Origin of the sequence: Corynebacterium sp. HMSC074E01 (assembly GCF_001808885.1) — a bacterium.
GTDB lineage: Bacteria > Actinomycetota > Actinomycetes > Mycobacteriales > Mycobacteriaceae > Corynebacterium.
Map to the genome: position 1 here is coordinate 170,523 of NZ_KV794847.1, position 100,369 is coordinate 270,891.

Annotated in this window: 88 protein-coding genes, 4 pseudogenes and 1 riboswitch (1 of these 93 running past the window's edge); of the genes and pseudogenes, 61 read left to right on the forward strand and 31 right to left on the reverse strand. The window is 60.8% G+C overall.

Going from position 1 to position 100,369, the window contains the following annotated elements:
- The 3 genes in view from HMPREF2537_RS06835 to smc are tightly spaced (at most 10 nt apart) and all read left to right on the forward strand, a layout consistent with a single transcriptional unit that may run on beyond the window.
- On the forward strand, positions 1-1,437 hold the 3' portion of the coding sequence (locus HMPREF2537_RS06835) for an alanine/glycine:cation symporter family protein (RefSeq protein ID WP_070526885.1). It extends 90 nt beyond the left edge of the window; 1,437 of the gene's 1,527 nt are visible here — the last part of the coding sequence; its start codon lies beyond the left edge, outside the window; the stop codon is at positions 1,435-1,437.
- The gene (locus HMPREF2537_RS06840) at positions 1,438-1,746 is read left to right on the forward strand and encodes an acylphosphatase (protein ID WP_070526888.1); all 309 of its coding nucleotides are present in this window, start codon (positions 1,438-1,440) and stop codon (positions 1,744-1,746) included.
- A 10-nt stretch (positions 1,747-1,756) separates the two neighbouring features.
- A complete protein-coding gene (gene smc / locus HMPREF2537_RS06845; RefSeq protein ID WP_070526891.1) occupies positions 1,757-5,260 on the forward strand; it encodes a chromosome segregation protein SMC in 3,504 nt (1,167 codons plus the stop codon).
- Between the two features lie 108 nt (positions 5,261-5,368).
- Here smc and HMPREF2537_RS12470 read toward each other — a convergent pair.
- Both HMPREF2537_RS12470 and HMPREF2537_RS13165 read right to left on the reverse strand, forming a co-directional pair.
- Positions 5,369-6,585: pseudogene (locus HMPREF2537_RS12470) on the reverse strand (IS30 family transposase).
- Between the two features lie 19 nt (positions 6,586-6,604).
- A pseudogene (locus HMPREF2537_RS13165) lies at positions 6,605-7,054 on the reverse strand (helix-turn-helix domain-containing protein); the annotation flags it as partial.
- 98 nt (positions 7,055-7,152) lie between these two features.
- Here HMPREF2537_RS13165 and HMPREF2537_RS12660 point away from each other — a divergent pair.
- Positions 7,153-8,392: pseudogene (locus tag HMPREF2537_RS12660) on the forward strand (IS3 family transposase).
- A 28-nt stretch (positions 8,393-8,420) separates the two neighbouring features.
- Here the strand turns inward: HMPREF2537_RS12660 and HMPREF2537_RS06860 are convergent.
- The 4 genes from HMPREF2537_RS06860 to HMPREF2537_RS06875 all read right to left on the reverse strand — a co-directional run bounded on the left by HMPREF2537_RS06860 (position 8,421) and on the right by HMPREF2537_RS06875 (position 13,027).
- On the reverse strand, positions 8,421-9,236 hold the full coding sequence (locus tag HMPREF2537_RS06860) for an ABC transporter ATP-binding protein (RefSeq protein ID WP_049156256.1): 816 nt from the start codon (positions 9,234-9,236) through the stop codon (positions 8,421-8,423).
- Positions 9,236-10,360: a FecCD family ABC transporter permease gene (locus tag HMPREF2537_RS06865; protein ID WP_080975109.1), complete on the reverse strand. Its 1,125-nt coding sequence runs from the start codon at positions 10,358-10,360 to the stop codon at positions 9,236-9,238. The genes HMPREF2537_RS06860 and HMPREF2537_RS06865 overlap by 1 nt, the downstream gene beginning before the upstream one ends.
- The gene (locus HMPREF2537_RS06870) at positions 10,357-11,514 is read right to left on the reverse strand and encodes an ABC transporter substrate-binding protein (RefSeq protein WP_049156259.1); all 1,158 of its coding nucleotides are present in this window, start codon (positions 11,512-11,514) and stop codon (positions 10,357-10,359) included. The genes HMPREF2537_RS06865 and HMPREF2537_RS06870 overlap by 4 nt, the downstream gene beginning before the upstream one ends.
- Before the next feature lie 151 nt (positions 11,515-11,665).
- A complete protein-coding gene (locus HMPREF2537_RS06875) occupies positions 11,666-13,027 on the reverse strand; it encodes an MATE family efflux transporter (protein WP_231732355.1) in 1,362 nt (453 codons plus the stop codon).
- 552 nt (positions 13,028-13,579) lie between these two features.
- On the opposite strand from HMPREF2537_RS06875, the gene HMPREF2537_RS12815 reads away from it, so the two are divergent.
- The 12 genes and pseudogenes from HMPREF2537_RS12815 to ffh all read left to right on the forward strand — a co-directional run bounded on the left by HMPREF2537_RS12815 (position 13,580) and on the right by ffh (position 27,641).
- Entirely contained in the window at positions 13,580-13,720 is a 141-nt protein-coding gene (locus HMPREF2537_RS12815) for a hypothetical protein (protein WP_168162408.1), read from the forward strand.
- Between the two features lie 74 nt (positions 13,721-13,794).
- Positions 13,795-15,639 carry a signal recognition particle-docking protein FtsY gene (gene ftsY, locus HMPREF2537_RS06880; RefSeq protein ID WP_070527591.1) on the forward strand — a complete coding sequence of 615 codons (1,845 nt, stop codon included), beginning with the start codon at positions 13,795-13,797 and terminating at the stop codon, positions 15,637-15,639.
- A 188-nt stretch (positions 15,640-15,827) separates the two neighbouring features.
- Entirely contained in the window at positions 15,828-18,809 is a 2,982-nt protein-coding gene (locus HMPREF2537_RS06885) for a DUF4040 family protein (protein ID WP_070526898.1), read from the forward strand.
- A complete protein-coding gene (locus tag HMPREF2537_RS06890) occupies positions 18,806-19,243 on the forward strand; it encodes a cation:proton antiporter subunit C (protein ID WP_070526901.1) in 438 nt (145 codons plus the stop codon). The genes HMPREF2537_RS06885 and HMPREF2537_RS06890 overlap by 4 nt, the downstream gene beginning before the upstream one ends.
- A complete protein-coding gene (locus HMPREF2537_RS06895; RefSeq protein WP_070526904.1) occupies positions 19,244-20,785 on the forward strand; it encodes a monovalent cation/H+ antiporter subunit D family protein in 1,542 nt (513 codons plus the stop codon). It begins immediately after the preceding gene.
- Positions 20,786-21,340, forward strand: coding sequence for a monovalent cation/H+ antiporter subunit E (locus HMPREF2537_RS06900; RefSeq protein ID WP_070526907.1), 555 nt, complete (start codon positions 20,786-20,788; stop codon positions 21,338-21,340). It abuts the gene before it with no gap.
- Positions 21,337-21,627: a cation:proton antiporter gene (locus tag HMPREF2537_RS06905; protein WP_070445483.1), complete on the forward strand. Its 291-nt coding sequence runs from the start codon at positions 21,337-21,339 to the stop codon at positions 21,625-21,627. Before HMPREF2537_RS06900 ends, HMPREF2537_RS06905 begins: the two co-directional genes overlap by 4 nt.
- Before the next feature lie 4 nt (positions 21,628-21,631).
- A complete protein-coding gene (locus HMPREF2537_RS06910; protein WP_070526910.1) occupies positions 21,632-22,000 on the forward strand; it encodes a Na+/H+ antiporter subunit G in 369 nt (122 codons plus the stop codon).
- A 157-nt stretch (positions 22,001-22,157) separates the two neighbouring features.
- A pseudogene (locus HMPREF2537_RS06915) lies at positions 22,158-23,544 on the forward strand (ammonium transporter).
- Positions 23,545-23,547: 3 nt separating this feature from the next.
- Positions 23,548-23,886 (forward strand): P-II family nitrogen regulator, encoded by a 339-nt coding sequence (locus tag HMPREF2537_RS06920; protein WP_070526914.1) that lies wholly within the window; start codon positions 23,548-23,550, stop codon positions 23,884-23,886.
- A gap of 3 nt (positions 23,887-23,889) precedes the next feature.
- Positions 23,890-25,989: a [protein-PII] uridylyltransferase gene (locus HMPREF2537_RS06925; protein WP_070526917.1), complete on the forward strand. Its 2,100-nt coding sequence runs from the start codon at positions 23,890-23,892 to the stop codon at positions 25,987-25,989.
- A 50-nt stretch (positions 25,990-26,039) separates the two neighbouring features.
- Entirely contained in the window at positions 26,040-27,641 is a 1,602-nt protein-coding gene (ffh, locus tag HMPREF2537_RS06930; protein WP_070526920.1) for a signal recognition particle protein, read from the forward strand.
- Between the two features lie 65 nt (positions 27,642-27,706).
- Here the strand turns inward: ffh and HMPREF2537_RS06935 are convergent, their stop codons facing one another.
- Positions 27,707-29,959, reverse strand: coding sequence for an acyltransferase family protein (locus HMPREF2537_RS06935; RefSeq protein ID WP_070526924.1), 2,253 nt, complete (start codon positions 29,957-29,959; stop codon positions 27,707-27,709).
- A gap of 295 nt (positions 29,960-30,254) precedes the next feature.
- Between HMPREF2537_RS06935 and rpsP the strand changes: the two genes are divergently transcribed.
- Positions 30,255-30,779 carry a 30S ribosomal protein S16 gene (rpsP, locus tag HMPREF2537_RS06940; protein WP_046648030.1) on the forward strand — a complete coding sequence of 175 codons (525 nt, stop codon included), beginning with the start codon at positions 30,255-30,257 and terminating at the stop codon, positions 30,777-30,779.
- Positions 30,780-30,832: 53 nt separating this feature from the next.
- On the opposite strand, the gene HMPREF2537_RS06945 is transcribed toward rpsP, so the two are convergent.
- Positions 30,833-31,501 carry a TetR/AcrR family transcriptional regulator gene (locus HMPREF2537_RS06945; RefSeq protein WP_070526927.1) on the reverse strand — a complete coding sequence of 223 codons (669 nt, stop codon included), beginning with the start codon at positions 31,499-31,501 and terminating at the stop codon, positions 30,833-30,835.
- Between the two features lie 23 nt (positions 31,502-31,524).
- Complete coding sequence (locus HMPREF2537_RS06950; RefSeq protein WP_070526931.1) at positions 31,525-31,923, reverse strand: cupin domain-containing protein; 399 nt, start codon at positions 31,921-31,923, stop codon at positions 31,525-31,527.
- Between the two features lie 33 nt (positions 31,924-31,956).
- Here HMPREF2537_RS06950 and rimM point away from each other — a divergent pair, with 33 nt between their 5' ends.
- Genes rimM through HMPREF2537_RS06970 form a run of 4 tightly spaced genes read left to right on the forward strand, consistent with a single transcriptional unit; the run spans position 31,957 to position 36,010 of the window.
- Positions 31,957-32,457 (forward strand): ribosome maturation factor RimM, encoded by a 501-nt coding sequence (gene rimM, locus HMPREF2537_RS06955; protein ID WP_070526934.1) that lies wholly within the window; start codon positions 31,957-31,959, stop codon positions 32,455-32,457.
- Positions 32,454-33,296 carry a tRNA (guanosine(37)-N1)-methyltransferase TrmD gene (gene trmD / locus HMPREF2537_RS06960; protein ID WP_070526936.1) on the forward strand — a complete coding sequence of 281 codons (843 nt, stop codon included), beginning with the start codon at positions 32,454-32,456 and terminating at the stop codon, positions 33,294-33,296. The genes rimM and trmD overlap by 4 nt, the downstream gene beginning before the upstream one ends.
- 1 nt (position 33,297) lies before the next feature.
- Positions 33,298-33,666: a hypothetical protein gene (locus tag HMPREF2537_RS06965; RefSeq protein ID WP_070526939.1), complete on the forward strand. Its 369-nt coding sequence runs from the start codon at positions 33,298-33,300 to the stop codon at positions 33,664-33,666.
- Positions 33,667-33,706: 40 nt separating this feature from the next.
- Positions 33,707-36,010, forward strand: a complete 2,304-nt coding sequence (locus HMPREF2537_RS06970; protein ID WP_070526942.1) for a Tex family protein — start codon at positions 33,707-33,709, stop codon at positions 36,008-36,010.
- 244 nt (positions 36,011-36,254) lie between these two features.
- Here HMPREF2537_RS06970 and HMPREF2537_RS06975 read toward each other — a convergent pair whose 3' ends face one another.
- Entirely contained in the window at positions 36,255-37,394 is a 1,140-nt protein-coding gene (locus HMPREF2537_RS06975; protein WP_070526948.1) for an HNH endonuclease signature motif containing protein, read from the reverse strand.
- A 332-nt stretch (positions 37,395-37,726) separates the two neighbouring features.
- Here HMPREF2537_RS06975 and HMPREF2537_RS06980 point away from each other — a divergent pair, with 332 nt between their 5' ends.
- Positions 37,727-39,916 carry a YhgE/Pip domain-containing protein gene (locus HMPREF2537_RS06980; RefSeq protein WP_070526953.1) on the forward strand — a complete coding sequence of 730 codons (2,190 nt, stop codon included), beginning with the start codon at positions 37,727-37,729 and terminating at the stop codon, positions 39,914-39,916.
- Here the strand turns inward: HMPREF2537_RS06980 and HMPREF2537_RS06985 are convergent.
- The 6 genes from HMPREF2537_RS06985 to thiC form a co-directional block, all read right to left on the reverse strand.
- Complete coding sequence (locus tag HMPREF2537_RS06985) at positions 39,913-40,971, reverse strand: ThiF family adenylyltransferase (protein ID WP_070526956.1); 1,059 nt, start codon at positions 40,969-40,971, stop codon at positions 39,913-39,915. The two genes, HMPREF2537_RS06980 and HMPREF2537_RS06985, sit on opposite strands and share 4 nt — an antisense overlap.
- A 35-nt stretch (positions 40,972-41,006) precedes the next feature.
- On the reverse strand, positions 41,007-41,786 hold the full coding sequence (locus tag HMPREF2537_RS06990; protein WP_070526959.1) for a thiazole synthase: 780 nt from the start codon (positions 41,784-41,786) through the stop codon (positions 41,007-41,009).
- The gene (gene thiS, locus HMPREF2537_RS06995; protein WP_070526963.1) at positions 41,787-41,984 is read right to left on the reverse strand and encodes a sulfur carrier protein ThiS; all 198 of its coding nucleotides are present in this window, start codon (positions 41,982-41,984) and stop codon (positions 41,787-41,789) included.
- A complete protein-coding gene (gene thiO / locus HMPREF2537_RS07000) occupies positions 41,981-43,126 on the reverse strand; it encodes a glycine oxidase ThiO (protein WP_070526966.1) in 1,146 nt (381 codons plus the stop codon). The genes thiS and thiO overlap by 4 nt, the downstream gene beginning before the upstream one ends.
- Entirely contained in the window at positions 43,123-43,773 is a 651-nt protein-coding gene (locus HMPREF2537_RS07005; protein ID WP_070526969.1) for a thiamine phosphate synthase, read from the reverse strand. The genes thiO and HMPREF2537_RS07005 overlap by 4 nt, the downstream gene beginning before the upstream one ends.
- Complete coding sequence (gene thiC / locus HMPREF2537_RS07010) at positions 43,766-45,568, reverse strand: phosphomethylpyrimidine synthase ThiC (RefSeq protein ID WP_070526972.1); 1,803 nt, start codon at positions 45,566-45,568, stop codon at positions 43,766-43,768. Before thiC ends, HMPREF2537_RS07005 begins: the two co-directional genes overlap by 8 nt.
- Positions 45,564-45,678, reverse strand: a riboswitch (TPP riboswitch). (Overlaps the previous gene by 5 nt.)
- Before the next feature lie 173 nt (positions 45,679-45,851).
- Here thiC and rplS point away from each other — a divergent pair.
- From rplS to HMPREF2537_RS07055, 9 genes are all read left to right on the forward strand, one after another.
- Positions 45,852-46,196 carry a 50S ribosomal protein L19 gene (rplS, locus tag HMPREF2537_RS07015; protein WP_010190405.1) on the forward strand — a complete coding sequence of 115 codons (345 nt, stop codon included), beginning with the start codon at positions 45,852-45,854 and terminating at the stop codon, positions 46,194-46,196.
- A gap of 153 nt (positions 46,197-46,349) precedes the next feature.
- Positions 46,350-47,138: a signal peptidase I gene (lepB, locus tag HMPREF2537_RS07020; protein ID WP_070526975.1), complete on the forward strand. Its 789-nt coding sequence runs from the start codon at positions 46,350-46,352 to the stop codon at positions 47,136-47,138.
- A complete protein-coding gene (lepB, locus tag HMPREF2537_RS07025; RefSeq protein ID WP_070526978.1) occupies positions 47,116-47,817 on the forward strand; it encodes a signal peptidase I in 702 nt (233 codons plus the stop codon). Before lepB (HMPREF2537_RS07020) ends, lepB (HMPREF2537_RS07025) begins: the two co-directional genes overlap by 23 nt.
- 5 nt (positions 47,818-47,822) lie before the next feature.
- Positions 47,823-48,464: a ribonuclease HII gene (locus HMPREF2537_RS07030; RefSeq protein WP_070526981.1), complete on the forward strand. Its 642-nt coding sequence runs from the start codon at positions 47,823-47,825 to the stop codon at positions 48,462-48,464.
- Positions 48,465-48,551: 87 nt separating this feature from the next.
- Positions 48,552-48,857, forward strand: coding sequence for a DUF2469 domain-containing protein (locus HMPREF2537_RS07035; protein WP_005528899.1), 306 nt, complete (start codon positions 48,552-48,554; stop codon positions 48,855-48,857).
- Between the two features lie 220 nt (positions 48,858-49,077).
- Positions 49,078-49,515 (forward strand): YraN family protein, encoded by a 438-nt coding sequence (locus HMPREF2537_RS07040; RefSeq protein WP_070526984.1) that lies wholly within the window; start codon positions 49,078-49,080, stop codon positions 49,513-49,515.
- Complete coding sequence (locus HMPREF2537_RS07045; protein WP_070526988.1) at positions 49,502-51,025, forward strand: YifB family Mg chelatase-like AAA ATPase; 1,524 nt, start codon at positions 49,502-49,504, stop codon at positions 51,023-51,025. The genes HMPREF2537_RS07040 and HMPREF2537_RS07045 overlap by 14 nt, the downstream gene beginning before the upstream one ends.
- A complete protein-coding gene (gene dprA, locus HMPREF2537_RS07050; RefSeq protein WP_070526991.1) occupies positions 51,022-52,200 on the forward strand; it encodes a DNA-processing protein DprA in 1,179 nt (392 codons plus the stop codon). The genes HMPREF2537_RS07045 and dprA overlap by 4 nt, the downstream gene beginning before the upstream one ends.
- 15 nt (positions 52,201-52,215) lie before the next feature.
- A complete protein-coding gene (locus HMPREF2537_RS07055) occupies positions 52,216-53,127 on the forward strand; it encodes a tyrosine recombinase XerC (protein WP_070526994.1) in 912 nt (303 codons plus the stop codon).
- Here the strand turns inward: HMPREF2537_RS07055 and HMPREF2537_RS07060 are convergent.
- Positions 53,090-53,596 (reverse strand): murein hydrolase activator EnvC family protein, encoded by a 507-nt coding sequence (locus HMPREF2537_RS07060; RefSeq protein ID WP_070526997.1) that lies wholly within the window; start codon positions 53,594-53,596, stop codon positions 53,090-53,092. The two genes, HMPREF2537_RS07055 and HMPREF2537_RS07060, sit on opposite strands and share 38 nt — an antisense overlap.
- 394 nt (positions 53,597-53,990) lie before the next feature.
- Here HMPREF2537_RS07060 and rpsB point away from each other — a divergent pair, with 394 nt between their 5' ends.
- The 5 genes from rpsB (at position 53,991) to HMPREF2537_RS07085 (ending at position 58,479) form a co-directional block, all read left to right on the forward strand.
- Positions 53,991-54,818: a 30S ribosomal protein S2 gene (gene rpsB, locus HMPREF2537_RS07065; protein WP_046648052.1), complete on the forward strand. Its 828-nt coding sequence runs from the start codon at positions 53,991-53,993 to the stop codon at positions 54,816-54,818.
- A 248-nt stretch (positions 54,819-55,066) separates the two neighbouring features.
- Positions 55,067-55,879 (forward strand): translation elongation factor Ts, encoded by an 813-nt coding sequence (gene tsf, locus HMPREF2537_RS07070; protein WP_070527000.1) that lies wholly within the window; start codon positions 55,067-55,069, stop codon positions 55,877-55,879.
- A gap of 248 nt (positions 55,880-56,127) precedes the next feature.
- Positions 56,128-56,865 carry a UMP kinase gene (gene pyrH / locus HMPREF2537_RS07075; RefSeq protein ID WP_070527003.1) on the forward strand — a complete coding sequence of 246 codons (738 nt, stop codon included), beginning with the start codon at positions 56,128-56,130 and terminating at the stop codon, positions 56,863-56,865.
- A gap of 70 nt (positions 56,866-56,935) precedes the next feature.
- Positions 56,936-57,493, forward strand: coding sequence for a ribosome recycling factor (frr, locus tag HMPREF2537_RS07080; RefSeq protein WP_070527006.1), 558 nt, complete (start codon positions 56,936-56,938; stop codon positions 57,491-57,493).
- Between the two features lie 131 nt (positions 57,494-57,624).
- Positions 57,625-58,479, forward strand: coding sequence for a phosphatidate cytidylyltransferase (locus HMPREF2537_RS07085; protein ID WP_210383636.1), 855 nt, complete (start codon positions 57,625-57,627; stop codon positions 58,477-58,479).
- Positions 58,480-58,481: 2 nt separating this feature from the next.
- On the opposite strand, the gene HMPREF2537_RS07090 is transcribed toward HMPREF2537_RS07085, so the two are convergent.
- Positions 58,482-58,886 (reverse strand): LapA family protein, encoded by a 405-nt coding sequence (locus HMPREF2537_RS07090; RefSeq protein ID WP_070527012.1) that lies wholly within the window; start codon positions 58,884-58,886, stop codon positions 58,482-58,484.
- A gap of 93 nt (positions 58,887-58,979) precedes the next feature.
- Here HMPREF2537_RS07090 and rlmN point away from each other — a divergent pair, with 93 nt between their 5' ends.
- The 3 genes from rlmN to HMPREF2537_RS07105 all read left to right on the forward strand — a co-directional run bounded on the left by rlmN (position 58,980) and on the right by HMPREF2537_RS07105 (position 62,565).
- Positions 58,980-60,086 carry a dual-specificity RNA methyltransferase RlmN gene (rlmN, locus tag HMPREF2537_RS07095; protein ID WP_070527595.1) on the forward strand — a complete coding sequence of 369 codons (1,107 nt, stop codon included), beginning with the start codon at positions 58,980-58,982 and terminating at the stop codon, positions 60,084-60,086.
- A 71-nt stretch (positions 60,087-60,157) separates the two neighbouring features.
- Positions 60,158-60,979: an ABC transporter ATP-binding protein gene (locus HMPREF2537_RS07100; protein WP_070527015.1), complete on the forward strand. Its 822-nt coding sequence runs from the start codon at positions 60,158-60,160 to the stop codon at positions 60,977-60,979.
- On the forward strand, positions 60,976-62,565 hold the full coding sequence (locus HMPREF2537_RS07105) for an ABC transporter permease (protein ID WP_070527018.1): 1,590 nt from the start codon (positions 60,976-60,978) through the stop codon (positions 62,563-62,565). Before HMPREF2537_RS07100 ends, HMPREF2537_RS07105 begins: the two co-directional genes overlap by 4 nt.
- Before the next feature lie 85 nt (positions 62,566-62,650).
- Here the strand turns inward: HMPREF2537_RS07105 and HMPREF2537_RS07110 are convergent, their stop codons facing one another.
- The gene (locus HMPREF2537_RS07110) at positions 62,651-63,100 is read right to left on the reverse strand and encodes a DUF2631 domain-containing protein (protein WP_070527021.1); all 450 of its coding nucleotides are present in this window, start codon (positions 63,098-63,100) and stop codon (positions 62,651-62,653) included.
- A 192-nt stretch (positions 63,101-63,292) separates the two neighbouring features.
- Between HMPREF2537_RS07110 and dxr the strand changes: the two genes are divergently transcribed.
- The 5 genes from dxr (at position 63,293) to map (ending at position 69,758) form a co-directional block, all read left to right on the forward strand.
- Positions 63,293-64,459, forward strand: coding sequence for a 1-deoxy-D-xylulose-5-phosphate reductoisomerase (dxr, locus tag HMPREF2537_RS07115; protein ID WP_070527024.1), 1,167 nt, complete (start codon positions 63,293-63,295; stop codon positions 64,457-64,459).
- 15 nt (positions 64,460-64,474) lie between these two features.
- A complete protein-coding gene (locus tag HMPREF2537_RS07120) occupies positions 64,475-65,683 on the forward strand; it encodes a M50 family metallopeptidase (RefSeq protein WP_070527027.1) in 1,209 nt (402 codons plus the stop codon).
- 64 nt (positions 65,684-65,747) lie between these two features.
- The gene (ispG, locus tag HMPREF2537_RS07125; protein WP_070445607.1) at positions 65,748-66,911 is read left to right on the forward strand and encodes a flavodoxin-dependent (E)-4-hydroxy-3-methylbut-2-enyl-diphosphate synthase; all 1,164 of its coding nucleotides are present in this window, start codon (positions 65,748-65,750) and stop codon (positions 66,909-66,911) included.
- Positions 66,912-66,968: 57 nt separating this feature from the next.
- Complete coding sequence (locus HMPREF2537_RS07130) at positions 66,969-68,819, forward strand: penicillin-binding transpeptidase domain-containing protein (protein WP_070527030.1); 1,851 nt, start codon at positions 66,969-66,971, stop codon at positions 68,817-68,819.
- Positions 68,820-68,888: 69 nt separating this feature from the next.
- Positions 68,889-69,758, forward strand: coding sequence for a type I methionyl aminopeptidase (gene map, locus HMPREF2537_RS07135; RefSeq protein ID WP_070527034.1), 870 nt, complete (start codon positions 68,889-68,891; stop codon positions 69,756-69,758).
- 257 nt (positions 69,759-70,015) lie between these two features.
- On the opposite strand, the gene HMPREF2537_RS07140 is transcribed toward map, so the two are convergent.
- The 4 genes from HMPREF2537_RS07140 to HMPREF2537_RS07155 all read right to left on the reverse strand — a co-directional run bounded on the left by HMPREF2537_RS07140 (position 70,016) and on the right by HMPREF2537_RS07155 (position 73,638).
- A complete protein-coding gene (locus HMPREF2537_RS07140) occupies positions 70,016-70,414 on the reverse strand; it encodes a hypothetical protein (RefSeq protein ID WP_070527037.1) in 399 nt (132 codons plus the stop codon).
- A 48-nt stretch (positions 70,415-70,462) separates the two neighbouring features.
- Positions 70,463-70,855 carry a hypothetical protein gene (locus HMPREF2537_RS07145; protein WP_070527040.1) on the reverse strand — a complete coding sequence of 131 codons (393 nt, stop codon included), beginning with the start codon at positions 70,853-70,855 and terminating at the stop codon, positions 70,463-70,465.
- A 339-nt stretch (positions 70,856-71,194) separates the two neighbouring features.
- Positions 71,195-72,580 (reverse strand): mycothione reductase, encoded by a 1,386-nt coding sequence (gene mtr, locus HMPREF2537_RS07150; RefSeq protein ID WP_070527043.1) that lies wholly within the window; start codon positions 72,578-72,580, stop codon positions 71,195-71,197.
- A gap of 56 nt (positions 72,581-72,636) precedes the next feature.
- On the reverse strand, positions 72,637-73,638 hold the full coding sequence (locus HMPREF2537_RS07155; RefSeq protein WP_210383630.1) for an alpha/beta hydrolase: 1,002 nt from the start codon (positions 73,636-73,638) through the stop codon (positions 72,637-72,639).
- A 300-nt stretch (positions 73,639-73,938) separates the two neighbouring features.
- On the opposite strand from HMPREF2537_RS07155, the gene mqo reads away from it, so the two are divergent.
- A complete protein-coding gene (gene mqo, locus HMPREF2537_RS07160) occupies positions 73,939-75,441 on the forward strand; it encodes a malate dehydrogenase (quinone) (RefSeq protein ID WP_070527049.1) in 1,503 nt (500 codons plus the stop codon).
- 301 nt (positions 75,442-75,742) lie between these two features.
- Here the strand turns inward: mqo and HMPREF2537_RS07165 are convergent, their stop codons facing one another.
- A complete protein-coding gene (locus HMPREF2537_RS07165; RefSeq protein WP_070527053.1) occupies positions 75,743-77,131 on the reverse strand; it encodes a protein adenylyltransferase SelO family protein in 1,389 nt (462 codons plus the stop codon).
- Positions 77,124-77,939, reverse strand: coding sequence for a PhzF family phenazine biosynthesis protein (locus HMPREF2537_RS07170; RefSeq protein ID WP_070527056.1), 816 nt, complete (start codon positions 77,937-77,939; stop codon positions 77,124-77,126). Before HMPREF2537_RS07170 ends, HMPREF2537_RS07165 begins: the two co-directional genes overlap by 8 nt.
- A gap of 51 nt (positions 77,940-77,990) precedes the next feature.
- Here HMPREF2537_RS07170 and HMPREF2537_RS07175 point away from each other — a divergent pair, with 51 nt between their 5' ends.
- Entirely contained in the window at positions 77,991-79,304 is a 1,314-nt protein-coding gene (locus HMPREF2537_RS07175) for a DUF4921 family protein (RefSeq protein WP_210383631.1), read from the forward strand.
- A 79-nt stretch (positions 79,305-79,383) separates the two neighbouring features.
- On the opposite strand, the gene yaaA is transcribed toward HMPREF2537_RS07175, so the two are convergent.
- Positions 79,384-80,106 carry a peroxide stress protein YaaA gene (gene yaaA / locus HMPREF2537_RS07180; protein ID WP_070527059.1) on the reverse strand — a complete coding sequence of 241 codons (723 nt, stop codon included), beginning with the start codon at positions 80,104-80,106 and terminating at the stop codon, positions 79,384-79,386.
- Positions 80,107-80,138: 32 nt separating this feature from the next.
- Here yaaA and HMPREF2537_RS07185 point away from each other — a divergent pair, with 32 nt between their 5' ends.
- On the forward strand, positions 80,139-81,908 hold the full coding sequence (locus HMPREF2537_RS07185) for a proline--tRNA ligase (protein ID WP_070527062.1): 1,770 nt from the start codon (positions 80,139-80,141) through the stop codon (positions 81,906-81,908).
- A gap of 27 nt (positions 81,909-81,935) precedes the next feature.
- The gene (locus HMPREF2537_RS07190) at positions 81,936-82,331 is read left to right on the forward strand and encodes a DoxX family protein (protein ID WP_070527065.1); all 396 of its coding nucleotides are present in this window, start codon (positions 81,936-81,938) and stop codon (positions 82,329-82,331) included.
- Positions 82,332-82,361: 30 nt separating this feature from the next.
- Here the strand turns inward: HMPREF2537_RS07190 and HMPREF2537_RS07195 are convergent, their stop codons facing one another.
- Positions 82,362-83,216, reverse strand: coding sequence for a hypothetical protein (locus HMPREF2537_RS07195; protein WP_070527069.1), 855 nt, complete (start codon positions 83,214-83,216; stop codon positions 82,362-82,364).
- A gap of 37 nt (positions 83,217-83,253) precedes the next feature.
- Between HMPREF2537_RS07195 and rimP the strand changes: the two genes are divergently transcribed.
- From rimP to HMPREF2537_RS07240, 9 genes are all read left to right on the forward strand, one after another.
- Entirely contained in the window at positions 83,254-83,820 is a 567-nt protein-coding gene (rimP, locus tag HMPREF2537_RS07200) for a ribosome maturation factor RimP (protein WP_070527072.1), read from the forward strand.
- A 3-nt stretch (positions 83,821-83,823) separates the two neighbouring features.
- Entirely contained in the window at positions 83,824-84,840 is a 1,017-nt protein-coding gene (nusA, locus tag HMPREF2537_RS07205) for a transcription termination factor NusA (RefSeq protein WP_070445649.1), read from the forward strand.
- A gap of 120 nt (positions 84,841-84,960) precedes the next feature.
- Positions 84,961-85,296 carry a YlxR family protein gene (locus HMPREF2537_RS07210; RefSeq protein WP_070527075.1) on the forward strand — a complete coding sequence of 112 codons (336 nt, stop codon included), beginning with the start codon at positions 84,961-84,963 and terminating at the stop codon, positions 85,294-85,296.
- A gap of 109 nt (positions 85,297-85,405) precedes the next feature.
- Positions 85,406-88,105, forward strand: coding sequence for a translation initiation factor IF-2 (gene infB, locus HMPREF2537_RS07215; protein ID WP_070527078.1), 2,700 nt, complete (start codon positions 85,406-85,408; stop codon positions 88,103-88,105).
- Between the two features lie 130 nt (positions 88,106-88,235).
- On the forward strand, positions 88,236-88,679 hold the full coding sequence (gene rbfA, locus HMPREF2537_RS07220; RefSeq protein WP_070527081.1) for a 30S ribosome-binding factor RbfA: 444 nt from the start codon (positions 88,236-88,238) through the stop codon (positions 88,677-88,679).
- Positions 88,680-89,642 carry a DHH family phosphoesterase gene (locus HMPREF2537_RS07225; protein WP_070527084.1) on the forward strand — a complete coding sequence of 321 codons (963 nt, stop codon included), beginning with the start codon at positions 88,680-88,682 and terminating at the stop codon, positions 89,640-89,642.
- Positions 89,643-90,941, forward strand: a complete 1,299-nt coding sequence (locus HMPREF2537_RS07230) for an MATE family efflux transporter (RefSeq protein WP_070527087.1) — start codon at positions 89,643-89,645, stop codon at positions 90,939-90,941. It abuts the gene before it with no gap.
- A 44-nt stretch (positions 90,942-90,985) separates the two neighbouring features.
- Complete coding sequence (locus HMPREF2537_RS07235) at positions 90,986-91,807, forward strand: metallophosphoesterase family protein (RefSeq protein ID WP_070527091.1); 822 nt, start codon at positions 90,986-90,988, stop codon at positions 91,805-91,807.
- Positions 91,800-92,474: a 4'-phosphopantetheinyl transferase family protein gene (locus HMPREF2537_RS07240; RefSeq protein WP_070527094.1), complete on the forward strand. Its 675-nt coding sequence runs from the start codon at positions 91,800-91,802 to the stop codon at positions 92,472-92,474. The genes HMPREF2537_RS07235 and HMPREF2537_RS07240 overlap by 8 nt, the downstream gene beginning before the upstream one ends.
- Before the next feature lie 9 nt (positions 92,475-92,483).
- Here HMPREF2537_RS07240 and truB read toward each other — a convergent pair whose 3' ends face one another.
- Complete coding sequence (gene truB, locus HMPREF2537_RS07245; protein ID WP_070527097.1) at positions 92,484-93,377, reverse strand: tRNA pseudouridine(55) synthase TruB; 894 nt, start codon at positions 93,375-93,377, stop codon at positions 92,484-92,486.
- 37 nt (positions 93,378-93,414) lie between these two features.
- On the opposite strand from truB, the gene HMPREF2537_RS07250 reads away from it, so the two are divergent.
- The 4 genes from HMPREF2537_RS07250 to HMPREF2537_RS07265 all read left to right on the forward strand — a co-directional run bounded on the left by HMPREF2537_RS07250 (position 93,415) and on the right by HMPREF2537_RS07265 (position 98,074).
- Positions 93,415-94,395, forward strand: coding sequence for a bifunctional riboflavin kinase/FAD synthetase (locus HMPREF2537_RS07250; RefSeq protein WP_070527100.1), 981 nt, complete (start codon positions 93,415-93,417; stop codon positions 94,393-94,395).
- Positions 94,396-95,313 (forward strand): nucleoside hydrolase, encoded by a 918-nt coding sequence (locus tag HMPREF2537_RS07255; protein ID WP_070527103.1) that lies wholly within the window; start codon positions 94,396-94,398, stop codon positions 95,311-95,313.
- An 80-nt stretch (positions 95,314-95,393) separates the two neighbouring features.
- Positions 95,394-95,663 (forward strand): 30S ribosomal protein S15, encoded by a 270-nt coding sequence (gene rpsO / locus HMPREF2537_RS07260; protein WP_010190317.1) that lies wholly within the window; start codon positions 95,394-95,396, stop codon positions 95,661-95,663.
- 140 nt (positions 95,664-95,803) lie between these two features.
- On the forward strand, positions 95,804-98,074 hold the full coding sequence (locus HMPREF2537_RS07265; protein ID WP_070527106.1) for a polyribonucleotide nucleotidyltransferase: 2,271 nt from the start codon (positions 95,804-95,806) through the stop codon (positions 98,072-98,074).
- Between the two features lie 103 nt (positions 98,075-98,177).
- Here HMPREF2537_RS07265 and HMPREF2537_RS07270 read toward each other — a convergent pair whose 3' ends face one another.
- The 3 genes from HMPREF2537_RS07270 to HMPREF2537_RS07280 all read right to left on the reverse strand — a co-directional run.
- Positions 98,178-98,837, reverse strand: coding sequence for an AMIN-like domain-containing (lipo)protein (locus HMPREF2537_RS07270; RefSeq protein ID WP_070527109.1), 660 nt, complete (start codon positions 98,835-98,837; stop codon positions 98,178-98,180).
- A gap of 10 nt (positions 98,838-98,847) precedes the next feature.
- The gene (locus tag HMPREF2537_RS07275) at positions 98,848-99,237 is read right to left on the reverse strand and encodes a VOC family protein (protein WP_070527112.1); all 390 of its coding nucleotides are present in this window, start codon (positions 99,235-99,237) and stop codon (positions 98,848-98,850) included.
- Positions 99,238-99,348: 111 nt separating this feature from the next.
- A partial coding sequence (locus tag HMPREF2537_RS07280) for an HNH endonuclease signature motif containing protein (protein ID WP_148138140.1) occupies positions 99,349-100,369 on the reverse strand: 1,021 nt, incomplete at its 5' end.

Below are 100,369 nucleotides of genomic sequence, written 5' to 3' on the forward strand. Positions count from 1 at the left end.
TACTTCGGTATCCGCACCGCTTTGGTGCAGGTCCGCATGGTGCCGGATATGTTCAAAGCGGTCGTCGAAAAGCCCAAGGGGGTCGGTGTCGATGAGGACGCCGATTACGGCGGTATTTCTGCCTTCAAAGCGTTCACCATCTCGGCGGCGTCGCGTGTGGGCACCGGCAACGTCGCGGGCGTGGCCGTAGCAATTTCTGTGGGCGGGCCCGGCGCGGTGTTCTGGATGTGGCTCATCGCCATCCTGGGTGGCGCAACTGCGTTCGTGGAGTCCACGCTGGCCCAGCTGTGGAAGGTCCGCGAGGGGGATACCTACCGCGGCGGCCCGGCCTACTACATGTCCCGCGGTCTGGGCTGGAAGCCCTTGGCAACCATTTTCTCCGTCGCCATCGCCATCACTTTTGGTTGGTTCTACAACGCTTTCCAGACCAACGCTATCTCTGATTCCTTGGCGGCCTCCTTCGGACAGGAGTCCGGTGCCTTCAAGGCTGGCGTGGGTATTGCCGTCGTCGCCGTAGCTGGCCTCATCATTATCGGTGGCGTTCAGCGCATCGCCTCGATGACCCAGTTCATCGTGCCGTTTATGGCCGGTGCGTACCTCATCATGGGCTTCATCGTGGTGGTCTTGAACTTTGACAAGGTGCCGGACATGTTCGTCTCCATCGTCGGCTCTGCCTTTGGCTTCCGTGAGGCTGCTGGCGCGACACTGGGTATGGCCATGCTGAAGGGCATCCAGCGCGGCCTGTTCTCCAACGAGGCTGGCGAAGGCTCGGCGCCGAACGCGGCAGCAACGGCGACGGTCTCCCACCCCGTGAAGCAGGGCCTTGTGCAGACCCTCGGCGTGTACTTCGACACCCTGGTGGTGTGTACGATTACCGCCTTCATCATTTTGCTGGGTACTGATTTCGAAAGCTTTGGCTCCGACGCAATTGAGGGAGTGACCCTGACCCAGAACGCGCTGTCCAATGTGGTCGGCGAGTGGGGCATCCACTTCGTCACGTTCATCCTGTTCTTCTTGGCATTCTCCTCGATTCTGGGCAACTACTACCTTGCCGAGTCCAACGTGGAGTACCTCTCCGGGAAGAAGTGGGTGCTGTGGACCTTCCGCCTCATCGTGTTGGCTTTCGTCTTCTACGGTGCGGTGGCCCCGCTGGGCACCGTGTTCGACCTGGCGGATACGGGTGCCGCCATCATGGTGCTGCTCAACGTGTGCGCCATCGTGCCGCTGTGCGGCGTGGCCATCAAGCTGCTGAAGAACTACAACGAGCAGCGCCGTAAGGGCCTGGATCCCGTCTTCCACCGTGATATGCTGCCGGAACTGCAGAATGTCGAGTGCTGGGATGGTACCGATCCTGTGACGCGCCGCAGCGCGGAGGACCGCCGCCGTCTCGATCACGAATTCGACTTGAGCGACCGCACAAACCTGAGGGAGTACTAGATGGCAGGCACAGCATCAGCCTCTGCGGGACATGAACGCCTCACAGCTTTCGTACTTGGCCACGTCCAAGGCGTGGGCTTTCGCTGGTGGACGCGCTCCCGTGCTCTCGAACTAGGACTGGCAGGACACGCGACGAACCTGCAGGATGGCCGCGTCCAGGTGGTTGCTGAAGGCCCGCGTGCTGACTGCGAGAAGCTGCTGGCCTTGCTGCGTGAAGAACCGTCGACCACCCACCGTCCAGGCGTGGTGAACGCCGTGGTGGAGCAGTGGACCGCCCCGCGCGGTGAGTCGGGGTTCATCGAGCGCTAAACTTATTCGAATGCACCTCAAATCGCTCACGCTCAAAGGATTCAAGTCCTTCGCGTCCGCGACGAACCTGAAATTCGAGCCCGGTATCTGCGCCGTGGTCGGCCCGAATGGCTCGGGTAAATCTAACGTCGTCGACGCACTGGCGTGGGTCATGGGTGAAGGCAGCGCCAAGACGCTGCGCGGCGGCAAGATGCAGGACGTCATTTTTGCCGGCGCCGGGGACCGCAAGGCCCTCGGCCGCGCTGAGGTCACGCTGACGATTGACAATTCCGATGGTGCCTTGCCCATCGAGTATTCAGAGGTCTCCGTCACCCGCCGCATGTACCGGGATGGCGCGAGCGAATATGAGATTAATGGGGCGAAGGCACGCCTCATGGATATCCAAGAGCTGCTTTCTGATTCCGGCATTGGCCGTGAGATGCACATCATCGTGGGCCAGGGAAAACTGGCGGAGATCCTGGAGTCCCGACCAGAAGATCGTCGCGCCTATATTGAGGAAGCCGCGGGCGTGCTTAAGCACCGCCGCCGTAAGGAAAAGGCGCAGCGCAAGCTCACGGGCATGCAAGCCAACCTGGACCGCCTGCAAGACCTGACCGATGAGTTGGGTAAGCAGCTCAAGCCGCTGGCACGCCAAGCGGAGGCCGCCCAACGTGCAGCCACTGTGCAAGCGGATCTGCGCGATGCCCGCCTGCGTTTGGCAGGTGACCGCGTGGTCAGGCTGCGTGCCACCTTTGAGGATGCGGAGAAGCGCGCGGTGGTGCTCGCCGAACAGGTCGAGGAAGTAACGGCTCAGCTGGAAGAGGCGACCGAAATCCAGCTCAAGGTAGAGGCCGAGTTGGGGGATGTCACGCCGCGCGCGGAGGCCGCGCAGAAATTGTGGTTCGAGCTATCGACGCTGAGCGAACGCATCTCTGCCACGCAGCGTATTGCGGCCGAGCGTGCCAGCAACGTCGGATCCCAGGTGACCTATGCCGGCCAGGATCCGGAGGAGCTGGAGGCACGCGCCCGGCGTGCCGACGAGGAGCACCACGAGCTGCTGGCCGCGGCCGAAGAAGCAGCGGAGCGCTTGGAATCGATCCGGGAGGAAGTGGCTGAGCGCCGGGAAGCCTTCGAGGCCGCGGACAAGGAACATATGGCGCAGCTGCGCGCCATTGCGGATCGTCGCGAAGGCGTGGTCCGCCTCATCGCGGCCGAGGAAAACCTGGCGGGCCAGGTAAGCTCCGCGGAATCCGAGTTGGCGCGCCAGGAAGAAACCCTGGCGAACACGAAGGCGCGCACCAGGGGAGCGCAGGTGGAGGCCGATGAGGTAGCGGACAAACTAGAGCACCTGGCTGCCGAGCGTGAGCCGCTGGAAGAAGCGCACGTACGCGCGGCCAGCGAGTCCGCCGCGGCCGATAAACGCTTGGAGCAGCTGCGCGATGCCCAGCGGGAGCGCGAGCGTACCGTGTACAGCCTGCGAGCCCGGATCGATACGCTGGGCCAGACTGCTCCGGAAGCGCTCGAGCTGGGGGAGGGGTTTAAACCTCTCGCGGAGTTCATCTCTACGCGTTATGAAACGGCCGTCGCGGCGGCACTCGGCTCCTTCGCGGAGGCGCAGGCCGGTGCGGTGAGCATGGACATCGTGGGTGAACTCGCTGAGGCGAGCCGCACTCCGCTGATCGACGTCTCCACGGAACCTACTGGTTCAGCCTGGCGCCTTGACGCGGACCTGCCTTCCGGTGCTAGCTGGTTGCTCGACCAGATGGTCTTGGTCCCGGAAGTATCGGCGGCGGTGACGCGGCTGCTCTCCGACGTCGTTTTGGTGGATGACTATGCCGCGGCCCGCGAGCTCATTGCTGAGGATCCGCGCCTGCGGGCCGTCACCGCCGAGGGCTTGCTGGTTGGTGAAGGCTGGGTCGAGGCCGGAACTGGTGCCGTCTCCACGGTCGAGGTGAGCGGCCAGATTGCAGAAGCCGAGCAACAGCTGGAAACCGCCACCCACGAGCTGGAGGAGCTATCAGGCACGCTGGAAGGAGCGAAGCTAGCCGCCGATGATGCCCGGGTAGGTGCGGCGAGCGCTAAGGCCGCGTTGCGCGAGCATGATCACGAGCTTGAGGCGTGGAAGCGCGACCACCAGCGCTTGCTCAAGCAGTATGAGGCGAACAAGGCGGAGCACGAAAAGGCTGCCGCTCGCGCCACGGACATCGAGGTGCAGTTGGCCCGCCTGCGCGAAGAACTCGCGGAGGCTCGTGACCGCTTGTCGCGCGTGGACGCTGATGAGCAAGCGGATGAACCTTCCTCGGTGGAACGCGATGCAGCCTCGGCCGCCCTTGAACAGGTCAAGGCCATGGAGGTAGAGGCTCAACTGGCGGCCCGCAGCGCGGAGGAAAAGGTAGGCCAGGCAGCCGGCAAGGGAGAGGCCCTGCGGCGCCAAGCCCAACACGAGCGCCAGGCCAAGGCCCGCCACGATCAAGCGATGGCCCGCCGGCAGGCACAGGCGCGGTTGGCGGGGGCCGTCAACAAGCATGCCCAGGACCTCGCCGCCCGCACTACCCAGGCACTCGAGCGCGCAGCTGAAAAACGCGATGAGCTAGTGACCCAGCGCGGCGTGCTGCAGGGGCGTGCGCAGTCGGCGAAGCAGGCGGTCTCCGCTACCCGCCAGCAGCTCGATCGCCTGACCGATTCCGCGCACAACTCGGAGATTGCCCGCAGCCAGGCACAGGTGCGCGTGGATGAGGCCGAGGGCAAAATCGTGGAACAACTCGGCATTGCTATCCCGGACTTGCTCAAGGACTACACCCCGGGCGAGGACTTCGATCGCTCCGCCGAGACCAAGCGGTTGAAGCAGGCCGAGAAGGACCTCAACTCCTTGGGCAAGGTCAACCCGCTGGCCTTGGAGGAGTATAAGGCGCTCGAGGAGCGCTATAGCTTCCTGTCCACGCAATTAGATGACGTGATTCAGGCCCGCAAGGATCTGACTGGCGTTATCGAAGACGTGGATGCGCAAATCTTGCAGCTGTTCACGGACGCCTGGCATGACGTGGAAGCGGAGTTTCCCAAGGTTTTCCAGACGCTGTTCCCAGGAGGCGAGGGTCGCCTCATCCTCACGGAGCCGGACGACATGCTGGCTACCGGCATCGAGGTGGAGGCCCGCCCACCGGGTAAGAAAGTCAAACGATTGTCGCTGCTCTCGGGCGGTGAGAAGTCCCTGACTGCACTGGCCATGCTCGTGGCGATTTTCCGCGCGCGCCCCTCACCGTTCTACGTCATGGATGAGGTGGAAGCCGCGCTTGACGACGTCAACCTGCGCCGCCTCATTGCACTTTTCGAGGAACTGCGTAAGGATTCTCAGCTCATCGTCATTACCCACCAGAAACCGACGATGGACGTGGCCAACGTTCTTTACGGCGTGACGATGCGCGGCGATGGCGTAACGCGCGTGATTTCGCAGCGCATGTCCCGCGCCGGTGAGGCACCGGGCACGGCTCAAGCCGCCGAGGATGCCACGCGCCTTGGAGTGGACGCTCCGCGCTAACGGCGGGCATCGTCTGTGCGTCTCCATCGACATGCTGGAGGCAACTGTCAAAAGGCATCAGTCATAAGGCGTTTTCACGGCTGAAAACGCCATTTACTCATGGCGGAATCAAGCGGTGGATGCGCCACGCTTGAATAGTTCGTTGAGTATTTCACGTGGGGTTGCGCCGAGGATTTGTCGGGGTGTTTCGTTGAGCTCATTTTGCACCCACGCGACATGTTCGGGTGTGACGGTGGCAAAGTCGGTGCCCTTTTTGTAGAACCTGCGCCTGATCTCGCCGTTGGTGTTCTCGTTGGTTGGTCTCTGCCACGGTGAGTGCGGTTCACAGAAAAACACCTGGCAGCCGTCTTTAATCTGGACTTGTGCTGTGACAGCCATTTCTGCGCCTTGGTCCCATGTGATGGTCTTTAGCTGCTCGGTGTTGAGGTCTTTGACCATGTCCTGCAGGGTTGCGACCACGGTGTGTGAACTGTGCTCATCGGGAAGGTGTCCAAGCAGGGTGTAACGGCTGGTGCGCTCTACTAGGGTAATCAGCGCGCTTTTGCCACCTTTACCAATAACAAGGTCGCCCTCCCAGTGCCCGGGGATAGCCCTGTCATCAGCTTCCGGGCTGCGGTGGGTGATCTCAGCACCTTTGATCCAAGGGCGACCGGTTAACACGCCAGCGTTTCGGGCACGACGCTTGCGTGTTGCGCCGCCGCGGATAAGTACGTCTTTAGTCTTCATGACTGCTTCAAGCTCGGCTCGCAGGCTGCCTTTGCCTTGAATGTATAAGGCACTGTAGATCGTTTCGTGGGAAATACGCATGCTTTCATCATCGCTGAAAGCATGCTCAAGCCATGCACTAATGCGCCCAGGTGACCACCTGCGGGCAAGGCAATCGACCATTACACCCCGAAGCGTTGGGCTTTCATCGAGCTTGCGTAGTTTTGGCCGCACCATCCGACCAGCAGTAGAAACAGCAGCGTTGTGGGCGTTATATCGCAGCTGCTCTGTGCTGTCCTCATCGACGATCTTCCAACCATTACGGGTGATTTCACGGGCGACGACACTGTGGTGCCTATTTATTTTCTGCGCGATGGCTCGTGCCGAATCACCGACACGACATCCCGCTTCAATAGCAACACGGTCTTCAACAGTAAGCCTGCGACCACGCCCTACCACGCCCTGTTTATCTAAAGCGGCGCTAGGAAATCCATCAACGGCTTGAGTTTTCATCGGTGCTGGCATAACAGAATCTTTACCCAGCTTCTTGCCTGTATCTGGCAAAGACACCACCGCCTCATCAGGCGTTCGACGGTGTCGCTGCCGGCGTAACTTCGCATACCGCTGCTTCCTTATCCACCCATACACGGTAGAAGGATGCACACCGATAGCATCAGCCACTGTCTGACAGCTCTCACCAGCAAGCACTCGCTCCACGGCCTGGGCACGTTCATCAGGTGACAAGTGGGCGCGTCTAGGCCGCACTTCGATTACACCAGCTTTCTTTAACCTGCTGTGAAGCAAGCCAGTCGATATTCCAACAGTCTGTGCTGCTTGATTGATCGACATACCTGCACGCACCAACCCAACAGCCTCACGGACAAACGGATCACGCAAACGACTCGCACGCCTGCCGGGAGGTTCGACACCTCTTCCCCTCAACCAACCGTAAACCGATTCGGGGCCTACACCGACATCACGCGCGACCAGGCTAACTGCCTCGCCTGCAGCCACTCGCTCAACGGCAGCATCCTTAACATCCTTCGGAGTCCAACGCGTCACAACTACCTCCCGGTCGAAGTGGCGCATTCACCTCTTGACAGCACGCATTGCAGATGGCGTTTTTAGACCCAAAGATGAAGTGTCCCAGGTTTTGTTCCGTTTGAGTAGATGGGAAAATCTGGAACATGCCAAGAAAATTTGACCAGGATGCAAAGGACCGTGTGGTCCGTCTCGTGGAGGACCGCATCTTGGCGGAAAGCATGTCGATGCATCCCGCGTGCTAGGCAGTAGCTTCAAAGTTGGGGGTTTCATGGCACACGGCTCGTCTATGGACTTAAGCCTGCTCGTCGTGCGGGAAACATCCCAGAACCTGTTCCTGAAGATTTGGCTACCGAAAATGCCAGGCTACGCCGCGAAAATCAAGAGCTTCGAGATACCAACGAGTTGCTGAAGGCTGCGTCAGCTTTTTCGCCTCACGACCAGGCCCCAAACGTTAAGAAATGATCCGGTTCATCGATAAATACCGGAATCATTTCTCTGTCGAGTTCATCTGCACCGGAGTTGAAGATTAACCGGGCTGGTGGGTTTATCACCTCGCGTGGTTATCGCCAGTCCAAAGCCCGTGGGCTTAAGTGCTCGTCGCCTTCGTGACGCTGTGCTGATTGAACGCATTGGTGCCATTCATCGGGATAATTACGGTGTCTACGGCGTGCGGACAATGTGGCATGCGCTTGACCGTGACGGAATCGACATCGGTCGTGAGCAAACCGCCCGGCTGATGCGCCTAGCTGGTGTTTCTGGCACAGGCACAGGCGGATCACCAATCACAACCCGTACACCTCAACAGGCCGGATCTGCGCCCGGATTTGGTCGAGCGTGAGTTCAAAGCCCAAGGCCTTAAACAAGCTGTGGGTGGCCGACATTACCTACGTGCGTACGAAGAAGGGTTTTGTGTACACCGCGTTTGTCACTGACGTTTACTCCCGGCGGATCGTCGGATGGGCATTATCGGACTCGATGCGCACCGAGGTATTACCGCTGCAAGCACTCAACCAAGCGATTGTGAGCGCGAAGGAAACAACAGGCCTTATTCACCATTCGGATCACGGCTTATAGTACGTCAGCGTTGTCTACAACCAGCGTCTCGCCCAGCACGGGATTGCCGCTTCCACTGGGACCGTCGGTGACTGAAATGACAATGCTCTAGCTGAAAACGTTAACGGCTCTTACAAGAATGAGCTCATCCATACTCGCAGGTGGAATGATGTTGTCGAGGTAGAAATCGCGACGTTCGAGTGGGTGTCATGGTGGAACGAGGTAAGGCTCCACCAAAGCCTGGGATATCGAACCCCAGCCGAGGTGGAAACCGAATTGTGGAAGAAGAACCCGCAACAGGGAATAATAGAAATCAAGGAACATGCCTAGGAACAAAACTCGGGGCACTTCAAGCCCCTTATATGGCTCTGGATGTGGTGATTGCTGCAGAACCGTCATCAGTAAGGGTGACTTTTCCATCTACGCGGTAGACTTCACGCAACATTTTTGCGGTTAACACGTCCTTAGCTGCTCCGTGTGCGTATACAGTGCCCGCGTGGAGTACCGCAATGCGGTGAGCGAAGCGCGCTGCTTGTGAAAGATCGTGCATCGAAACCACGACCGCCGCGGGTGCTTCAGCTGCATAGGCGCGAATATGCTCCATGAGGATGAGCTGATTTCTTAGGTCAAGAGCGCTGGTTGGCTCGTCCAGTAGTAATGCCTGCGGCCGGCATACGATGGCCTGGGCGAAGCTTACTAATTGACGCTGGCCGCCGGAGAGCTGGGACATTGTTCGGGATTCTAGGTCTTCTAGCCCCAGCCGCGTGAGGACCGAGCTGACTCGGTCCTGTGTGGATGTGGCTACCCGTAGTCCGCTGAATCCCGTCCGGGAATGCTGGAGTGCCAGAAGTACCGATTCGAATACGGTAAGGGTGCTTTCCGGCGGGGGATCCTGTGGCAAATATACTGCCTCGGGCCCAGTGACGTCGCCGCTGAATCGGCATAGGTTAGCCATGCAGCGCAGCAAAGTCGACTTACCAGCGCCATTAGGGCCGACGAGGGCGGTGACGGTTCCAGCTTCGATCTTTGGGAGACATACGTCATTCAGTATCTGTTCGTCTCCATGGGAAAAGCACAGGTTATCTACCCGGAGTGTGGGTTCTGGCGGAACCGTGGGCGGTTGTTCCACGAGGGGGTCCTTTCTGGGGCAGGAAGTACTGGGAGAGGCGATCATTAGGTTGAGGAGACAGTTCGGGGGCGGCGTCGCAAAACAATGAGGACGACGAACACGGGAACGCCCACAATCGCGGTGATGATGCCGACAGGCAGAATCGCCCCAGGCTGGATCAGCTTGGATACCACTGAGGCTGAGGTCAGCAAAAGCGCACCTGAGATGATGGACGTGGTGAGGAAGAAGCGTTGGTCCTCACCAACGAGCATCCTGGCGATATGTGGGCCGACGAGTCCGATGAAACCAATTGTCCCGGCCATCGAAACGGCAGTTGCCGCCATAAGGGAGACTCCCACCAGCGTGTACGTGCGCAGCTTTGGGATATTGATACCCATGGACCTAGCGCGGTCGTCGCCCATTCGAAACGCGGTCAGCGTCCACGCATTGCGGTAGAAGTAAGCAATTCCGATTAGTGAGATGACCGCGAGAAGGCCGATCTGAGGCCACGTAGCGCGCGTAAGGCTGCCCAAGGTCCAGAAAACCACCTGCTCTAATTGGGTCTGCGAGGCGAGGTACTGCATTAGCGCTAGTAGAGCATCGAAGAGGAACACGATGGCTATGCCCAGCAGAATCATTCCCTCGGTACCAGAGCTCTTTGACCGAGAGAATAGGACGATCACCGCACAGGCCGCGAGGGCGAAGACCCAAGCACTGCCCGCCATTCCCAGCGCTGCCCCGATTCCCGCCGCGGTGAATCCTGAGACGGTGGCAAAGGCTGCGCCAAAGCTCGCAGCGGCGGAAATGCCCAGCGTATAGGGCTCTGCCAAGGGGTTATCCAAGATGGTTTGCATCTCTGCGCCGGCAGCAGCGAGGGTGCCACCGATGAGCACCGCTGTGACGGTCATAGGCAGACGTATATCAAAGATGATCTGCCAGTCAATTGGGCGGGAATCGCTGGGGTGAAAGAGCACGTAGAGCGCCTCATTTGCGTTCAAACTGCTGCCGATGAGGAAATCTATGGCAATGGTGACGCATAGCAGGGCCGTAAGCCCTGCGATGATCGCTACCTTTCGCCTGCTAGCTGTTCGGTACCAGTTTGACCGGGGGCGTTGCCGTTGCGGGGTAGAGTTTTGGTCGTCCACCTCGCTTCCGGTGGCAATTGATTGCGCTCGTGCTCCGTGGCTCATGGCAAACCAGTCCAGAAGGTGCCGCTAGCCTCCACAGGGAGGAATTTTTCATGTAGTTCTTCCAAATCGGCCTGCGGGTCGACATCGGAAAACAGGTCGGGGTGCATGGCTTTGGCAAACCACTCGATGGCTAGGTAGTTGTATGGGGAGTCGTAGAAGTGATGCCACGCAGCGTAGGCCCGCTTGTTCTTGACCGCCCGCATTTCCTTAAGGACAGGTTGCCCGTCAACAACGCGTTGGAAGTCTTTGGCTGCCTGTTCGGTGGACTCGTCGTAGCCCAGGGGTACAAAGCCATTCTTCTTTGGCTGCTGCTTGGCGCCGGTCCAGTCTGCGCCGGTGGCGATGATGACGTCTGGGTCTTTTTCAGCTAGCGCCTCGGGAGAGACTTGCCCCTGCTTGGCGTCGATCATATCGTCGCCCACGTTTTCGCCACCCGCTGCGTTAACAATTTGGGCTAGGTTGGACTTAGCGAAGGTAGAGCAGCAGTCGAAGTAGCCGGGAGCTCGCCAGAGGAAGGTCGGTGTGGGGGTGGCCTTGGCTTTTTCTAGGCGCTCCTGAACCATGTTCACCTTGGACTCATAGAACTCGGCATACTCTTCCGCTTCCTTCTCGTGGCCGAGTACCTTGCCGAGCAAGCGCACGCTCGGTGCGGTGTTCTTCACCGGGTCGGTAAAGTAATCGACGGTAACCGTGGGGATTCCGGCCTTTTCTAGACCGTCTACGATGCCAGCATCCTGGGCGGCTTCGAAGCTGCTTGCGGAGACAATGAAGACATCTGGACGGGAATTCAAAGCTTGCTCAACGGACATCGAGCCGTCGTAAACTTCACCAGTTTGCTCAATATCTTCGATCTCTGAGAATTTCTGTTCGTACTTCTTGTACGTGCCAGGGTCGTTCTGCTCCAGGTCATCTGGCCAGGCAACGATGCCCTGGAGCGGGTTTTCTTTGTTGAGGATGGATGTCGTGTAAAGCATCCGTTGCCCGCCCATGAGGACCCGATCGACGTTCTTCGGGACCTCGACTTCGCGCCCGAGAATGTCGGTGATCTGTTGCTTTTCTCCGTCATCTGCGGTCTGTTGTTCATCGTTAGTGCTGCAGGCAGCGGTCATAAGGAGGGCAGTGGCGGTGACGGCTGAGGCGACTACGCGGGCCATTCGGTGGTGAGGGGCGCGTGGGGTTTTAAAACCGCGAGCCCTAGTTGTCGTGAGGGACAAGGCAATCCTTTCTTCCAAGTGGATCTATTAGGTTAGCCATACCTTTGTTTATCTACAATGGGTGATGAAACTTTTACCCCCAACATTCCCGTTAAGTCAGTTCATTCAGTCGGCGGGAATATGTGCGTAGCAGCAGTACCGCCGTGGTTGCGAAACCCATGATGAGTCCTAACCAGACGCCATATCCTTCCCATCCGAGGAGCTTTCCAAATATCAGAATCCCGGGGACGCCAACCAGCCAGTACCCGACGAGGGTGCAGCGTAGCCCTGAGGTGGTGTCTTTCAGGCCTCTCAGTAGGCCCACTGCCACGTTTTGGATTCCTTTGGCGAACTGTTGCAGTACCGCGAGACATAGGAGCAGGACGGCAATGTGAAAGGTGGTGGGATCTGCCTCTTTTAAGAAAGGATGCAGTACCCACCTGCCCAACAGAAGCCACAGCGCGCCCATTATTCCCAGATACGTGACCACGACGAACAATATGCGTCGGGTAATCTCGCGCACTGAGTCGGCACTCTCGGCCCGAGCCCTTGTGATCAGCACCGAGCCGCCGTGAGAAAAGCCGATGCACACTTGGTAAACGATGTACGCCAGTTGGTTCACAATATTGTGCGCCGCTAGCATCTGTGGGCTAAAGGTCCCCATCACTAAACCGGCGATGGTTGTTATTGCAGCCTCCGAGCCATAGGTCAGACTGACTGGTACCCCGAGGCGGACGAGGCGGCAGATAGTCTCCCCATCTCCTTTACACGGAAGGATGTGGAAATAGGGCTGTAGCTCGGGAATGCGCAGTACCACAATCCGGAAGGCCAGGAAGGTAAGCAGTTGGATGACAGTTGTAGAAAGCCCGATGCCCGCTACCTTCCAGTGATCCGAGGCTGCCCATGTCATAAATAACCAGTTCAATGCGATATTTATAAATATCGATATCAGCGTGATGGTTAACAGGGAGCCGGGTTTTCGCATGCCCACGGCGAATTGGCGCAGGACGTTGAGCCACATCATCGGGACTAACCCGGGTGCGAGCGCAAGGGTCATGGCGAAGGTGAGTTGGGCAACGTGCTTGTCGATGGGCAGAACAAGGACCAATCCGCCTAGGGCGATGACCAGTAACGCGCCGAGAATTGCAGTGCCAGTGGCCACCGCGAAGGAGGAGCGCACAGCCCGCCGGATCTGTTCTGCTCCCGCCTCGCAATTTTGACAAGAGGTTTTCTCTTTTTCCATTTTTGCTGCTGCTTCAGCCACAAGATTTGCCCCGGCCGTCACCATGCCCACGCACATCGTGCGGATCTGGTTGTAAAGCTGCATCGCTAGGCCGCCGCCGGCTATCGCCAGTACGCCCACGGACTGCAGCATCAATACGTCCGTGGTGGTCAATGCAACTCCGGCGAGTTGTACTCCAGCGATGGGAAGGGAAATTCCCAGAACTTCGCGATATTTCCGGATGGATTTCAACCTCGCAGCCACCTTCAACTTCGGACTAACATTCGTCTCGGCCCTCGCTTCTCATCTTCTAAACCTCGCCCATTTTGGCGGCTGGTCTCCAATGTGCTGCGGTTTCTAGCGGTAGATACGCAGCACATCCGATTCATTTGCGGCCTCCAGGCCGTTGAAGCGAATGGCGCTGCGATACATCTGCACCAAAGTTGCAATCGGACGCTGCCGTCTGCACCATGGAAATTAGTGGTTCGCCCCTGCGGATTCAGCTGGTGCTGGCCGATGCCCCAGCGGTACCACCGTTGGTTGAGACCGAATCCCGTTCAGGGCTGGTGTTTGCAGCGGCAGAGACTCCCTTCGGAAAGTATAAAGATTATACCTAGTTTAGGTAAGGCTACCATAATTGAAGATTTCCACTTCAAACACTTCAGGTGGAAGGAGTGTGAAGATGGATAGGAGAGATGCCGTTTGCCAGATGCCTTCTGCAGGACGCCTTCCTGGCTTAGGCAGTGATTTACTGCGGAACAACCCCATCCCTCTGCCGAACAACACCAGGTAGCAGTGCCAAGAGTGGCGTTGCTCATCCGCCCTGACCTAAGTCAGGTGCGCAAGGATTCTCAGCTCATAGCCAACACTGACCAGAAGCCAACGGTGGACGTGGCTACCGTGCTTTATGGCTTCACGATGCGCGGCGTCGAGCCTTCGCGTTAACTGAGGGCATCTGTTCGTGCCTTTTTGGACTCCTCATGGTGCCTGGCGTGGGCAACCCTGGCACTATGGAAAGCATGAATACTACTTTTCTGTGGATTGCGATAGCAGTCATCGTCCTGATTCTGCTGGTGGTCTTGTTCATTGTTCTGGGCAAGAAGCGCGGCGAGTCAAAGAAGGTCTCCTTTGAAAAGCCCGCGGAGGAGCCGAAGGAGCTGACCCAGCAGCAGAAGTCCGGCAACTACCAGGCCAAGTCTGGTTTTAATTTTGCCCCGGCTGGCGGCGGCGCTACCAAGGAACCTGTGCCTGCGGCTAAGGCTGACAAGCCCGCACCGGCCGAGCCCAAAGCTCAGCCGCAAGCGGAGAAGAAGTCTGAGCAGCGCGATGCCACCGAGCTCGCTAACGCTCAGCTCAAGGGCACGGAGGAGACTCAGAAGGCGGCGAAGCCTGCGGTGGAACCGACGCCTGAGGCAGAGCCGAAGCCTAAGGCAGAGCCCAAGCCGGAACCGGCTGCACAGAAGGACCAGGTAAAGGAGGAAGAGGATAAGGATTCCTCCGCTGGCCTAGCCGCTGCAGGAACTGCGGGCGTTGCTGCCGCTGGTACTGCTGCTTCCGGCGCCGCTGCCGTTGAGAAGGATGAAGAGGACACAGAGGAAGCTGTCCCGGCCACCGAACCGGAGACTGCTGAACCGGAGCCGGTAGTTGAAGCCCCGAAGGTAGAAGAGGAGGCTCCGGAAGAACCTGAGGTTCCGGCTGCGGAGGAGCCTTCTGCTCAGGTTGAAGCCGAAGAAGAGGCAGCGGAAGTGGTAGAAGCACAGCCTGAACCAGAAGCGCAGCCCGAGCCAGAGGAAGCTGAAGCAGAGGAGGCCGCTGCGGCGGCGGGGGCCCAAGCGGCGTCGGCAAGCGCGGCACTCGAGGCTGAGCCGGAGGAACTAGAGGTATCCGACGACGCTGAGGTCGTCGAGGCCCCGGCAGCCCAGCCGCAGGAGGATATTGCGCCGGCTGCCGGCCGCTTGGGCAAGCTGCGCGGGCGCCTGTCGCGTTCGCAGAATGCCATCGGCCAAGGCCTCATGGGTATTCTCTCCGCAGGTGACCTGGATGATGATGCCTGGGAGGAAATCGAAGACACCCTCATCATGGCGGATTTGGGTACGAAGTCCACGATGCAGGTTACAGACTCCCTGCGCGACAAGATTGCGGAGCGCGGAGTGAGCTCCGAGGCGGAAGCCCGCGCCATGCTGCGCGAGGCCCTCATCGAGGTGGGCCACCCGGAGATGGACCGTTCCATCAAGGCCATGCCGAATGAGGGCAAGCCGGCCGTCATCATGGTTGTCGGCGTCAACGGCACTGGCAAGACCACCACGACGGGCAAGCTGGCCCGCGTGCTCGTATCCATGGGACACAACGTTTTGCTCGGCGCGGCGGATACCTTCCGTGCAGCGGCCGCGGACCAGCTGGAGACCTGGGGTCGCCGCGTGGGCGCTACCACCGTGCGCGGCAAGGAAGGCGCGGACCCGGCTTCCGTGGCCTTCGACGCCGTGGCCGCTGGCGTAGATCAAGGAGTGGACGTCGTTCTCGTGGACACCGCTGGTCGTTTGCACACCTCCGTGGACCTCATGGACCAGTTGGGCAAGGTCAAGCGCGTGGTTGAGAAGAAGACCGACGTCGATGAGGTCTTGCTCGTGTTGGACGCAACGGTCGGGCAGAACGGCCTGACCCAGGCCCGCATCTTCCGCGATGTCGTCGACATCACCGGTGTTGTTCTGACCAAGCTCGATGGCACCGCTAAGGGCGGCATCGTCTTCCAGGTTCAGGAAGAACTGGGCGTGCCGGTCAAACTCGTGGGCCTTGGCGAGGGTGCAGATGACCTCGCGCCGTTTGAGGTTGAGGGCTTCGTGGATGCCTTGCTGGGGGAGAAGTAAGTCCTTATAGATCCCTGGGCTAGACCTAAGTTCTTTCGAGACGCAGCGCCTCCTTTGCGGGGCGCTTTCGTCGTCTTCGTCCCATTAAAGATGTGCTTTGGGGGAGGTCACAATGGTAGTCTAGGACAGTCCTGTCTATGTGAGGCTGATTAAACAGCCCTAACAACGGTTCGTGAGGCTACTCTTTCGTGACACTCTTGTATGTCGTCCTCCTCGCAGCTGTCGCAGTGGCGCTAGCACCAGTAGCCGTCAAGGTTGCTGATCGCGCAGCCGGCTACCCGCTAGCCGGCATTTTTATTATCGCCGCGGCACTGTTGGCTAAAGAATTTCCGGCACTGGCCCGGGGCGAAGAACTGTCCTATTCCGTGACGTGGGTGCGCGATGTCATCGCGCCAGGCGTTGACGTTAATCTCGCCTTCCGGGGCGATGCACTGGGCATTTTCTTTGCCATGTTGGCTCTCGTCATCGGCGCAGTGGTGTTCACCTACTCTGCGGCCTACCTGCCCAAAGGTAAAGGCAACGTCAGTTTTTATGTGCTGATGACAGCGTTTACGCTGTCGATTCTCCTGCTCGTGCTGGCTAACGACGTCGTGGTGCTCTTCCTGGCTTGGGAGCTGGTATCGCTGGCGTCGTTCATGTTGATCGCGCGCAGCGGCAAGTCCGGTGAGGCCGGTTCGCAGCGCACGCTCATCCTGACCTTCATCGGCGGCCTCACCTTGCTGTCCGGCGTGGCGATTGCCGCAACGGCTGCGGGGACCACGAGCCTCGAGGGCATCCTCGCCTCTGATGTGTGGGCCGAGCGCCCAGGCCTGACCGCCGGGGTTGCCATTCTCATTGCGGTCTCGGCGTTTACCAAGTCCGCGCAGTTCCCCTTCCACTTCTGGCTGCCGGAGGCCATGGCGGCCGCCACGCCGGTCTCGGCCTTCCTGCACGCAGCGGCCGTGGTGAAGGCCGGCGTTTATCTGTTGATTCGTTTCTCCACCATCTTCCATGATGTTGCAGCGTGGAACTGGCTGCTCATCGTCGCCGGTATGGGTACCGCAGTGATGTCGGCGGTCTTTGCCGTGCAGAAGACGGACTTGAAGAAGCTGACCGCGTACTCCACTGTGTCCCACCTGGGATGGATTGTGGCCACGATTGGTGTTGGCACCCCGTTCGCTATCGCAGCGGCCCTCGTGCACACGCTGGCGCACGCGTTGTTTAAGTCCTCCATCTTCATGCTCATTGGCGTCATCGACCACGAGGCTGGTTCACGTGACATCCGCCGCCTTGGTGTGCTGTGGAACAAGATGCCGTGGACCTTTGGCTCCATGCTCATTGGTGCTGCCTCCATGGCGGCGGTCCCGCCGCTGTTTGGCTTCGTGTCGAAGGAAGGAATGCTCACCGCCTTCGAGGAGGCACCAATTGGCTCGACCGGCCAGGTGCTGCTGCTCATCGTCGCCGGCGTGGGTGCGTTCTTCACTTTTACCTACTCCGCCAAGATCATCTTCGGTGCCTTCTTCGATGGCCCACGCAACATGTCGCATGTTCATGAGGCGCCGGTCAGGCTGTGGCTGCCCGCGGCGCTGCCCGGTGTGATGTCGGTGCCGATCATCTTCGTCATGGGAGCGCTCGATAAGCCGCTCGATAACATCGTGGCGGCCATCGGCATGGAGGGTCATTCCCACCTCGCGCTGTGGCACGGCCTGAACGTTCCGCTGCTTATTTCCGTGGTGGTGCTTATCGCTGGCATCATCGCGTTGTTCTTCCGTACGCCGCTGTGGACCGCGATGGAGGAGCGCCAGCTCCTGCCGCGCACCGGTAACCAAATCCTGAAGTGGATCCAGGACGTGTGCGCAGCCTTCGGCCGCTTCGTCGGCCGCATGTCGGATACCCACAACCCGTCGAAGCTCATCCTGCCGATTGTCCTCCTCGTCATCATTCTTGCGGGCTCCACTTTGGTGTCGACGGGCGTCGACGGCGTGGCCTTGAACCCGCGCGTGGATGGCCTGGACAACCCGTGGGATCTGCTGCCGCTGGGCATCGTGGCGCTGTCGATGTTTGGCTTGGTTCGTACCCGCAACCGCCTCACGGGGGCGGTCATGATTGGTACCGCGGGTACCGGCGTGACCTTGCAGATGTTCCTGCTGGGTGCACCGGACGTTGCCTTGACCCAGTTCACGGTGGAGGCGCTGTCCGTCATCGTCATGATGATGGTCCTGCGCTACCTGCCGGAGAAATTCCACCCGGTACAGAACACCAACCGTAAGGTTGGCTCCATCGTGGTGGCGGTGCTCGCCGGACTCACCGCATTCCTTGGTGTGTGGGCGCTGATGGGCCGCCACGAGCGCTCCGACTTGTCCATGTGGTACCTCAATAACGCCCCAGACATCACTGGCGGCGATAACGTCGTGGCCACCATCATCGTGGAATTCCGTGCGCTTGATACCTTGGGCGAGCTGTCGGTGCTCGGCATGGCCGCCGTCGTGATCGCCGCGGTCACCTCGACGCTGCCGCGCTTCCCGTTTACCTCCGGTACGCGTCCGGCGCCGTTCGGTCAGTCGCAGCTCAACTCGGTTCCGCTGCGTAAGGGAATTTCCATTGCCATCCCGATTCTGGTGGTCATGTCCTTCATCGTGTTCTACCGCGGGCACCAGGCTTCCGGCGGCGGCTTCCCGGCTGCTCTCATCATGGGCGCGGCCATCGGCCTGACGTATCTCTCACGCGGCACCGATGAGATTGTCTTCGGCCGCATGACCCCGATTCACCTCACCGGCGTGGGCATTATCGTGGCGCTGGTAGCTGGCTTCATCGGCTACATCCCGACGTCGCATAGTTCCGGTGGTTTCTTGACTGCCATCCACGGCCACGCCCTGGGGCAGCACTGGACCACGTCGCTCATCTTTGACCTGGGTATCTACCTGGCGGTCCTGGGCATGCTCACGATGGCCATCAATGCTTTGGGTGGCTATCTGCGGCCAGGCACCGAGCGGGACTTCTTGCCGTGGGTCCACGATGATGATTCCGCGTTGCCGAACACGCCGCGCGTGGTGCTGGAGGATGTCGATGACCCCTACCCCGAATCCATCAACCCGTCTTCGGACCCAACGGCGTTGCTCAATGAATCCGAGGCACGCCGCCGCGCGTCCTCGCCCCACCACACTTCGGCTACAGAGGAGAAGAGCTCATGATCCTCGCACTGACCATTGCATTGCTCATCGGTAGCGCTGTCTACCTCATCCAGCAGCGCGGCCTCGTGCACATCGTGCTGGGCATGATGGCCTTCGGCCACGGTGCCAACCTCATGCTTCTGGCCACCGGCGTGTACTCTTACCGCGGAGAGTCCTTTCCGTCGCAGGTGGGCATGGACCAGATGGCTGACCCGCTGCCGCAAGCCTTTGTGCTGACCGCCGTGGTGATTTCCATGGCAACCTCGACCATCCTGCTGACCATGGCGGCGATGGGCGCGAACGACGACACGGACGTCGTGGAGCCTGTGGATGACAACACCATTGACCACGCTTTCTCCACTCTGGGACGAGATACCCAGAACCGCGAGATTCTGCAGCGCTCGGCCAACAAGATGGATCGTTTGAAAGAACTCGAACAAGAGGAGGACAACTAGATGTATGACACCGTAAGCGCCCTCCTCCCGCTCTTCCCGGCGGTTCCCCTCGTATCGGCGGCGCTCGCATTGCTCGCGCCGTGGCATCGTGTGCGCGATGCCATCATGCTCATCGTTCCGGGCGTGGGTATCTTCGCTTCCTTTGCGCTGCTGCTCTACACCATGAACAACGGTGTGGTGGCGCATAGCGTGGGTAACTACGTGGGTAACGCAGGTATCGCCTTCGCGGCCGATACCTTCTCAGCACTGATGCTCATCACGACGATGATCGTGGCCTTCGGCGCCAACTGGTTTGCCATCGTGGGCGGCGAGACTAAGTCTCGCTACTACCCATCGCTGACGCTTATCTTGATCACCGGCGTGTGCGGCGCCCTGCTCACCGCTGATCTCTTCAACTTCTTCGTGTTCATCGAGGTCATGCTACTGCCGTCCTATGGCCTCATCACCATGTCTGGTACCTGGTCACGCTTGGCTGCCGGCCGCGCCTTCGTGCTGGTGAACTTGTTCGCCTCCACGCTTTTGGTGGTCGGTGTGGGCTATATCTACTCGGTGGCTGGCGTGGTCAACCTGGCGGCGCTCACGGGTGCTGCCGCCGGTAATGGTCCGGTGACGGTGGCCTCGGGCATCATCGTTATCGCCATCGCCGCGAAGGCCGGTGTGTTCCCCGTGCAGTCGTGGCTGCCGCGCACCTACCCGGGAACGTCCGCTGCCGTCATGGGCCTGTTCTCTGGCCTGCACACCAAGGTCGCGGTGTACATGCTCTACCGCCTGTGGGTGCAGCTCTTTGATATGGACCAGCGGTGGGGGACACTCATCATCGTCATCATGATCATCTCCATGCTGGTTGGTGCTTTCGGCGGCCTAGCTGAAAACTCCATTCGCCGCGTGCTGGGCTACCAGATGCTCAACGGTATGCCCTTCATCCTCGTGATGATGGCCTTCACTACCCATGATGCCCAGCGCGCGCTGGCTGCTGGAATCCTGTACACCATTCACCACATGCTCACGGTGGGCTCGCTTATTTTGGCCTCCGGTGCTATTGAGGAGACCTACGGTACGGGCAGGCTCAACAAGCTTTCTGGCTTGGCGCGCCGTGATCCGATTATCGCGTGGATCTTTGCCGCCGGTGCCTTCTCCGTCGTGGGCTTCCCACCCTTCTCCGGTATGTGGGGCAAGGTCCTCATCGTCGCGGAAATCGCCCGTACCGGCGGGGGATGGGCCTGGACCGTAATCACGGTGATCATCATCGCGTCCTTCGCGGCATTCCTTGCCATGTTGCGCGTGTGGCGCCGAGTCTTCTGGGGCAAGGACCTGCCCAAGGAGAAGGTGCCCGATGAACTTGTGATTCGCAAGAAGCTGATGGCGCCCTCGGCAGCGCTCATTTTGGGCTCGCTGACCATGTTCGTTCTATCCGGTCCGGTCATCAGCGTCACGATGGAAGCCTCAGCGGACTTGTTGAATACGGAGGCTTATGCAGACGCAGTGCTTGGCGACGGCCCCGTAGCCCTACCCGACATCGACTCCCTTCAGGAGGGCCGTTAAATGAAGACTGCAGTGCATGCCGTTGTCTACGCGCTATGGCTGATCAAGGAAATCTTCGTCGCGGGTTTCTCGCTCGCCGCGGAATCCTTCAAGCCGCAGAATAACTACCGGCCGGTAGTGGTGCGGTACCCCTTGCGCGTGACTAGCGCGTGGGAGATCTTCTGGTTCACCTCGTCCATTACGGCAACCCCGGGGACGCTGTCCTTGGGTTTGCGCGAGCCGGTGGCAGAAGGCCTGCCGCGCATCGTGCTGGTTCAGGCGGTCATGGGGGATGACCCAGCCAGCATCATGGAAGATCTGGCGGATATGGAGGAGCGCCTCGCCCCGCGGGTGAAGGGAATTGACTATGGCGTTCCTGGTCAGGGCCCCACAAAGGAGCTCGCGCCCACGTTTTACGAGTACCCGCTGGATACGCTGGGCCGCCATATGCGTGCACCCGATATCGCGAAGACGGACGATACCCCGCTGGCCGCGCATGATGTGGAGAAGTATTCCGTGTGGCCCCTGCGCCAGGTTGCGCAGAACAAGGATGCCCGAAAGGATGATAAGAAATGATTGATTTTTCCTCGATGAGCGCCTTTCAATGGGTAGTTTTTGTCTGTATTTTCCTCATTGGTGCATCGGTGTGCGCGGCGTTGGTGCTGGCGTTGCGCTCCCGCGATGAGCTCACCCGAACCGTGATGAGTGACATGGTCTTTTACGGCATGCTGTGCATGTATATTTCGTGGTCCATGACTAATCACGCGTCCATCGTCTATGACATCGCCATGCTCGCGGCTATTGCGGCCGGCGTTCTGCCGACGTTGTCGATGGCCCGCATCATCTCGAAGGGTAGGAGGTAAGACCATGACTATCGCGGAGATTATCGCCTCGATTCTGTTGGTCGTAGCCACGGTCTTGGTCATTGGGACCGCCATCGCCTTGTGGCGTGCGCCCGATGCCCTGACCCGCGTCAACCTGCTGGGGCCGACGGTCGGTTTGGCCGTTCCGCTGCTGCTTGTGGCGAAGTTGGTCGTGGATTTTGCTGAGAACGGGTTTTCCCTGTGGTCGCTGATCAAGGTCATGATCGCGTGTTTCGGCGTGTGGATCATCGCGTCGGTGGGCTCCTTCTACATGGGCCGTTCCATCTACGGCGTGACCGTCACGGATGTGAAGTACGCCAAGCGCATGCGCAAGAGTATGCAGACAGTTGAAGCCTCTGAGGAAGAAATCTAGGGGAGAAGCTTCAGGAAAGCGGTGAGGATAGTGCTGTTCTCACCGCTTTTTAGATCGTGGATGTGATCTAGGACTCATACTTCTTCCTAAATCTATAGAGCTATAGGTATTTTGGGAACTGTACCTATCAAGTTATAGAAAAGAGGTTAGTTGAACTATGACTCCTGATGCATTCTCGTCCGGTGATGCAGCGTGGATGCTGATCAGCGCATCCTTGGTGCTGCTCATGACCCCCGGATTGGCATTGTTCTACGGCGGAATGGCGGGCAATCGCCACGTCCTCAACATGATGATGATGTCCTTCGGCGCGTTAGCGCTGGTCCCAGTACTCTACGTCCTGTGGGGATGGTCAATGTCTTATGCGGGCAGTTCGCTGGCGGGAATCGTGGGCAACCCGTTTGAAGCCTGGGGGCTGCGCGGCCAAATCACCGGGCCCGCCGCCGAGTACATTGCCGGTAGCGCTGGTTATCCCAACGTCATCGACATCGGTTTCCAAGCCACGTTCGCCATTATTTCGATAGCCATCATCTCCGGTGCCCTCGCCGGCCGCGTGAAGTTTTCCGCGTGGTTAACTTTCGCAGGCGTGTGGGTGACCTTCGCCTACTTTCCGCTCGCCCACATGGTGTGGGGCGGGGGGAGTGCTCTCCCATGCCCCGCGCTCACTCGCAGCGTGGCTCTTCGGTGTATCAAACGGTGAGGCCCTCATCGCTCCCATCGACTTCGCCGGCGGTACCGTCGTGCACATCTCCGCTGGTGCGGCTGCCCTGGTTCTGGCCATCGTCGTGGGCCCGCGCGCGGGCTTTCCGAAGCACATCGATAGGCCCCACAACCTCCCGATGGTGATGCTGGGCGCTGCGCTTCTGTGGTTCGGCTGGTTCGGTTTCAATGGCGGTTCCGCCTTCGCTGCGGATGGGCTAGCAGGCTTGGCATGGCTCAACACCACTGTTGCGGCGGCCGCAGCGATGCTCGGCTGGATGCTGGTCGAACGCATCCGAGACCACGCCGCTACTTCGCTTGGCGCAGTATCCGGCGCTATTGCGGGACTCGTCGCCATCACCCCGGCGGCAGGAGCGCTCAGCCCGCTCGGTTCTCTCGCCCTCGGCTTCCTCGGCGGGATTATCGCCTGCCTGTGCATCGGCCTGAAGTACCGTTGGGGCTTTGATGATTCCCCGGATGTCGTTGGAGTCCACCTGTGCGCTGGTCTGTGGGGAACCGTCGGATTGGCCTTCTTTGCCACGGATAACGGCATCCTCACTGGGCACTTTTCGGAAGGCCTCAAGCTGCTCGTCGTCCAAGCGCTCATCGCGATCGTCGCGATGCTGTTCTCAGCTGCTATTACTCTGGTGGCGGCACTCATCATCCGCGCCACCCTGGGGTGGCGGATTGATGATGAAGCCGAAGGCATCGATCTGTCTGAGCACCGTGAGACCGCTTATGATTTCCGTGAGTCCGTGGCGTCGCACCGCCGCCACACCCACGACGCTAGGATTAATCCTGCACCAACCGTCCAGCCGCGGGTCGACACCGCCGGAGCTAAGGAGTAACAGATGAAGCTCATCACTGCCATCGTCAAACCGTTCACGCTGCCGGAAATCCGTGAGGCCTTGGAGCAGCACGACGTGCACGGCCTGACCGTGACCGAGACCCAGGGTTTCGGTCAGCAGCGCGGCCACAGCGAGGTCTACCGTGGTGCCGAGTATGCCACCGACTTCGTACCCAAGGTCAAGCTGGAGGTAGTCACCTCCGACGAACAGGTGGAGGATATCCTTTCTGCCATCGTTGATGCTGCCTATACCGGAAAGATCGGTGACGGCAAGATCTGGATTACTCCTGTTGAGGACGTCATCCGCGTGCGCACCGGCGAGCGCGGCGAGGCAGCCCTGTAAGAAGTGTCTACGGCCGCTCAACTGCGTGAGGAAGCCTATGCCTCGGCGATAGATCTCACGCAGTCCCTGCAGCTTCCGCCCGGCTGTGCGCTTGCCGCCACGGGTTCCTTCGCCCGCCGGGCGATGGCCCCTTTTTCGGATCTCGACCTCATCCTCCTTCACCCGGATGATATGGAGCTGCCCGAAGATGTGGTCGCCGAAATCTGGTACCCCATCTGGGATGCCAAATACCGGCTTGACTACGCTGTGCGCACTCCGCGCGAGTTCGGTGCCATCGCCGGTTCTGATCCCGCCGCCGGCTTCGCGCAGCTGGACCTGGCCTTCGTCGCCGGCGATAAGCAGCTGGTAGATTCTACCCGCGCCCAGGTCTATGCCTCGTGGCGTCGCCTGCTGCAGAGCAACTTCGACGCTTTCGTCGACCTCGCCATCACCCGCTGGCGCCGCTCCGGCACCCTGGCCACGATGACCCACCCGGATATTAAAAATGGGCGCGGCGGCCTGCGCGATATCCAATTCCTGCGGGCGCTCGCCCTCGGCAACCTCGCGGATGCCCCAGCACTTGAGGAGGAGCAGGCCTTGCTTCTCGACGTCCGCACGCTCCTCCACGTCACCGCCCGCCGGCACCGCGACGTCCTCGACCCCGAATTCGCCGCGGAGATCGCCCACGAGCTTGGTTTCGCCGACCGTTATGAGTTGTCCGCGGCCGTCGTCACCGCTGCTACTGCGGTAGACAAAGCCGTGGAGAGGGCATTGGCGACTGCCCGGGGAGTCGTATCCAAACGCAGCCACAACCGCACACGCAAACCCCTCGATATCGGGGTGGTTGATGCCGGGGGCGAGATCCGTCTCGCACGCACCGCCAACTTGGATGAGCCGTGGTTGCTTTTGCGCGTGGCCGCCGCCGCAGCGCGCTCGGGCAGAAGCGTCCCGCCTCATGTCTGGGAACAGCTGCGCGAGTTGCCGGAACTGCCCGAACGCTGGCCCGCCGCTGCGACGGATGCATTCTTCAGTTTATTGTCCTCGCCCCTCAACACTCCGCGCCTCATCCAGGAGATGGACGCGCATGGCCTGTGGGAGCGAATCGTCCCAGAGTGGGAGCACATTCGAGGCTTGTTGCCGCGGGAGCGCACGCACTCTCACACCGTGGACTATCACTCCATCCTTACCGTCGCGCGCTGTGCAGAAGCCCGCACCTCCGTGGCGCGGCCCGATCTGCTGCTCTTGGTGGGGCTCTACCACGATATTGGGAAAGGATATGGCCGCCCTCACGAGCTGGTGGGGGCGGAGATGGTGGCGCGTGCCGCGGCCAAGCTTGGTCTCGACCTGGCGGATCGCTCCCGCGTGCAAACCGTGGTCGCAGAGCACACCACTCTGGCGCGCATCGTCTCCCGCACGGACCCCTTATCCGATGAAGCGCGTGACGAGCTCCTCGAAGCCGTGCGTTATGACTACCTGACTCTGGCGCTCCTCGTTGTGCTCGCCCGCACCGATGCCGAGTCCACCGGTCCTAGCGTGTGGAACCGCAGGCTGGAGAAGGGAATCGAAGCGGTCAGTGGCCGCGCTTTCGCACAACTGGAAGCACTTCGACCAGTTCGTCCTCTGGTTGCCGCCGACCGTGATATCGGACTGCGCCACAACCCCGAGGATGACAGCTTTACCGTCCTGTGGCGCGGCAGCTACCAACGGGAGGCTGTGCGCGCGCTGGCGCTCATCGCAGCGTTGGGCTGGAACATCCTCTCCTCGCGCCTCGTGCGCACTGAGGAGGGCTATGCTGGCGAATTCGATATCCGCGCCCTCCACGGTGCCATCGATCTCGCAACGGTAGAGGAACGCCTCGTGCAGTCTTATAAATCCGGAACTTACACGGTGCTGCCGGATTTTGTACCAGGGCCCGCGACTGCGATGTGGACCAGGGGAGTCTTCGAGGTTCGAATTGATGACTACCCAGGTACCCTAGGCCACGTGCTGGCGCTGCTTCCGGAGTGCGAGTGGCTATCCACCACCACACCGGGCGCCACGATGGTGCTTCACGCAGTGCCGCTTGGCGACGTCCCCCGTGCCACCCTGGTCCGGAATGTGACCCAAGCACTGGTCAACGGCTAAGCTGGGGAAGTTATAAATTTATCCACGATAGTTGAGGGAGCACTTTTAACGTGTTTGAGTCTTTGTCTGACCGCTTGCAATCAGCCCTGTCCGGCCTGCGCGGCAAGGGCAAGCTGACCGAGGCGGACATCAATGCCACAGCACGCGAAATCCGTCTGGCGTTGCTGGAGGCGGACGTCTCGCTCAACGTCGTGCGCGGCTTTATTAAGCGCATTAAGGAACGCGCGGCAGGTGCCGAGGTTTCTGAGGCACTGAACCCGGCGCAGCAGGTAGTCAAGATCGTCAACGAGGAGCTCATCGAGATTCTCGGCGGCGAGACCCGCCGCCTGAACCTGGCGAAGAACCCGCCGACGGTCATCATGCTCGCCGGCCTTCAGGGTGCTGGTAAGACCACCTTGGCGGGCAAGCTTTCCAAGCATCTGGCTTCCAAGGGGCACACCCCGATGCTGGTGGCTTGTGACCTCCAGCGCCCGGGCGCGGTGCAGCAGCTGCAGATCGTCGGCGAGCGCGCCGGGGTAGACGTCTACGCTCCGGATCCTGGCACCTCCCTGGATTCCCACGAGCATGAGATGGGTACCTCTCATGGGGATCCGGTGGACGTCGCCAAGCGCGGTATCGAAGAGGCCAAGCGCACCCAGCACGATATCGTCATCATCGATACCGCCGGCCGCCTCGGCATTGATGAAACCCTGATGACGCAGGCCCGCAATATCCGCGACGCCGTCAACCCGGACGAAGTCCTCTTCGTCATCGACTCGATGATCGGTCAAGACGCAGTGCAGACCGCCGAGGCCTTCCGCGATGGCGTGGACTTCACCGGTGTCGTCCTGACCAAGCTGGACGGTGACGCTCGCGGTGGTGCGGCGCTGTCCATTCGTGAGGTCACGGGCAAGCCCATCATGTTCGCCTCCACCGGTGAGAAGCTCGAGGATTTCGATGTCTTCCACCCGGAGCGCATGTCCTCGCGAATTCTGGGCATGGGTGACCTGCTGACACTGATTGAGCAGGCGGAATCCAAGCTGGATCAGTCCAAGGCGGAGGAAGCCGCCAAGAAGATGGGCTCCGGCGAGATGACGCTCAATGACTTCTTGGACATGATGCTCATGGTGCGCAATCTGGGCCCGATGGGCAACCTGCTCAAGATGATGCCCGGCGGCAACAAGATGAACCAGATCGCCGACATGGTCGACGAAAAGCAGCTCGACCGCATCCAGGCCATCATCCGCGGTATGACGCCGGAGGAGCGCGAGAACCCGAAGATTCTCAACGCTTCGCGCCGCAAGCGTATTGCCCTCGGTTCTGGTGTGAGCGTTTCTGACGTCAATCAGCTCATCGAGCGCTTCACCGAAGCCAAGAAGATGATGTCGCAGATGGCCGGTCGTTTTGGCATGCCGGGCATGGGCGGTGGGCGTTCCGCTACCAAGAAGAAGCCGAAGGGCCGCAAGGGCAAGAATGGCAAGCGCAAGCCGCCGAAGCGTCGTGGTGGGGGAATGCCTGGCATGGGTGGCGGGATGCCGTCGATGCAGGAACTGCAGAAGATGCAGGAACAGCTCGGCGGCGGCATGCCCGGGCTAGGCGATATCAAGATGCCCAAGGGCATGGAGAATATCGACCTCAACAACCTGGACTTTGGGCAGGGCAAAAAGAAATAACGAAGAATGCAGCAGCATTCTTCGTTAAGAAAGGGCCGGCGCTTTTTAGCGCCGGCCCTTTTGGACTAAATGGCTTTATCTGCTGGATATGCAGGATAGGGGATAGGCACCGCGGGTGTGGCCGGTGACGTCTCAGCGGTCTGGGGCACCATGGGACTGTCCGTCGGAATCTGCGGGGGCTGCTGCTGCACCGTCTCGCCATTGAGGAAGGGGGTGATGGCTTCACGGATGAGCGGGATGGCCGAATCCGCAAAGGCCTTGGTGAAGTGGTGCATATCGCGGTAGACCATGATGTTGCCGATGATGACCGGGCAATCGCCGTTGGCATCGCAGAACCACTTCGAGGTGTCCACGGCCAGCATGTTCTTGTACTGGGAGAGGACTTCGGCGCCGGGGTCATAGGGAGCGTAGACCTCTTCGAAACGCATGCCGCAGCCGAGGGAATCCTGGGTGGCTACGTAGCATTCATCAAACTGGAGGCCATTGCCGTGCTCATCGAATCCCCACGGGTTATCACGGAAACCCAAGAAGGGAATATCGTGCTTGGCCAACTCGTCCCAGAAGGCCTTATAGCCGGGCGGGACAGCGTCTGGGCCGTGACCCAAGGGCTGACCGGGGCGCGTTGAATTAGAGACTACGAGGGCCGGGTCCGCGTCGATAATGCGCTTGACCGCTTCCTTGCTCCACTCGGCGCAAGAAGGCTTGACACTCAGTTCATCGCCGAGCTCAATGGGGCAACCCACGCGGGTGAGCGGAACCAGCTTGAAACCCATCTCGCGGCCCAAGTGATCCAAGGCCGAAGAATACTGCTCCGCGTGCGAACCGCCTACCAAGTAGACCTCGACGTCGGAATCAACGTCACCAAAGATGCACGGCGTCACGCCGTCCTTCTGGGTCTCGATGAAGTAGTCCGTTGGCTCTTGTTCCGGGATGAAGCACCAGTTATCGGCGACTGGCGGCTGGATGCCACGCGCGAGAATCGGATCAGGCTTGATCTCTACGTTCTCAGGCGGCGTGATGTTCTCGACGAAGGTCGTTGCCCCTGGGTAGAGCTTCGGGTCGAGGATTTCCTGGTTCGCCTCCTGTAGGCTGCGCAGCCACAGCGGTTGAACGGCCACGAGTGCAACGGTGCAGGCGGCGACGACGACTCCGCCAACGCCGCGCAGAGCGCCGGTGCGCGTGCGAAGGTCGGCGAAACCGCGGTGGACGGGGAGGTCGTCGGCAAGCGGGCGTTTGCGGTGCTGGCGCAGGGGCTTCTCGACGAAACGGTGCGTCACGTCCGCCAAGCCCAGCGACACCACGATGATGATGGATCCGAGCCACCACGGAGGAGTCTCAAGACCGAGCGCGGCGATGGAAATGATGAGTAGCGGCCAATGCCACAGGTAGAGCGGGTAGGCGATATCACCGAGCCAGCGAGATACCCGGGTGGTGAGCACCCGCGAGAACGACCCGCCAGAACCAATGATGATGAGTACTGCACCGCCGATGGGCAGAAGAGACAGCGGCCCAGGGAAGGCCAAGCTGTCGGAGATAACTAGGCCGGTACTAGCCAGAGCCGCCAAGCCGAGAGCCGTGGCGAGGTTGGACAGGCGCTGCGGCATGCGCAGGTGCGAACCATAAATGACGAGCACTGCGCCCAAAGTCAGCTCCCAAGCGCGAGACCATGTGGAGTAGTAATTTTCGGGGGTGCCGAAGAGTCCGTCGCGGGATGCATAGGCAAAAGAGACGACGGTAACTACGAGGAGAATCGGGCCAGCGATGGAATTAATGGAAGAGAAGCGCTGTTCTCGCAGCCCCGTGTTCTTTGGGCGCAGGCGCATGAAAGCGGCCAAGCCAAGGGCGAAGAAGATGCCCAGTAGGTAGAACTGGCCCTGCACTGCCATGGACCACATGTGCTGCAGAGGCGATGTTGTTGCTGAAGCGGCGGCGTAGTCAGCGTTCTGCCGTGCCAATTCCCAGTTCTGGTAGTAGAAGACCGTCGCAGTGATCTGCTTGGTGAGCTCCGTGTTCATGAGCTTCGGCGCGAAGAGCCGGACAAGCACATAGCTCACGCCGATGACGAGCACGAGGGAAGGAACAAGCCGGCGGAGCGTGCGCCAGATGGGCCACCACGGGTTCAGGGAGGCATTCGGCCGTGCGGCATAGCGCAGCTGCGAGCCTAAGAAGAAGTAACCGGAAAGCAGGAGGAAGACATCGACGCCACCTGAGACACGACCAACGAAGACGTGGTACAGAACAACCAAGGCGATCGCGATGCCGCGGAGGCCGTCGAGGTCATAACGGTAGCGGAATGTAGAGGGGGCTTGTTTATTCATAAAAAGAGGATTGTGTGGCGTCGAAATAACCGCATTACAGACTACCCCCTTCGCGGGGTAAGGCCTAACCACGCAAGAGCTAAGGGGAATTTCCTATCTCGTGTGGGTTCCGCTAAAGTTGTTGAGGTTGTTCACGCACCGCGTGGAGGACACGTAAAACTTCATCTCTGCGTAACGTCGGTACCGCCTACGGACGGCCGGCACGTCACGCGCAGGATAAAATTCAAGGGTTGAACCGGCGCGCCACCAAGCGGCGCGTGTCTGAACTGCCCGGTGACTAGAAAAGGAGCCAATCATGGCCGTTAAGATCAAGCTGCAGCGTATGGGTAAGATCCGCAACGCTGAGTACCGTGTCATCGTTGCTGATGCACGCACCCGTCGCTCCGGCAAGGCTATCGAGAACATCGGTATCTACCAGCCGAAGCAGGAGCCGTCCCTGATTCAGATCGATTCCGAGCGCGCTCAGTACTGGCTGGGTGTCGGCGCACAGCCGACCGAGCCGGTTCTCGCACTGCTCAAGGTGACCGGTGACTGGCAGAAGTTCAAGGGTCTGCCGGGCGCAGAGGGCACCCTGAAGGTTGCTGAGCCGAAGCCGTCCAAGCTGGACCTCTTCAACGCTGCACTGGCTGAGGCCAACAACGGCCCGACCATCGAGGCTATCACCGAGAAGAAGCGCAAGGCCAAGGAAGAGGCCGAGGCTAAGGCTGCCGCCGAGAAGGCTGCTGAGGAAGCCGCTGCTGCTGAGGCTGCTAAGGCCGAGGAAGAGGCTGCTAAGGCTGAAGAGGCCGACTCCGCTGAGGCTGAGGAGTCCGCAGAGTAAGTTCTACTCGGCTAAAAGATTAACCCCGCTGACCTGTAGGTCGCGGGGATTATCTAGTTTTTCGGCCGTGGGAGGCGGACCTCCAGAGGATTTTCGAAGTCCAACCCGCGGACAGCGGAGGCAATAACCGACTGCGCCATAGCTTCCACCTTTTCCTCCGGTAGCGATCCCAAATGACCGCTGAGGCACAAGACTGTGAAACCGTGCACCGTGGACCATCCGGCTAGGCAATTCTGCATCATGTGCTGCCTATTGGGTTCCTGGCCAATCGAGCGCGCGTACTGTGCCATGTAGCCGTAGAAATTGAACATGGCTTGTACACGGGGGTCTTCGCCGGGCCCCTCAGCCGCGGCTACGAGCCCGGCCGGAATATCAAAGCTGCTCGCGGCCATCATGCACATAAAGAAGTGCGGCTCTTCCAAGGCATGGTGGAAGTAGGTGAAACCGGCCGCCATCATTTTGTCAATGATGGTGCCCTCCGTCGTTTCGAAGGTATCGCTGAGCTTGGTGATGAGTTCGTAGGTGGCGACGGTCCCGACGGCGTCGAGAAGCGCGGCTTGGTCCTTGAAGTGACGGTAGGCGGCTGTCGGGGAGACGCCGACCGCGCGCGTTGCCGCGCGAATCGTCACCGCCTCCGGTCCACCTTCCCGGCCGAGCTTGATGGCCTCCCGGAGGATCTCTTCATGCAAATTTCCATGGTGATACGGCTTCGAACTACTCACAATAAAAGTATCGTACTAAAAGTCTAGACATTCGCGCCAATGTTCGGCGTTAACATGGTGAGCAGCATGAGTGCAGGTTGATCGCTGCAGGACACCGCATGTGGTATGCGCGCCGGAAGGTGCACGATTTGTCCGGGAACGAGCAGGTGCTCTTCTTCTCCGCAACTAAAAGTCACCGCTCCTTGTAGCACTTGGACAGTGATAGGGTGCGCGGCTTTGTGGTCGGGTAGGTCTTGTCCAGGTAGGAACGAAAAGAGGATGAGGTTCGCACCATCGGCGCTGAGGACCCGCTTAACGGCTGGTCTGGGGCGCGATGGGTTCGGTTCAGGCGCCTCATCGAGCAGGTTTAGCGTTGTGAGGGCGGCGCTGTTGTGGGAGGCGTCGCCAAAGGTGGTCACATCATTGATCGGAAGCTCAGTCATGCCGCCCCAGCGTAGCCCGTTAAGCTAGCAGGCATGGAACTACTCATTGGTCGCGTGGTGAAATCCCACGGCATTAAAGGCGAGGTCTCCGTCGAGGTGACCACCGATTCCCCTGAGACCCGATTCGCCGTCGGCGAGGTTCTCCACGGCACACAAGGCAAGAAGGAACACGAACTCACCATCGCTGCGGTGCGCGCCCACAAGGGGCGCCTGCTCATCACGTTCAAGGAAGTCCCGGACCGCACGGCCGCGGATTCCCTGCGCGGCACCCAGTTCTTCGCCGAACCCCTGGATGACCCGGAAGACGACGGCTTCTATGACCACGAGTTAGAAGGTCTGCGCGTTCTCCTTGATGGTAGTGAGGTGGGCGAGGTGACCGGCGTAACGCACGGACCCACGCAGTCCCTCCTTGAAATCACTCTCACCGAAGGTAAAGAAGCGCTCGTTCCCTTCGTGGAGGAGATCGTGCCGGAGGTTGATTTGGAGGCGGGGACCTGCACCATCACCCCGCCGGAAGGGCTGCTCGACCTATGAGGATTGACGTTCTCACCATTTTTCCGGAGTACCTCGACCCGCTGCGCCACGCGCTGCTGGGCAAGGCCATCGAGCAGGGAAAGCTTGCGGTGGGCGTGCACGACCTGCGCCAGTGGGCCACCGACGTGCACAAATCCGTCGACGATTCCCCCTATGGCGGCGGCCCAGGGATGGTGATGAAGCCTGAGGTATGGGGGCCCGCGCTTGACGACGTCTCCTCCGGCACCGCCTCCACCCAGGACCTGCAGAGCGCTTTGCCGCATCTGAGCAAGCCGCGCCACGACGACATCCATGGCGTCGAGGCACGCTCCTATGGCGAAAGCGAGAATTCGGACAAGCCGCTGCTTATCGTGCCGACTCCCGCGGGAGCGCCTTTTACTCAGGCCGATGCGCAAGCGTGGTCCGCGGAGGAGCACATTGTCTTTGCGTGCGGGCGCTACGAGGGCATCGACCAGCGCGTCGTCGACGATGCGCAGCAGCGTTACCGCGTACGCGAGGTCTCCATCGGTGACTACGTGCTCATCGGCGGTGAGGTAGCTGTGCTGGTCATCGCCGAGGCCGTCGTGCGCCTTATTCCTGGTGTGTTGGGGAACCGGCGCTCGCACGAAGAGGATTCTTTCTCCGATGGCCTGCTGGAGGGGCCCAGCTACACCAAGCCGCGCGAGTGGCGCGGCCTCAAGGTCCCGGACGTGCTGACCTCTGGTGACCATGCCCGCGTGGACCGGTGGCGCCGCGAGCAGTCGCTGGCGCGAACATGGCAGCGCCGCCCAGAGCTGCTGGACGCGGCAGAGTTAAGTGACAGCGATCGCGCCTACCTGGAAACCCTAAAGGAGGATTGAGATGGACGTGAGTACTGACTTGTCAATACTTATGACTGAGGCTGAATGGAACAAGGTCCTCAAAGACATGCCGCAGCGCCTGCACGAAGGCGGAGTCGAGCCACAGGACATCAACGCCGAGGTCGTGTCATTTACCTGCGAACCCGACAACATCTTGGTCAATGAGTACATGGATAAGCACGGCCAGCCGCCGGTGAGCGAACACGTGTGGCGCGTCATCGTCAACGGCGCCTCTGAACTGCCGCTGACCAAGGTCACCGCCGCCGTCGCGGAGTGCTTGCCGCCGCACACACTCTGGTACGGAACCTCAGAGATTGGTCACACTGAGTTTGGCCTGGGCACTTCCTGCGCGTGGCAGGGCGGGGTATAGGGTGAGAAGGTCTTAAGTCCCCGACCCAAAAAGAGGTTTTGTGAATATCGCAGCCACCATCGCTGGAGAGCTGGGCGTCAAAGAACAGTTTGTCGAAGCCGCCCTCAAGCTCATGGCGGAGGGTAACACCGTTCCGTTCATTGCCCGTTACCGCAAGGAAGCCACCGGCGGGCTGGATGACTCCCAGCTGCGTATCATCGAGGAACGCTCGACGTACCTGCGTGAGCTGGAAGAGCGCAAGGAAACGGTGCTCGCTGCGATTGAGGAGCAGGGCAAGCTTACCGATGAGCTGCGCGCACTGATCCAGGGCTGCGAGACCAAGGCGCGCCTGGAGGATCTGTACCTGCCGTATAAGAAGCGCCGCAAGACCAAGGCGGATATTGCGCGCGAGGCAGGACTGGAGCCGCTGACGGACAAGCTCATCGAGGACCCCTCGGCGGACCCGGCCGAGCTGGCGGGGGAGTACCTCACCGAAGGTTTCGAGGAAACGAAGAAGGCCCTCGATGGCGCCCGCGCCATTCTGGTGGACCGCTTCGCACTGGATGCGGATCTGGTGGGCGAGGTGCGCGAGCGCATGTACACCAGCGGTTCCATGAACGCCAGCGTGGTCGAGGGTAAAGAAACCGAGGGCGCGAAGTTCAAGGACTACTTCGAGTTCTCCGAGCCTTTCGAGAAGCTTCCCTCGCACCGCATTTTGGCGCTGCTGCGCGGCGAAAGCGAGGGCGTTCTGCACCTCAACCTCGACGCAGGCGATGACGCCATGTACGAGGGCATGATCGCAGACCGCTTCGACCTGGACGTGTCTACCTCACGCTGGCTTGCCGACGCCGTCCACTGGGGCTGGCGCACCAAACTCTCCATCTCCTCGGGCCTCGACGTGCGCATGCGCCTGAAAGAGAAGGCCGAGGAAGGCGCACTCAAGGTTTTCGCCACCAACTTGCGCGACGTTCTGCTGGCGGCCCCAGCGGGCCAGCGCGCGACGCTGGGTTTGGACCCGGGCTACCGCAACGGCGTCAAGTGCGCGGTCGTCGACCCGACGGGTAAGGTCCTTGCCACCACCATCGTCTACCCGCACCAGCCGCAGCAGAAGTGGGCCGAGGCGGTGAGAGAGTTGGCGTCGTTAAGCGCGGCTCATTCGGTGGACCTTATGGCGATTGGTAATGGCACTGCTTCGCGTGAGACGGAGAAGCTTGCCGGTGAAGTCGCGGACCTCATCGCGCAGGCGGGTGGGAAGCGGCCGAACCCGGTCGTGGTCTCGGAAGCCGGCGCGTCGGTGTATTCGGCTTCGCAGCTGGCAGCCGATGAATTTCCCGACATGGACGTCTCCCTGCGCGGCGCGGTCTCGATCGCGCGCCGACTGCAGGACCCGCTGGCGGAACTGGTGAAGATTGACCCGAAGGCGATTGGCGTGGGGCAGTACCAGCATGACGTCAACCAAGTCGCACTTGCGCGCACGCTCGATGGCGTGGTGGAAGACGCGGTGAATGGCGTCGGCGTGGACCTGAATACGGCGTCGGCCCCGTTGCTCGAGCGCGTGGCCGGCGTGAACTCCACGATTGCGGCCAACATCGTGGCCTACCGCGATGAGAATGGCACGTTTGCCTCGCGCAAGGAGCTGAAGAAGGTGCCGCGCTTGGGGCCGAAGGCCTTCGAACAGGCGGCGGGCTTCCTGCGCATCAATGGCGGTAAGGACCCGCTGGATGCTTCGGCCGTGCATCCGGAGGCGTACCCGGTGGTGGCGCGCATCGCGGAGAAGACCGGTCTGGGGGTGTCGGAGCTCATCGGCAATTCGCGAGTGTTGACGACGCTGTCGCCGGCAGACTTCGCCGACGAGACCTTTGGTGTTCCGACGGTGACGGATATCATCGCGGAGCTGGATAAGCCGGGCCGCGACCCGCGCCCAGAATTCAAGACGGCTACCTTCAAGGAAGGCGTAGACAAGGTCTCGGACTTGAAACCGGGCATGATTCTGGAGGGTACCGTGACCAACGTTGCGGCCTTTGGTGCCTTCATTGACGTCGGCGTGCACCAGGATGGTCTTGTTCATGTCTCCGCGATGAGCCACAAGTTCGTCTCTGACCCGCACGATGTGGTCCGCTCGGGCCAGGTGGTGAAGGTCAAGGTCATGGAGGTCGACGTGGAGCGCCAGCGCATTGGCTTGTCGCTGCGGCTTGACGACGAACCCGGCCAGCCCGCCCCCAAGCGCCGCAACGGCGGTGGGCGTTCCGAGGGGCGCGGCGGCCGCTCCGACCGTCGCAACTCCCGCCGCGACGGTGGGCGTGGCCGCTCGGACCGCGGCGGCGGTGGTTCGATGGCCGATGCCCTCAAGAAGGCCGGCTTCTAAAGTTCACCTAGTTGCGCACCAAACCCCCTGACTGTTCAAACGGTTGGGGGTTTGCGAGTTTTCAGCGGCTTCTTCTGTACGGACGGTGGGTTGGACAAGCCCGTGGGGTGGAGCGATCGCCGAAGGCGCGGAGGACCTCGCAAACGTTGAGGTTTCCGCGTGGCGCAAGGCTGAGTCCGCCGAGTTAAGGGGGTCGGGGTGCCGGTTCGGCGTGCGGACGTGTGCGGTTAAGCTGCGGCGAAGATTATTCGTGCGGCGGCGCAGTGGTGGGTGGTGATGGGCGTATGTCCGGCGGATCGGGTGGTTGGCTTGTAGGGGTGCTCGTCGGGCTTGCGGCCTGTCGATTTACGGCTTCTTGGTAGGCCGGCTGCGCTGTAATCGGCGTTCCCCAGGGCGGGATGTAGTCAACCGGTCCTTTCAACCGAAAGACGTAGCCTCTGCCGGTCGGGCTTGTCGGGTCATCGTCGTTGATGCCATTGTGGTAGGCGCACAGCATGGTTAGGTTGGGCGGATTGGTTTCCCCGCCCGCTTGCCAGGGGACGATGTGGTGGACTTGGCAGTAATCGGCTGGCTTGTTGCAGTCTTCGATCGCGCAGGTGGGGTGCTCCGCGCTGGCCATGATGCGCTGCTCGAGGCTGGCAAAGCGCGAAAGCCGGTGCAGCCACACCGGGCCGATGGTGGGGTGGACTAATGTGGCGTAGCCAGTCTCGGCGAATTTGTAGGTGAGAAACTCCGCGCCGCTCATGCGCCCGCCGTTGGTGAGTTCGAGCTCGATGTCGTCGCCGTCGTGGCGGATGATTTTGTCAAGCTCGTCGAGTGTTATCACGACGTTTGTTCCCACTGCCGGCCGAGACCCCACTCCTTCTTTAAAGAAGACCTGGCGGGTGGCGTCCAGGAGGTCGGTGGGGTTAATGGACTCCAGGGTGCTGCGCATGGTGGAGATGTTGAGCGCGGAATCAGTAACCGTGAGCGAGTAAGGACCATTCTTGCGGTAAGTCAGCCGCACTCCTGGTGAAGGCACGCGTTTCGGTTTGAGTTCCTTCACTCGCTGCGCCGCCACTGAAGGCACCCGTTCCGAGGGCACGGAGGCGAGCGCGACGCGCAAATTCCAGACGTCAACCTGCTTCTTCAGCTTCGCGGTGTAGGACTCAATCAGGCTCAGCGTGGCCAGGTCGTGGCCTTGGCGTTGGGCCGCCTGGCGGGCGGTGCGCTGCTTGCCGGTGAAGCGGGTATCGCCGAAATAGATGGCATGAAGCGACGCCAGCTCCTCCGCATCGCCGTGCGAGGCGCCAAGTGCGCGCAAGCTTTCGGGTGTGCTGGTTGCTGCTTCCACCAGCGCAATCCCCGAGTTGCGAAGGCGGATGTAGGTTTCAATATCCCCCATGTGCACAGAGCCTAAAACAGGCCACGCGGCCCCGCAACCGGAGAAGAAAACGCCCTGCCTACAGGCTGTAAAGGGCAGGGGCTTGCCGGATGAAAGCCCGATTCGAATGCGCTCGCCCGCCCGTCACAGGGGAGTGCTGGGTGATGTAACTCAGGTGGTGCGCAGCGCGGCACAACGAGACGAATGGCTATAAGTTCACAATGTCAACTTAATCGGTGGTATGTTTGTTGAAACAAATGACTTAGTGGCCTCGCTCACGTTTGGGTGTCTAGCTTTAATGGCTGGATAAACGAATAAAAGCGGACCTGAATCATCACGTCAAGGAGGCGGGCATGAGCCGTGGGGATGAATCCAACCGGGAAGCAGGGGCGAATAGCGCTTCGCGCAGAATGCCGCACGAGGGGAGCGCTGCTACCCAGAACGCGGCAGGCCACGACAGCGAGGCCATGGGGTGGCACCGCGTCCTCGATTGGCGCCCCACGAGTACCTTGTCGCGCGTGCTCATCGTCTTCCTTCTCGTAGCACCCATCGTCATCGCGGGCACCATGATGTGGGCGATGTGGGACCCCTCCAAGTACATGCGCAACATTGACTTGGCGGTGGTGAATGAGGACGCGGGCGTCGAGAAGCAGGGCACCTACACCAACTATGGTGACCAGGTTGTGGAAGGCCTGATGGAGACGCAGTATCTGAATTTCGCTGAAGTCAGCAAGGGCGACGGGGATGAGGGTCTGCTCAAGGGCAAATACCTCATGGTGGTGACCATCCCGAAGAACTTCTCGGAGCAGGCCGTCACCATCATCAGCGATAAGCCGGTTAAACCGGAGATTCATGTCGCCACGAATGATTACTACGGCACGAATGGTTCAGTGATTTCTTCCAGCCTCATCCCGCAGGTGCAGACCAGCGTGGAGAATGCAATTTCCAAGAAGTATGCCGATCAGGTCATCGAGGGGCTCAACAAACTCAGCGATGGTCTGGGCACCGCAGCCGAGGGCGCGGGCCGGCTCGACGAAGGCGCTGGGAGGCTGCAGGAAGGCGGCGGGCGCGCGGTCGAGGGAATCGCCAAGCTGGACGCCGGCGCGGGCGATCTCAACAACGGTACGGGCCAGCTGCTGGACGGCACGAACCGCCTGAATGACGGCGTAGGGCGCCTCAGCGATGGCGCCGCGCAGCTCGATGATGGTGCCGCGCAGCTTGCCGACGGCTCCGACAAACTGCTTGCCGGCACCGGACGCCTGGCGGATGGCGCGGGCCAAATCGATGGGGGCGTCAACCAGCTCACCGGGATGCTCATCCCGGTGCTCAAGCGGGCGCAGTCCGTGGCCCCGGCGCTGCTGCAGCTTGTCGACGTCCTCTGCGGCCTCGGCATGCACCAGCAAGCTGAGCAACTCTATTCCCTGGTGTCCAAGCTCGACCCGGCCGCCAGTGGAAACATGGTGGCGCAACTGGAGAAGCTCTCCGCCGGCACCGGCCAGCTCTACTACAACCTGTCCGATCCCAATTCGGAATACCTGGGCGGCATGATGGCGCTCAATGACGGCGCGCACCGCTTGTCCGATGGCTCGCAGCAGTTGCGGGCAGGCGTCGGCGAGCTGAGCAACGGCGCCGCCCAGCTGCAGGACGGTGCTTCCCGCCTGCATGAGGGCACCGGCACGCTGAAGGACGGCACGAGCCAGCTGGCCGCCGGCGGCACGGAGCTCAAGGACGGCATGGACCAGCTCAAGGCCGGCTCCAATGAATTGGCCACCAAGCTTGCCGACGGCGCCGCCAAAGCCCCCTCCATTACCCAGCCGGATACGTCGGCGCAGAACATGGCCGTGCCCATCAACTTCACCTCCTCTAACCTCCACCCTGTACAGACGGTGGTCAGCCCGGTTGACCCGACCGAGAAGAACATCACGGGCGGCGCCTCGCTGCTCTTCGTTCTGGTCTTTGGCTTCCTCGTCATGCTGCTGCTGGCGATGACGCTGCCGTACTACCTGGGTCGTCGCGGCGAGTCGGCCACGAGTCCGGTGCGTGGCATTCTGGCAGCCTTTGGCGTGGTGGCGGGTCTGAACTTCTTGGTCTTGGCCTTCATAGGCGTTATGTCCTCCACGATGGGCTGGAGTCCTGCCAGCTGGCCGATGATGCTGCTCGTCATCGCAGCGATTGCCGCCGTCGGCGCGGCGACCTACCAGTTCTTCCTCGTAACCTTCGGCCGCAAGATTGGTGCTGTCTTCGCCGTCGGTGCTTTTGCCTTAGGCGTCATGGTCTTCGGCGGCGTGTGGCCGGTGGCGGCTATTCCGCGGCCGTTGAGCATGCTGCATCCTTTCCATCCGATGACCTATGCGAAAAACGCCTTTACCCGCGCCACCGACGGTATCCACGACGGCACCTTCTGGGCGGGCATTGCGGTGCTGTTCATCGTGACCGCCTTGGCACTGGTGGCCTCTTGCGTGATTTTCCGGGCTCGCCACCATGGCACCGCGCGCATCCTTGACGAGCACCTCTTCCGCACTCCGGCGGTGGCTGGCGCCTAATAGCCGTGTGCTGCGAGCCCACCGGGAAGGTTGCGTAGCTCGATGCCCATGTCTGCAGCGAGGTCGGCGTAGCGCAGGACAAAGCCAGCGCTGCGCCCACCGGAGGGGCAGGCCACGTAGACCAGTTCGGAGGCGCACGAAGTCAGCGCACGACGCACGGAATCATCATCGGTGACGGTATGCCAGGGCAGTGTCACCGCGGCCTCTGGAAAGTTGGGCTCCTCGGAGATATCGAGGAGGGCAGCATGACCGGTGACAAGTTCCGGCGGCAGGGTGTGTCGGGCAGGTAGGGCAGTAACGAGGGAGCGGTCGGGATCGGCGTCCACCCGCAGCGTGCGGAAGTTACCGGGGAGCGCGTCGTAGGAGGTTACGCGCCCGACCATGTCCCGATGATCTGGGAGTGCGCCGAGCGTGGCGACCGCCGCGGTGGCCATGAGCCCTGCAATCACCGACGTCGTTGCGCCCAGCACCCCGGCCGTCGAGCACTCGAGAGCCTCGCCGTTAGGCGGGGCGGGGAAGAGATCACGCAAGCCCACGCCGCGCCCGTCAGCACATGCATTGCCGGAGTGCCACAGCGCGGCCTGCCCGCCGTAGCGCAGCACGGTTCCCCAGGCCAGCGGGGTAGAGGTGAGCTCGCAGGCATCGGCGACGAGGTATTTCGTGTCGAAGGTATCGGAACCGTCGAGGACGAGGTCAGACCCTGCGCAGAGGTCAAGAACGGTGGAGGAAGTCAGCCGCGCGTTGAGCGCGGTGATCTGTAGCTCGGGGGCAAGCTCGCGGGCGCGCGCAGCGGCCACCTCTGCCTTGGGCTTGCCGACGTCCCCCGCACCAAACAGCACCTGCCTGTGCAGGTTGCTGATATCGACGGTATCGGAATCAATAATCGTGATGCGCCCGATGCCAGCCGCCGCTAGCTGCTGGAGGGCCGGGCAGCCCAGCCCGCCGGCGCCCACGACGAGCACGTGCGCGGCATTGAGCCGCTCCTGGGCCGCGTCACCGAAGCCGGGTAGAAGGCGTTGGCGCGCGGTGCGGGCGAGTTCATCTTTGCTGAGCATAGGTCCCTCTCGCGGCGGCGATCAGTGCCACAGGTCTAGAGAACTTGGTCGGCCCAGGAGGCTAGGCCCTCGAAGGTGGAGGATGCCTGGGCATGTTCGCGCTGCGGGATGCGCCCTGCACTTCGGGCTAGTCGTCCCGCTTCGACGGCGTGGCGCATGGCGGTGGCCATGGCCTCGGGATCCTGGCAGCGGTTGACTGCGCTGGCGAGCAGCACACCGGAGCACCCGAGCTCCATGGCGAGGGTGGCATCGGAGGCGGTGCCGATGCCGGCGTCGACAAGCACGGGCACTGAGGCGCGTGAGCAAATGAGCTCGAGGTTGTGCGGGTTGAGGATTCCCAGCCCAGTGCCGATGGGAGCGCCCAGCGGCATGACGGCCGCAGCGCCGGCATCTTCGAGGCGCTGGGCGGCCACGGGATCGTCGCTGGTATAGGCCAGCACGGTGAAACCTTCGGCGCTCAGGAGCTCGGTGGCGTCGAGGGTCTCCACGACATCGGGCAGCAGCGTGTGTTCATCAGCGATGACCTCTACTTTGACCCACGTCGTGCCCAGCGCCTCACGGGCCATGCGGGCGGTGAGGACGGCTTCGTGCGCGGTGCGACACCCGGCGGTGTTGGGGAGTGGGGCAATGTCTAACCGACGCAACAGGTCGAAGATGCTCTCACCACCACGGGTACCAGCGTGGCGGCGCATGGCCACGGTAGTCAGCTCGGTTCCGGAGGCGACGAGCGCACGCTCAAGGGCGTCGTGGCTCGTGGCCCCTCCGGTGCCCATGATGAGGTGGGAAGAAAAGGTGGTATCGGCGATGGTCAGCATTTAACCTCCTTGGACTGCGGTGAGGATTTCCACGGCTGCGCCCTCGGTGAGTGTGGTGGACTCCCACTGTGAGCGGGGAACGACCTGTTCGGCCACGGCCACCGCGGTGCCGTCGGCGGCAATGCCTTTTTCTTCCAGCAGCTGGGCGACGGTATCGGCCGCCGTGTCATAAGGGTGGCCGTTGAGGATGAGGATCATTGTTGCTCCTTGAGGTGTCGCAATGGGTTACAGGCCGCGAGATCGATGCTGGGATCGGTTCCTTCGATGAGCTCGCGGGCACAGCGCGCGGCCAGGGCCGTGAGCAGGATGCCGTGGCGGAAATAGCCGGTAGAGATAATCAGCCGGTCGCTGACGCGGCCAAGATAGGGAAGGTCATCCGGGGTGCCGGGGCGAGCTCCCGCGCTGGCCTCGAGGAACTCGCATTCTTCGACGGCGGGGAGGACGCGGATGGCGTCGCGAAGCAGCGAGTAGACGCCGCCGGCCTGGGCCGTGGCAAGAGTGTCCTCGCGGGTTGTAGCGCCAACCGCCAAGGTTCCATCGCCGCGCGGGATGAGGTAGATGGGGCGGTCCTCCACGAAGCCGCGCACCACGCGGGTGAGCAGCGGCTGGAGCTCTTCCGGTACGCGCAGGCGCAGGATATCGCCGTACACCGGGCGCAGGTGGAGCGGGGACTGTTCAAGCCCGGCCGAGGCAGCCCACTCGATCTCGCGTGCTCCCAGGCCTGCTGCGAGCACCACCTGTTCAGCTTCGAACTCGCCGACGGCCGTCGTGACCACGCCCGTGTCAGCATTGATTGACTGTGCTGCCGTGCGGAAGAAACGCACACCGAGCGCTTGGGCAGCGCTGAGCAGTGCAGCTGTCCATTGACGGGGGAAGACCTGAGTGTCACCCGGGATGCTCACCGCAGCAGCCAGACGTGGCGAGAGCAAAGGTTCCGCGCGCCGGGCTTCGCGCACGGTGATGCGCTCGACCTCCATACCGTGGAGGGACTGATAATCCGCTAGCTCGGTGAGGTGCTGAGCATCCGCGCGATCAGCCGCGACGACGAGGGTCCCTTCGGCGCGGTAGCCGGTGGGGACCTCGGTGTGCTGAGCCACGAGATCGATAAGCTCCGGGTACCACGCGCCGGAGGCACGCATCAGCGGGAAGAGTGGATCCTGCTGGTAGACCACCTCTGCGGCGGGGGCGAGCATGCCGCCGGCATAGTGCGAAGCCCCAGAGGCCGGGGCCGGATCCAAGACCGTGACCTCATGGCCCTGGGCGGCCAGTTCCACGGCGGTGGCCAGGCCAATGACGCCCGCGCCGACAACGATGACTGAAGAATCAGAGCTAGTACTCATCGCGCACCTTCGTCGAAACCGGACAGCAGCTCGCGGCAATAAATTTCCGGGTCATCGGCATGCATGATGCCGCGCACGACGGCTAGGCCGGCCACGCCGGTTGCCGCAAGATCGGCTGCATCGTTGGCGGTGACATCCCCGATGGCCACGAGGGGGACGCGGGAGAGCTTCACCAAATCCGGGTAGGCATCAAGCCCCAACGGGGTGCGCCCGGAGTCTTTCGTCGGTGTGGCGCGGAACGGGCCGCAGCCGATGTAATCAATCAGGTCTGCTACTTCGTTGGCGGCCTCGACTAACTCGCGTGTGCCGGTGGTCAAACCGATAATCGCGTCCGGCCCCAACAGCGTACGGGCAGCGGCCACGGGCAGATCATCCTGGCCGATATGCACGCCGTGCACCGGCTCGCCAGCGTGGCGGAGGGCGGCGGCGACGTCGACGCGGTCGTCGATAAGCACGCGCGTTTTTGGGTTGGCCTGCTCCACCGCGCGGGCCACGTCGCGGCCTAAGTGGTAGAGGTTGCGGGCGGAAATCGGCTTGGAACGAACTTGTACCACCCCGGCGCAGCCCCGGGCCGCAGCGGCAGCGATGCGCACGACGTCCTCATGCGAGCCCGCGCCCGTGACGAAGTAGCAGCGAAGATCAGGCATGTGTGGTCTCTTCTTCCTGATAGAGCTGTGAGCCCTGGGCCTTGAACTCCTCCGACATCTGCTTCTCGCCCGCGCGGGCAGCTGCCACGACCTCCGGATCGATGGCTCCCTTGCCCGGGAAACTTGGCATACCAAGGGAGTCGGAGAAGGTATCCCGAATGTCCTGGCTGATGCGCATGGAACAGAACTTCGGCCCGCACATGGAACAGAAGTGCGCGGTCTTCGCCGGCTCCGCGGGCAGGGTCTCATCGTGGTAGGCCTGCGCGGTGTCTGGGTCGAGGGAGAGCGCGAACTGGTCGTGCCAGCGGAACTCAAAGCGGGCCTTGCTCATCGCATCATCCCAGGCGCGCGCCCCTGGGTGGCCCTTGGCCACGTCGGCCGCATGGGCGGCGAGCTTGTAGGTAATCACGCCGGTCTTCACATCATCGCGGTTGGGCAGACCCAAGTGCTCCTTCGGGGTGACGTAGCACAGCATGGCTGTTCCTCCCATGGCGATGTGCGCCGCACCAATGGCGGAGGTGATGTGGTCATAGCCCGGGGCAATATCGGTGACCAGTGGGCCCAGCGTGTAGAAGGGCGCATCCGAAGCCCAGTCCTGCTCCAGCTCGTTGTTTTCTTGAATCATGTTGAGCGGGACGTGGCCCGGGCCTTCCACCATGACCTGGACGTCATACTCCCAGGCGCGCCGGGTGAGCTCACCGATGGTCTTGAGCTCAGCGAATTGGGCGGTGTCGTTGGCATCCGCCAGCGAGCCGGGGCGCAGGCCATCGCCCAATGAGAAGGCGACGTCGTAGCGCGCGAAGATCTCACACAGCTCATCGAAGTTCTCGTAGAGGAAGGACTCCTTGTGGTGTGCCAGGCACCAGCCCGCCATGATGGAGCCGCCGCGGGAGACGATGCCGGTGACGCGGTCCGTGGTCAACGGCACATAGGGCAGCAGCACGCCGGCGTGAACGGTCATGTAGTCCACGCCCTGCTCGCACTGCTCGATAACGGTATCGCGGAAGATTTCCCACGTCAGGTCCTCAGCTACGCCGTTTACCTTTTCCAACGCCTGGTAGATGGGCACGGTGCCGATGGGCACCGGCGAGTTGCGCAGAATCCACTCGCGCGTGGTGTGGATGTCATCGCCGGTGGAGAGGTCCATGACGGTGTCCGCGCCCCAGCGGGTGGCCCAGCGCAGCTTCGACACCTCTTCCTCAATGGAGGACGTCACCGCGGAGTTGCCGATGTTGGCGTTGATCTTGGTGAGGAACTTCCGCCCGATGATCATCGGCTCCGACTCCGGGTGGTTCACGTTATTGGGCAGGATGGCGCGGCCGCGGGCGATTTCGGAGCGCACAAACTCCGGGTCGCAGTGCTCGCGCAGGGCCACGAACTCCATCTCCTTGGTGATGATGCCCTGGCGCGCGTAGTGCATCTGGGTGACGCGCTTGCCTTCCTTCGCGCGCAGCGGCTGGCGACGCTCACCCTTCCACTCCTGCGAAGCAGCACCGCGGCGCTCGGCGGAGCGGCCGTCATCGGCGAGGTTGCGGGCACGGCCCTCGTACTTCTCGACGTCCCCGCGCTCTGCAATCCACTCCGCGCGCAGCGCCGGCAGGCCTACCTCGGGCTCGCACTCCGGGCCGCGGGTGCGGTAGATGCGGAAAGGTTCATTCGGGCCGGTAGGGGAATCATCCAGCTGGATCTCGGTCTCCGGTACCTCCAGGCCGTGCTCCCGTATGGGGGAGTAGGAGTGCTTGGGGTGGATCTCGCCGGAGTCGGTGGACTGGATGGGGTTATGGGTAGCCGTCATGGCTGCTCCTCTCTTCCTTCGCTGGTGCTAACCAGACAGGTTCAAACGGTGCAGGCGCGGTATCAGCGCCACTCTCAGCCCACTTCCCGTGGGCACCCGTGGGGTATCAGTGCGCCACCCACCTTAGAGCCCGCAGTAAGGAGATGTCAGGCGTTTGGCACAATTTGTTCTGCGGGGGTGGGGTGTGGAAAGATGGCGATGTTCTGTGTAATAGGCACGAACCGGTCAGCTGCCGCGAGGTGGCGCTAGGGTCCTCTGTCTTAAACTGAAAAGGAAAACACCAATGGCAAACCTCATTGACAAGGTTGATGCAGCTTCGCTGCGCGACGATATCCCGTCCTTCCGCCCGGGCGATACCCTTGACGTCAATGTCAAGGTCATCGAGGGCACCACCGAGCGTACCCAGCTCTTCAAGGGTGTCTGCATCCGCCGTCAGGGCGACGGCATCCGCGAGACCTTCACCGTGCGTAAGGTCTCCTTCGGCATCGGCGTTGAGCGTACCTTCCCGGTTCACTCCCCGAACATTGCCTCCATCGAGGTAGTTCGCCGCGGCCGTGTCCGTCGCGCCAAGCTGTACTACCTGCGCGACCTGCGCGGCAAGAAGGCCCGCATCAAGGAGCGCCGCTAATCTACGGCGCGTCACAGCCCTTCGCCTTTCTCTCATCGCGAGGAATGGCGAAGGGCTTTTGTGATCCACGTTTGGCGGCAAAAAGGGATGTCAACACCACGCCGCGGACCCGCAAGGCCCGTGAGCTTAAGGTGCATTGCTAGGATTTAGCCCGTGGAAAAAGAAAACGACATTACTGAAGGTCCCCAGGAAGTTGGGGGAGAGACGTCGGAAAGCACGGCGCCCCCAGCTGAGGAAAAGAAGCAGATGCCCTGGTTGCTGGAGACGGCCCTCGTGGTGGTCTCTGTGCTCGCGGTCGTCGGCATTTTCCAGAACTTTGTGGGCCGGCAGTACGTCATCCCTTCCGGTTCCATGGAGCCGACGTTGCATGGCTGTGAAGGCTGCAATAATGACCGCATTTTTACCGAGAAGGTTTCGTATTACGGCGATAACAGCCCGGAGCCCGGTGATGTCGTGGTGTTCAAAGGCACCCCGGACTGGGACAGCAATTGGGTATCCCCGCGTTCCGATAACCCGGTCATCCACCGCATTCAGGACGCCCTGAGCTATGTGTCGCTTACCCCGCCCGATGAGAACACGCTGGTCAAGCGCGTCATTGCCACCGGTGGTCAGACGGTGTCCTGCCAAGAAGGGGATCCGGCAGTCATGGTGGACGGCAAGCCTATTGAGCAGGACTATGTGCAGGATCCACCGACCTATCGCGTTGATGAAACCACTGGTTCCTATGCCTGCGGCGGCGCGTACTTTGGCCCTGTGACCGTGCCGGAGGGCAATATCTGGGTGATGGGAGATAACCGCACGGCCTCCGCAGACTCGCGCTATCACATGCAGGATGAGTACCAAGGAACGATCCCTCTGGAGAACGTTCGCGGTAAGGTCATGTTCGTCTTCTTCCCCTTCAACCGCATTGGTGGAGTCGATGACCCGGACATCCAGTCCTAGAGTCCGCGATATTCTGTCGGCGCTAGCAGTCACCTTCGTGGCGCTGGCGCTGATTCAAGCTTTCGTGGGAAGGCTGTACCTTATCCCGTCTTCCTCCATGGAGCCCACCTTGCACGGTTGCCCGGGATGCACGAATGATCGCATCGCCGTGCAGAAGGTGAGCTACTACTTCAGCGATCCACGTCCCGGCGAGGTAGTGGTCTTCGCTGGTCCGGAATCCTGGAACACATCTTTTGAGGTCAAGCGTTCCCGCAATGTGATTGTGCGCGGTGTCCAAAACATGGCTGCCGTCGTGGGGCTAGCACCCAACGGCGATAACATTCTGGTCAAACGGGTCATCGCGACTGGTGGCCAGACCGTGTCCTGCCAGGAAGGGGATTCGGCCGTCATGGTGGACGGCAAGCCCACCAACCAGGACTTTGTCCTTGACCCGCCGGAGATACCCGTCGATGAGCGCACAGGCTCGCTGGCCTGCGGGGGTGCCTACTTTGGGCCCGTCACCGTTCCCGAGGGGCACCTGTGGGTCATGGGGGATAACCGCACAAATTCCTTGGATTCGCGCGCACACCTAGGCGATAAGCTCCAGGGCACCGTTCCAGTGGAGAACGTGCGCGGGAAGGTTGCTGCCGTGGTGGTGCCGATTAGCCGTGCGCACACTATCGAGGACATGTCCCTCTAACCGCTATGCGCCGTCTGAAACAGAAAAGGACCTATGAGGTTGCGCTCTCCAAAGCAGGGCTGGGGCCTGTCGCCGGGGTGGATGAAGCCGGGCGCGGAGCTTGCTGCGGACCAGTGACCATCGCTGCGTGCATCTTGCCGGATCGCATCTTGCCCGGCTTGGAGCGGCTTGATGATTCGAAGAAGCTCACGCCGGCGGCCCGGGAAAAGTTGGAGCCGGTGATCAAACGCCGCGCGCTGGCCTGGTCGGTGGTGCACATAGGCGCGAGGGACATCGATGCCTTTGGCATTCAGCACGCCAACTTGTCAGGGATGCGCCGTGCGGTGGCCCAGCTGGGGATCCGTCCGGGCTACGTGCTAAGCGACGCCCTCTTCGTCCCCGGCCTACCTGCCCCGCAGCTGCCGATCATCGGTGGCGATACCGCCGCGCGATGCATCGCCGCGGCCAGTGTTTTGGCCAAAGTTTCCCGGGACCGCCTCATGGTGGATGCGGCGAAGCAATACCCGGGCTATGCTCTGGAAACCCATAAGGGCTATGGCACAGCTGTGCATCAGGAGGCCATCGCCCGGCTGGGGGCGACGCCTGAGCACCGCATGAGTTATCGCAATGTTGCTGAAGCTCATGCGCGATTCCTCGCGCGCGCCTGAAGGCTTAGGCGGCAAGTGCGAACTAAGCTGGTGCTCAATCTGTGACACCGTGATCCCGGGTAATTGTGAGCGAAGGAGAAGCACACCGTGAGCGCTGAGGAACTCGATAACTACGAGGCTGAAGTCGAGCTGTCGCTGTACCGCGAATACCGTGATGTGGTCAGCCAATTCTCCTATGTGGTGGAAACAGAACGCAGGTTTTACCTGGCCAATGCGGTGGAGCTCATCCCGCACACATCGGGCCCTGACGTCTACTACGAGGTCCGCATGTCCGATGCGTGGGTGTGGGATATGTACCGCTCGGCCCGCTTCGTGCGCTACGTCCGTGTTATCACCTACAAGGACGTCAACATTGAGGAACTGGACAAGCCGGATTTTGTTCTTCCGGAATAGAACTCTAGGAAAGCGTTCTGGATTAAAGAAGGCGGGGAACGCCACGTTGGTGACCCCGGACTAGTTATCCACAGATTTGCGGTGGCGAGGCATTAAGCCCTCGCCATATTGCAGTTAATGGGGTGTTCTGGAAGTGCCGTAAGGGGTGTGCGGCACGGGGATTTTCTTGTGTCGTGCTTACGGCGTGTTGTGTACACGTTCAATTCCAAGGAGCACCATAGTGACAAGAAATCTAGCAACCACTTTGCATTCACCGACAGTGGGCCAGACCATCCGCCCGGCGGATGCACTGGGAAAAGCGGGGGAAAAATTCGCCGCTGACTTTTATCGTGCGCGCGGGGCGCAGGTCATCGCTGCGAACGTCCACTACCGCGTGGGCGAGCTCGATCTCGTCGTGCGTGAACCCGATGGGACCATTGTCTTTTGCGAAGTAAAGACTCGGGCAAACCGCAACTTCGGCGTCGCGGAAGCGGTAACCCCACGCAAGTTAGCGCGCCTGCGCAAGGCGGCCGCGCAGTGGCTGAGTGCCGCGCGGAGTGAAGGGCAGGCGTTGAACAAGGTCCGTTTCGACGTCCTCGGGCTGGTAGCCACCGGGGCGAAGTCGGGGGAGGCGTTTGAGGTGGAATACTTCCAGGGAATCGATCATGGCTCTCGGTAGATGCGACACGATTGCGCTGGATGGAGTCCTTGCCCGGGTAGTCACAGTGGAGGCCAACGTTGGCCCCGGGCTGCCCGGAGTCCACGTGGTGGGGCTGGGTGATGCCGCGATCTCTGAGTCACGAGACCGCATTCGCACCGCGGTGAGCAATTCGCATTTGCCATGGCCCAAGACGAAGGTCGTGGTGTCCATGTCACCGGCGTCGCTGCCTAAAGCCGGGGCGCATTTTGATCTCCCGATGGCTCTGTCCATCCTGGCGGCAGGGCAGAGCGACAAGAACCGGCTCAGCGGGGCGCTCGTGCTCGGTGAGCTAGGACTGGATGGGCAGGTGCGCCCAGTTTCCGGCATCATTCCGGCCATCCTGGCGGCACGCTCGCAAGGCTATGACACCCTCATCATTCCTGTAGGCAACGCGGCGGAAGCGGCATTGGTCCCCGGCATGACAGTGCTCGTAGCCGAGACCCTGTGGGATGCTTTCGCCTGGGCATGCGGGAGTGATTGTTTGCCGGATGCGCGTCTCATCGCCCATACGGAAGTCCCAGCCCGCGAACAGGTGGCGGATTTCAGTGAGGTGGCTGGCCAGAGGGAGGCCAAGTGGGCAGCGGAAGTCGCTGCCGCCGGCGGTCACCACGTGATGATGGTGGGACCGCCCGGTTCTGGAAAGTCGATGATTGCCTCGCGCTTGCCGAGTATTTTGCCGCGCCTGAGCACGGAACAGGCCGTCGAAGCTACAGCCATTCACTCTGTGGCCGGCGCTGTCGGCACCGCGATTTCCCGGGCCCCCTTCATTGCACCGCACGCTTCGGTCACCAGGGCCGCGCTGATTGGTGGCGGTTCGGGGCGTCCGCGGCCAGGTGCGGTGAGCCTAGCCCACCATGGTGTGCTCTTCCTCGATGAAGTCAGTGAGGTTCCCGCGCAGGTTCTCGATAGCTTGCGCGCCCCTTTAGAAGAAGGTCAGGTGCGCCTGACGCGAGCGAGCAGAGAAGTCATCTTCCCCGCACAATTCCAACTGGTACTAGCCGCGAACCCTTGCCGGTGTGGTGCCGAAGAACCAGCGCGCTGCGAGTGCCGTGCGGCAGACAGAATGAATTATCTGTCGAACCTGTCAGGGCCGCTGCGGGACCGCCTCGACATCATCGTGTCACTATCGGGGCAATCCGCAGTGCTTCATGCCGAAGGGGAGGAAAGTTCCGCGGACATAGCGCAGCGCGTGACTGCCGCCCGGGAACGGATGAAAGCGCGCTGGGAGGCTGACGGGTTGGGTAGCGTGGTCAATGGCGCCGTGTCCGCTTCTTATCTGAGGCGCCACCGCCCGGCGGCGGAGTCGGCGATGATTATGCTTTCCGCTTATCTAGCGGAAGGTGAGCTGAGCCAACGCGGAGTAGATCGGGTGCTGCGTCTGGCATGGACCTTGGCAGACCTTGATGGCTCCGCACGCCCCGAGCTGGACCATGTCAGTCGGGCGCTGGATCTCCGCGGCGCCGGAACCATCGAAAGGCTGGCAGCATGAGCGAGCTTAACCTTTTGACTAGTCGGCACACGTGGGCCTACCTTAACCGCGTTGTAGAAGGCCCCTCACCAACCCTCCACGGGCTGCTGAGCCAGTACCCGGCTGAGGAGATCGCCCGGGGAATCTACAAGGGCGAGGACTGGATCGGCCCCTTGCGGCAGGCGACGGCCTCACGGCACGACTGGCTGCGGCAAGAAGAAGACCTGGCCGCAGCGGAAGCGGTGGGAGCTCGCCTGATTACGCCTGCGGACGCGGAGTGGCCCGGAGATGAATTTTCGCGAACATTTGGCTTCTATCACCAGGGAATGGTTGAAGCCCCGGCGACATTTGATGACCAGGCTTTCCCACCGCATAGCCTGTGGGTTCGCGGCGGAAACCTGCGCGAGGCGGTAACTCAATCAGTAGCTCTTGTAGGTACGCGTGCAGTAAGCCGTTATGGCTGGGAAGCTGGCACCCTTCTAGCTAGCGGTCTCGCCGCTCATCACTGGACAGTAGTCTCCGGCGGGGCGGTGGGCGTTGATACAGCAGTCCACGAAGCTGCTCTGGATGCAGGAGGCTTAACGGTGGCGGTAGCGGCGTGCGGCATCGATATTTCCTATCCGGCGCGCAATGCCGCACTCTTTGACAGGATCGCTGGGAAAGGGTGCATCGTGTCTGAATTCGCGCCGGGCACGCGGCCGCAGCGTCATCGTTTTCTATCCCGTAACCGTCTTGTGGCGGCGATGACGAGCGGCACCGTGGTGGTTGAGGCAGGATTCCGTTCTGGCGCGCTCAACACCTTGAATTGGGCGGAAGCATTGGGCAGGGTTGCCATGGCAGTACCAGGCCCTATAACGACGTCTGGATCGCTGGGCTGTCATCAACGCATCCAGGATGGGCGGGCCCAACTGGTGGCTTCGGCAGACGAGGTTCGGGGGCTGGTTGGCAAAGCAGGCGAGGTGGACGTGGCGGGTCAGTATGAACTGGAATTTCAGCCGACTGCGGTGCAGCGTCTGTCTCGCAATGAACTTCGGGTGTATGACTCCACACCGCCGGAAACCGCGGAGGAAGGCGCGAGCGCAGAGGATATCGCGGCGGCTGCAGGAATGCGGGTGGCGCTGACTATTCACCTGCTCGTGGCGATGCAGAAGATGGGGGTGATCACCCGCTCAGGAGCGATGTGGCAGCGCACCTGAGTACACTCATGAGACATGAGTGGTGAAAGTGGCAGTAGTGAGCGGAACGTGGGCAGCCAGCTCGAAGAGGCGATCGAGGACTTCGCTGAATTCCAGCGCATCGTTCGCGGCCGCTCTGAAGCGACCGTCCGCGGCTATTGCTCTGACCTGCGCCTGCTGGCAGCGGAAGTCCCCGAATTCGCAGCATTTACGCTGAATTCTCTGCGCGAATGGTTAGCCCACGCCGTTGCTGAAGGTAAGTCCCGCTCCACCTTGGCGCGTCGGACCGCCGCGGTGCGCGCTTTTTCCACGTGGGCTGCGCGTGAAGGCTTCCTAAAAACTGATGTGGCGCAGCGTCTTGCCACGCCCAAGGTGGGCAAGCATCTGCCCACCGTGATGTCACCCACCGCGGCGGGGGAGCTGATGGGCAATGCGGTCTCTACCGACGAGATTCACTTTCTGCGCGATAGTGCCATGCTCGAATTCCTCTACGCCACCGGTGTGCGCGTGGCGGAACTCGTCGGCCTCGACGTCGGCGATATCGACCTTGCCCGCCGCACAGCTCGCGTGACCGGCAAGGGCAATAAGCAGCGTGTCGTCCCCTTTGGGGATGCTGCTCATGACGCGCTCTGCGCTTGGCTGAAGACAGGCCGCCCCGAGCTCGCCGGCGAAACGGAAGCGGTGTTTGTGGGCACACGCGGCGGGCGCATCGACGCGCGTCAGGTCCGTCGCGTCGTCGAGCGCGCCGCACAGGTCACGGGTGCGCCGGGCCTCACCCCGCACGGGCTACGCCACTCCGCAGCTACGCATCTGCTCGAGGGCGGAGCGGATCTACGCATCGTGCAAGAATTGCTCGGCCATTCCTCTCTGCAAACCACGCAGGTCTACACACACGTTTCTGCTCAGCGGCTTAAGGACGTCTACGCCCGTTCTCACCCACGGGCTTGAGCCGAATGACAGGTTCCCCGAGCAGGTCTAGTGGGTTGACGTAGTTCTCTCGGCCCTCAATCGCGCCCCAATGCAGCCCCGGATAGCCGTCCACGGACGGGGCGAGCGTTCCGATTACGTCCCCTTCTTTCACACTCTCGCCCTTCTTGACCCGCGCAAACACAGGTTGATAAGTGGTGCGTAGGCCGTTGCCATGAGCAATCGAAAGGGCCGGTTTGCCCGCTATGGAGCCGGCGAAATATACGACACCATCGCCGGCGGCGCGAACCTTCCCGCCGACAGGTAGGTCCAGATCGACACCGCGGTGGCCAGCCATCCACCGCTTCTCAGGAGGCTCGAAGCCACGTAAGACTCGAGAAGCAACCGGTTCCCCGGTGGTGGGGTCGACGAAGGCGGCGGCTAAGGGGACGTCGACAAGCACAGCCCACGTGAACAGGAGACCCAATAGATAAAGAAGACGGTGACGCATGACCTCAAGCCTGCGCGTGGGCGCGGTTCAAAGAAAGAGCCGGTGATAGATCTGTGGATAACGTGTTAAAGAAGAAACCCATGGTGCGTCAGGGGAAAGATTCGCGCATCCATCAACAATCCTGTGGCGATGTTTTGGTCGCGCCGTTTGGAATCACCGCCTGCGCAGTACTAAGCTTGCCCACAGCAGTCTGTGCTCAAACCCAATAGGGTTCCGTATGGATTGACTACGCGCGGCGAAGTAGTCGCTTCCTGGGTTAAGGAAGAGACAGTCTGTGGTTGACGCGGTCCCCACAAAGTTGGGGTGTTGACCAGGGCCTTCGTTGCTAGGGTGCGGAATAAAACACCGCACAATTTTTGCAAAACCGAAACAACGTATAGAAAGCGAGCGAATCATGGCAGTTGTAACCATGCGCGAGCTCCTCGACGCTGGTGTCCACTTCGGTCATCAGACCCGTCGCTGGAACCCGAAGATGAAGCGCTTCATCTTCACCGACCGTAACGGCATCTACATCATCGACCTGCAGCAGACGCTGACCTACATCGATGAGGCCTTCGAGTTTGTTAAGGAAACCGTCGCACACGGCGGCACCATCCTCTTCGTTGGTACCAAGAAGCAGGCTCAGGAAGCCGTTGCTGAAGAGGCAACCCGCGTTGGTATGCCGTACGTGAACCACCGCTGGCTCGGCGGCATGCTCACCAACTTCCAGACTGTCTCCAAGCGCCTGAAGCGCATGAAGGAGCTGCAGGCTATGGATGCGGCTGAGGACGGCTACAAGGGCCGCACCAAGAAGGAAGTTCTGATGCTGACCCGCGAGCGCACCAAGCTGGAGCGCGTCCTGGGCGGTATCTCCGATATGACCAAGGCTCCGTCCGCACTGTGGATTGTTGACACCAACAAGGAGCACATCGCGGTCAAGGAAGCTCAGAAGCTCAACATCCCGGTTGTTGCCATCCTGGACACCAACTGTGATCCGGATGAGGTCGACTTCCCGATTCCGGGCAATGACGACGCAATCCGCGCTACCAAGCTGCTCTCCGGCATCATCGCCACCGCTGTGGACGAGGGCAAGAAGGCTCGCGAGGAGCGCCAGCTTGCTCAGGCCAAGGAGGCTGCCGGCGACACCGCTGAGAAGGACGCCCGCGACGCTGCTGAAGCTGCCGCTGCGTCTGATCCGGCTTCCGCTGAGAAGTCCGAGGACGCCGAGAAGTCCGCAGAGTAATCTGCATACCTTAAGCCCCCGTACCGCACGGCCCACAGTGTCCGCGGCGATGGGGGCTTTTTCTCACGTGTTTTTCTTGGCTCGCTAAGGCACGTGACACACTAGAGGGTTGAAACGCCACGCAGAGGTTTCCCTCCGCTGGGGGAGTGGGCGAAAAACTACCACCCCCTCAACGCGACGTGGTGGTAGTGATTCGGCTACGCTGTTTCAACGAATACCGTTTAATTCCAAGGAGGATCGCTCCAACTATGGCGAACTACACTGCTGCAGACGTAAAGGCATTGCGTGAGGCCACCGGCGCCGGCATGCTCGATTGCAAGAAGGCTCTCGACGAGTCCCAGGGTGACTACGACAAGGCCGTTGAGTACCTGCGCATCAAGGGCGCAAAGAACGTGTCCAAGCGCGCTGAGCGTGAGGCTACCGAGGGCCTGATCGCCGTTTCCGGCAACACGATGGTTGAGATCAACTGCGAGACCGACTTCGTGGCCAAGAACGAGGCTTTCAAGTCCTTCGCTTCCAAGATCGCTGAGGCTGCCGGTGAGGCCAAGGTCAACTCCGGTGAAGAGCTCAACAACCTGGAGATCGACGGCAAGAAGGTTTCCGAGGTCGTCGACGAAGAGTCCGCAAAGACCGGCGAGAAGCTGCAGGCCCGCCGCGCAGTCACCATCGAGGGCGACAACGTTGCTGTCTACCTGCACCAGCGTTCCGCTGACCTGCCGCCGGCAGTAGGTGTTCTGGTTTCCTACGAGGGCAACGCAGAAGGCGCTCACGCAGTCGCTCTCCAGATTGCAGCCATGAACGCTGAGTACCTGACCCGCGAGGACGTTCCGGCTGAGATCGTTGAGAAGGAGCGCGAGATCGCTGAGGCCACCACCCGCGAGGAGGGCAAGCCGGAGGCAGCCCTGCCGAAGATCGTGGAAGGCCGCCTCAACGGCTTCTACAAGTCCGTGGTTCTGCTGGAGCAGGCAGCTCTGTCTGACTCCAAGAAGACCGTCAAGCAGGTTGCAGACGAGGCCGGCACCACCATCACCGGCTTCATCCGCTACGAGGTTGGCGCTTAAGCCTTCCTGAGACTCGTGCAGTCCGGGTTTAGAGCCTAGTGACTGCGAGTGCTCCCTCCTCCTCTTTCTTCCCCAAGGGCTGAGTGCCCGGTGGGGAGAAACTGGGGGAGGGAGTTCGCCGTTTTGCCCCCGCCCCTGAGGGTGGGGGGTCGCACGCAGCTGAATATATGACAGCGCCTTCCTATGGTTAAGATGGAACAGAATTATTCAAGCGCTTAACTGAAGCGTCGCCATGCGTGAAGGAGACGATGAAGACCGTGACTACCCCTGAACCGAAGCGAACCGGATACAAGCGAGTCATGCTCAAACTGGGTGGTGAGATGTTCGGCGGTGGCAAGGTCGGCATCGATCCTGACGTTGTAGAAAATGTTGCCCGCCAAATCGCCGAGGTGGCGAAGCAGGGGACTGAGATCGCCGTGGTGATCGGTGGCGGTAACTTCTTCCGCGGTGCCGAGCTTTCCCAGCGCGGTATGGACCGCGCTCGCTCGGACTACATGGGCATGCTAGGCACCGTCATGAACTCCTTGGCTCTGCAGGACTTCCTCAAGCAGCAGGGCATCGACTGCCGCGTGCAGACTTCCATCAACATGGCCCAGATTGCGGAGCCCTACCTGCCGCTGCGCGCCGACCGCCACCTAGAGAAGGGCCGTGTGGTCATCTTCGGTGCTGGTATGGGTATGCCGTATTTCTCCACCGATACCACCGCGGCGCAGCGCGCGCTGGAGATCGGTGCGGAGGTCCTCTTCTTGGCCAAGGCCGTCGACGGCGTCTATTCCGCCGACCCGCGCACGAATCCCGATGCGGAGCTGTACTCCGAAATCACCCCGCGCGAGGTTATCGAAAAGAACCTTAAGGTGGCCGATGCCACGGCGTTTAGCCTGTGCATGGACAACAATATGCCGATTCTGGTCTTCAACCTCCTCACGGAAGGCAATATCAAGCGCGCCGTGAACGGCGAGAAGATCGGCACGCTGGTTCAGTCCTAGTACAAACCGGCCGCGACCTGCTAGATTCTTTCCCAGTACTTTTGACTATTTCAAGGGAGTTGTAACCCTCATGATCGACGAGATCCAGCTCGAAGCTGAAGAGCACATGACCGCTTCGGTGGAGCACACCCGCGAGCAGCTGATTACCATCCGTACCGGCCGCGCCAACCCGGCCATGTTTAACGGCTTGGTTGCTGAGTATTACGGAGTGCCGACTCCGATTACCCAGATGGCCACCATCTCGGTCCCTGAGCCGCGCATGCTGCTTATCAAGCCTTATGAGCAGTCCGTAATGAATGAGATTGAGAACGCCATCCGCAACTCAGATCTGGGCGTGAACCCGACTAATGACGGCCAGGTGCTACGCGTGACCATTCCGCAGCTGACTGAGGAACGCCGCCGCGACATGGTCAAGTTGGCTAAGAGCAAGGGTGAAGACGGCAAGATTGCTATCCGCAACATCCGCCGCCGTGCCATGGAGCAGCTCAAGAAGCTCCAGAAGGATGGCGACGCCGGCGAGGATGAGGTTATCGCCGCCGAGAAGGAGATGGAAAAGATCACTTCCGGTTACATCGAGCAGGTGGACAAGCTCGTTGCCAATAAGGAAGAGGAGCTCATGGAGGTTTAACCTCCACTCTTCTAAGAGCGTTGATTTGCCGCCGCGCCAGGCACCGGCCAGCACGGCGGTCTTTTCTGTGTAGAGCCAGACCACCCACGATTACCTGAGGAGCATGCGTGAGCACTGAGCACTCGAGCCGGATGCCCAAACCCAAGAATTCTGCGGGGCGAGACATGCCCGCGGCAATTGCCGTCGGCGTCGGCTTGGGCGCGCTCGTCGTCTTTGCGGTGTGGGCTGGGCCTCTCGTGTGGTACCTCGTCGTCGCAGCCGCAGTGGGGTTGGGCATGTGGGAGGTGCTTACCCGTTTGCGGGAGCACTCTTACTATGTTCCGCGCACCCTACTGATCGTTCTTGGCCAAGCAATGCTCTGGGTCTCGTGGTTCCTTAACGCCCCAGGCCTTGTCGCTGTGTATGTGGTAGCGGTCCTTGCCCTCATGTTTGGGCGCCTCTTCCATAATGGCAGGCACCGCCCGCCGATTAACTATCTTCGCGATATGTCGATGGGCATCTTCGTGCTGACCTGGATTCCCCTGTTTGGCACGTTTGCCGCAATGCTCTCACGAGTGGAAACGCCGTTTGCTTCGGGGGCGGCGTCGATTGTCGTGTTTATGCTCTGTGTCGTCGCCTCAGACACCGGTGGCTTCATCGCTGGCGTTATGTTCGGGTCGCACCCCATGGCCCCAGCCGTTAGCCCCAAAAAATCGTGGGAAGGCTTTACCGGTTCGGTTGTTTTCGGCACCCTTACCGGCGCGCTTTCTTTCGCATTCCTGCTTCACCACAAGCCATGGGTGGGCGCGCTGATGGGACTCGGTCTTGTCTTCTGTGCAACCCTCGGTGATTTGGTGGAATCCCAGTTCAAGCGCGAGCTGGGAATCAAGGATATGTCTGCCTTGTTACCGGGACACGGCGGCATCATGGACCGCTTGGACGGCATGCTGCCGTCCGCGATGGTGACGTGGGTGGCGATGAGCTTCCTCACCACCCTTGCACCTTAGGTTTAGCGGCGAGCTTGCTTGCGCACCTGGCGGCGCAGCTCGAACATGCGCCAGCCGCCGACGAGGGCCATGATGAGGGCACCGGCGATGGCGCAGATCAGGTAGGTGACGCCCGCCGGGAACTGGACGGACCAGTTAAGGAAGTTCAGCGGTACCTGGTGTTGGTTCTGCAGGATGAAGATGATGAGGACGATGAGCAGCAGGAAGCCCACGATAAGGGCAATCCACGTGCTGGCAGCGAAAGAGCCCTTCACCTTGCCATCACTCTTATTCTCATAAGCCGTCGTGGTTGGAACTGGCTCGACCGAGCCTTCGGTGGCGGGGGATTCCGTGGTGTAATCAGTCAGCGGCTCCTCGGCCGGGGTGGTGGTGCGGAATTCCTCAGGGGAGTTTTCTGGATTCGTCATGCATCTATTAAATAGGTTGAGATGTCACTTTCGCCACTCCAGCAGAGCTTAGATTGGATAATGTGGCCGAAAACGTGGAAAATGGGCTCTACCATGGCTGAACCACTGAAACTGAATTTCTCCGCTCCGCGCCGCGGGCTACCCCCGAAGCATTTCGCGGACCTGACCGAGGCCGAGCGCATTGAGGCGCTCGCGGAACTTGGCCTGCCCAAATTCCGCGCAAAGCAGCTGGCCAAGCACTACTACGTCCACCACACCGCCGATGCTTCCGAGATGACGGATATCCCGGCCGCCGCCCGCGAGGCGGTCCAAGAGCGTTTGTTCCCCACGCTCATGGAGCCCATTCGGCAGACCTCCACCGATGATGGGGAAACCACCAAGTCCCTGTGGCGCTTGCACGATGGCACCCTGTTGGAGTCCGTGCTCATGCGCTACCCAGGGCGCGCCACCCTGTGTATCTCCTCCCAGGCTGGCTGCGGCATGGCCTGCCCATTCTGTGCCACCGGCCAGGGCGGGTTGGACCGCAACCTGTCCACCGCGGAAATCGTGGAGCAGTTTAGGCACGCTGCCCGCCTCATGGAAGAGGAGGGCGGACGTCTTAGCAACGTTGTCTTCATGGGTATGGGCGAGCCGCTGGCCAACTACAAGCGCGTGGTCCATGCGGTGCGCCAGATTACCGGATCTGACCTCACAGGTTTCGGCCTTTCCCAGCGCAATGTCACGGTGTCCACGGTCGGCTTGGCTCCGGCCATCCGCAAGCTCGCGGATGAGGACCTGTCCTGCACCCTCGCAGTCTCCCTGCACACCCCGGATGATGAACTGCGCGATACCCTCGTGCCGGTTAACAACCGCTGGCCGGTTGAGGAGGTCCTCGATGCCGCTAAGTACTACGCCGATAAGTCGGGCCGCCGCGTGTCCATCGAATATGCGCTGATCCGCGATAAGAACGATCAGGATTTCCGCGCCGACATGCTGGGCCGGAAGCTGCATGCGGCACTGGGATCCAAGGTCCACGTCAACGTCATTCCGCTCAACCCCACACCGGGTTCGGAGTGGGACGCCGCCCCGAAGGCGCGCCAGGACGAGTTCGTTCGCCGCGTCATCGCGCAGGGCGTGCCGTGCACCGTGCGCGATACCAAGGGCGATGAAATCGCTGCGGCCTGTGGCCAGCTCGCTGCCGACGAGCGCGAGACCGCTTAAGCATCCAGCTCACAGTTTCCTAACAATAGTTTTGCTGGAGAACAAGGCATTAATGGTTCTTGATACCGTTAATGCTTATGACTCATCCTTATCGCGAGGACTTAGCCACAGATCCACGCACCCAAGCTTTAGCGGTGCGCGATCTGCGCAAGTCTTTTGGTTCTCAGATCGCTGTCAACAGCCTCAACCTTGATGTCCCGCGCGGATCCATCTACGGCATAGTGGGGCCGAATGGCGCGGGCAAGACCACGATGCTGACCATGGCGTGTGGCCTCCAGCGCCCTGATGCCGGCCACAGCTTCATCGCCGGCCACAACGTGTGGGAAGAGCCCATCCCCGCCAAACAGGCCATGGGGCTGCTCATGGATGGGGCGCCGGTCTTTGACCGTCTCACTGGCGCTGAATACCTTCACTACCTCGGCGCCCTTCACAAGTTGGAGCGCTCCGAGTCGCTGCGCCGTGCGCAGGAGCTTCTCGACGCCCTCTCCCTCTCCGATGCCGCCGATAAGCGCATCGCGGATTATTCTGCCGGCATGACCAAGAAGATTCTCTTGGCGGGGGCCGTCCTGCACAACCCAGAGGTGCTTATCCTTGACGAGCCTCTGGAAGCCGTGGATCCGGTCTCCGGGCGCCTCATCCAGCAGATGCTGCGCGCCTATGCCTCCCGTGGCGGCACGGTTATTTTGTCTTCACACGTCATGGAGCTCGTCGAGGGGCTGTGTGACCACGTTGCCATCATCAACGGCGGCCAAGTCATCACTGCGGGTCACGTCGACGATGTCCGCCAGGGCCAAAGCCTGAGCGATCTCTTTATCGCGGCCGTCGGCGGGCGGGACCTGGATGCCTCGAAGTTTGGGTGGCTGCGCTCGCCAGCGGCAGGTGACGCTGAATGACATCCACTCTGTTCAGCCTTCATCGCACTCTGTGGTGGCGAAGCGTTTCTTCCAATCCGGCGACGCTCATGATGGGGCTCATGATGCTGATTTACGGAGCAATCGGCCTCTTTTCCATCGCAGCCATGGTGTATGCAGATATCACCACGCCCGGACACGGCTACCAAGCACTGACCGTCGGCGTGGCGGGCGGCATGCTCATTTACATACTCCTCGCTCTCTTTATGCCGGCGGGGGAGAATCAATTGAGCCCGACAACTCTGGGAGCCCTTCCTCTGACTCCCCGTGAGGTCCTTCCGGGCTTGTTCTTCTCCGGTCTGCTGACCACCCGCGCCATCATGTCGGTCGTCTTTTCCCTGGTGTATGCGATCATCGGCAGCATTTTCCTCATCCTGACAGGAACCGGGTGGGCTGCGGTGCCCTTCGTCGTGGGCATGGTGCTGTCGTGCGCGACGACCATCATTGTTGGCGAATGCCTTGTCCAAGTGGCTTCCGCTATCGCGGATTCCCAAAAGTCGCGCACCCAAATTGCGGCGATGGTGGTTATGGGCCTGCTGGTCTTTGGCATGCTGCAGGCACAGAGCGTCCTCGAGTCCTTGCCTCCGCTCGATTCCGTGGGCACCATCATGGCCTGGACCCCGTTGGGTGCCGGGGTGGGGTGGGCGCTCGCGCTTGCCGACGGCCACCTCATCACCGCCCTATCCCAACTCTTGATCGCGGTGGCCAGCCTTGTCCTGCTGGTATGGGCGTGGTCCCGTCAGATAGGCGGCCTCATGCGCAACCCCGGAACAGGCGGTGACGCAGCCAGCGAAGTGACGGGCAAGGGTGTGTCCAAGTTGGAGTTGGGCGCCTGGTCTTATTCCAGCCCGGCGGCGATGGAATATACCCGGGCTTTGCGTTATCTCACCCGCGATAAGCGGCAAACAGGCATGCTCTACACGATGCCACTGTTCGGCGTGCTGACGCTTTACCAGTTGTGGAGGGGCGATGATTTCACCGCCTATTTCATGCTGTGCTTCAGCGCGATCGTGCTCTCTTCGCTCTTGGCTAATGATTATGGCTTCGATGGGCCATCGAATTGGGTCCACATGGTGGCTCCGGTTGCTCCGCGCACCATCCTTCATGCGCGCCACCTCGCACACGTCACTATTCCCTTGATCGGGTTTGTGCTGCTTGCCGTAGTGGTACTTGTCTTTAGCGACAACTTCACCTTGGGCATGTTGTGCACAGCTGTGGCTCTAGGCGTGTTCATTTCCACGGCGGCGGTGGGCTTGGGACTGACCGTGCTTAACCCTTATCCCTTGTCAGCCCCGGGACAGAACCGGTGGAATGACAAATCCGGCTATTCCGCTGGCGCTTTCTTCACGGCGTTCGTCGGCATGATGCTGGTCTGGGTGCCCGCGCTTCCCGGCATCGTGGTTTCTGCCCTGAGCTATGAGCGCGGCGGCTGGCTGCTGTACGCCGCTGTGATAGTTTCTCTGCTGGTTCCGTCACTTGTCTACGCTGCTGTCTGGCGCTTCGCCGGAAAGAGGGCGCAGGAGCGAACCCCGGAGATTTACGCCACGGTAAACCGTTACGTGAGCTAGGGGGAAACAGATAGAACAAAAGCTCCCTTCCCGCAGTTCATTCATGAACAGCGGGAAGGGAGCTTTTGTTTACAGCGAAGAAGCTTTAGTTAGCCACCGGCTTGGCAGCGTGGCGGCCGTCGGACACGCCGCGGATGTGAGCAACGCGGGAGGGCTCAATGTTGAGGGCACGCAGCTCGTCATCGGTCAGGGAAGCGTAGACGTTGTGAACGGTCTTCTGCTCATATGCCCAATCCGGTTCCTCGTGGCCCACCGGCTTGTTACGGGCGGTCAGGGTGCGCACCTGGGAGAGCTTTGGCTGCAGGGCGTAAATCACCAGACCAAGGGCAATCAGGATTGCCAGGGCGAAGAGCCAGATCGTCTCCACGTGGCCCTTGTGGTTACCAAAGTTATAAGCAAGCAGGAACACGACGGACGTCCAACCAGCGATCTGTACGCCCGAGCGGCTGATGCGGGACCAACCGAAACCTGCGGACGGGACGTCATCGGTGGATACGCCGTCGAAAACCTGCGATGCCGGCTTGTGGGAAGACACTTGCTCTCCTTTGCGTGTACATGCAGCTCGCCCTGCTTAGAACTAATTGATTCGAGCGAGTGCACGAAAAATGCCAGTTATTCTGTGTAGTAGTTTAAATGATCCTGCCGATAACCGCGATTAAACACCCCCGACTATCGTTAGCGCAGCGCTCGCGACTCTTGCTTGGGTTGACCGGCTAGGGTTGAGAGGGTGAGTACCCAACGCATTCTTATTCTCGGCTCTACTGGCTCGATTGGCACCCAGGCTCTGGACGTTATCGCGGATAACCCGGATAAGTTCACAGTCGTGGGTATCGCCGCCGGCGGTTCCAACCCGCAGCTCGTCATTGAGCAGGCACGTGCCCTCAACCTTTCGTTTGACCACGTGGCCGTCGCCAAGCCCGATGCGGCACGCACCGTTTCCGAGGCCCTCGGTGGCACCGTGCTCTCGGGCCCAGACTCCGCCGAGAAGCTGGTCAAGGCGGTGGACGCCGATAAGGTCCTCAACGCGCTTGTAGGCTCCATGGGCTTGGCCTCCACCATCGCCACCTTGGAGAAGGGCGAGCTGTTGGCGTTGGCAAACAAAGAATCCCTCGTCGCCGGCGGCTCCATCGTCACCCGCTTGGCGGGGGAGGGCCAGATCATCCCGGTGGATTCCGAGCATTCCGCCATGGCGCAGTGCCTGCGCGCAGGCAGCGGCGTGGAGCTCGAGCGCCTCGTTCTCACCGCCTCCGGTGGTCCTTTCCGCGGTTGGACTCGCGAGGAGATGTGGGATGTCACCCCGCAGCAGGCTGCGCAACACCCGACGTGGTCGATGGGGCAGATGAATACCCTGAATTCGGCGACTTTGGTGAATAAGGGCCTTGAGCTCATCGAGGCGACGCTGCTTTTCGACATCTCCCCGGACCTCATTGACGTCACCGTTCACCCCCAGTCCATTGTCCACTCTATGGCTACCTTCACCGATGGCTGCACGATTGCGCAGTGCTCGCCGCCATCGATGAAACTGCCGATCTCCCTGGCACTTGACTGGCCGCGCCGCGTGCCGGGTGCCCAGCCGGCCCTGGACTTTTCCACCGCACATGATTGGCGCTTCGAGCCGCTCGATGACGAAGCCTTCCCGGCCGTTCGCCTTGCCCGTGAGGCGGCCGCTGCCGGAGGCACCCACGCTGCCGTGTATAACGCTGCGAACGAGGAGGCAGCGGCTGCTTTCTTGGCGGGCCGTATTCATTTCCCGGAAATTGTTGACGTGGTTAGCCACGTCGTGGAGCAGGCCTCAGAGTTCGCTGGTGTACCCTCTAGCGTCGATGATGTCCTCACCGTGGAAGGTGAGGCCCGCCGTCGCGCTAATGCGTTGGTGGATTCGCTCGCTCGTTAGAAAGCCCCCTAAATTATGGCCAATGTGCTCGGTATAATCCTCTTCGCCGTGGGGATCGGCATCACTGTTGCCTTACACGAGGCGGGCCACATGTTTACCGCCCGTGCCTTTGGGATGCGAGTGCGGCGCTACTTCATCGGCTTTGGGCCGCGCGTCGCATCCTTTACACGTGGCCACACCGAATACGGCCTTGCAGCTTTTCCGGTGGGCGGCTTCTGCGATATCGCGGGCATGACGGCACAGGATGAGTTCCTTACGGAGGAGGAAGAGCCCTATGCCATGTACAAGAAGCCGGCGTGGCAGCGGATCATCGTTCTGGCCGGCGGTATTACGGTCAACCTGCTGTTGGGATTCATTATCCTGCTGATCATTGCTATGACCACGGGCTTGCCCAACCCAGACGCGGATGTTCGTCCACGTGTAGGGGAGGTCTCCTGTGCCGTGAACCAGAATGCTGAGGGCGAATTGGAACCCTGCCAGGGGCTGGGCCCAGCTGGCGAAGCGGGCGTGGAGCCGGGGGATATTGTTGTCGCGCTGAACGGCGAGACCATGGACTCCTTTGCGCAGCTTCGCGATACCGTCATGAACTACCCCGGTGACACCGTCACCCTTACCGTCGAACGCGATAGCGAGCCGCGTGATTTCGATATCACTCTTGCAACAGTGACCCGGCTCAACGCGGAGGGACAGCTGGTGAAGGTCGGCGCCATTGGCATGACCAACCAGATTATCGATATCAGGGAGACCTACTCCTTCGTCGATGCCTTCCCGGCCACCGCGCGTTACTCGGGATATGCCTTGAACGCTACTGTCCAGGGCATCGCCCAATTCCCGGCAAAGATTCCGGGTGTGGTGGCTTCTATCTTCGGGCAGGAACGTGATGTCAACGGGCCGATGTCCGTGGTGGGTGCCTCCCGCGTGGGCGGCGAGCTGGTGGAGCGCAGTCTGTGGTCCACCTTCTTTATGATGCTGGCCACCCTCAATTTCTTCCTCGCGTTGTTCAACCTCATCCCACTCCCGCCGTTCGATGGCGGCCATATCGCCGTCATCATTTATGAGAAGATTCGTGACGCCCTGCGTCGCCTCCTCGGAAAGGAACCGAAGGGGCCGGCGGATTACACCAAGCTGATGCCGGTGACTTATGTGCTGGCCTTCATCCTCATGGCGGTGGGTGCGCTCATCATGATTGCGGACGTGGTCAACCCAATTCGGCTATTTGGCTAGTGATCCAGCTGCGGTGTGCGGTGCTAGAGTGGGGGCGTTAAAACCCAATTAGCAAGGAGCACACATGTCGACCCCTATCGGTCTTGGTATCCCCGACGGCCCACCTCCTACCTTGGCGCCGCGCCGCAAGACGCGTCAGCTCATGGTTGGCCAGGTGGGCGTGGGCTCTGACCACCCCATCTCCGTGCAGTCGATGACCACGACGAAGACGCATGACGTCAATGCCACCCTTCAGCAGATTGCACAGCTGACCGCGAGCGGCTGCGACATCGTTCGCGTTGCCTGCCCAAAGACGGTGGACGCGGAGGCTTTGCCGGCGATTGCGCAGAAGTCTCCGATCCCGGTGATCGCCGATATCCACTTCCAGCCCAAGTACATCTTTGCCGCCATCGATGCCGGCTGCGCTGCCGTGCGCGTCAACCCGGGCAACATCAAGGAATTTGATGGCCGCGTTAAAGAGGTCGCGAAGGCGGCTGGTGATGCCGGCATCCCGATTCGCATTGGCGTTAACGCAGGCTCCCTAGACAAGCGCATCATGGAGAAGTACGGCAAGGCCACCCCGGAGGCTCTTGTTGAATCCGCACTGTGGGAGGCTGGCCTCTTTGAGGAGCACGGTTATGGCGATATCGCCATTTCCGTGAAGCACAATGACCCGGTCGTCATGGTGGAGGCCTACCGCCAGCTCGCCGCTCAGTGCGACTACCCGCTGCACCTCGGCGTTACCGAGGCCGGCCCCGCATTCCAGGGCACCATCAAGTCTTCGGTCGCTTTCGGTGCCCTGCTTGCCGAAGGTATCGGTGACACCATCCGCGTGTCTTTGTCCGCGGACCCGGTCGAAGAGATCAAGGTTGGTGACCAGATTCTGCAGTCGCTTAACTTGCGCCCGCGCAAGCTGGAGATTGTCTCCTGCCCGTCCTGTGGTCGCGCGCAGGTGGACGTGTACAAGCTGGCCAACGAGGTCACCGAGGGCCTTGACGGTATGGAATTCCCGCTGCGCGTGGCCGTCATGGGCTGCGTGGTGAACGGTCCGGGCGAAGCCCGCGATGCTGACCTTGGCGTAGCTTCCGGTAACGGTAAGGGCCAGATCTTCGTCAAGGGTGAGGTCATCAAGACCGTTCCAGAATCCAAGATTGTGGAAACGCTCATCGAAGAGGCAATGCGTCTGGCAGAAGAGCAGGGCCTGGAAGCCGTCGAAGGCGCCAAGGCTGAGGTCCGCGTTACCAAGTAGCCCATCTGCGGTGTGGGGCGGCCGTCGGGCCGCCCTCGGCTGCTACGCTGCCCAACCATGAAGAAGTTCGTGGCGCTGCTCGGTGCGGCAAGCATCGCGGCGTCGTCTTTGGTGGGATGCACCCCCAAGCCGGTGTCCGCACGCCCAGTTGCCGAGCAATTCCTAGAAGACATGGAAACCCGCAACAATGAGGACCTAACACAGCTCGTTGATGACAGCACCACGGCCACGAACACCCTCGACGCAACCTTCGCGGGCCTGCAAGCAGAGGGTCTCGACGTTGAATTGACCGACGTTGAGCAAGAGGAAGCCAAGGCGACCGCGCACTATTCAGTGACGTGGACCCTGCCGCGCAATCGTTCCTTGCGCTATGACACGTCCATGGCCTTGACGCGCAAGGATAAGGACTGGACCGTGCGCTGGCAGCCCAGCATTATCCACCCCGACCTCGGTGCGCACCAGCACCTTGAGCTGCGATCGATAGCGCCTAAACGCGCTGGTGTGGTCTCCTCCGATGGGGTGGAACTCATGTCTCCGGGCTTGCAATACCGGCTCGTCGTCGACACCGACGCCGTCGACGATCCCCGCCCCGTCGCCGCGAAAGTATCCGGCGCGCTGAGCCAGGCGCACCGGGAGGATGATTCCTTCCCCGAAATTGATTCCGGAGAGCTTGCCAAGAATCTTGAAGAGGTTGATGGCGCTTATTCGGTCACCATGCTCAATGAGGCTCAGGCAGCGCGGCTGCGCCCAGTCCTGGAGAACCAGAAGGGGATTCGCTTTAACGAGGAACCGGCGCTCATTACGCGCGATACTGGTTTGGCCCCAGATATCCTCGCCCGCGTGCGTTCTCTGGTCTCCGAAGACGTAGACGGCAAGAATGGTTGGTCCGTCTCGGTAGTCAACGAGCACGGCGCCGCGCTTTCCGACGTCGAGTATCACGAACCCGAGGCAGCCCCTTCCGTCAAAGTTTCGCTGGACTATGACGTCCAGCGTGCCGCTCAGGAAGCGGTCAATCTGCGCCCCGAGTACGAGGCCATGATCGTGGCCATGCGCCCTTCGACGGGCGAGATTCTTGCCGTGGCCCAAACCCCGGAGGCAGATAAGAAGGGTGATATTGCCCTCCAAGGCCAGTTCCCTCCCGGTTCGGTGTTTAAGATCATTACGGCTTCGGCGGGCGTCGACAAGCAAGGCCTTTCGCCAGACTCCATCGTGCCGTGCCCCGGAACCATGGACCTGTATGGGCGAACCGTGACCAACTACAACGGCTTTTCCCTGGGCTCGGTGCCGCTGCGCCAAGCCTTCGCGCAATCCTGTAACACCACTTTCGCGCAGATTTCGACGGACCTTCCGAAGGGAGAGCTGCGCGACGTGGGCAAGCAATATGGCCTGGGCATCGACTATGAGGTACCGGGACTGTCGACGCTCACCGGCTCCGTCCCCGAGGGTGAGACTCCTCTGGAGCGCACGGAAGCTGGCTATGGTCAGGGCCTGGACCTTGTGTCTCCCTTTGGCATGGCGCTTGTCTCTTCGACAGTTGCGGCAGGCAAGACCCCGACGCCGACGCTCATTGAGTCACGCGAAACCAAGGTTTCGGAGGAGGTCCCCGCGCCTAGCGAGGAAACCTTGGCTCAAGTGCGTGACATGATGCGCCAGGTAGTGGCGAGCGGTACCGCCGCAGGAATGCAGGCCCAGGGGACTGTCTACGGCAAGACTGGTGAGGCGGAAATCAACGGCGGCTCGCACGCCTGGTTCACCGGATTCCGGGATGATGACATTGCTTTCGCAACACTCGTCGTCTTGGGCGGTGGCTCGACGATTTCGGTCAGCATCACTGATAATTTCTTGCAGCGTCTGGACGCCCTACGCGCGGAAGGCCACGGCGAGGTTCCTCCCGCACAAGAACAGTAAGGCGCGCTCGTTAGGGCGTCGTTGGTGCTCTTTGTCGGGTGCTGGGCAAGAGGGCTACCATGAGTAGTTATGACTAAGCGCGCGATGCTGAAACAAGAAAAAGATACCCCAATCCGCAAGGTACCGAAGGATATTGAGCGCCCCGAGTACGTGTGGAAGGACACGGTTCAGGAAGCTCAGGGCGAGCCATTCGTGCAGACCCCGGAGGTTATTGAGGCCATGCGTGAGGCCTCCCGGATTGCTGCCAACGCCCTTCAGGAGGCGGGAAAGGCTGTGGCGCCCGGTGTCACCACGGATGAGATTGACCGCGTTGCGCACGAGTACATGTGTGACCACGGCGCATACCCGTCGACGCTGGGATACCTGGGTTTTCCGAAATCCTGCTGCGTCTCCCTCAACGAGATTGTCTGCCACGGCATTCCGGATACCACGGTGATTGAGGACGGTGACATCGTCAATATTGACGTCACAGCGTTCAAGAATGGTGTCCACGGCGATACGAACGCTACATTCCTCGCGGGTAACGTCACCGAGGAACACAAGCTGCTGGTGGAGCGCACCAAGGAAGCGATGATGCGCGGCATTAAGGCAGCAAAGCCCGGCCGTGAGATTAACGTCATCGGACGCGTCATTGAGTCTTATGCTCACCGTTTTGGCTACAACGTGGTCACTGACTTCACGGGCCACGGCGTAGGCCCCACCTTCCACAACGGGCTGGTTGTGCTGCACTACGATTCCATGACCTACCGTGACATCCTCGAGCCTGGAATGACCTTGACCATCGAGCCGATGATTAACCTGGGCTCGCTGGACTATGAGATTTGGGATAACGGTTGGACCGTCCAGAACACCGATGGAAAGTTCACAGCCCAGTTCGAGCACACCATCGTCATCACCGATGATGGCAACGAGATCCTCACCTTGCCAGATGAGGCCTAGCGTTTAAGCGCCGACGTTTAAGCGCCGAGCGCTTAAACACTTCCAAAGAAGAAAACAACGCCCTCCGCTTCCCGTGTAGTCACGGTGAGGCGGAGGGCTTAGTTCTTCCGAAGGGGAGCGCGCGAAGCGAAAAACGTAGGCGGCACGAAGTCTCCCGCTGTCGCGATGGTGGCATGGCATGCAAAAGCGCCCATCCCCTTAAAGAGAAATGGGCGCTGATTAAGCGTGCTGAGTAAGTCAGCACGCCCGCAACTTAATTAGCGGCGGAAGATCGGGTCCAGCACGTGTGCCGGGATGATGCCGTTGTAAACAGCGTAGTTGTAGGCGCCAATGACAGCGCCGATAACGGAGGAGATGCCCAGGGCGATGGTGCCCTTCTTCCAGTAGGAAGCCCAGTCCGGAATTTTGTCGGAGGTCTCGGTGCCGAACATGTCCTCGCCGGTGACCTGGTTGTCAGGGGTAACGACAGGCTTGCCGTCCTCGCCCTCTTCCCATGCGCCCCACTTCTTGCCCAGCTGAGTCAGGGAGCTGGAGGAAGAGGAGAAGGAAGAGGTGCCCTCGTTGTTGTTGGTCTCTGCGGAGGCAACGGCGGTGCCGCCGAACGCTACGGTGACAGCGGTAGCAGCAGCAACGGCTGCGGTGCGGAAGTTACGCATTGTGAAAATTACCTTTCGGAAGTTTTGGTGAAGCCGTGTGGCTGTTGCTTAGAGGGACGGGCCGTGTACGAAGAAGTTGTATACGGGGCCGATGATGGTGCCGAGCAGAGCGCCGAGGCCAGCAAAAACGGTTACGCCGTAGAAGACCTTTGCCCATGCCGGCTGGCCGGAGAAGTCCTTGGAGGAGCCGAAGATGGCAACGCCGTTAGCTGCCTTGTCGCCCTCAAGCTGCTGGCCGATCTTGGAGGACAGGGAAGGCTTGTAATCCTCTGGGGTCGTGTCGGCTTCGCCGTCCGGAGCGGTCTTGGACGGGCCGTGATCCTTAACGGGAACGGTGTGGTTGCCCTGCTCAACGTTGTCAGCGGCGGAAGCGACGGTGGTGCCGCCGAAGGCAACGGCGAGAGCGGTTACGCCGGCGATAGCTGCATTGCGGATACGCATATCAAAAGTCCTTAGTGTCGTACGTGCAAGACCCCGAGACGGAAGGTCTTGATTTACAGGGATAGGGATTAGTTTGGTATCCCCAAAACACACCGAGTCGGTAGAAGCTACCGACTCTTTCCGGTGTCCGTAACTAAAGTAGCCAACGGTCAGGCAAAATGCACGTCAGTTTGAGCCTTCTTTTAAGTCCCGGGGTCTACCACCCCCGAAATAGGTGAAATTCTGAAAGGTTGCTGGCAGATGTTAGTGACGTAAAGTGTTGTCTGTAGTGGCATCCAGCGGTTTAAAGAATTTAATGTGATGGAAATGTGAAAAACATCACACTTTGAAATGTAACTTTTACTCCTGCCACTCTAGTCCCAAAACTGCGTTTTCCACTACTTCTGGCAGCGCCGGGTGGATCCAATATTGAGAGCGGGCAAACTCGCGCATATCAAGCTCATAGGTCATCGCAGTGATCAACTGCTGGATAAGAGTGGACGCTTGTGGGCCCATTAGGTGGGCGCCGAGGAGCTTGCCGGTGGCCCGATCAGCGACGAGCTTGCAGATGCCCGTTGTGTCTTCCATAGCCCAGCCATAGGCAACGTCGCCAAAGTTCTGCACCTTCACCGTGACGTCATAGCCCTTCTCGCGGGCTTGTGCCTCAGTAAGTCCCACCGTTGCAATTTGTGGGTGGGTGAAGACGGCCGCGGGGACGTGCTCATGCGGCATTGGCTGGAGATCGTCTGTGTGCAACAGGTTGTGCTGTACCGCCCGTTGCTCCGCATTGGCTACGTGCTTGAGCATGTAGGGGGAGGAGACATCGCCGAGAGCCCACACACCCTCGCAGGTGGTGCGACCAAACTCGTCGACCTTGATGCGCCCGTCCTCGTGCATTTCAATGCCGCTGTTAGAAAGATCCATCTGATCGCCATTGGGTTGGCGGCCGGTGGCCACGAGGATGGCTTCTGCCTCCACGACATCACCGCTATCCAAGGTTAGGCGTACACCGTCTGCGGTTTCCTCTAGTGCTGTGGCGGTGCCAATGCGGACGTCGAAACGCTTGCGTGCGATGTCGTTGAAACGGGAGCTTAAGTCTTCGTCGAGGAAACGGAGGAGCTTCTCCGAGCGGTTGACCACGGTTACTTCGGTGCCCAGGCCGTCGAAGACGTGGGCAAATTCCATGGCGATGTAGCCGCCACCGACCACGATGAGGCTGCGCGGCTGCTTCTCAAGCCGCATGATGTCCTCGTTGGTGTGGATTGGCACGGAAGAGCTGGCATAAGGTTCGGGCAGTACAGGGCGTGATCCGGTAGCAATAACTATATTGTCGCCGGTGATGATGTCGTCGCCGGCCTGCAGGGTTTTCGGTCCGATGAACCGAGCGTGCTGATCAAAGACTGTAATATTGGGCGTTTCCTCGCCACGGCGGTACTCTTCGCCGCCGCGGGCTATCTGATCAATGCGGTTGTGGAATACGCGCTCGACAATGCCCTCCCAGTCCACAGCATCCACGTGGGCGCTGAGTCCAAGGCGGGTTGCCTCGCGCGCGGCGAGTGCAACGTCGGCAGCGTAGACGTACATCTTCGTCGGGATGCAGCCCACGTTGAGACAGGTTCCGCCGAAGGTTCCCTTTTCGATGATGGCGATGGATTTATCGTCGAACTCGGGGGAGGGGATTGAATTTCCCGACCCGGTGCCGATGATGACGAGGTCAAAGTGCTGTGCGGAAGTCATGCCGACCATTCTAGGGGCTGCCTAGCCGCAACTCGTGCAGGTTGAAAAGCGCGAGGTGAGCGAGTCTAAACCGTCTCAATTGGGACCACGGTGCGCAGCCATTCCGCGGTGGTGGAGAGGGCTTCCTGCAGCGGTTCGGGGCGGGAAAGAAAGAGATCGTGGCGCCCATTATTTACAACGTGGAGCGTATAGCGAGCGCTGAGCTCCTTGGCCCATCGCTGGCTTTGGCGTACGTCCACGACAACATCGGCGGTGTTAGAGGATTCGCTATAGGGCTGATTGAGCTCGGAACGCCCTGAAGTCATGGTCAGCAGCGGGAGTCCCATGTCGATGCGGCCGGAATGGATCGCGTCGAAGCCATGGAAGACCGCTGCTACCCAACCCAGGTATTTCGGATGCCCGCCCAGCGGCTTGAAGCGACGGTCGAAATCCCAGTCACCCTTCTCTTTGGAATGGATAGATTCCCCGTAGGCGGTGAGATCGCCTCCGGGAATCGGGAACTTTGGGGCGATGGCAGCCCCGGCATAGATGACGTGCTTGAGCAGCTCATAAGTTTTATCCGCCATTCCCATCATGGCCAACCAGGGGCTGTTGAAGACGACACCGGAGATGCGGTTGAAGCGTTCGTGGTCCTGGCGGCGAAGGCGATCAAGCCAGAGTGCGATGATGGTGCCCGCGGTGGAGTGGCCCATGATGACGACACGCTGGTTGGGGAGGGCGTCGAGAGCCGCGTTGAGGTCGGCGTCGTAATACTTCATATCGCTGATGTAATGCCAGGTTTGGCCGTTCCTCCGGGAGCGCCCGCACTTGCGCAAGTCGAGAGCATAAAAGGCATAGCCGAGCTCGTAGAAATAGCGCGCTACGTGTTCGTGGAAGAAGTAGTCCGTCATGCCATGGACCCACACCAAGGCGGGGCGGTCATCGTGGGCATCCGTGTCGGGACAGTAGCGCACGAGCGTCGCGCACACATCGCCCTCGCCATCAGGGTCGGCGCCGAGTTCAAGGGTGGTGGTTTGGAAATCGGGCCCGAGGAAATCTTCTGTCCATTCGAGTTCGTCATATGTCATGGAGCTCATAATAGGCCGTGCAGCCAGGTACGTCGGGCGGGGCGGAGCGCTAGCGGCAGATGTCCTGCACCACGAATGGGGTAATGGGCTCGGATTCGGGCATTTATTCTCCCAGGAATGCCTATTTTGCGGCGAGGGGCGTAAGGTGGAGTCAATGCTTGACGGACCTCTCGCAGGGGAGGTCTGTATGCCGGTTTGCTTCCTAGCATCGTCGAGCGCTTCTCACCGCGCCCTGTGCACCCACATGCGCCGGGCACTTGACCACAACGAATATATCGACTCAAAGAGGTAATAAGTACAGTGTCCTCCGATAAGAAGACAGCACAAGTAGTAGACGAGGTTGAGGTCGCACTCATTGGTGCAGGTATTATGAGCGCCACCCTCGGCGCCATGCTGCGTGAGCTCGAGCCTAGCTGGACCCAAATGGTCTTCGAGCGCCTAGATGGACCTGCCCTTGAGTCCTCTTCGCCGTGGAACAACGCCGGTACTGGCCACTCCGCGCTGTGCGAGCTGAACTACACCCCGGAGAAAAATGGCCGCATTGATATCTCCAAGGCTTTGAACATCAATGAGAAGTTTCAGGTTTCTCGCCAGTTCTGGTCCCACCAGCTCGACAACGGCATCCTGACGGACCCGAAGGCCTTCATCAACCCGGTTCCGCATGTGTCCTTTGCGCAGGGCTCCATCCAGGTGGACTATCTGAAGCGCCGCTTCGACGCGCTGAAGGATAACCACATGTTCCCGAACATGCAGTTCAGCGACGATGACGCCACCTTCCAGGAGAAGCTGCCCCTGATGTCCCAGGGCCGTGACTTCAACTCGCAGAAGGTTGCTATCTCTTGGACCGAGGCGGGCACCGACGTCAACTTTGGTGCCCTGGCTAAGCAGTTCTTCACTGCCGCTAAGGCTGCCGGTACCGAGATCCGTTATGGCCACGAGGTCGTTGATATCAAGCGTGAGGGATCCAAGTGGCGCGTGGTGGCAAAGAACCTCCACACCGGTGACTACCAGGCTGTCCACGCCAAGTTTGTCTTCGTAGGCGCCGGCGGTTACGCACTCGACCTGCTGCGTAAGGCTGGTGTCCGTGAGGTTTCTGGTTTCGCCGGTTTCCCGGTTTCGGGCCTGTGGCTGCGTTCCAAAAACCCGGAACTTGTCAAGCAGCACCACGCCAAGGTGTATGGCAAGGCTGCTGTGGGCGCTCCGCCGATGTCCGTGCCGCACCTGGATACCCGTGTCATCGACGGTGAAGAAGGCCTGTTGTTTGGCCCCTACGGTGGCTGGTCCCCGAAGTTCCTGAAGAAGGGCTCCTACCTGGACCTGTTTAAGTCCATCCGTCCGGACAACATCACCTCTTACCTGGGCGTGGCAGCACAGGAGTTTGGTCTGACCAAGTACCTGGTGACCGAGGTCCTCAAGGACTTCGACAAGCGCGTTGAAACCCTGAAGGAATATGTCCCGAGCGCTGACCCGGCTGATTGGGAGACTGTCATCGCCGGCCAGCGTGTCCAGGTGATTAAGCCGGCGGGTGCACCGCAGTTCGGCTCCTTGGAGTTCGGTACCACCCTCATCAATAACCCTGAGGGCAACATCGCCGGCCTGCTCGGCGCTTCCCCGGGTGCTTCCATCACCCCGGCCATCATGGTGGAGCTGCTGGAGCGCTGCTTCGGTGAGCACATGATCCAGTGGGGCGATAAGATTCAGGAAATGATTCCGTCCTACGGCACCAAGCTCTCCAAGGACAAGAAGCTCTACAACGAGATGTGGGAGTACACGCAGAAGACGCTGCAGCTTGAGTCCAAGTAGTTTCTCCTTTCGGCTCGTAGGTGCTTGCCTCGCAGGTTATTCTCAGTAATTGGCAGGAAGTGTTCAGTGCACCGGAACGCTTCACCAAGGACAACGCCCCATAATGATGTTGTGCGTTTGAGAGAGCGCATGCGAGAGAGATAGAGAGAACCCCAGCCGCGCGGGGCGGTCGGCCTGAGAAACCGACCGGGAGCGTGGCAGTGAAAGATAGAGACGCACCGCCGCCCCGAGACTCCGTTTCCTTTCCTACGGAGACCTCGGGGCGGTGGTGTGTTTCCTTCTGTTTCTGCGCTTTAGGCTCCTAGGTTCCGCAGAAGGTGAGATAGCCTTCCGTACCGCCGGGCTGCTCATACTCCGGCGCAGCATTAAAAGGATGCGTGGTGGCGTGCAGGAGACGGGCGAACTCTTCGGCATCGCCCAGAGCGCTTTCGACCAGCCGCGGCCGGGGAATCACGCGCGGTACGGTCTGGTCTAGGAGCTTGATGTCAGGGCCACTTGTGCAGTAGGCATCAACGAAACTCCTATCCTCGAACTTCTCATAGGCTGCCGCAGGTTCGCCTGCCACGGCGTTGACGAGGCTGCGGTTGGCCTGTGTCAGGTCCGGGGCGGCCTCTGCGAGGGCAGCGCTGTACTCCTGGAAAAGCTCGTCGGGCATCTGCAGGCGACGCTGTGCCTCTCGGCGGCGGGCCCTCTCATAACGTTCGCCAAAGGTATCGATAGCCTCTTGAGCCCAGGTGAGGGCGATGTCAGGGGAGTCGTCGAAAAGCGGCAGCAGTGACTCCGCCAACCGCGCAAGGTTCCATCCCAGCATGTCGGGCTGGCGCCCAAAACGGTAGCGGCCCTGCGTATCGATGGAGCTAAACCAGGTGTTGGGGTCATAGCTTTCCATGAACGCGCAGGGGCCGTAGTCAATGGTTTCGCCCGATAACGTGGTGTTATCGGTGTTCATCACGCCGTGAATAAAACCCAGCTGCATCCACCCGGCGACCGTCGCGGCTTGTGCCTCCATGACGTGCGTGAATAGCTCCTGGCAGTCGGCGCCGGGGTAGTGGCGTTCACTGGTGTAGGCGGCGAGCTGTTCGAGTAGCCCGGGCACCTGCGAGTGCGCGGCAAAGTGGAAGGATCCGACACGGATGTGGCTTGCGGCCACCCGCACGAGGACCCCTGCCTCTTCCACCATTTGGCGCTGGATGGGGCGCCCAGTGGCGAGGACCGCCAGCGAGCGCGTGGTGGGCACACCTAGGGCGTGTATCGACTCGGAAAAGAGATACTCACGCAACATTGAGCGCAGCGTGCCGCGTCCATCAGAGCCATAACGCGAGTAGGGAGTCAGCCCCGTGCCCTTGGCATGCAGATCCCACAGGCCCGAGGGGTTGTGAGAGGCGGTGGGGCCGGTGACTTCGCCCAAGAGCAGGGCGCGGCCGTCACCCATTGCCGGGTTATATTGTCCGAATTGAAAGCCCGCATAGGCCATCGCGTGGGGAGTGACTGCTCCGCGGCCGAGGAGGAACTCTATTCCGTCCTCGCTGCGCAGCCAGTCTGGGTCGAGGCCGAGCTTAGCGGCTAGGTGCTCATTGAGCGCCACGATTCGTGGTGCTGGCTGTTCTTCCCCGCGGGTTGCCCTGACCATCTGTGGCAAGCGTTGGGCAAAGTCATTGTGCAGCTCAAAAGGCAGGGACTGCTCAGTCATCGCGGGACCCCAGGGTTCCGCGCACGCGAACGTGGACGTTGCCGCCTACCCAGAGCTCGTCCCCGTCATCGTCGATAAAGACGCGGCCATCGCGGCCTACCTGACTGCCCTGTGCAGCGGTATAGCGGGCAGGTACAACGCCCTTGGCGCGGAGGAACTGGGCCGCTCCGCCGTTGAAAGAACCTGTGACGGGGTCCTCGAATTGCCCGGTGATGGCGCGAACCTCGTAGGCCGGTTCCACATCCCCGGTGAGGCCGACCACGCCGACCTTGACGCCCGGGGTGGGTGTGGGGCGAAGCTTCCGCACGGCTTCAGCAGACTCGAGCTGGACCAAGCGCCAGCCAGGCCCGTTGTCCACCCAGCCGGAGTCAACGATGCTCTCTTCGTCGATTCCGAGTACGGCGGCTGCTTCGGAGCGCTCAGCCTCACTGAGCTCCCCGTGGCGCAGCAAGGGCGGGGTAGCGAAGGCGAAACGGCCTTCGTCTTGGCGCACGGTGACTAACCCGACACCGCATTCCTGAATCAGGGGCCCGCTCTTTCCTAATAGCTCCGCCGCGACGCGCGCACTGCCCAGCGTGGGGTGACCTGCGAAGGGGAACTCTTCGTACGGGGTGAAGATTCGCACGCGGTAGTCCGCGCCTGGATCTGTAGGCGAGCACAGGAACGTCGTCTCAGAGAAATTGGTCCAGTGCGCGATACGCTGCATCTCTTCGGTGCTTAAACCATCGGCATCCGCAACCACGGCGAGGGGATTACCGGTAAACGGCCCAGTGGCGAAGACATCTACTTCAAAGAATCGGTGCTGCATGGGGCCTAAGTCTAGTCGCACTGGCGGGCGGGGAGGTCTACGCTGGGCTGCATGAGCGAAGCACTTTTTAGCCGCGTTGAACCTATCCAGACCATGGCGGATGGGACCGTCAAACAGGTCAACCCTTTCTCCGGGACAGAGGTGTGGACCGTGCCAGGACGCGGCAACCGTCCGCTTGCGCATGCAGCAAAGGATCCGCATCCGCTGGGCCCTGATGCCTTGACGCACAGCTGTGCCTTTTGCTCAGGCCGCATGTTGGATACTCCGCCGGAAAAGTCTCGCATCTTGGCCTCGGGGGAGATTCAGCGCGGCCTTCTTCCGCACGAGCTGGATAACTCCCAGCCGCTGTTTCGCCGCGTTCCTAACCTTTTTGAAATCGTGTCTTATGACTACTGGCACGAGAACTATGGCTTCACCATGGACCCAGACCTGGCTTGTCACAAGGAAAGCTACGAGGCTGACGAGGCCGGACGCCTGCACGTACTCAATGTGGTGCGCACCAAGCTCAAGGCGGCGGGCAAGGATGTCGCGCTGGACGACGATTCTCTGCTCGCCCTCGCTGATGGCTTCTTCGGCGGCGGACACGATGTCATTATCTCCTCGCGGCACTTCGTGGACGGGGCGGTCGATGATAGCCAACTAGCCTCCTCCGGCACGCTGAGCCCCGATGAGCACTTCTTGCTGACAACGTTCACTGCGGAATCGACGCGCGAGCTCTACCAACGTAACCGCTACGCCTCTTATGTCGCCGTATTTCAGAACTGGCTGGCACCGGCGGGTGCGTCCTTCGACCACCTGCACAAGCAGCTCGTTGCGATTGATGCCCTGGGCATGGCGGCTCACCAGGAAAATGCGATTCTGCGGGCGCACCCCAACATGTACAACGATTGGGCTGTGGGCTATGCGGCAAAGCGCAACCTCGTCATAGCAGAAAATGACTATGCGGTGCTCTTCGCAGGATTCGGTCACCGCTATCCCACGCTCGAAATTTTCTCCAAGTCACCGCGCTGTGAACCGTGGGAACAAAGCCCTGAGGAAGTGCGCGGAATGTCGGATCTTATCCATGCAGCGCACGCCGCGGTGGGGCCGGAGGTGGCCTGCAATGAAGAATGGCACCACCGACCACCCAGCGTGGATCTGCCGCAGCCGTGGCGCGTCATGATCAAGCTGCGCGTGTCCACGCTGGCCGGTTTTGAGGGCGGCACCAAGGTCTATATCAACACCATCGATCCGTGGGGCTTGCGAGATCGCATCGTGGACGCCATGTTCCGCCTCCGCGAGCACGGAAAGATTGCCTCCGGCATCTCTATCGCCACTGAGTGCGAGCTCAAGCGCAATAGTTTGCGCTATAGCCCATTGGTTTGAATGGCCCCGCTTCGATTGAGCCAGATAAACTGATAAATAGATAAATCGGCGGGCGTAGATAAATTGATAAATAGATAAATCAGACCACGAGCACCAGCTCGGTGCCGCGCAGTTCGGTGCTCATGCCTGCCTCTTGGGCTACGCGGGCGGCATCCTCGAGGGAGGAGACATTATCGCCCTGGAGGGCGAGTACGCGAGCGAGTTCCCCCTTGTAGTGCTTGTTGAAGTGAGAGACCACCTTCCGGGAGCCATCCTCTTGCACTGTCTCCACGCGCACGGTGGCGGCGTCCTTGAGCTTGCCCAGTTGCTGGTAGGTGCCCGAGCGCATATCGATGAGGAACTCGTCAGCGTCGACTAGCGCACGCAGCTCATCGGTGATGGCTGTACCCCATCGTGACTTGAGAGTCTTCCCGCCCAGCTTGGTGCTGCCGGAAAGTCGGTAGTGCGGGATGAGGTCATCAGCGCGCACCAGACCAAATAACGCATCGCCCACGGCGAGGAAGCGTCGCGCTGCCGGGGAGAGGGTGGGGGCGTCGAGAGCGTCATACAGCACGCCGGTGAAACGCTCCAGCGCGGACATGGTGGGGGAGGACGCCAACTCGCGGTTGGACTCGGCTTCCCCACGTAGTTTCTCAGAGAGTTTGAGCACCTCCAGCGCTTCATCGACGTCGAGGGACGACAACTCCGCAGCGATTTCTTGGCGGATCGGGTTCAGCGCGGGGAAAGAGAGCTCGTCCCAGTTGAGGGCCGCGCCGCTGCCGCCGTGTGCTTTGGTCTCAGAAGGAGGGAGGATGATCAGCATGGCTACATGCTAGCGATGTAAACTGAGCAACCATGATTACACGTCTATCTGAGCTTTTCCTCCGCACTCTTCGTGAGGATCCGGCTGATGCCGAAGTCCCCAGCCACAAGCTTCTCGTCCGCGCAGGTTATGTGCGCCGCGTCGCGCCGGGTGTATACACCTGGCTGCCACTGGGGCTGCGTGCCATGCGCAAGATTGAAGACGTTATCCGTCAGGAGATGAACGCCATCGGCGGCCAGGAGATGCTCTTCCCGGCGCTGCTGCCGCGCGAGCCTTATGAGGAGTCGAACCGCTGGACGGAATACGGCGATAACCTGTTCCGTCTTAAGGACCGCAAGGGTGCGGACATGCTGCTGGGCCCGACCCACGAGGAGATGTTCACCACCGCGGTGAAGGATATGTACTCCTCCTACAAGGATTTCCCGGTCACGCTGTACCAGATCCAGACGAAGTACCGCGATGAGGAGCGTCCGCGCGCCGGCGTGCTGCGCGGCCGTGAGTTCACCATGAAGGATTCTTATTCCTTCGACATGACGGATGAGGGGCTCGATGAGTCCTATGCCCGCCACCGCAAGGCTTACCAGAACATTTTTGACCGCCTGGAGATCGATTACGCGATTTGCAAGGCCACCTCTGGTGCGATGGGTGGCTCGGCCTCCGAGGAATTCCTCGCTGTGTCTGAGGTGGGTGAGGATACCTTCGTTCGCGCCACGGAGGGAGACTACGCTGCCAACGTGGAAGCAGTAGTGACCCAGGCGCCGGAGGAGATTCCCTTCGACGGTCTGCCGGAGGCACAGGAGCACGAAACCCCGGACGCCGAGACCATTGAGTCCCTGGTGGAGTGGGCTAAGGACGCCGGCATTACTGTCGACGGCCACGAGGTCACCGCAGCGGACACCCTCAAGTGCATGATGATCAAGGTGGCCGCCCCCGCAGCCACGGAGGAAGAGAAGGAATGGGAGCTCGCCGCCGTCCTCATTCCGGGTGACCGCGAGCTGGATGAAAAGCGCCTGGAGGCTTCGCTTGAACCGGCAGAGTTCGAGCTTGCCAGCGATGAGGACTTCAAGAAGACCGACTTCCTGGTCAAGGGCTATGTCGGTCCACGTGCGCTTAACGCTCACGACGTGAAGGTATATGCCGACCCGCGCGTAGTTTCCGGTTCGTCGTGGATTACTGGCGCGGATGCCCCGAACCGCCACGTGGTGGGCTGCGTTGCCGGCCGTGACTTCACCGTTGATGAATTTATTGAGGCCGCGGAGGTCAAGGAGGGTGACCCGGCGCCGAATGGTCAGGGCACTCTGACCCTGGAGCGCGGCATTGAACTTGGTCATATCTTCCAGTTGGGCCGCAAGTACACCGAGGCTTTCGACGTGCAGATTCTGGACGAAAACGGCAAGCGCGCCGTGCCGACCATGGGCTCCTACGGCATTGGCGTTACGCGCATGCTCGCCGTGTTGGCGGAGCAGCGCCATGACGAGAAGGGCCTCAACTGGCCGGTGGCTGTGGCCCCGTACCAGGTGCACGTGGCCGTGGCCAACAAGGATGCCGCTGCCTTGGAGGCGGGCCAGAAGCTGGTGGAGGACCTGGACCGCGCGGGCGTCGAGGTGCTTTTCGACGACCGCCCCAAGGTCTCCCCGGGCGTGAAGTTCAAGGATGCCGAGCTCCTGGGCATGCCGTTCATTGCCATCTTGGGCCGCGCATTTGCCGATGGCATCATTGAGCTGCGCATCCGCGGCGGCGAGACCCGTGAGGTCCCCGCAGATTCCATCGTGGACACCTTAACGGAGCTCATCCGCGGCTAGGTGCGTTAAGCGCGTAGGCTCGCGGGTATGAGTTCTCACAACCCCGCACTGACATATTCAATGGCTGCAGCACTCTCTGCCATGGGAGTGCTGCATTTTGCTAAGCCGAAGCCCTTCGAGTCCATCATCCCGCCACAACTTCCAGGGTCGGCTCGCTTCTACAACTTAACCTCTGGCGCCTGGGAAGTGGTGACCGGTGCACTCCTGGCGAACCCATCGACGCGGCCTGCAGGCGGCCTTTCAGCCCTAGCTTTGCTCGCCGCCGTGTGGCCGGCGAACTTCTACCAGGCCTACAGGGACTTAGAAAGCGGCAAGGCATCAACCGGCAAGAAGATCTACCACGCGGTGCGTCTGCCGTTGCAGATTCCGGTCATGCGCTATGCCTGGTCGCTGTACGCCGAAAAGAACGCCAAACGTCGGTAGCTCAGGAAAATCGAGCCCGCGAGGGAGGAATTAAGCTGCACTGATGCGGTGAGATTGGGCGGCTACAGAAATAAGCCAGCTTCGCCATTCAGCATTGGGTGCCGCTTGGTCAGGCACCTCCTGTGAGGCGGCGGAGGTCCATGTCACCGTGTCACTATGCGCGACGTAGTCAAGGAACGCGCGCGCTGAGTCGGCGTCTACGGGCAGCTCACCGGAGGACGAGGTGTAGGCCGCTGCGGGCTGTGGCACTGGTCCGATTTTGGCTACTGCTTCTTGGAGCGCGAGGACGCGGTTCTCGTGCAGAGCGAGGCGCTCATCAACCAGCTCTTCGACGTCAGGTGTGACATAGGAACGAGCAAAGTCCAACGCATACACCTGCTGGTATTCCCAGTCCAAGAGTTTGGTGGCGAGGTCAGCGTCATCCTCCGTCAGGTCCGGCACAGCGCCCGGTTCATCGGTGGAGCGGGCCTCCATTGCGATGGCTTGGGCGACGAGCAGGGGCCGAGATTCCGGGGAGACCGCGTCAAGCTGCTCTTCAGTCGATGAAGAAGCTGCGGCAAGCACGGCAGCCGCATCAGTGGCCTCGTGTGCTTCACCCTCACGATTCACTTCGCAGGAGCGCGGAACGTGTCCTTCCTCGTCGCGGCCGCAGAGGCGCTCAATTTCGGAGTAAAGCTCGTCTGCGTGCTGCGCGCGCAGGGCAGCGGCATCCGCATCAATCTCTTCCAAGGCGAGAGCATCCGCGCTGGCGGATTGAGCAAGCGACGTGAGGGAGGGGTCTGCGTGGGGGCCAAAATAATCCACGATCGCGTCGGTGGCTTGGCAGCCGCCCAGCCAGGGGGCAACGCAAGCAAGCAGGGTGGGGATAACTACTCGGCGGTTCACGCGATAGACCCTACCCGTGTGACCTAGTCTAGAGCGCATGGCATTCCCAACACCCGCGCAACTAACCGAAATTCTGCAGCCTGTCGCCGCCGCACGCGGCCTCGACATCGAAGATGTGAAGACCACGCGAGCTGGTAAGAAGTCTCAGGTCATCATCCGCATCGATGGCGATGAGCGCCCGAGCTCCGATCTTATCGAGGAGCTCTCGCAGGAGATCTCTGCGCTCTTTGACGCTCAGGAAGAAGCGGGCACCCTCAACTTCGGTGCCGGCTACACCCTAGAGGTATCCACGCCAGGAGTGGACTTTCCGCTCAGCGCCCCGCGCCATTGGCGCCGCAACCAAGGAAGGCTCGTTGGCTATGCGCTGGCCGAGGAGCCTGGCACCACCCGCGTCGCCCGTATCGGTGCCCTGTCCGAGGATGAAGAATCCGTGGCGCTTATCACGACGGTGAAGAAGGAGGTGCGCTATCAGATCGAACGATTGGAAAACCTAAGCCGTGCAGTGGTAGAAATTGAATTTGCTCAACCTTCAGCAATGGAGCTGGAGGCGGCTATGCAGACGTTCGACTTCGCCGAGCAGAACTCGGCAACCCGAGAGGACTAACAAGTGAATATTGACCTAGAGGCACTCCGTACGATTCAGCGCGAGCGCGGCGTCCCCGTGAAGGACTTGCTCGAAGCTATCGCGGGTGCCCTTTTGTATTCCTACCTGGACCACCGTGCGGAATCCGCTGAGACAAAGGCGGAAGGCACGAAGTCGCGCGTAGACATTGACGCCGACAGCGGCGCCGTCACTGTCATCGTGACCGAAAGTGATCCGGAGACCGGAGAGGTTATCAGCGAGTACGATGACACCCCGGACAACTTTGGGCGCATCGGCGCGCAGGCGGTCCGCGATGCCATCCTGCGCAAGTTGCGCGAGAACGAGGCTGAGCGAACCTATGATTCCTATTCTGAGCTGACCGGAACGGTGGTGTCGGGCGTCGTCCAGCGCGATATCCACGCCAACAAGCGCGGCGTCGTTGTGGTGCAATTGGGCACCGAACACGATTCCCAGGATGCTTTCCTGTTGCCTGCTGAGCAGCTGCCGGGGGAGAAGCTGGAGCACGGTGACCGCGTCAAGGCCTATGTCGTGGGTGTGAACCGTAACGGTGCCAAGGTGCAGATCACGTTGTCGCGCACTCACCCGGAGTTGGTTCGCGGACTCTTTGAGCTGGAGGTTCCGGAGGTCGCCGACGGTGCGGTCGAGATTATCGCCATCGCTCGCGAGGCTGGCCACCGCTCCAAGATCTCCGTTCGCGGCCACGCCAAGGGCCTCAACGCCAAGGGTGCGTGTATCGGCCCGAAGGGCTCCCGCGTCAGCAACGTGATGCGTGAACTCGGTGGTGAGAAGATTGACATCATTGATTTCAACGAAGACCCAGCCGTGTACGTGGGCAATGCTCTCGCCCCGTCGAAGGTCGTGCGCGTAGAAATCCTCGACGAGGAAGCGCAGGTGGCCAAGGTCACCGTGCCGGATTACCAGCTCTCGCTCGCTATCGGCAAGGAAGGCCAGAACGCTCGCCTCGCAGCTCGCCTGACCGGATGGAAGATTGATATTCACTCCGATGCCGCTCGGGACTAGCTTTCCGAGCAGCCTACGGTGGAATTAAAGGTTTGGCCTATTTTCGCGTAGACTAGACAACGGCCCACATGCAGGAATGCTGTGGCGTAGCAGCAGTAGCGATATGACCTAAGGAGTTGGATGTCTCAAGGACAGCGTCTCCGCACCTGTATCGCTACGCGCCAAAAGCATCCCGACACGGAACTGCTGAGGGTTGTCGCCGATAAGGGCGATCCCTCAGGGCGCCGTGTCGTTCCGGATCCCGGCCGCCGCCTTCCTGGAAGGGGAGCGTGGATAAGGCCTGATCTGGAAGCAGTAGAGCTGGCGGAGCGAACCCGTGCCTTCAGGCGCGCGCTCCGATTGTCCACAGACGTGGACACAGGTCACGTACGTGAGTACCTCGCTGCCAGGCAGCAGGTGCAGTCGGCGGGCAACAGCCCGTGCGACCCAGAGTTAAAAAGGAAGACCGAACACTGATGAGCGCACAACCATGAAGCAGCATCAGCGATGAAAGTCCATAGCCATTAACTAGGGGTCAGGCCGTATTCCGCGGCCTTGGCTCCTAGAAAGATTAAAGAGGAGACAAGTGCCCGGAAAGCTACGTGTACACGAGTTGGCAAAGCAGCTCGGCGTAACCAGCAAGGAACTACTCGCCACGCTGAAGGAACAAGGCGAGTTCGTCAAGACCGCATCCTCGACCATCGAACCCCCGGTGATCAAGAAGATGCGCGCACACTACGAAGCTAAGGGTGGCGAGGACAAGGCCGCGGAGAAGAACGCGCCGGCAGCCACCCCAGCTTCTGCTGCCAAGAAGCCGGCAGAGAAGAAGCCTGCCGCTGCAGCAAAGCCAGGCCCGAAGCCAAGCGCCGCCCCTAAGCCCGGTGCTGCCCCGAAGCCGGGTGGCGCCCCGAAGCCGGGCGCCACGCCAAAGCCCAGTGGCGCACCGAAGCCTGGGGCACAGCGCAAGAACAACGAGAAGGGCGGCGAGCGCGCTGTCACTCCGCGCAGCATGCCGAAGCCTGGCGGCACCCGCCGCGTGGCCAACAACCCGTTCTCCACGGGTAGCTCCAGCGATCGTCCGAGCCCCGGACCTCGCCCAGGCGGTACCAAGGGACAGCGCTCCGCTGGCAAGCCCGGTGATAACCGTGGCGGCAAGGGCGGCGCACGCCCGCAGGGCGATGGCAACCGCAGCGGAGGACGTCGTCCTTCGCCGGCAATGATGCCTTCGCACCCGAACCCGGCCAGCATGCCGTCGAAGGCCGCTGGTAGCGGCGGCGGTGGTCGTGGTCGCGGCGGCCGCGGTGGCGGGCCCGGCCACGGCGGTCCTGGCCACGGTGGTTTCCGTGGACGCGGCGGTCGTCGCGGTGGCACCGCCGGTGCATTCGGCCGTCCGGGTGGCGCACCGCGTCGCGGAAAGAAGTCGAAGCGTCAGAAGCGCCATGAGTTTGAAGAGCAGCAGAAGCATGAGGTAGGCGGCGTACGTCTGCCTGACGGCGGCGGTAAGGTCGTACGCCTGCGTCGCGGTGCTTCCCTGGCTGACTTCGCTGAGAAGATTGGTGCAGATCCTGCAGCATTGGTGCAGGCACTGTTCAACCTCGGTGAGATGGTGACTGCTACGGCTTCTGTCTCCGAAGACACCCTGCAGCTGCTGGGTTCGGAGATTAACTACGAGGTCCAGGTCGTCTCCCCTGAGGATGAGGACCGCGAGCTGCTCGAGTCCTTCGACCTGCAGTTCGGCGAGGACGAGGGTGGCGAAGAGGCACTTGAGAAGCGCCCGCCAGTTGTGACCGTGATGGGTCACGTTGACCACGGTAAGACTCGCCTTCTTGACACCATTCGTAAGACCAACGAGGGTGCCGGCGAGGCCGGTGGCATTACCCAGGGAATCGGCGCCTACCAAACCACGGTGGACCTCGAGGATGGTCCTCGCACCATCACCTTCCTGGATACCCCGGGTCACGAGGCCTTCACCGCCATGCGTGCTCGCGGTGCTAAGTCCACCGACTTGGCCATCCTGGTGGTTGCCGCCGATGACGGCGTGATGCCGCAGACCATCGAGGCAATCAACCACGCGAAGGCAGCAGACATCCCTGTGGTTGTCGCGGTCAACAAGATTGATAAGCCGGAGGCTTCCCCGGACAAGATCCGTGGTCAGCTCACTGAGTACGGACTGGTTCCGGAAGAGTACGGTGGCGACACGATGTTCGTGGATATCTCCGCGAAGAACAACATCAACATTGATGATCTGCTCGAAGCCGTCATCCTGACGGCGGACGCTGCCTTGGAGCTCACCGCTAACCCGGACATGGATGCGCAGGGTTCTGCCATCGAGGCCCACCTCGACCGCGGCCGCGGTCCGGTGGCTACGGTCATCATCCAGCGCGGTACGCTGCGTATTGGTGATTCCATCGTGGTTGGTGACGCACACGGACGTGTGCGCCGCATGCTCGATGAGTTCGGCAACGACGTGGAAGAGGCAGGCCCGTCCCGCCCGGTCCAGGTGCAGGGTCTTAATGGTGTTCCTGGCGCCGGCGACAACCTCCTGGTTGTTGAGGATGACCGCGTGGCACGCCAGATTGCCGCACAGCGCGATGCTCGCAAGCGTTCTGCTCTGCAGGCAAAGGCTCGCAAGCGCGTCTCCCTCGAGGATCTGGATGCAGTGCTCAAGGAAACCTCGACGCTCAACCTCATCCTCAAGGGCGACAACGCAGGTTCCGTGGAAGCGCTCGAAGATGCCCTGTTGGACATCGAGGTCGACGACGAGGTACAGCTCAACATCATCGACCGTGGTGTGGGCGCGGTGACGCAGACCAACGTCTCCCTGGCTGCCGCTTCGGACGCCATCATCATCGCCTTCAACGTTCGCGCTGAAGGCAAGGCCACCGAGGAAGCCAACGCTGAGGGCGTCGATATCCGCTACTACACGGTGATTTACCGCGCCATCGAAGAGGTTGAGGCAGCGCTGAAGGGCATGCTCAAGCCTATCTACGAGGAGCGCGACACCGGTGCGGCAGAGATCCGCGCGCTGTTCAAGTCCTCCGCCGTCGGCACCATCGCCGGTTGTATGGTCACGGAGGGCAAGGTCAAGCGCAATGGCAAGGTGCGCCTGGTCCGCGACGGAAACGTCATTACCTCCGATGCCAAGATCGAGTCCCTGCGCCACGAGAAGGATGACGCAAACGAGATCAACGCCGGCTACGAGTGCGGTATGGTTCTGTCCTATCCGGATATTCAGGTAGGCGATATCATCCAGGCCTACGAAGAGGTCGAGGTCCCGCGCGACTAAGCGCAAGAAACCTCAGGCAGTGAAGCCCAGCCAGGAAAGATTCTGGCTGGGCTTTCCTCATTTCGGCCGAAAGGTGCAGAATCGGTATCCTAGACTAGTTGCCAGTAACCGTACGTAAAGGAGCTTCACCATGGTTGATCACGCCCGCGCCGCACGCATGGCAAAGCGCATTCAGACAATCGTCGCCAGTGCAATTGAGCGCCAAATTAAGGATCGCCGCCTTGAGCTGGTGACAATCACGGATGCCCGGGTCACGGGTGATCTCCACGACGCCACCGTGTTCTACACAGTGCGTGGTACGGATATCGAGACCGAGCCTGATTATGACCAGGCAGCCGAAGCCCTCACCAGGGCTAAGGGGCAATTGCGCAAGATTGTGGGTGATGAGCTCTCCGTTCGTTTTACGCCGACGCTGTCCTTCGAGCTCGATACTGTCCCCGAGGCCTCCGCGCACATGGAGGAGCTGCTCGCCCGCGCCCGTGCCCGCGATGCGGAGCTAGCCAAGCTGAAGGAAGGTGCACAGCCCGCAGGCGACGCGAACCCGTACAAGACCTCGGACGAGGAAGAGGACTAAGTGTCGCGAACCAACTACGAAGCCGCAGTGGATGCACTGGTGCAAGCCAGCAGCATTTGCATCATCACGCATTTGCGCCCAGACGCCGACGCCGTCGGCTCGGCAGCCGCCCTTACCCTGGCACTTCGCCAGCGCGGGAAGCAGACCCGCACCGTGATTGGCCAACGCCGTGATATTTCAGCCAACCTGTTTTCCATCCCCACGGTGGATGAGATTGAGTTGGTGGATGAGCTTCCACAAGGTTATGACCTCTATGTCACTGTGGACTGCGGCTCGATAGATAGGACGGGTTCGGTGGCCCAGGAAATCGAAGAAATGGCCGCCGTGGGCCGCGTCCTGTGCATCGACCACCACGCCTCCAACGATGGCTTCGGAGCCATCAATGTCGTGGATCCGGTATGCGAGTCCACCACGGTGGTGCTCCTGGACATCCTGGATAGGCTGTCCATCCAGATCGATCGCGTCATCGCGCACTGCCTGTACGCGGGCCTAGTCACCGATACCGGTAACTTCCGGTGGGGCCGCCCAGCGATGCATGATATCGCTGCGCGCCTGATGCTCTATGGTCTCGATACCAAGCAGATAGCGTTGGAACTCATGGATTCCAGCACGGCCGATGACCTGCAGATGATTGGACGCGTGCTCTCAGGCCTCAGGATTGAGGAAGCAGGGGAGCACCGCCTCGCTGTTCTCTTCGTCCCGCATGAGGAGGTCAGCTCCCACGCCGATTCCGCGATTGAATCTTTCGTCGATTATGTCCGAGCCTTGAAGGGCACTGACATCGGCGTGGTCTTCAAGGAGCAAGCGCCTGATGTGTGGGCGGTGTCCCTGCGTTCCTCCGCCGTCAACTGTGCGGAAGTGGCCCTCACCTTTGGCGGCGGCGGGCATATTCCGGCTGCAGGTTATACCGCGCATGGAAACCCCGAGGAGGTTATCGCGCAGCTGGTAGGTGCGTTGTCCTAGATGGTTTCGGAGCAACCAGTGAAGGTTTCTGCCGCTGAGGTCTTCCGCCTCGCCCTTCCTGCTCTGGGCGTTCTGGCGGCCATGCCGTTGTATTTATTGCTGGATACTGCGGTCGTCGGCCGTTTGGGGGCGGAGGATTTGGCCTCGCTTGGCGCAGCGGCCACGCTCCATTCGGTGGTTACCACCCAATTAACCTTTCTGTCTTATGGCACGACCGCGCGTGCGTCACGGCTGTTCGGCGCGGGGAAGCGCGAGGAGGCCGTCGCCGAGGGGGTGCAGGCAACGTGGGTTGCCGTGGGCGTTGGGATGGTGCTCGCCGTCATTATGTGGCTCTTCGTCGGGGTCTTTGCCACCTGGTTGACGGGTAACCCGGATACAGCGCGGGGGACCGCACAGTGGTTGCGGATTGCGGCCGTCGCCATTCCTTTTACCCTCATCAACATGGCCGGCAACGGCTGGATGCGAGGTGTTCAAAACACCCGCAAGCCCCTCTACTTCACCCTGGCAGGTATGGTTCCCGGCGCCATCGCGGTGCCTATTTTCGTGCATGTGTGGGGGCTTGCAGGTTCCGCCCTGGCCACGGTGCTGGGGATGGGGATTATCGCGGCGTTCTTTGTAGCGGAGCTGCGTCGCGAGCATACCGGCTCGTGGGAGATTCGGTGGAGCGTGGTTCGTCGGCAGCTAGTGCTGGGACGTGACCTCATTGTGCGTTCGCTGAGCTTCCAAGTGGCGTTTCTGTCAGCGGCGGCCGTGGCCTCGCGTATCGGCACGGCGCAGCTCGCCGCGCATCAAATCATGATGCAGATGTGGAATTTCCTGTCCCTCGTTCTGGATTCCCTCGCGATCGCTGCCCAAGCCTTGACCGGCGCGGCATTGGGAGCGGGATCAGCGCGCTATGCCCGCACGGTGGGAACCAAGGTAACGCTCTACTCGACGTCCTTCTCCCTCGCGCTGGCAGCGGTACTGGGCCTTGGCTCCGCTTTTATCCCACGGATTTTTACCACGAGCCCGGAGGTCCTAGAGGTCATCTCCGGCCCCTGGTGGGTTATGACCTTCCTCGTCATTATTGGCGGCGTCGTCTTCGCCTTGGACGGCGTCCTCCTGGGGGCTGGGGACGCGGCCTTCCTCCGCACGCTCACCCTCGCTTCGGTGCTTCTAGGCTTCCTTCCCGGCGTCTGGTTGGCCTTTGTTTTCGACACCGGCTTGACCGGGGTGTGGGGCGGTATTGCCGCGTTCATCCTCATCCGCATGGTGGGCGTGGTCTGGCGCTTCTACTCCATGCGGTGGGCGCGGGTCTAAGCCTGTGGTAGAAGTAGAGGGACTGTTCGTATGAAGGAGGCGCTATGACCACTTTGTGGGCCGTCTCCGATCTCCACGCGGCGGTGCGTGTGAACGGGGAACGTATCGATGAACTTGTCCCGCCGAACCCCAACGATTGGCTGATTGTTGCCGGCGACGTGGCCGAGCGCATTGACCTTGTTATCAACACCTTGGCGCGGCTAAAGAACCGCTACGCCACCGTCATTTGGGTGCCCGGCAACCACGAGCTCTTCTCCCGCGGCCAGGACGCCTACCAGGGGCGCTCGAAATACGATCGCCTCGTTGAAGGCTGCCGGGAAATTGGCGTGATCACCCCGGAGGATCCGTTTCCGGTATTTGGAGGGGTCACGGTGGTCCCGCTGTTTACGCTCTACGATTACAGCTTCCGTCCACCAGGCACCACGGTGGAACAGGCGCTGGCGAGTGCGAAGGAGAAGCAGATCGTCATGACTGATGAATTTGCTATCGCCCCCTTCGTCGATGTGCGCGCGTGGTGCTGGGACCGCCTGGCCTATTCGATCAAGCGGCTGTCACGCGTCGAGGGTGAAACCGTCCTCATTAACCATTGGCCGCTGGTGCAGGAGCCGACGCTCTATTTGCGCTGGCCCGAAGTGGCCTTGTGGTGCGGCACCCGCCATACGCGTTCTTGGCCGCGGCGCTATAACGCTAAGGCAGTGATTTATGGTCACCTCCACATGCCTAATCGCGCCAACGTTGACGGGGTAGACCACATTGAGGTGTCCCTGGGCTATCCGCGTGAGTGGCAGGCGCATGGCGGTCTTCAGTCCTGGCCGTACCCGGTGCTTACCATCGATGAGAAGACGGGGAGGGCCGAGCATGCTTGAGCCTTCTCTCTTCCCCGAGTCAGCGCGCTTTTGTTATGTGCGTACAGATGAGTCGATGACCAACCTTCTCAACTACCACCACCTATCCCCGGAAGAACGTTCTGTGGTCTCCCAGGCCGTGGACGTCCGCAAATCCGAGTTTGGGGATGCCCGCTGGTGTGCTCACCAGGCCTTGAAGGAACTCAACTACACAGGTGATGAACCTATTCTGCGCGGTGAGCGGGGCATGCCATTGTGGCCGGAGGGCTATACCGGATCGATGACGCACACCGAAGGTCTGCGCGCAGCTGTGGCAGCTCCCGCCACGCACGTGCGCTCTATGGGGCTTGACGCCGAGCCGGCGGAGCCTCTTCCGGAGCACGTGTTGACGATGATCGCGCGGCCAGGGGAGATGCCGCAGTTGGCGCAGTTGCACGCAGCCGGAATTTCCTGCCCGGACCGCCTCTTGTTCTGTGCGAAGGAAGCGACCTACAAGACGTGGTTCCCCATGACTCGCCGCTGGCTCGATTTTGACCAGGCCGAGATCGATCTGCGCCTCGACGGCACTTTAGTTTCCTACCTTTTGGCGCGGCCGACCCCGGTGCCCTTCATTACTGGGCACTGGATAATCAGGGATGGCTATGTCATCGTTGCCACCGCTGTCCCCGCGCTTAACTTTGACCGTTAAAGCAGGCAACTACAGCGTCGAGGGGCGCGCAACAAAAACTGTGGCCAGGCGCTTTCCCTTTTCCTTAATCAGAGCGATGGAACGGCCCTGCGGATCTACGGCCGCGTAAGTACCTTTCAGCCCGCGCGGCTCCAACCATTTGCCCATGGCCAAGGCCTGGGCCTCATCGTCGGTGACCTCCAAGACCGGATAGCTGCGGGCGAGTGCCTCATCAAGGCTTAAGGACAGCTGCGGGGAGTCTTCGAGCGCAGAGAGGGGGAGGGCGTCGTTAAGCGTAAAAGGCCCTACCTCCGTGCGGCGCAGCGCGGTGAGATGCCCGCCGACGCCGAGCGCTTCTCCCAAATCCCGAGCCAGCGAGCGGATGTAGGTGCCCGAAGAACAGGCCACCGACACGTCCAGATCGATGAACTCTCCGGTGCGCCGCGTATCGAGGATATCGAAGCGGCTGACCGTTACCGGGCGAGCTGGAATCTCAATTTCTTCGCCCGCACGCACCCGTTCGTGGGCACGTTTGCCATCCACCTTGATGGCGGACACCGCTGCCGGACGCTGCATAATATCGCCGGTCAAGGCAGCAATTTCGTGCGCAATGTCTGAGTCTTCCACAGCGGTTGCCGGTTTGCCCCACGTTGTTTCCCCCTCCGCGTCGTCGGTGTGGGTTGCCATGCCCAGGCGAATCGTGGCGTCATAAGCTTTGGTGGAGGCCACCATGTGGGCAAGAAATTTGGTGCCGCGCTCGATGCCTACGACGAGCACTCCAGTAGCCATCGGATCAAGCGTGCCCGCGTGCCCCACCTTGCGGGTGTGGAAGAAGCGGCGGAGTTTTCCCACGACGTCGTGCGAGGTCATGCCGGCGGGTTTATCGACGACCACGAGGCCGGAACGTTCGAGCGGATCAGTCATGCCCTGCAGTCTAGGGCACCGGCCGCAGTGGGATAGCATGGTGCCCGTGGATATTTGGTACGGAATCGATAGCATCCCTGCTGACCTTGGCTCGACCTCGGTGACGATTGGCGTCTTCGACGGCCTGCACCGCGGACACCAACAGCTCGTGACGAAGGCCGTCGAGCACGCGCGAAGCAATGGCCAGCGCGCCGTCATGGTGACCTTCGATCCGCACCCAGTCTCCGTGTTCTTGCCGGAGCGTGCTCCTCTCTCCGTGATTACGTTTGAGCGCCGTATGCAGCTGGCGGAAGAGATGGGCATCGAGGCCGTTCTCGTCATCGACTTCACCGAAGAACTACGAGGTGTTGGGCCGCGCGAGTACGTGGCAGACCTCCTTGTGGGGCGCTTGCACGCAGAACACGTCGTGGTGGGGGAGAACTTCACGTTCGGCGCGGGTGCGGCCGGCACCGCGGAGGCGCTGGCGGAATTCGGAACCGAGTTCGGTTTCGGCGTTGACATCGTGCCCTTGCTTGACGACGGCGGCGAGCGCATCTGCTCCACCAACATCCGCGCCGCTCTTGCCAAGGGCGATATTGCACGCGCGAATTGGGCGCTGGGGCGCCATTTCACAGTGACTGGGCCCGTTGTGCGCGGTGCAGGACGCGGCGGAAAGGAGCTTGGTTTCCCAACCGCCAACCAGTATTTCCCGGAATCCGTCGCCATCCCGGCCGATGGCGTGTACGCGGGCTGGTTCGTAGTCGAGCCCACCGGCGCCCCTCTGGAAGGTGACATGGAGCCCGGCGTTCCTTATCCAGCCGCTATCTCGGTGGGCACGAACCCCACCTTTGGTGACGAGGAGCGTTCGGTGGAGTCCTTTGTGCTGGACCGCGACGCTGATCTCTACGGCCACGAAGCCACCGTGCACTTTGTTGACCACGTGCGCGACATGGAGAAATTCAATTCCGTGGAGGAACTCCTGGTAGCTATGGAGCGTGACGTTGCCCGAGTTCGTGAGATTCTTGCCCGCGAGGCTTAAATGAAGATCATCCTCGACCTCGACACCGGAATCGACGATGCCCTAGCGCTCGCCTATGCCGTGGCGCACCCCGACCTCGAGCTGATCGGGGTAACGGGTACCTACGGCAACGTGCCGGTGGCTTTGGGAGTGCGCAACTCGCTGGCGTTGCTCGAGCTTCTCGACGCCGAGGAGGTCCCCGTCTTCACCGGCCCGACGCGGCCGGGCTTTCGCGTTGCTCCCATTTCAGCATTCATCCATGGCCGCAACGGCCTTGGGGAAGTACTTCTGCCTCCGCCGCGGCGCAAAGCCTACGACGATGCGGTCGGCTTCCTCATCCGTTCGGTCCGCGAGCATGGCGAGGACCTGGTTATTGTGCCAACGGGGCCGTCGACAAGCATTGCAGCCGCCATGCGCGAGGACCCGGACTTTGCCCGCAACGCCCGCATCGTCATGATGGGCGGCGCGCTAACCGTGCCCGGAAACGTCACTCCTTATGCCGAGGCCAACGTCTTCCAAGATCCCCAAGCCACGGACTATGTCTTTCGCCATGCACAGAACCTCACGATGGTGGGGCTCGATGTCACGTTGCGCACGTTGCTCACCACGGAGCATACGAAGCAGTGGAGGGCCACGCGGACGGGCCGGATCTACGCGGACATCGTGGACTACTACATCCGCGCCTATAAAACGACGTCTCCGCACCTTGGTGGTTGCGGGCTCCACGACCCTTTAGCGGTAGCAGTGGCAGCCGATCCTTCGCTGGTCACCTGCCTCGACCTGAATCTGCGGTGTGAGGAGAACGGGCGCACGATCGGTGACCCGGAACGCCTTAACGACCCCACCACTCGCGTGGCCGTTGCTGTCGATGACGCGCGCTTCGTCGATGATTTGATGTCGAAGCTGGGCAGCCTCTATACTTCTACTTCGGCTTGCTGACTGCGGTCCACAGTAGTCACGGGCAGCGCCACCAAGGCGCAACATTTCATGTGGACTGAAATACAATAGGAGATTTTTCCATGGCTTTGAGCACCGAGAAGAAGGCTGAAATCCTCAAGGAGTATGGCCTGCACGAGACCGACACTGGTTCCCCGGAGGCACAGGTTGCGCTGCTGACTTCCCGCATCAACAACCTGACCGAGCACCTCAAGGACCACAAGCACGATCACCACTCCCGTCGTGGTCTGCTGCTCATGGTTGGTCGCCGTCGTGGCCTGCTGAAGTACCTGGCTGCTAACGACGTTGACCGTTACCGCGACCTGATTTCTCGCCTGGGTCTGCGCCGCTAAGCGCTGAACTTTTCAACCCCCGCACCTTGTGTGCGGGGGTTTTCTTGTCCCATCTGCTAAAATCCTTGGGCGTTGTCAAAAACATCGAAGAAGAGGCGGCACCGAAGATCGCCATGACAGCTCCAAGGAGAGTTTCATACATGAGCGCTAAGAACGCTAAGAAGCAACCAAACAATTCCGTCGAGTTTCTTATCGACGACGATTACGGAATCACCGAGGCCATCGCCACCCTGGATAACGGCGATTTCGGCACTCGCACCATCCGTTTTGAGACGGGCCAGCTGGCTCGCCAGGCCGGTGGCTCCGTGACCACTTATCTGGACGAGGACACCATGCTGCTGTCCACGACCACCGCTTCTAACCAGCCGCGCGAAGGTTTCGACTTCTTCCCGCTAACCGTGGACGTCGAGGAGCGCATGTACGCCGCGGGTAAGATCCCGGGCTCTTTCTTCCGCCGCGAGGGCCGTCCCTCTACTGAGGCTATTTTGGCCTGCCGCCTCATCGACCGCCCGCTGCGCCCGACCTTCGTGAAGGGCTTGCGCAACGAGGTTCAGGTCGTTGTCACGGTCCTCTCCATGGACCCGGAGGAGTACTACGACGTCGTTGCCATCAACGGCGCTTCCGCCTCCACCCAGCTTTCCGGCCTGCCGGTATCCGGCCCGGTGGGCGGCGTGCGCATGGCACTGATTGCTGATGATAAGCACCCGAAGGGCCAGTGGGTGGCCTTCCCGAACAACGAGCAGCACGAGCGTGCTCTTTTCGAGATGGTCGTGGCCGGCCGCATCGTGAAGAAGGGCCGCAAGGACGACGTAGCCATCATGATGGTCGAGGCCGGCGCTGGTGTGAACGTAGCCGAGCGCATCAAGGAAGGCGCACCGGCTCCGCAGGAGTCCACCGTGGCTGAGGGCTTGGAAGCTGCGAAGCCTTTCATCAAGTCCCTGTGTGAAGCGCAGGCAGGTCTGGCGGAGCGTGCGGCCAAGGAGACACAGGAGTTCCCGCTCTTCCCGCCTTACGGTGATGATGTTTACACCGCCGTCGAAAAGGCAGCCTCCAAGAAACTGGAGAAGCTGCTTACCATCCTGGGCAAGCAAGACCGCGACGACGCCACTAATGAGTACATGGAGCAGGTCGAGGCTAAGCTCATCGAAGACTTTGATGACCTCGATGAGGCCGATGCATCCAAGCAGATCCGCAACGCTTTCAACGCCGTGATGAAGGACATCGTGCGCACCAAGATCCTCACTGAGGGCTTTCGCATCGATGGCCGTGGTGTGACCGATATCCGTGACCTCGGCGTGGAGGTTGACCTCATCCCGCGTGCTCACGGTTCCTCCCTGTTTGAACGTGGCGAGACCCAGATCCTGGGTGTGACCACTTTGGACATGCTGAAGATGGAGCAGCAGATCGACTCCCTGACCCCAGTGGAGTCCAAGCGTTACATGCACCACTACAACTTCCCGCCGTACTCTACCGGCGAGACCGGTCGCGTAGGCTCCCCGAAGCGCCGCGAGATTGGTCACGGTGCGCTGGCTGAGCGCGCGCTGCTGCCGGTGATCCCTTCCCGTGAGGACTTTCCGTACGCCATCCGCCAGGTGTCTGAGGCCCTCGGCTCGAATGGTTCTACCTCCATGGGCTCCGTCTGCGCATCCACCTTGTCCCTCTACAACGCGGGCGTTCCGCTGAAGGCTCCGGTGGCAGGCATCGCCATGGGCTTGGTTTCTGGTGAAGTTAACGGCAAGGAAAAGTTCGTGGCACTCACGGATATTCTCGGTGCTGAGGATGCCTTCGGCGATATGGACTTCAAGGTTGCCGGTACGTCCGAGTTCATCACCGCCCTGCAGCTGGACACCAAGCTGGATGGCATTCCTTCGCACGTGCTTGCCGACGCCCTCGAACAAGCCCGCGACGCCCGTGCCGCCATCCTCGACACTATGTCTGAGGTCATCGAGGGCCCAGACGAGATGTCTGGCCTGGCACCGCGCATTACCTCGGTGACTATCCCGGTGAACAAAATTGGTGAGCTCATTGGCCCGAAGGGCAAGACCATCAACGCCATCACCGAGGAAACCGGCGCCGATGTCTCCATCGAAGAAGACGGAACTGTGTATATCTCTGCCGCTACCGGTGAAGCAGCCGACGCTGCGATCGACCGCGTGAATAGCATTGCTAACCCGCAGCTGCCGAAGGTGGGCGAGCGCTTCCTCGGCACCGTGGTGAAGACCGTGGCTTTCGGCGCCTTCGTTTCCCTGACCCCGGGTCGTGATGGTCTTGTACACATCTCGAAGCTGGGCGGCGACGAGCGCATTGAGAAGGTCGAGGACGTCGTCAACGTTGGCGATAAGATTCAGGTCGAAATTGCCGACATTGATAATCGCGGCAAAATCTCCCTGGTTCCGGTTGAGGAGGACTAATCCTCAAGCCGCCTAGGAGCTCTACTAGGAAGCTCTATTAGATCGAGGGCCCTGCCCCCAGCAGACATAGCTTGGGGCAGGGTCCCTATCGTTCCACTCCGGGTTAGTCTTGGCAATCGAGTACGAGGCGTTTAGGGTCTTCCAGGAAAGTCACCGAGTACGGCGTTTTCTTGTGTAGACCAATGATTAATTGGGTTTGTGCCTCGAATGAGGTCGTGTATACGACTTCGCTCACCACACCAGTACCGGGTGTAACTCCCGGTTTCATATATCTTTCTTCGAGCTCGGGCGTGGAGGGCCACGGGGTTCCTTCGATCCCCAGATTGAGAAATGTGTTTCCTTCTACCTCAACTGGGTAGCCTGATGCCTGTTGCCGCGGATCGTCGGTATAAGCCGTGAACCACCCCGGCTCACCTTCTCCTTCGAGGTCAACTACCACCCGCGTGAAACCGTCGTGAGCACCTACGCGCACGCCCGTCGGGGTGAGGCCACCCAACCGCTCCGGCATGCGGTGTTGGTCTTCGAGCGCCGGCATACCCATCCCTGCAAAGGCAGCAACATTGGCGTCCTGCTGTGAGGGAGCAGCTTGCGTTTTACTGGGCGGCGGCTCCGGCGCATCGGTGGCGGTAAAGCTAGAAGGAATTGCACTGAGCTGCGGCGCCGGAGTCGTGTCCGCTCCGCGCTCCGCGCATGCGGTTAGCGGCATCACGCATACGGCGCTAACGGCTGCGATGATGGCGACGGAAGAAGATGAGTGCGTCATTCTTTGTTCTCTATTTCTTGAGCTGTACCAGTTGGATGAGGTTTCCTACGGTGTCATCGAAGACGGCGATGATGGAGGGGCCGACGTCGGTAGGCGCCATAGTGAAATGCACTCCCTTTTCAGTGAGCTCGCTATACTCCCTTTCCACGTCTGCGGATAGGAACTGGGTGACAGGGATACCGTCAGTCTTGAGTGCAGCTGCGTAGTCCTTGGCCGCGGGGTGGGCCTTGGGCTCGAGCAGGAGCTCTATATTCCCTTGGTCTTCTGCATTGGTGACTGTGAGCCACCGAAAGTCTCCGTGGGTTACATCGTCCTTGACTCGAAAGCCGAGCGTATCGACATAAAAGTCGTGCGCACGGGAAACATCATCGACGGGTACTGAAGCAATGTAGATCTGCATTCACTCCATCCTAACCGGCATGACTAAGAACAACCGGTCCCAATGCCAGCAGTTGGGGCGAGCCTGGCCGGGCCTCGTCAGATCAGTCGTCGTCTTGTTCGACGACGGTGTTTAGAAGGGGATGTCGTCGGTGTCGGCATCTGTGTCGGTCTTGCTTTTGTTCTCGGCTTTGGCTTTGGTTTGTTGTTGTGTGTAGTCGTCGAGTTCTTGTTTGAGGTGTTGGGCTTCCTCGCGTACACGTTTCCGGGTGGCGGTGATGTGTTGGGCGACTGTTTGCGCCCACCGTTTCTGCTTTGGCGCTAGTGGCCCGTCAGCTTCGGTGATAGTCCAGGTGCCGTCTTCGAATAGCCAGATGGCATCCCCGCTGTAGGGGTCTAGCAGGTAGTTGAGGGTGCCATCGGTTTTCATGTTGTGATGCCCTTGGCATAAACACGCCAGGTTCTTCGGGTGGGTTGGCCCGCCTTCAGCCCAGTTATGCCGGTGATCTAATTGGCTAAGATAAGCAGGCTCTTCACATCCGCCAACCCGGCAGATACCGTCGCGTCCTTCGACAATCTTGCGCATGATCAGGCCTGGCTGGTAGCCGTCAGCTTCAGCGATATCACCGGTTAAATCCCGTGTCTTGTCATGTGGCATGGGCTCAGCCCGCCAGCCGAAGCCTTCAATATAGGTTGGTGCATTCTCAATGTCGCGGGCTTGGTAGGTGTGTAACACCACGGTGGCTGGTGGCTTTATCTCACCGGATAGCAGTTTGATGACTGCCTCAGGCACAGTGATGTTTTCTTTGGCGGCGGTTTTATGGATGAAGGCATCGAGTTTAATGCCGGTGTCTTCCCCAACTTGCAGTTCCAGCCAGGCTGAGGTGCCGTTAGAAGAAAACCGGTAGGTATCTTTAGGGCGGGTATCCCGGTAGGCGATGGAGTCATCGAGGGTTTTACATATGTCGCGGACTTTGCGCCTGATTTGGCTGCGAGTAGGAAAAGCCTGATTCGGCTTCGAAGGGGTAAAGAAATCAGCCAGGATTGTGTCGATGAAGTCTAGGGTTTCACTAGTCAAGGCTGTTAGTGCTGACATGGGCTGATCAATAGCAATCAAGGATTCAATGTCGAGCAGGCAGTGGGTGTCTTGTATG

Bases quoted from the DNA above. Each gene is read 5' to 3' on its own strand.
- rbfA (WP_070527081.1), top strand. From the start codon at position 88,236: ATGGTTGATCACGCCCGCGCCGCACGCATGGCAAAGCGCATTCAGACA.
- HMPREF2537_RS07140 (WP_070527037.1), bottom strand. From the start codon at position 70,414: ATGCGTAACTTCCGCACCGCAGCCGTTGCTGCTGCTACCGCTGTCACC.
- HMPREF2537_RS07090 (WP_070527012.1), bottom strand. From the start codon at position 58,886: ATGACGAATCCAGAAAACTCCCCTGAGGAATTCCGCACCACCACCCCG.
- rimP (WP_070527072.1), top strand. From the start codon at position 83,254: ATGGCATTCCCAACACCCGCGCAACTAACCGAAATTCTGCAGCCTGTC.
- HMPREF2537_RS07210 (WP_070527075.1), top strand. From the start codon at position 84,961: ATGTCTCAAGGACAGCGTCTCCGCACCTGTATCGCTACGCGCCAAAAG.
- rlmN (WP_070527595.1), top strand. From the start codon at position 58,980: ATGGCTGAACCACTGAAACTGAATTTCTCCGCTCCGCGCCGCGGGCTA.
- HMPREF2537_RS07085 (WP_210383636.1), top strand. From the start codon at position 57,625: ATGCCCAAACCCAAGAATTCTGCGGGGCGAGACATGCCCGCGGCAATT.
- ftsY (WP_070527591.1), top strand. From the start codon at position 13,795: ATGAATACTACTTTTCTGTGGATTGCGATAGCAGTCATCGTCCTGATT.
- trmD (WP_070526936.1), top strand. From the start codon at position 32,454: ATGAGGATTGACGTTCTCACCATTTTTCCGGAGTACCTCGACCCGCTG.
- HMPREF2537_RS07165 (WP_070527053.1), bottom strand. From the start codon at position 77,131: ATGACTGAGCAGTCCCTGCCTTTTGAGCTGCACAATGACTTTGCCCAA.
- mtr (WP_070527043.1), bottom strand. From the start codon at position 72,580: ATGGTCGGCATGACTTCCGCACAGCACTTTGACCTCGTCATCATCGGC.
- HMPREF2537_RS06910 (WP_070526910.1), top strand. From the start codon at position 21,632: ATGACTATCGCGGAGATTATCGCCTCGATTCTGTTGGTCGTAGCCACG.
- thiC (WP_070526972.1), bottom strand. From the start codon at position 45,568: ATGACGGCTACCCATAACCCCATCCAGTCCACCGACTCCGGCGAGATC.
- dprA (WP_070526991.1), top strand. From the start codon at position 51,022: ATGAGCGAGCTTAACCTTTTGACTAGTCGGCACACGTGGGCCTACCTT.
- HMPREF2537_RS07145 (WP_070527040.1), bottom strand. From the start codon at position 70,855: ATGCGTATCCGCAATGCAGCTATCGCCGGCGTAACCGCTCTCGCCGTT.
- HMPREF2537_RS06965 (WP_070526939.1), top strand. From the start codon at position 33,298: ATGGACGTGAGTACTGACTTGTCAATACTTATGACTGAGGCTGAATGG.
- HMPREF2537_RS06895 (WP_070526904.1), top strand. From the start codon at position 19,244: ATGTATGACACCGTAAGCGCCCTCCTCCCGCTCTTCCCGGCGGTTCCC.
- HMPREF2537_RS07060 (WP_070526997.1), bottom strand. From the start codon at position 53,596: ATGCGTCACCGTCTTCTTTATCTATTGGGTCTCCTGTTCACGTGGGCT.
- HMPREF2537_RS06980 (WP_070526953.1), top strand. From the start codon at position 37,727: ATGAGCCGTGGGGATGAATCCAACCGGGAAGCAGGGGCGAATAGCGCT.
- HMPREF2537_RS07170 (WP_070527056.1), bottom strand. From the start codon at position 77,939: ATGCAGCACCGATTCTTTGAAGTAGATGTCTTCGCCACTGGGCCGTTT.
- thiO (WP_070526966.1), bottom strand. From the start codon at position 43,126: ATGAGTACTAGCTCTGATTCTTCAGTCATCGTTGTCGGCGCGGGCGTC.
- HMPREF2537_RS06950 (WP_070526931.1), bottom strand. From the start codon at position 31,923: ATGACTGAGCTTCCGATCAATGATGTGACCACCTTTGGCGACGCCTCC.
- ispG (WP_070445607.1), top strand. From the start codon at position 65,748: ATGTCGACCCCTATCGGTCTTGGTATCCCCGACGGCCCACCTCCTACC.
- yaaA (WP_070527059.1), bottom strand. From the start codon at position 80,106: ATGCTGATCATCCTCCCTCCTTCTGAGACCAAAGCACACGGCGGCAGC.
- HMPREF2537_RS07255 (WP_070527103.1), top strand. From the start codon at position 94,396: ATGAAGATCATCCTCGACCTCGACACCGGAATCGACGATGCCCTAGCG.
- map (WP_070527034.1), top strand. From the start codon at position 68,889: ATGACTAAGCGCGCGATGCTGAAACAAGAAAAAGATACCCCAATCCGC.
- rimM (WP_070526934.1), top strand. From the start codon at position 31,957: ATGGAACTACTCATTGGTCGCGTGGTGAAATCCCACGGCATTAAAGGC.
- HMPREF2537_RS07265 (WP_070527106.1), top strand. From the start codon at position 95,804: ATGAGCGCTAAGAACGCTAAGAAGCAACCAAACAATTCCGTCGAGTTT.
- HMPREF2537_RS07100 (WP_070527015.1), top strand. From the start codon at position 60,158: ATGCTTATGACTCATCCTTATCGCGAGGACTTAGCCACAGATCCACGC.
- tsf (WP_070527000.1), top strand. From the start codon at position 55,067: ATGGCGAACTACACTGCTGCAGACGTAAAGGCATTGCGTGAGGCCACC.
- HMPREF2537_RS06840 (WP_070526888.1), top strand. From the start codon at position 1,438: ATGGCAGGCACAGCATCAGCCTCTGCGGGACATGAACGCCTCACAGCT.
- HMPREF2537_RS06890 (WP_070526901.1), top strand. From the start codon at position 18,806: ATGATCCTCGCACTGACCATTGCATTGCTCATCGGTAGCGCTGTCTAC.
- HMPREF2537_RS07240 (WP_070527094.1), top strand. From the start codon at position 91,800: ATGCTTGAGCCTTCTCTCTTCCCCGAGTCAGCGCGCTTTTGTTATGTG.
- HMPREF2537_RS06900 (WP_070526907.1), top strand. From the start codon at position 20,786: ATGAAGACTGCAGTGCATGCCGTTGTCTACGCGCTATGGCTGATCAAG.
- thiS (WP_070526963.1), bottom strand. From the start codon at position 41,984: ATGATCCTCATCCTCAACGGCCACCCTTATGACACGGCGGCCGATACC.
- HMPREF2537_RS06935 (WP_070526924.1), bottom strand. From the start codon at position 29,959: ATGAATAAACAAGCCCCCTCTACATTCCGCTACCGTTATGACCTCGAC.
- truB (WP_070527097.1), bottom strand. From the start codon at position 93,377: ATGACTGATCCGCTCGAACGTTCCGGCCTCGTGGTCGTCGATAAACCC.
- HMPREF2537_RS07230 (WP_070527087.1), top strand. From the start codon at position 89,643: ATGGTTTCGGAGCAACCAGTGAAGGTTTCTGCCGCTGAGGTCTTCCGC.
- rpsB (WP_046648052.1), top strand. From the start codon at position 53,991: ATGGCAGTTGTAACCATGCGCGAGCTCCTCGACGCTGGTGTCCACTTC.
- rpsP (WP_046648030.1), top strand. From the start codon at position 30,255: ATGGCCGTTAAGATCAAGCTGCAGCGTATGGGTAAGATCCGCAACGCT.
- HMPREF2537_RS07030 (WP_070526981.1), top strand. From the start codon at position 47,823: ATGCGCCGTCTGAAACAGAAAAGGACCTATGAGGTTGCGCTCTCCAAA.
- HMPREF2537_RS07190 (WP_070527065.1), top strand. From the start codon at position 81,936: ATGAGTTCTCACAACCCCGCACTGACATATTCAATGGCTGCAGCACTC.
- HMPREF2537_RS07275 (WP_070527112.1), bottom strand. From the start codon at position 99,237: ATGCAGATCTACATTGCTTCAGTACCCGTCGATGATGTTTCCCGTGCG.
- HMPREF2537_RS07175 (WP_210383631.1), top strand. From the start codon at position 77,991: ATGAGCGAAGCACTTTTTAGCCGCGTTGAACCTATCCAGACCATGGCG.
- HMPREF2537_RS07120 (WP_070527027.1), top strand. From the start codon at position 64,475: ATGGCCAATGTGCTCGGTATAATCCTCTTCGCCGTGGGGATCGGCATC.
- HMPREF2537_RS07055 (WP_070526994.1), top strand. From the start codon at position 52,216: ATGAGTGGTGAAAGTGGCAGTAGTGAGCGGAACGTGGGCAGCCAGCTC.
- HMPREF2537_RS07235 (WP_070527091.1), top strand. From the start codon at position 90,986: ATGACCACTTTGTGGGCCGTCTCCGATCTCCACGCGGCGGTGCGTGTG.
- HMPREF2537_RS06990 (WP_070526959.1), bottom strand. From the start codon at position 41,786: ATGCTGACCATCGCCGATACCACCTTTTCTTCCCACCTCATCATGGGC.
- HMPREF2537_RS07130 (WP_070527030.1), top strand. From the start codon at position 66,969: ATGAAGAAGTTCGTGGCGCTGCTCGGTGCGGCAAGCATCGCGGCGTCG.
- lepB (WP_070526978.1), top strand. From the start codon at position 47,116: ATGACCCGGACATCCAGTCCTAGAGTCCGCGATATTCTGTCGGCGCTA.
- HMPREF2537_RS07270 (WP_070527109.1), bottom strand. From the start codon at position 98,837: ATGACGCACTCATCTTCTTCCGTCGCCATCATCGCAGCCGTTAGCGCC.
- HMPREF2537_RS06905 (WP_070445483.1), top strand. From the start codon at position 21,337: ATGATTGATTTTTCCTCGATGAGCGCCTTTCAATGGGTAGTTTTTGTC.
- HMPREF2537_RS06865 (WP_080975109.1), bottom strand. From the start codon at position 10,360: ATGAGCCACGGAGCACGAGCGCAATCAATTGCCACCGGAAGCGAGGTG.
- HMPREF2537_RS06975 (WP_070526948.1), bottom strand. From the start codon at position 37,394: ATGGGGGATATTGAAACCTACATCCGCCTTCGCAACTCGGGGATTGCG.
- HMPREF2537_RS07185 (WP_070527062.1), top strand. From the start codon at position 80,139: ATGATTACACGTCTATCTGAGCTTTTCCTCCGCACTCTTCGTGAGGAT.
- HMPREF2537_RS06860 (WP_049156256.1), bottom strand. From the start codon at position 9,236: ATGATCGCCTCTCCCAGTACTTCCTGCCCCAGAAAGGACCCCCTCGTG.
- rpsO (WP_010190317.1), top strand. From the start codon at position 95,394: ATGGCTTTGAGCACCGAGAAGAAGGCTGAAATCCTCAAGGAGTATGGC.
- HMPREF2537_RS07005 (WP_070526969.1), bottom strand. From the start codon at position 43,773: ATGCCTGATCTTCGCTGCTACTTCGTCACGGGCGCGGGCTCGCATGAG.
- smc (WP_070526891.1), top strand. From the start codon at position 1,757: ATGCACCTCAAATCGCTCACGCTCAAAGGATTCAAGTCCTTCGCGTCC.
- HMPREF2537_RS06985 (WP_070526956.1), bottom strand. From the start codon at position 40,971: ATGCTCAGCAAAGATGAACTCGCCCGCACCGCGCGCCAACGCCTTCTA.
- HMPREF2537_RS06870 (WP_049156259.1), bottom strand. From the start codon at position 11,514: ATGGCCCGCGTAGTCGCCTCAGCCGTCACCGCCACTGCCCTCCTTATG.
- HMPREF2537_RS07250 (WP_070527100.1), top strand. From the start codon at position 93,415: ATGGTGCCCGTGGATATTTGGTACGGAATCGATAGCATCCCTGCTGAC.
- pyrH (WP_070527003.1), top strand. From the start codon at position 56,128: ATGAAGACCGTGACTACCCCTGAACCGAAGCGAACCGGATACAAGCGA.
- frr (WP_070527006.1), top strand. From the start codon at position 56,936: ATGATCGACGAGATCCAGCTCGAAGCTGAAGAGCACATGACCGCTTCG.
- HMPREF2537_RS06920 (WP_070526914.1), top strand. From the start codon at position 23,548: ATGAAGCTCATCACTGCCATCGTCAAACCGTTCACGCTGCCGGAAATC.
- HMPREF2537_RS07155 (WP_210383630.1), bottom strand. From the start codon at position 73,638: ATGACATATGACGAACTCGAATGGACAGAAGATTTCCTCGGGCCCGAT.
- rplS (WP_010190405.1), top strand. From the start codon at position 45,852: ATGGCAAACCTCATTGACAAGGTTGATGCAGCTTCGCTGCGCGACGAT.
- HMPREF2537_RS07045 (WP_070526988.1), top strand. From the start codon at position 49,502: ATGGCTCTCGGTAGATGCGACACGATTGCGCTGGATGGAGTCCTTGCC.
- HMPREF2537_RS07105 (WP_070527018.1), top strand. From the start codon at position 60,976: ATGACATCCACTCTGTTCAGCCTTCATCGCACTCTGTGGTGGCGAAGC.